We start from the raw sequence: 99,082 nt of genomic DNA, 5'->3' as shown, positions 1-99,082 counted from the left end.
CATGGATCCACGAGTACAACCACCACCGACCCCACACCGCCTGCGGGAACAAGCCACCCATCACCCGCTTGACCAACCTCTCCGGTCAGTACAGCTAGGGCAGCCGCACCACGACGAACAGGTCGAGGCTCGCGTCCTGCGGCTCGCCGAGCACGAAGTCCTGCGCCGTCACCGACTCCACGGTCGCGCGCAGGTCGTCGTCCCACGCCCCGGGGTCCCGGTCCTGCTGGGCGGCGACGACCGAGCCCCGCGCCGACTCCCAGTGCTCCAGCCGCTCACCGTGGCCGAGCCCGACCACCTCGACCGCAGCGCCGGGCAGCCAGCGGCGCACCTCGTCGCCGAGCTCCGCCGCGTCGTACTCGCGGCAGTGGTAGACGTTCGACGGCTTCTCCCGGCGACCCAGCCCGGGGGAGAAGGTGAGCCGGTTCGGGGTGGAGACGACCAACAGCCCTCCGTCGCGGGTGACCCGGGCCAGCTCGCGCACGTAGTCGCCGGGCGTCCAGATGTGCTCGAGCACCTGGAGCGAGACCGCCACGTCGACGGCGCCGGCGGCCAGGGGGAGCGCCGTCAGCGCACCCCGCAGGTATGCCGCCCGCTCACCGCCGTGGGTGCGCCCGGCGTGGGCGGTGGTCGCCGCGTCGTAGTCCACGCCGACCACCCGCACTCCCGGCCAGGCCGCGTCGAGGAGGCCCGCGGCATACCCCTCGCCGCAGCCGGCGTCGAGCACGACGGCGGGGGTCGACGGCACCCAGCCGGGCACGGCGGCATACCCGGCCTCGTGGCGTCGGAACCAGTAGTTCTCGGAGGCCACCCAGGGCACGGTTCGCTCGCCGGTGATCGTCAGCGGTGTGGCCACCATCACCTCTCTCGGCTGGTCGAGCGGGCCCCGTGGTGAGCGTCACGCGGTGGTGGCGTGTCGATTCCGGGCACGGGCTGTAAGGATGGCACCTGACCCAATCGTCGATCACCACGGTCGATCCCAGTAGCCATTCCAAGAAGGGGACGATCAGCACATGAACATCGTCGTCTGCGTGAAGTACGTGCCGGACGCACAGTCCGACCGCACGTTCAACGAGTCCGACAACACCACCGACCGGGTGGGCGTCGACGGACTGCTGTCCGAGCTCGACGAGTACGCCGTCGAGGAGGCCCTGAAGCTGGTGGAAGCCGGTGAGGGCGAGGTGACCGTGGTCACCGTCGGCCCCGACCAGGCTGCCGACGCGCTGAAGAAGGCGCTGCAGATGGGCGCCGACAAGGCGGTCCACGTGAAGGACGACGCGATCCACGGCTCTGACGCCGTGGCGACGTCGCTGGTCCTGGCCGAGGCGATCAAGAAGACCGGCACGCCCGACCTCGTGATCACCGGCATGGCCTCCACGGACGGCACGATGAGCGTCGTCCCGGCGATGCTCGCCGAGCGTCTCGGCCTGCCGCAGGTGACCTTCGCCTCCGAGCTGTCCGTCGACGGTTCGACCGTGACGATCCGCCGCGACGGTGACGCCGCGTCGGAGACGATCGTGGCGACGCTGCCCGCGCTGGTGTCGGTGACCGACCAGATCAACGAGCCGCGCTACCCCTCGTTCAAGGGGATCATGGCCGCGAAGAAGAAGCCGGTCGAGGAGTGGGCGCTGGCCGATCTCGGCATCGACGCCTCGCAGGTCGGCCTCGACGCCGCCTGGACCAAGGTCGAGTCGTTCACCAAGCGCCCGCCGCGCGAGCAAGGCCAGATCGTCACCGACGATGGCGACGGCGGCACCAAGCTCGCGGAGTTCCTGGCCGCGCAGAAGTTCGTCTGAGCCGGCCAGAGACAAGAGAGAGGAAACCCCATGGCTGAAGTACTTGTCCTGGTCGACCACGCGAACGGCACCGTCCGCAAGACCACCTCGGAGCTGCTGACCATCGCCCGCCGCCTCGGCGAGCCCAGTGCCGTCTTCGTCGGCGACGGTTTCGACGCCGCGAAGGAGACGCTGGCCAAGTTCGGCGCGGAGAAGGTCTACCGCGTCGAGAGCGCCGACGTCACCGACTACCTCGTGGCTCCCCAGGCCGAGCTGCTCGCGCAGCTCGTCGAGAAGACCTCCGCCGCCGCGGTGCTCATCCCGAGCAACAGCGCCGGCAAGGAGATCGCGGCCCGGCTGGCGATCAAGACCGACTCCGGCCTGATCACCGACGCCGTCGACGTGCAGGCCGGGGACGGTGGCGGGGTCACCACGACCCAGTCCGTCTTCGCCGGGTCCTACAGCGTCAAGGCCACCGTCACCAAGGGCACCCCGATCATCACGGTCAAGCCCAACTCGGCCACGCCCGAGGAGGCTGCCGGTGCGGCCGCCGACGAGGTCTTCGAGCCGACCATCTCCGACGCCGCCAAGGGCGCCAAGGTGACCGAGTCCAAGCCCAAGGAGGCCACCGGGCGTCCCGAGCTCACCGAGGCCGCGATCGTGGTCTCCGGTGGTCGCGGCACCGGCGGCGACTTCTCGCCCGTCGAGACCTTCGCCGACTCCCTCGGTGCGGCGGTCGGCGCCTCGCGCGCCGCCGTCGACGCCGGCTGGTACCCGCACACCTCGCAGGTCGGCCAGACCGGCAAGCAGGTGTCGCCGCAGCTCTACGTCGCGTGCGGCATCTCCGGCGCCATCCAGCACCGGGCCGGCATGCAGACGTCCAAGACGATCATCGCGATCAACAAGGACGAGGAGGCCCCGATCTTCGAGCTCGTCGACTTCGGTGTCGTGGGTGACCTCTTCACGGTCCTCCCGCAGGCCACCGAGGCAGTCAACGCGGCCAAGGGCTGATCGCTCCGGCCGGCGCTCGCGCGACGGCCACCCGGCATACCGACGAAGCGCCCCGGACCACCTGTGGTCCGGGGCGCTTCGCGTCCCGTGACAAGGCGAACGCCCCGGACAGGGGGTCCGGGGCGTTCGCGCCGCCTGCCTGCGGGGTTGGGTCGCGTGGCGGCGGTGTCGGCGTCTTCGGAACCCCCCTCACGGGACTCCGAAGACGCCGCGCTGTTGCGCTGGGCTGTCAGCGAACAGCGTTGGCGGCGGCGACGACGTCGACCAGGCCGTGGCCCTTGTCGAAGCTCGTCGTGCCGTTGGTGCCCGACTCGTACGGGGCACCGTCCGTGTACTTGTAGGCCGTGGACTCCAGGGCCGCCTCGATCTGCGCCGGGGTGGCTGCGGGGTTGGCCTGGAACAGCTGCGCGACGATGCCCGAGATGTGCGGGGTGGCCATCGAGGTGCCGCTGATCGTGTTGTAGTCGCCGCCCTCCTGCGGGTCGAGCCCCGTGGAGCAGATCGGCAGGTAGATCCGGCACGAGCTGGTGATGTCCTCACCCGGCGCCGAGATGTCCGGGTAGGTCGACTTGTCGCCGGCCTTGCCGCGGCTGGAGAAGTCGGAGACGGTGCCGTCACGGGTGCCGGTGTTCTGGTCGAAGAACGAGGCGACCGAGAGGATGCCGGGGGTCGGGTCCTTGCCGGGCGGGTTGGACAGGTCCTCGGAGCCGTCGCCGCCGTCGTTGCCGTTGGCCCAGACGCTCACCACGCCTTCCTTGACCAGCTCACGCTGGATCTTGACCGTGGCCGAGTTCGGGTCGAACGCCCCACCGCCCGTGGGTCCGTAGCTGTTCGACGTCACCTTGATCGGCGGGCAGGTGGCCGCGGAGACCCCCGTGCCACAAGGAGCGTTGTGGTTCTCGAGCACCCAGTTGAGCGCCGCGTCGGCCCCGATGATGAACAGGACCGCACCCGTGCTGATGCTCACGAGGCTGGCGCCGGGCGCGGCACCGTGCATCTTCGTGCCGTCCGCGAGGGTGACGTCGCGACCGGCGACGATGCCGTTGACGTGCATGCCGTGACCGCCACCCGAGACCAGGTCGGTGTCGAGCGAGCCGGCGTCGACCGGGGCACAGGTGCTCTCGGTCAGGGGCTCGCAGACCATCTTGAGGTTCTTGACGACGGCGCTGGTGCCGTCGGCGTTCTGGAGGAACGGGTGGGTCGGGTCGACGCCGGAGTCGATCACGGCGACCGAGACACCCTTGCCGTCGAGGGCCGTGCCGTTCGCGCCGGTGAGGGTGTTGCGCGCCTCGTCGCCGCGGGTCGCCTTGTTGGAGGTCGACAGCAGCATCTCGATGGGCCGGTTGCCCTCGACGTAGGTGACGCCCGGCTGCGCACGCACCGCCTGCACCTGGGCGGGCAGGCCGGTTGCCACGACGACGCCGACCTTGTCGAACGAGGTCACCTTGCGCAGGCCGACGGCCTGGACCGCCTTGGTGGCCGAGGCGAGGTCGCTGCCGTGCACGAGGACGGTGGTCGGGGTCGCGGCCTTGAGCACGCCCAGCTGGGAGGCCAGCCAGGGCTGGACCGGCGCGAGGCCCGTGCCCTTCGACGCGAGGCCTGAGGACAGCAGACCCGCGGACGCGGGCGTGGCGAGGGCCACGGCGGCGAGGGCCGCCGTGGCGGCCGTCGCGACGACGGTCCGGGTTCTCTTCACGGTGTGCATGGGTTTCCCTTCGGCACTGGCCAGCGTGACTGACCAGCTACGGCGATGGTCGGTATGCCGTGTGCAACGAAGGGCTGCCGGGGCGGTTACGCGCAGGTAGGTAAAGGAACGGTCAGGAAAGGGCGCCGGCCCCCGCCCCACGGGGGGACAGGTCGATGCTGGTCGCTGCCACGGAGCCGGCTACTCCGCCTGGCCGATACCCGCGCCGGACCGGTCCACCGTGCGGATCCCGGTGACGTCGGACGCGCTCCCGTCCACGATGGCGGCGTAGGCCAGGTAGGCCGGGTGCTCCCCCAGAGGTCGCGTCGCGGCCGCTCCGGCGGAGGCTCCCGGCTTGGTCACCGGCGTCACCGAGGACAGCTGGGGGATGACGCCCCACACCAGGACCCGACCGTCCGCGAGGGCGTGCTTGCCCACGCTGTAGCGGGTGCCGGGGGTGTCGCCCACGACAGGTTCCGGACCGAGGGGCGCACCGTCGAGGGTGGCGGTCACCGCGCCGGCCCGCGGGCTCGACATGCTCACCGCGAGCCGTCCCGCGCCGGCGACGTCGAACTCCACTCGCTGCGGGTCGGTGCCCAGGGCCACGACGGTCCGTCCCCCCTGACGCCACTGGAGGTCGACTCCCGTGAGCTGGCCGTCGGCGAGGGGTTCGTCGAACCGGACGACGAAGGCCTCGAAGTCGCCGGACTGGACGGTCTGGACGGTGTGGGACCGAGTCCCGGGCGCAGGCACCAGGTCGATGTCCGTGGCGCCGGCAGGGACGACGCCCAGGAGGACCGGCACGTCCTGGGTGCCCGGGAGCTTCACCCACGCCGCGCCGCTGGGCAGGACCACGGTGGATGACTCCTTGTCGAGGTCGCGGGTCACCCAGGCGTGGAGGTTGCCTGCGTCGACCACCACGCTGTAGCTGCCATGGTCGTCGGGGAGCTCGGTGCCGGCCTCGCCGGAGATCGACAGGTCCTTCGCGGTGCTGGAGGTCGTCCCGACCGGAGGGGTCGTGGTGCCACGGTCGTCGGGGCCGAGGACCACGACTGCCACCACTGCTGCAGCGGCGGCTCCTGCGACGACGATGGCGAGCCGGCTCGCCATCCGGCGGGTGTGGCGTCGTCGGCCCTCGGCAAGGACGTCCGCGAGCGCGACGTGCATGGCCGGTGCGGGGTCGGTGCGCAGCCGCTCGACGACGTCGAGGTCACTGGACATGGGCTTCCCCCTTGTCGGAGATGAGGGCCCGCAGGCGCTCGAGCCCGCGTGAGGCGGACGACTTCACGGTGCCGATGCTGACGCCGAGCAGCTCGGCGACGGCGCGCTCGGACAGGTCGGCGTAGTGCCGCAGCACCACGACCTCGCGCTCGCGGGCGGGCAGCTCCTGCAGGGCTCGGACCAGGTCCAGTCGGGTGCCGGCGTCGTCGGTGGCTCGGCGCCCGGGATCGACCTGGCTGCGCGGGTCGACGTCGTCGCGGACGTGGTCCACGAGGACGAGCCGGCGGTCCTTGCGCCAGGTGCTGACCACGAGGTTGCGCAGGATGCGGTGGCAGTAGGCCTCGGGCTCGTCGTGCCCGACCCGGGGCCAGACCCCGAACATCCGGACCAGGCTCTCCTGGACGACGTCCTCGGCGCGGGTCGGGTCGCCGGTGAGCAGCCAGGCCGTGCGCAGCAGCCGGGGCATGGCGTGCGCGGCGAACTGCTCGAACGCGGCCTCCTCGCTCGGCTTCATGCTGCCCCCCTCCACCGTCGTCCCGCCCCCGACCGTAGTCCCGGGTGCGGTAGCGGCCGACGTCCCTGGCTCGCTGACGTACCCAACGCCACACTCGGGCGGAAGGTTGAGCGGTTGACGCGTAAACTTTCGCCAGTGACCGCCTACCTCGACCATGCCGCCACCACGCCGATGCTGCCATCGGCCATCGCGGCGATGGCCGACCAGCTGGCCACCACCGGCAACGCGTCGTCCCTGCACACCTCGGGCCGGATGGCGCGCCGCGTCGTGGAGGAGTCGCGCGAGCGGCTGGCGAAGGCCCTGGGCGCCCGTCCGTCGGAGGTCGTCTTCACGTCCGGTGGCACCGAGTCGGACAACCTGGCGGTGGCGGGGACGTTCGAGGCCCGCCGCGAGTCCGACCCCGCCCGCATCCGCATCGTCTGCAGCTCCATCGAGCACCACGCCGTCCTCGACTGCGTGGAGCACCTGGTCTCCCACGAGGGCGCGAAGGTCACCTGGGTCGACCCCGACCCGGCCGGCTTCATCACCACCGGGGCCGTGCGCGCAGCCATCGAGCAGGACCCCGACTCCGTCGCGCTCGTCACCGTGATGTGGGCGAACAACGAGGTCGGCACGGTCCAACCGGTGGCCGACCTCGCCGCACTGGCCCACGAGTTCGGCGTGCCGTTCCACACCGACGCCGTCCAGGCGGCTGGGCACCTCCCGGTCGACTTCACCGCCTCCGGGGCCGACCTGATGACGGTCACCGGCCACAAGGTCGGCGGACCCCTCGGGGTGGGCGCGCTGCTGGTGCGTCGTGACGCAGTGGTGGTGCCGCAGAGCTTCGGCGGGGGACAGGAGCGGCAGATCCGCAGCGGCACCCTCGACGTCCCGGCCATCCGAGCCTTCGCGGTGGCCATGGAGGAGTCGGTGCAGACCGTCCCCACGGAGGCCCCGCGGCTGATGGCCCTGCGCGACCGGCTGGTCCGCGAGGCGATGGCGCTGGGTTACGACGTGACCGTGACCGGCGCGTGGGAGGCCGGCGACGGCATACACCGCCTGCCGGGCAACGCCCACCTGCTCGTCCCCGGCTGCGAGGGTGACTCGCTGCTCTACCTCCTCGACGCCGCAGGCGTGGAGTGCTCCACGGGCTCGGCCTGCCAGGCCGGCGTGCCGCAGCCGTCGCACGTGTTGCTGGCGATGGGGATCCCCGAGGAGTCCGCCAAGGGTGCCCTGCGCCTGACGCTCGGCCACACCTCGACGGACGCCGACGTGGACGCGGTGCTCGCGGCGCTGCCCGCCGCCATCGACCGGGCGCGTCGGGCCAGCGGGTGGGCCGGCTGATGCGGGTCGTCGCCGCGATGTCCGGCGGCGTCGACTCCGCCGTCGCTGCGGGGCGCATGCTCGACGCCGGGCACGAGGTCGTCGGCGTGCACCTCGCGCTGTCACAGAGTGCCGCCACCCTGCGGGAGTCCGCCCGTGGCTGCTGCACGATCGAGGACGCGGGCGACGCCCGGCGGGTCGCCGACGTGCTCGGGATCCCGTTCTACGTCTGGGACATGGCCGCGCGGTTCAAGCGCGACGTCATGGAGGACTTCGTCGCCGAGTACTCCGCAGGGCGGACCCCCAACCCGTGCCTGCGCTGCAACGAGAAGATCAAGTTCTCGGCGCTGCTCGACAAGGCGCTCGCGCTCGGTTTCGACGCGGTGGCCACCGGCCACTACGCGCAGGTCGTCGAGCGGCCCGACGGCGGGCGCGAGCTGCACCGCGCGGTCGACATGGCCAAGGACCAGTCCTACGTGCTCGGGGTCCTCGACGCCGACCAGCTGGCCCGCGCGTTCTTTCCCCTCGGCGACACCACCAAGCCGGACATCCGGGCGGAGGCCAAGGAGCGCGGCTTCTACGTCGCGAGCAAGCCCGACTCCCACGACATCTGCTTCATCGCCGACGGCGACACCCGCGGGTGGCTCACGTCGCGGCTGGGGGAGCAGCCCGGCGAGATCGTCGACGCCGAGTCGGGCGAGGTGGTCGGGTCGCACCAGGGCGCCTACGCCTACACCGTCGGGCAGCGGCGGGGTCTGGGCCTCGACCGGTCTGCGCTCGACGGTGACCCGCGCTACGTCGTGCAGGTCGACGCCGCCGCCAACCGTGTGCTGATCGGCACGTCAGACCTGTTGGGGGTCAACGCGATTCGCGGTGACCACGCCCGCTGGTGCGGACCGCCGCCCGAGGGTGTGGTCGAGGTCGGGGCGCAGGTGCGAGCGCACGGCGAGGAGGTGCCGGCCCAGGCCTGGGCGGACGGTGACGATGTCGAGGTGCGGCTCTCCGGCCGGCTCCGCGGGGTCGCGCCGGGACAGTCCGTCGTCCTCTACGAGGGGACGCGCGTGGTGGGTTCGGCCACCATCGCGTCGACCTGGCTGGAGCGCTAGGTCGTATGCCGCGCAGCGAGATCCGGGACGGGTCGCCGCTCGCGCGGGTGCGGTCGCTGTGCCTGGCCTTCCCGGGGACCGAGCAGCGGGAGTCGCACGGTGAGCCCTGCTGGTTCGCGGGTGGGAAGAAGACCTTCGTGATGGCTGCGCAGGAGCACCACGACGACCGGACGGCCATCTGGGTCGCCGCGCCCGAGGGGGTGCAGACGGCCCTGGTCGCCGCTGAGCCCGAGCGCTACTTCCGTCCCCCGTACGTCGGGCACCGGGGCTGGGTGGGGGTCTACCTCGACGTCGACGACATCGACTGGCCGCACGTCGAGGAGCTGGTCGAGGACGGCTGGCGCGGCGTGGCGCCGAAGCGGCTGCTGGCGGCGCTCGACGCCACCTGAGCGACGCCTGCTAGCCCACCCGTCGGTCGACGCTGACGGCCCTGAGCCGTTGCGGCTGGAGCATCCGCTCCTGGTCGGCCATCACCGAGCGGACGTTCTCGGCCACCGCCGGGCTCACCCTCGCGAGCTCGGCATACGCCTCCCGCACGCGCTCGAGCTGCTGTCGCGCCACCTCGGCGAGCGGGTCGAACCGCTTGAGCGGGTCCCCAGGGTCCGGCGGGCCGATCCGCTCCCGCGGCACGGGGTGGGTGATGCGGTACCAGAAGTCCATGAACCGGTCCCAGTCGGATCCCCAGCCACTGGTCCGGGCCTGCACCGAGTAGGCGCTCGTGGCGAAGACCTCCCCGGTCCCGTCGGCCGCGGAGGCCCGGGCGACCACGGGGACGTCGATGTCGCCGTCCGCGGGGTGGTTGGTGATGGTGAGGACCCGCGTGGTCGGGTGCAGGGTCGTCTCGAGCGTCACGACCCGCCCGTCCGGCAGCGTGACCGGGATCGACGAGCTCGGGCCGAAGACCTGGTTGCCGCCGACGAACCAGCTCACCACCACGCTCGACTCCGCGTCGATCGGTGAGGTCCCGCCGATGCCGACCGTGACCGGGGTGTAGGTCGTCACACGCACGGTCTCGCGGGTCTCCCAGGTGAAGTCGCCGGCCCACTCCCAACCGGGGTGCGGGCGGCGTTCGGTCGAGATGACGGCGGTGGTGTCGGCGCTCGCCGTGCGGACGGTCAGCGACGGGGCGCTGTGCCGCCGCACGCGCACGCGCACGAAGCCGGGCCGCGTGGTCTGGCCGAACTCCTGCGTGACACCCACGTGCACCTGCCCGAGCGGGGTGTCGACTGCGACGTCGGTGTCGGGAGTGGGGAACACGATGCGGCCCGCGTACCAGACGACAGGCCCGGGCGTCACTCCCGGCTGGTCGACGATCGTGTGGACGATGACGCCGCACCGGTCCCGCGCACCGGGCTCGTTGGTGTCGGCCAGCCCTTCGTCCCAGCGGGAGTAGGCGTTGTGGGCGAAGGGTTGGCGGTACTCGACGTAGACCCGTCCGTGCCCGGCGGCGTCCTCGCCCGTCGGGTGGAACACGACGAGCTCGGGCTTGCCGTCGGTCGCCGTCCCCACCGGGTAGAGCGTGGTCGTGACGTCCTGCGACTCGTTGACGTGGACGACGCGGCCCTTGTCCTCGAGCGCGGCCGGCTTCTGGTGGTGGAGCAGGGCGCGCGCGATGTGCGGCGGCGCGGAGCCCCACGACGGGTGGGCGGTCGGCACGTCCGCCGCCGGTCGCGTCGTCGTCGGGTCGGAGGCGCCGAAGGTGGCGGAGGACATCAGGTCGTACGGGTCGCCGTACACCGGGAAGTAGTCGGGCTGGTTGTTGTCGATCCAGTCCGCTCCGGTGGTGAAGATGCCGTAGCTGTGGTCCAGGCCGAGGACGTGGCCCACCTCGTGGCAGAAGAAGGTGAAGTCGGCGGTCGTCGGCAGGAACGCCGAGGAGCCGTAGGCGCCGGCGTCGTACCCGGTGCCGGGAAAGGCGAAGACCACGGTGCCGTCGTACGGGCTGAGGTCGACCCCCGCACCGGCAGCGGCGTTGCGCGCCGCCTCGATCCCGACGTCCCGGCTGCTGGGTGCCATCGGCAGGGTGACGTCGTAGGACCCGAAGAAGTCGAGCCTGGCGAACTGGAAGTAGTCCTCGGCGCTCTCCCGGAAGTAGCGCGCGATCGAGCTGGGGCTGAACAGCACCAGGTCCATCACGTCGGCCAGGTTCGGCTGTGGTGTCGACGAGTCGTTGCGCACGACGATGACGGCAAGGCGACGCTGCTCGGACATGGTCGCTCCTCTCAGGTGGTCCCTGGTGGGGAAGAGGAGCGACCGGTCGCCGGTGATACACCGCCGGTCAGGGCACCTTCCTGTCCAGGTCGTCCCCGGCGATGACCGTCGTCATGAACTTGTAGCCGTGGTTGGCGATGAAGCGTGGGTCGCCCTCGAGCAGCTTCATGAACTTCTTGTGCTCGGCGTCGTTCTGGCCGACCAGGCACCCGGCGCTGAGCCTGCCGATGTTCGAGGGTGACTGGTTGAGACCCGAGTGCTGGTTGATGCCGGCGCCACTGCCGACGATGAACTCCTTGTCCCCGGGCCGGATCCCGTCCTTGTTCTTGTCGCGGAAGATGTGGATCTTGTCGGCCTGGACGAGTGCCTTGTGCTTTCGCGGTGGCTGGGACTCCGGGTGGTGGGTGCCGATGGTCCACGACTTGTACTGGCCGAAGGCGATCCGGGCGGCACCGTCGGGGTTGAGCGGGGTGTCGGTGAAGAACCTCCCCGGCTCGGTGGTGCACAGGACGTTGAGGTCCATGACCGGTTTGCCGGTCTTGTCGAAGTGGAACACCGTCCTGCGGTCGTTGAAGACGTTGAAGGTGTCGGCGTTGTGCCGCCCGCTCTTGTCGGCCCCCTCGACGTAGACGATGTTCAGGAATCCGGGTAGTCGCGCGACGAAGAACGGCTTGGCCTGGGCCTGCATGTAGCGGACCATCCGGCTGGCGAAGTCGTTGCCGAGTCGCAGCGGCAAGATCGTGTCGGCCTTGTCGTTCAACAGCCCCTTGGCGATCTGCGGGGTCAGGAGCTCCTTGAAGGCGAAGCCCCGCAGCTTGGCGTAGCGCGCCAGGGTGAGCTTGCTGGTCGACCCGAACTGGCCGTCCGCGGGCGGGTCGAGGCAGCCCAGGGCGGCGAGCCGGGCCTGGACCTCCTTGGCGAGGGCGGCGTTCTGGCCGAGCTTGCTGACCGGGACGGACGCAGAACCGGCGGCGATCGTGGACAGGGTCATGACTTCGCTCCCCTGGGCGAAGGGATGGGTCATCGGGAGCAGCCCGGTCGCGGACATGCTCTGGTGGGGCCCCTGGGGCCCGGTCACCCTGCGTCGCGCCAGTCCCTCACCAGCCGGGACCCCCCAAGGCTAACGACGGCGAATCATGGACACCCCAGTCAAATGACGCAGTTCCCCTGCCGCCCGTGGTGGTGTCGGTGGGGCTGGCTACGCTCAGGGCGTGGCTCGCGCAACTGGCATCGGATCCCTTCCCGGCACCGACGTCAGCGAGGCGCTCCGTGGGGTGCGCGAGATCCTCGGCGACGGCCACCTGCCCTACCTTCCCGAGCTGCCGGCGCGTGGTCCCGGCGCCGACATGATCGGGCGCGCTGCGGCCCTGCTGGTCGACCTGCACGTCGACCTCCAGCCGGGTGGCTGGCGGTTCGTCGACCGGCCCGGGCGTGACTCGTCGCGCGCGACCGCGCTGTGGCACCAGGACCTCGATGAGCTGGCCGAGGTCTTCGACGGCTACGTCGGCGACCTCAAGGTCCAGGTCACCGGGCCGTGGACGCTGGCCGCCGGGATCGAGCTCAACCGCGGCGAGAAGTCCCTGGCCGACCAGGGCGCGCTGCGTGACCTCGTCGGGTCGCTGGCCGAAGGGGTGCGCCAGCACGTCGCCGAGGTGCAGCGGCTCGTCGCGGGCGCGACGGTGGTCCTCCAGGTCGACGAGCCGTCGCTGCCGGCGGTCCTCGCCGGCCGGCTCCCGACCGTGTCCGGCTACGGCCACCTGCGTGCCGTCGACCCCCAGACCGCGATGACCGGCCTGCGCGACGTCCTCGCCGCGGTGCCCGAGGGCACGGCGACGGTCGTGCACTGCTGCGACCCCGGCATACCGCTGCCGCTGTTGCGCGCCACCGGCGTCGGCGCCGTCGCGCTCGACGTCACCGCCCTCTCACCCGCGCGGTGGGAGTCCATCGCCGCCACGGTCGAGGACGGCGTGTCCCTGTATGCCGGGTGCCTCCCGACCGATGCCAGCGGCACCGTGCGCGGGGCGTCCGACCTCGTCACACGCGGCTGGACCGACGCAGGCATGTCACCCAAGGGCCTCGGGTCCCTGACCGCCACCCCCGCCTGTGGGCTCGCCGGACTCACACCGGAGGGGGCCTGGCGCGTTCAACGCGCAGCGGTCGACGTGGCCGCGGAATGGTCCGAACGAGCCGAGAGTTGACCCGCCCATGAGCGCCAGAGTTGCCGCCAGCCCATCCGACGCCACCGTCGTCCCCCCTGTCGGGACGTCGACGACGCGGGTGCCCTGGCAGGCCAAGTACCTCCTGCTCGCCCTGATCTGGGGCTCCAGCTTCCTGCTCATGAAGGTGGGGCTGCGGACCATGGCCCCGCTGCAGATCTCCGGGCTGCGGATCTTCGCCGGCACCGCGACCCTGCTCGCCCTGCTGGCCCTCACCGGTGGTCGGCTGCCCCGGGAGCGCCGGGTCTGGGGCCACCTCGCGGTGTCCGGCGTCTTCCTCACGGCGCTGCCGTTCAGCCTCTTCGCCGCGGGCGAGGTCCGCGTCTCCTCGGCGCTGGCGGGGATCGGCAACGCGACGACGCCCCTTGCTGCCGTCTTCTTCGCCCTCATCTTGCTGCCGAGCGACCGGCTCTCCCCGCGCAAGCTGGCCGCCGTCGTCATCGGCTTCCTCGGCGTCGTCGTGATCATGCAGCCGTGGGAGTCGATGGGCCGTCCCGACCTGCTCGGCTTCGGGATGACCCTCGTCGCCGGCGCGTGCTACGGCCTCGGCTGGACCTACAACCGCCGCTTCCTCGGGGGCGCAGATCTCGGCGGGCTCTCGATGCCCACCGCTCTGCTGCTCGTCGGGTCGGCCCTGATGGTGCCCGTGCTCCTCGTGTGGTGGCTGGTGTCGCGCGACACCTACGCCGCTCCGTGGTCCGGCCACCTAGACGTCGAGGGCGGGGGAGTGGTGCTGCCCCTGCTGTGCGTGGTGGCCCTGGGGGTCGTCGGCACCGGCCTGGCCTACATGCTCCAGTTCGACGTCGTACGGGGGGCAGGGGCCACCGTCAGCACCACGGTCACCTACCTCATCCCGGTGGTCTCGGTGCTGCTCGGCGTCGTCGTCCTCGACGAGCACCTGGCCTGGCCGCAGCTGCTCGGCGCCGCGATCGTGCTGGTCTCGGCCGTCACCATCGGCCTGCCGGCCAAGCGCCGCTGAGCCGTCAGGCGTCGGCGGGCTTGTGGACCTCGCGGCGCAGGATCTTGCCGGTCGGTCCCTTCGGGAGCTCGTCCACCTGCCACAGGTGGCGCGGGTACTTGTAGGCCGCGATCTTCTCCTTGACGAACGCCTGCACCTCGTCCAGCGTCGCCGTGGCGCCCGGGCGCAGGGCCACCGCGGCGCCGATGTCCTCGCCCAGCAGGTCGTCCGGCACCGCGACCACGGCGGCCTCGAGCACGTCGGGGTGGGTGTAGAGCACCTCCTCGACCTCCCGCGGGTACACGTTCATGCCACCGCGCAAGATCATGTCCTTCTTGCGGTCCACGATCGTGAAGTAGCCCTCGTCGTCGACGGTGGCGAGGTCGCCGGTGCGGAACCAGCCGTCGGGGATCGCCTCGGCGGTCGCCTCGGGGTTCTGCCAGTAGCCCTTCATGACGTTGTCGCCGCGGATCGCGATCTCCCCGACGCCGTCGCCGGGCGGCACGTCGTTGCCGTCGAGGTCGATGAGCTTCATCTCGCAGCCGGGGATGGCGACTCCGATGGTGCCGGGCTTGCGCTCCATGGTCGGCATGTTGAACGACGCGACCGGTGAGGTCTCGGACAGCCCGTAGCCCTCCAGGATCATGCAGCCGAACTTCGACTCGAAGGCCTTCATGACCTCCAACGGCATCGCCGAGCCGCCCGAGCAGCAGGTGCGCAACGAGGTCGCGTCGAGGGCGTCGGAGTCGGGGTGGTTGAGGATCGCGGCATACATCGTCGGCACGCCCATGAAGATGGTGACCTTCTCGTTGCCGATCACCTTGATCGCCTCGGCCGGGTCGAACCGGGGGATCAGCGCCAGCGCCGCGCCGGCGATGACGGCGGCGTTGAGCCCCACCACCAGACCGAAGACGTGGAACAGCGGAAGGCAGCCCATCACCACGTCGTCGGGGGTGGTGCCCTGGATCTCGACCGCGCTGCGGTGGGCGTTGAGGTGGACGTTCCGGTGGGTGAGCTCGGCGCCCTTGGGGCGGCCGGTGGTGCCGGAGGTGTAGAGCACGATGGCAGTGTCCTCGTCGTCCCGCTCGACCGGCTCGGTGATCGGGTCCCCGTCCTCGAGGGCGCCCTCGACGGGACCCATCGGCCCGCAGGTGATGATCCGGGTGCCCGAGTTCGTGGCCCCCTCGGTCGCCTCGGCGACGAAGTCGGGCCAGACGAACGCGACCTTGGAGCCGGAGTTGGTGAAGAAGAAGTCGATCTCACCGGCCTTGAGCAGCGGGTTCATCGGCACGACGATCGCGCCGGCGAGCAGGGAGCCGAAGAAGACCACGGGGAAGGCCGGCACGTTCGGGAGGATGATCGCCACCCGGTCGCCGGGCTCGATGCCAGCCGCCTTGAGGGACCCAGCCACCTTCGCCGCCATGCCGTGGATCTGGGCGTAGCTGATGTCGTTGCCCATGAACTTGATGGCGGCCTGGTCGGGCCGCTCCCGGGCGGTGGTGACCAGGTTGGTGGCGAGATTGGTCATGACGCAGGCTCCTCGACGCTGGGGGTCCGGTTCCCAGCCATCCTCTCCGGTGCGCGGGCGGTTTGGCTACGGGTTCGGGTATGCCGCCTGCGACCGTCCCAGGGCCCGGCCTCCGGGCGCGCGGGGGCGCGGCGTCAGGGGTGTGCGGCAGGATGGGCGCCGTGAGTGAGAACGACTCGACGACCGCGTCCGCGACCACCGCCGGCGACACCTCCGGCCCCACCCCGACCCCTGCCCCCGAGGCCGCCCGGCACGAGTGGGCCGACCTGGCCGAGCAGGCGACGGCGGCCCAGTTCGCCTACCACGTGAAGGATGCGCCGACGATCAGCGACGCCGACTACGACCTGCTGATCCGGCGGCTCAACGCGCTGGAGGAGGAGTTCCCCGAGCTGCGCACGCCGGAGAGCCCGACCCAACAGGTGGGCGGCGCGGTGTTCTCCACGGACTTCACCGCGGTGGACCACCTCGAGCGGATGCTGTCGCTCGACAACTGCTTCTCCCACGAGGAGCTCGCCGCGTGGGCGGCGCGGGTCGCCCGCGACGCAGGCTCGACCGGCTACCACTACCTGTGCGAGCTCAAGATCGACGGGCTCGCGGTCAACCTCCTCTACGAGAACGGCCGGTTGGTGCGGGCGCTGACCCGGGGCGACGGCCGCACGGGGGAGGACGTCACCAACAACGTCAAGACCATCGAGGGCATCCCGCACCAGCTGGCCGGGTCCGACCACCCGGCGCGCGTCGAGATCCGGGGCGAGGTCTACTTCCCGGTCGAGGCGTTCGGCGACCTCAACGCCAGCCTGGTCGAGGCCGGCAAGGCTCCCTACGCGAACCCCCGCAACACCGCCGCCGGGTCGCTGCGGCAGAAGGACCCCCGCGTCACCGCCAGTCGTGGCCTGCGGATGCTGGTGCACGGCATCGGGCTGCGCGAGGGCTTCGAGCTGACCAGGCAGTCCGAGGCCTACGACCTGTTCCGCGAGTGGGGGCTGCCGATCTCGACCCACTACCGGGTGCTCGACTCGATCGAGGAGGTGCAGAAGTTCATCGACCAGTACGGCGAGGAGCGGCACAGCGTCGAGCACGAGCTCGACGGCATCGTCATCAAGGTCGACGAGATCTCGATCCAGCGCCGGCTCGGCTCGACCTCGCGGGCGCCGCGCTGGGCGATCGCCTTCAAGTACCCGCCGGAGGAGGTCAACACCAAGCTCCTCGACATCCTCGTCAACGTCGGGCGCACCGGCCGGGTGACCCCGTTCGGGGTGATGGAGCCGGTCGTCGTCGCGGGATCGACGGTCGAGCGGGCGACCCTCCACAACGCCGACGAGGTGCACCGCAAGGGGGTCCTGATCGGCGACACCGTAGTGCTGCGCAAGGCCGGCGACGTCATCCCCGAGATCCTCGGCCCGGTGGTCGACCTGCGCGACGGCAGCGAGCGCGCGTTCGTCATGCCGACCGAGTGCCCCTCGTGCGGCACGCCGTTGGCGCCCGAGAAGGAGGGCGACAAGGACATCCGCTGCCCCAACTCCCGGACCTGCCCGTCCCAGCTGCGGGAGCGCCTGGCCGGGCTGGCCGGGCGGGGTGCGTTCGACATCGAGGCGCTGGGCTGGGAGGGCGCCGGCGCCCTGCTCGACTCCGGGGTGCTGGAGGACGAGAGCGGGTTGTTCGGGCTGGCCGGCGAGGCGGGGCGCGCCCGGCTCGCGACGGTGCCGCTGTTCACCCGGGCGGCCAAGAAGACCGACCCGGACGAGGCCGTGGTCGACGGCAAGGTGTTGTCCGCCAACGGGATCCGCCTCTCCGAGAACCTCGAGCAGGCCAAGCAGCAGCCGCTCTGGAGGGTCCTGGTCGCCCTGTCGATCCGCCACGTCGGGCCCACCGCAGCACGGGCCCTGGCTCAGCACTTCGCCAGCATGGACGCCCTGCGGGAGGCCGCCAAGGAGCGCCCCGAGGAGCTGGCGGGGGTCGAGGGGGTCGGCGGGGTGATCGCCGAGGCCGTGGCCGCCTGGTTCGCGGTGGACTGGCACGACGAGATCGTCAGGCAGTGGCAGGCCGACGGGGTGGTGATGGCCGACGAGCGCGACGAGTCCGTGGAGCAGACCCTGGCGGGGATGACGGTGGTGGTCACCGGATCGCTCGAGGGGTTCTCCCGCGACTCGGCCAAGGAGGCGATCCTGTCGCGTGGCGGCAAGGCGTCCGGCTCGGTGTCGAAGAAGACCGACTACGTCGTGGTCGGGGAGAACGCCGGCACCAAGGAGGACAAGGCGCGTGAGCTGGGGCGCCCGATCCTCGACGAGGCCGGTTTCCGCCGGCTGCTCGAGACGGGCCAGCCGTGATCGACCGGCCCCGGCGCCATCCCGGGCACAGGGTGAGCTAGCGCCGTGATCGACAAGGACACCTACCTGCGGTTCTGCGACGAGGCGCTCGTGGCGATGCGCGACATCGTCGTCGACCTCGGCGACGACCTGGCCCACCGGCGCCCCGACCTGCCCGGCGCCAACAGCCCGTTCGCGATCCTGACCCACTGCCTCGGGATGTGCGCCGCGTGGGCGTCCACGACCAACCTCGGCGTGGTCGTCCCGCGCGACCGCCCGGGCGAGTTCACCGCCACGGGTGCGGTCGGTGACCTCGCGATCGAGACCGACCGCCTTCGGCGGAGCCTGTCCGAGTGGGTCGGGGCCAGCGACGTCGGCGCGCCCCCGGTCAACCCGGACCCTCGCGACGAGTACGCCACGCAGGGAGAGGTGCTGCTGCACGTCTACGAGGAGCTGGCCCAGCACCGCGGGCAGCTCGAGCTGACCCGCGACGTCCTGCGCCACGGCGTCGACTAGGGCCCGGTGTAGCCACCGCCCATGCTGACCCCACCGACCCAGCGGCCTCCCGCGCCGGAGTCCTTCTCCTTGAGGCAGCGTGCGCACCGGATGTAGCGCTCACCGTCCCTGGTGTGGGCCCACTCCCAGTGGTGGTGGAGGTTGGTCCGGCAGAGCAGCGGCTTGGTGGGTGCGGTCATGGCTTCCTCCAGGGGAGCGACCTGCGTGCCTCGGACGGCCGAGCGCAACGCCAGGGAATGGGTCAGGATCCCCGCCGCGTGGCGGGTCTGGTGCGGTCCGGGCACGGCCGCGAGCTCGGCGAGGAACTCCAGCCGGTACCGGTCACGCACCGTGCCCGCCGGAAGGGTGTGGGTCGCGAGGCGCACGAGGCGTGCGGGCCAGGGCAGGACGCGCGTCCACGTGGTCCCTGGCAGTGCAGCCCGGCGCGTCACGGCGTCCTCCCAGCCCAGTCCCTCAGTTGATGCTGCCGTAGTTGGCGATGACGTTGGAGGCCACCGACCGGTCGTCGCCGAGCCCCGTCCACTTCTCCTTCAGGCACTTGGCGCAGCGGATGTACTCCTCGCCGTCGCTGGTCTCGGCGAGCTCCCAGCGGTGGTGGAGGCCGGTCCGGCAGAGGAACGGCTTGGTAGAGGCCACGATGTCGCCCAAGGGTGAGTCGGTGGCCGGCCATCGGTGCGCGGTCGCGCCGGGCCCGTGCGCGGTGGCCACGTCAGTGTCCGCTCGGTGCGGGCCGGAGCGTGGCGGTGGCCCGGCGGTGTGACACCCGGGCGAGCGCCGCGCGGGCGGAGTCGGCGCCCGCGGCGCTGAGTCGGTAGTAGCGCCGGGCCGGCCGGCCCTCGACGCGGGGGTCGATGTCCTCCCAGCTCGACTCGAGCCAGCCGAGGCCCTCGAGCCGCGCCAGGATCGGGTGGATCGTCCCGCTGGGCAGGCCGGCCTCCGCACTCAGCTCGAGGCCGTAGTGGTCGCTCGACGGATCGGACAGGAGGGTGCCCAGGACCAGCTGGGTCGCCAACGTCATCCGTGGCTCACGAGTTGAAGTCATGGTCGTACTCTACCTAGCCCCCTAGGTAGAGTACAAGAGAGGTGAGCGGGGCAGCCGGCGGCGCACACGCGGCACACCGGTTTGTGTGGGGCACCCACATTGAGGGGCGGAAGCCGCGGGGGTTGCATGACCGCATGCCACTGACAACGACGTCACGCCGCCGCACCGCCGCCCTCACCGCCACGCTCGCGCTCGCGCTCGGGGGCGCACTCGCCGCCGCCACGCCGGCCGCCGCGGACAAGCCGCACGGCGGCCACTGCGCGCGCCTGGCCAAGATCGCCGTGCCTGGCGCCGAGCTGCAGGAGGTGGCGTGCCTCGCCGACCTCACCACGGCCGGCACGGTCGCCAGTGGCCACACCAACCCGAACGACTGGGCCGGCCTGCACGCCGCCGGGACCACGAACCCCTCGGGCGTGCCGGGCATCCAGGTCGACGGGTACTTCCCCGACACCTCGACCACCAACGCCAACAACGGCTGGAGGCACGACAGCCAGTTCGTGATCAGGATCCCCGACGACTGGAACGGCGGGCTCGTCATCAGCGGCGCGCCCGGGGTGCGGGGGCAGTACGCCAACGACTTCATCATCGGCGACTGGGTGCTGGCCAAGGGCTACGCCTTCGCGTCGACCGACAAGGGCAACACCGGCGCGGCCTTCTACGACGACGGCTCGGCGCCGGGCGGGTCGATCGCTGAGTGGCACTCGCGGGTGACCCAGCTGACCATCGCCACGAAGCGGGTGGTCAAGCAGGTCTACGCCGCAGCGCCGCAACGCACCTACCTGTTCGGGATCTCCAACGGCGGCTACCTCGCCCGGTGGCAGCTGGAGAACCGCCCCGACCTCTACGACGGTGGGCTCGACTGGGAGGGGACGTTGTTCCGCGCCGACGGCCCGAACCTGCTGACCTACCTGCCGACCGCGATCAGGAACTACCCCGCGTATGCCGCGACGGGAGACCAGGCGGCGCACGACGCGATCATCGGAGCCGGCTTCGCAGCGGGCTCGGAGTTCCTCTGGCCGTTCCACGAGGCGGTGTACTGGGACCTGACCCAGCGCATCTACCGCGAGGAGCTCGACCCCACCTTCGACGGCGACCTCAAGGCCGGGATCCCGTTCTGCGCCAGCGGAACCCCGAGCTGCGACGCCGACTACGAGTACGCCGCCCGCCCGGCCGCGGTGAAGCGGGCGGTGGCGTCCGTGCAGCTGACCGGGAAGATCGGGAAGCCGATGCTGACTGTGCAGGGGACGCTCGACACCCTCCTTCCGCCGGCGACCGACGCCGACGTCTACGAACAGCTGGTCGACGACGCGGGCTCCGGTGCGCTGCACCGCTACTACCGCGTCGAGGACGGCACCCACACCGACGGCCTGTATGCCGCGTACCCAGACCGGCTGCGCCCGCTCCTGCCGTGCGCGCGGACGGCGTTCGACGACCTCACCGCCTGGGTGGAGGACGGTGTGCAGCCGCCGGCCGACGGACTGCGCCCCCGACCCGCAGTCGGCGACCTGGTCAACACCTGCGAGCTGTGAGGCGTGGGAGCGGGCCGTCCGTCAGCTGCGGCGGCCCGAGGCCTTCGTCTCGCGGACGGCGGCGCTCGCCTCGTCGATGATCGCGGCCATGGCGGCGCTGGCGGCCTTGCTGTCGCCCGAGCCGATGGCTTGCGCGACCTCGCCGTGCAGGCGGATGGCCGCAGGGTTGGGCGTGCGGGGCATCAGGTCGTGGTGGGTGCGCCCGGAGAGCACCTCGGCCACCACGCTCGAGAGGGCCGCGAGCATCTCGTTGCCCGAGGCCTCGAGCATGGTGCGGTGGAAGTCCTTGTCGGCCTCGAGGTAGGCGACCAGGTCGCCCGACTTCGCGTGCACGGTCATCTGCATGACGGCGGCCGCCATCGCCCCGCACTGGTCGGGGGTGGCGCGGTCGGCGGCCAGCTCGGCGGCCACGGGTTCGAAGCCGCGGCGCAGCTCCCCGAGGGAGACCAGCTGGTCCTCCCGGTCGGGCCCGTCGAGGCGCCAGCGGATCACCCGCGGGTCGAAGACGTTCCACTGTGCCGAAGGGAGCACGCGCACGCCGAGTCGGCGCCGCGTCTCGACGAGTCCCATCGAGGACAGCACCCGCACGGCCTCGCGCACCACCGACCGCGAGACCCCGAACCGCTCGTCGAGCTGGTCGATCCGCACCACCGAGTCGACCGCCAGCGTGCCGGACACGATCTCCTGGCCCAGCCGGTCGAGGACGCCGGCGTGCAGGCCCACCTCGTGGCCGGCGGGGGAGGTGGGGGTGTCGCTCATGGGTCCAGCCTGCCAGACATGATGCGAACAGGTGGTCGGTCATTTAAATAATATTTATTTGTCTCCAAGTCTTGATAAAGCCGTTCTGATGAGCCACTCTGGTCGACAGGTCCTCGATGACGAGCCCGAGCCGACACAGGAGTCAGCCCATGCCTGCAGCACCGGAACACCCCGCACCGCCCCTAGTCGTGATGATGGGGGTGTCCGGGTCAGGCAAGACGACCGTCGGCGCGGCCCTCGCCCAGCGCCTGCGGGTCCCCTTCGCGGACGCCGACGACTTCCACCCCGAGGCCAACATCGCCAAGATGTCGGCGGGCATCCCGCTCGACGACGACGACCGCGGGCCCTGGCTCGAGGCCATCGCCACCTGGCTGGCCGAGCACGCCGCCACCGGCGGAGTCGCCAGCTGCTCCGCCCTCAAGCGTGCCTACCGTGACGTGCTCAGCGCGGCCGCTCCCCAAGCCATCTACCTGCACCTGCACGGCGACCGCGACGTCCTCGCCGCCCGCGTCGCCGGCCGACCGGGTCATTTCATGCCCGCCGCCCTGATCGACTCGCAGTTCGCGACGCTCGAGGTGCTCCAGCCGGACGAGCTCGGCGCCACCCTCGACGTGGCCCAGCCGGTCGACACCCTCGTCGACGAGTCCGTCGCCATCCTCACCGCCCCCTCCATCCTCACCGCCCCCTCCGGCCTCACCGCCCCCTCCGGCCTCACCACCCCCTCCGGCCTCACCCCACCGGCCGGCCACTCCCCCGAAAGGCGTGACCACGCATGACCAGCGACGTCCTCTCCCTGTTGCACCCCCTCCTGACCGCGGCCGACGCCGCCGAGGTCCCCGACATCCCGGCGGCCCGGCTGATCCCGGCGGCGCTGCTCGGCATCGCCGTGATCGTCGTGCTGATCACCCGCTTCAAGCTCCACCCGTTCCTCGGCCTGACCCTCGGCTCCTTGACGGTGGGGGCGGTGGCCGGTGTGGCGATGTCCGACACCATCGACAGCTTCACCAAGGGCTTCGGCTCGACCGCAGCCGGGGTTGGCACGCTGATCGCGCTCGGCGCGATGTTCGGCAAGCTGCTGGCCGACTCCGGTGGCGCCGACGAGATCGTCGACACCATCGTCGGGCGGTCCTCTCCCCGCACCCTGCCCTGGGCGATGGCCGGCGTCGGTGCGCTGATCGGCCTGCCGATGTTCTTCGAGATCGGCCTCGTCCTGCTGATGCCGGTGATCTTCCTGGTGGCCCGGCGCGCGCAGCTGTCGATCGTCAAGGTCGGCATCCCCGCGCTGGCCGGTCTCTCCGCGATGCACGGCCTGGTGCCGCCCCACCCCGGGCCGCTCGTGGCGATCGACGCCCTGAAGGCCAACCTCGGCATCACCCTGGCCTTCGGCGTGCTGATCGCCCTGCCGACCATCGCGATCGCCGGCCCGCTCTTCGCCCGGTTCGCCGGCCGCTGGGTCGACGTCCCCGCTCCCGAGTTCTTCGGCACCGGTGAGGAGCCGGAGGCGAGGCTCCAGCGCCCCACCTTCGCGGTCACGCTGTTCGCGGTCCTGACCCCCGTGGTCCTGATGATGGGCAAGGCGCTCGCCGACATCTTCGCCGAGGACGGCAACGCGGTCCGCACCGTGCTCGACTTCCTCGGCACCCCGATCATCGCGCTGCTCATCGCGGTCATCGTGGGCATGTTCACCCTCGGCCGTGGCGCCGGCATGGGCACCAAGGAGCTGGCCTCCTCGCTCGAGAAGTCGCTGCCGCCCATCGCCGGCATCCTGCTCATCGTCGCCGCCGGCGGCGGGTTCAAGCAGACCCTGGTCGACACCGGCATCGGCCAGCTGGTCGCCGACTGGGTGGAGGGCAGTGGCGTCAGCATCCTCCTGCTCGCCTGGGTCGTTGCCGTCCTGATCCGCCTCGCCACCGGCTCGGCCACCGTCGCGACGGTCACGGCGTCCGGCATCCTCGCGCCCCTCGCCGCCGGGATGAGCACGCCCGAGGTGTCGCTGCTGGTCCTCGCGATCGGCGCCGGCTCGGTGTTCTTCTCCCACGTCAACGACGCCGGCTTCTGGCTGGTCAAGGAGTACTTCGGCCTCTCGGTCGGCCAGACCATCAAGTCCTGGTCGCTGATGGAGACGCTGCTCTCCGTCTCCGGCCTGGTCTTCGTCCTCATCCTCGGCCTGGTCGTCTGACCCACGGCTCGTGGGAGGTGGGTATGCCGCGTGGCCTGGGCCACGCGGCATACCTGTCTCCCTGCCCGGCTCGCTGCTCGGCGCCGGAAGGTCGGGGGCGTGCGCGAGGTGCCATAGAGTTGGGTCTCGTGGCCGTTGACTTCCAGCAAGAGATCAAGAACCTCCGCAACACGATGGACTCGGTGCGTGAGGTGACCGACCTGGCCTCCGTCCAGGCCCAGATCACCGAGCTCGAGGCCAAGGCGTCCGCCCCCGACCTGTGGGACGACCCGGATGCCGCCCAGCAGGTCACCTCCGCCCTCTCCCGGGCCAACTCCGAGTACGAGCGCGTCACCGGCATGGACCAGCGGATCGACGACCTCGAGACCCTCGTCGAGATGGGCACCGAGGACGGCGGCGACGCCGACACGATGATCGAGGCCGAGAAGGAGCTCGTGTCGCTCCAGAAGGCGGTCGGCGAGCTCGAGGTCCGCACCCTGCTGTCGGGGGAGTACGACGAGCGGGCCGCCGTGATCACGATCCGCGCGGGCGCCGGTGGGGTCGATGCCGCTGACTTCGCCGAGATGCTGATGCGGATGTACCTGCGCTGGGCCGAGCGGCACAACTACCCGGCCCAGGTCATGGACACCTCCTACGCGGAGGAGGCCGGGCTCAAGTCGGCCACCTTCGAGATCAACGTCCCCTACGCGTTCGGCAACCTCTCGGTCGAGGCCGGCACCCACCGGCTCGTGCGGATCAGCCCGTTCGACAACCAGGGGCGGCGGCAGACCAGCTTCGCAGCGGTCGAGGTCATCCCGCTGATCGAGCAGACCGACTCGATCGAGATCCCGGAAAACGAGATCAAGGTCGACGTCTTCCGCTCCAGCGGTCCCGGCGGCCAGAGCGTCAACACCACCGACTCCGCGGTCCGGATGACGCACATCCCCACCGGGATCGTGGTCTCCATGCAAAACGAGAAGTCGCAGATCCAGAACCGTGCGGCCGCCCTCCGGGTGCTGCAGTCCCGGCTGCTGCTCCAGCGCCAGGCCGAGGAGGCCGCCGAGCGCAAGGAGATGGCCGGCGACGTCAAGGCGTCGTGGGGCGACCAGATGCGCTCCTACGTCCTGCAGCCCTACCAGATGGTCAAGGACCTGCGGACCGAGTACGAGGTGGGCAACCCCTCGGCCGTGTTCGACGGAGACATCGACGGCTTCATCGAGGCCGGCGTGCGGTGGCGCAAGGAGCAGCAGAAGCTCGACGGCTGACGCGGCTCGGTCCGGGCGGGCCGCAACGCCGAGGAGGCGGGGCTGCGCGGCATACCAAGGTTGGCGACCTATCCTCGGGTGGGCGTGCGCCACCAGCGCACGTATGCCGTTTCCGTCCCGTTCGCCCGTATCTCCCCGTGAGGCTCACCCAGCGCGCATGATCCGTTTCGAGAACGTCAGCAAGGTCTATCCCCGGTCGACCCGACCGGCGCTGAGCGACATCAACCTCGAGGTCGAGCGTGGTGAGTTCGTCTTCGTGGTGGGCGCCTCCGGTTCGGGCAAGTCCACCCTGCTGCGCCTGGTCCTCAAGGAGGAGGGCGTCACGCAGGGGACCGTCCTGGTCGCTGGTCAGGACGTCGGCAGCCTGCCGGCCCGCAAGGTGCCCCGCCTGCGCCGCGAGATCGGCACGGTGTTCCAGGACTTCCGCCTGCTGCCCAACAAGACCGTCTACCAGAACGTCGCGTTCGCGCTCCAGGTGCTCGGTCGCTCGGGCCACGCCATCCGGCAGGTCGTCCCCGAGACGCTGGAGATGGTCGGCCTCGAGGGCAAGGAGAAGCGCCTCCCACACGAGCTCTCCGGTGGCGAGCAGCAGCGCGTCGCCATCGCGCGCGCGTTCGTCAACAAGCCACCGATCCTGCTGTGCGACGAGCCGACCGGAAACCTCGACCCCACCACCAGCCTCGACATCGTGCGGCTGCTCGACCGGATCAACCGCACCGGCACGACGATCGTGATGGCCACCCACGACGACGACATCGTCGACCAGCTCCGCAAGCGCGTCGTCGAGCTGCGCAACGGCCACATCATCCGTGACGAGAACAAGGGCGTCTACGGGAGTGGTCGCTGATGCGCATCCAGTTCATCCTCAGCGAGATCGGGATCGGCCTGCGCCGCAACCTGTCCATCGCCATCTCGGTGATGCTGGTGACGATGGTGTCGGTCTACCTGATGGGCATCGGGTTTCTCGCGCAGGGACAGGTCGACACCCTCAAGGGCTACTGGTACGACCGCATCCAGGTCTCGATCTTCATGTGCGGCAAGGACTCCCTCGACGTCAACTGTGACGGCAAGGCGGTCACCGACGAGCAGCGCGACGCCCTGCGCAGCCAGCTCGACGAGATGAAGCCGCTGGTCAAGAACGTCTACTACGAGTCCGAGCAGCAGGCCTTCGACCGGTTCAAGGAGCAGTACCGCAACTCGCCGCTGTCGGACTACCTGCAGGTCGGCGACATCCCGCAGAACTTCCGCGTCCAGCTGTCCGACCCCAAGAAGTACGAGGTCGTGGTGAGCGCCTTCGAGGGGGCCCCGGGGGTCGGTCGCGTCCAGGACCAGCAGAAGACCCTCGACAAGCTTTTCAAGGTGATGAACGTCGTCACCATCGGCTCGCTGTTCCTCGCCGGGCTGATGGTGCTCTGCTCGATCCTGCTGATGGCCACGACGATCCGCCAGGCTGCCTTCAGCAGACGGCGCGAGACCGGGATCATGAAGCTGGTCGGTGCCTCGAACTTCACCATCCGGCTGCCGTTCGTCATGGAGACCGTCCTGGCCGCCCTGACCGGCACCGGTCTGGCCATCGCCGGGTTGTGGGTGACGGCGGACTCGCTGCTCCCGCGCGTCTCGGCGGTGCTGCAGGACGCCCCGCTCGTCGGCGCCCACGACATCTGGTTCGTGGCGCCGTGGCTGGTCGGCTTCATGCTCGTGGTCTCGGTCCTCACCTCGTGGGCCACGCTGCGCCGCTACCTGCGCGTCTGACCCGGGCCCACTCGAGCCACGGTTGCTGGGGGAGCCGTCGGCCGATCGGACATTTCACAGGTGCCAATCCCCGGATACGGGTGTGGTTTGTGTTACCAATGAGGCCTATGAGCGCAATCCCCCCGCCGTCTCGCGCCCACCTGCCCCTCGGTCGCGGGTCCCGCCGCGTCCGCCTGCTGGCCCTCGGGCTGGCCGTCGCGTGCTCAGTCGGTGTCGCCACCCCGTCGCTGGCCGCCGCACCCGTCCTGGGGTCCGCGGTCGGGACCGCGCCGGCGGCTGGTGACCCGGGCAAGGCGAAGAAGCAGGTCGACAAGGAGATCGAGTCCCTCAAGGAGGAGCTCGAGGACACCTCGGCCAGCCTGAAGAACGCCTACCTCGCGCTGCGCCGCACGCAGGCCGCGCTGCCGGGGGCCCAGGCCGCGCTCGACAAGGCCACCGCCGCCGTGTCCAGGGCCGACGCCTACAACGACGAGATGGCGGTGCGGCTCGAGGTCGCCCGCGCCAACGAGGCCCGCGCGGTCGACGAGCTCGCGGCCACTCGCGCCCAGCTGGCCGAGACCCGCACCCGGGTGGCCCGGTTCGCCGCGCAGCTCTACCAGGACCAGGGGATGGGCCAGCTGTCCGTGGCCCTCAGCGCGACCACGCCCGACGACTTCGCCAACCGCATCGCGATGAACGACACCGTGATGGACGTGCAGAACCAGTCGCTCACCCGGCTCGCCACCGCCCGCGCCGCGGCGACCGCCCAGGAGGCGCACATCAAGGCGCTCAAGGTGCAGGTCCAGGCGGCCAAGAAGCAGGCCGAGGCCGCTCTGGCCAGGGCACAGAAGGCCCGCGCCGCCGCGGCGGCCGCGAAGGCCAGGCTCGACGCCCTCGCCGCCCAGCAGACAGCCCAGTCCAAGGCGCTCGAGGCCCAGAAGAAGGCCGAGAAGACCAAGCTCGACGCGGCGCAGAAGGAGCAGGCGAGGCTGCAGCGCGTCCTCGTCGCCCGGGCCAGGGCCGCGAAGCTCGCGGCGGCCCGTCGGGCCGCCTGGCTGCGCAAGCACCACAAGCCGGTGCCGCCGCCGATCTCGTCCTCCGGCGGCTACCTGTCGCGCCCGTCCGAGGGCTGGATCTCCTCCGAGTTCGGGATGCGCTACCACCCGATCCTGCACTACTGGCGCCTGCACGCCGGGCGCGACTTCGCGGCCAACTGCGGCACCCCGATCAGGGCGGCGGCGTCCGGCCACATCATCTCGCGCGGCTGGGGCGGCGGCTACGGCAACCGGATCATGATCGACCACGGCATCGTCCGCGGCGTCGACCTCGTGACCACCTACAACCACATGGAGCGGTATGCCGTGCGGGGCGGCAACGTCTCGCGTGGCCAGGTCATCGGCTACGTCGGGACCACGGGCTCGTCGACCGGCTGCCACCTGCACTTCGAGACCTACGAGGACGGCATCCCGAGGGACCCGCGGCGCTGGCTCTGAGGTCGGTGGCCGTCGGCTGGCGGGTGGTCCGGCGCGCCGCACGGAAACCGACTGGCCGGCTTACCCGGTCCGGCAGGTAGCGTTGCCTCGCCGGGTCGGCTGTCGACCACGGCGACCCAGCGATGACCGAAGGACGTGCAGTGGCCAAGGAACAAGGTCGCAAGGTGGTGGCGAGCAACAAGAAGGCGCGCCACGACTACCTCATCGAGGACACCTTCGAGGCCGGGCTCGTCCTGATGGGCACCGAGGTCAAGTCGCTGCGGATGGGTCGCGCCTCGCTCATCGACGGCTACGCGACCTGGCGGGGCGACGAGCTGTGGCTCGAAGGCGTGCACATCCCCGAGTACGTCAACGGCAACTGGACCAACCACACCCCGCGGCGCCGCCGCAAGCTGCTGCTGCACCGCGTGGAGCTGGCCAAGATCATGAAGAAGTCGACCGAGAGCGGCCACACCATCGTGCCGCTCCAGCTCTACTTCAAGGACGGCCGGGCCAAGGTCGAGATCGCGATCGCCAAGGGCAAGAAGCAGTACGACAAGCGGCATGCCCTGCGCGAGCGCCAGGACACCCGTGACACGCAGCGCGCGCTCAGCCAGGCCCGGCGCGCCTCGGGCGAGGGACGCTAGGGGCATGCGCGTGCGCGGGGGCGGACGACGGTATGCCGCCGGGGCGGGACTCGCCCTGCTGCTCGCCTCCGCTGCCCTCGTCCTCGGCGCCTCGAGCGCCGTCGCTGCCGCCCCGGACGACCTGGCCACCCGGTTCCACGTCGACATCACCGCCAACGAGGACGGCTCGCTCGACGTCGTCGAGAACATCACCTGGCACTTTCCGCAGGGGGAGGAGCGACACGGCATCGAGCGGTTCGTCACGGTCCGCGTGGGCTACCAGGACCGCACGGACACCTTCCGCGAGTACCCGCTGTCCCAGGTCTCGGCCAGCTCACCCTCGGGGGCGCCGGCCGACGTCTCGGTGACCGACGCGACCGACGGCTCGGCGATGCGGATCCGGGTGGGCCGGGCCGACGAGACGGTGAGCGGCACGCAGACCTACGTCGTGCGCTACCACCTCGAGGCCTACGTCAACGGCTTCACCGACCACGCGGAGGTCTACTACAACCTGGTCGACGCCTCCGACGACAACGTCTACGAGGACGTCAGCGCCACCGTGACCGGACCCGGGGCGAGCGACCGGGCCGAGTGCTTCATCGGGGAGTTCGGCTCGACCGAGCGCTGCACCGCCACGCCGGGCGCCAGCGCGCAGTTCAGCGCGCCCAGGGCCGGGGCCGGCCAGGGCGTCTCCATCCTGGCGTCGCTGCCGATCGACGGGTTCGGCCCGCTCGACCCGGTGCTCCACGAAGGGCAGGTCTCCGACGACGGCGTGATCGTCACCTCGACGACGTCGAAGGCGCTCGGCGCGCTCGCGGCCGGCGCCGGGATCACCATCCCGCTGCTCGCGGCCGGGCTGATGGGGACCCTCGTCTACACCCGCGGGCGCGACGAGCAGTACGCCGGGCTCACCCCGGGGCTCAGCCCGGTCGTGGGGGAGGAGGGGCACGTGGTGCGCGGCCGCAGCGGCCCCGTCGCGGTCCAGTTCACCCCGCCGGACGGCGTGCAACCCGGGCTGGTCGGCACGGTCATCGACGAGACCGCCAACACGATCGACGTCTCCGCCACGATCATCGACCTCGCCGCCCGTGGCCACCTCACCATCGCTGACGAGGAGGGCGGCTTCCTCCAGGGGAAGGACTGGCGGCTGACCCGCACCACCCCGACGGCCGAGCAGTCCCGGACCGCGCTGCTGCCCTACGAGGAGGCGCTCCTCGTGGGCCTCTTCGAGAGCGGTCCCACGCGGACCCTCTCCAGCCTCAAGAACCACTTCAAGCCGACCCTGGGCAGGGTCCAGCAGCTGATGTACGACGAAGTGGTGCGGCGCGGCTGGTTCCGTCGCTCGCCGGAGTCGCAGCGCGCGACCTGGACCGCCCTCGGCGCGATCCTGGTGGTCGGCTCGTTCTTCCTCTTCGTGTGGCTCGGCGGTCCGCTCTCGGACCTCGGGGCCGGCACCGGCCTCCCGATCCCGCCGGCCTTCATCCTGCTCGGCGGACTGATCCTGGCCGGCCTCATCGTCGGGTTCCTCGGCCAGCGGATGGCCGCCCGCACCGCCGAGGGCAGCGCGGTGCTCGCCCAGTCCGAGGGGTTCAAGCAGTACCTCGTGACCGCCGAGGCCACCCAGATCAAGTGGGAGGAGGCGCAGGACATCTTCAGCCGCTACCTCCCCTACGCCATCGTCTTCGGGGTCGCCTCGCAGTGGGCGGCCACCTTCCGCCAGGTGGCCGAGGCGGCCGCGGCCGCCGGACACTCGATGGCGGCACCGCTCTGGTACATCGGCTCGGGCGGGTTCGACTACGACGGCATCGCCCGCGACATGGACTCCTTCGCGACCACCGCTGGGGGCACCTTCACGAGCACGCCCGGCAGCTCGGGAGGCTCCGGCTTCTCCGGGGGCGGCGGCTTCTCCGGCGGCGGTGGAGGCGGCAGCTCGGGCGGTTCCTGGTAGGGCCTGCGGCCCGACGCTGGAGGGCGATGTCCCGGCCGCCCGTGCAGGTATCCCTCCAATTGGAACGAAACCTGCAGCCTCGTACCGGTACGCCGCGTGCGGAGGTCCGCACGCGGCATACCGGCGACCGGGCTCAGTTCTTGAACGCGTCCTTGACCTTCTCGCCGGCCTGCTTGAGGTCGGCCTCGGTCTGGTCGGCCTTGCCCTCGGCCTCGAGGCGCTCGTTGTCGGTCACCTTGCCGGTGGCCTCCTTGGCCTTCCCGGACAGGTCCTCACCCATGTTCTTCATCTTGTCGTCGGCGCCCATGGCAATCTCCTTTGGGTAGGGGTTGATGTGTCCGGCCTACCCGGTTTGCCGCGGCCCAAACGGGGTGTGGGTGCGGTGGCGGGCTACGAGCTGATCACGAGGATGAGGTCGCCGCCCTCGACCTGCTGCTGCGAGCCGATGGCCAGCCGCTGCACCGAGCCGGCGACCGGCGCGGTGATGCTGGCCTCCATCTTCATCGCCTCGATCGTCGCCACGACGGCACCGGCCTCGACGCTCGCGCCCTCCTCGACCGCGAGGCTGACGACCCCGGCGAACGGCGCAGCCACCTGGCCCTTCGCTGCGGGGTCGGCCTTCTCGGCGGCCTTGACGTCGACCGCGATCCGCTCGTCCCGCACCTGGACGGGACGCAGCTGGCCACCCATCGTGAACATCACGGTGCGCATGCCGCGGTCGTCGGCGTCCGACACCGACTGGAGGCCGAGCAGCAGGCGCTTGCCGGGCTCGAGGTCGATCTCGTGCTCGAACCCGACCTCGAGCCCGTGGAGGAACTCGCGGGTGCCGAGGACGGCCAGGTCGGAGTAGGCGTCGCGGGACTTCTCGAACTCGGTCGTCGGACCCGGGAAGAGCAGCCGGTTGAGGGTGTGCCGGGGATCGGCCTGGAGGGCGGCCCGGTCGTCGTCGCCCAGCTCGGTCACGCGCGGCTTCGGGGTGCGACCCTCGAGCGCCTTGGTGCGGAACGGCTCTGGCCAGCCCCCGGGCGGGTCACCCAGCTCGCCCGAGAGGAAGCCGATCACGGAGTCGGGGATGTCGTACTTCGTGGGGTTGGCCTCGAAGTCGGCCGGGTCGGCCTTGGCCCCGACCAGGGCCAGCGCGAGGTCACCCACGACCTTGCTGCTGGGGGTCACCTTGACGATGTTGCCGAGGATGCGGTTGGCCGCGGCATACATGTCCTCGACCTCCTCGAAGTGGTCGCCGAGCCCGAGGGCGATGGCCTGCTGGCGCAGGTTGGAGAGCTGGCCGCCGGGGATCTCGTGCGTGTAGACGCGACCGGTGGGGGAGGGCAGGCCGGACTCGAACGGGAAGTACAGCTGCCGCACCGCCTCCCAGTAGGGCTCGAGGTCGTTGACCGCCCGGAGGTCCAGCCCGGTGGCCCGCGCGGTGCCGTCGGTGGCGGCGACCAGGCTCGACATCGGCGGCTGGGAGGTGGTGCCGGCCATCGCCGCGCTCGCGACGTCGACCGCATCCACTCCGGCGTCGATGGCCGCGAGCAGGGTGGCCAGCTGGCCACCGGCGGTGTCGTGGGTGTGCAGGTGCACCGGCTGGTCGAACCGCTCGCGCAGTGCGGTGACGAGGGTGCGGGCCGCCGGGGCGCGCAGCAGGCCGGCCATGTCCTTGATGGCGATGACGTGGGCCCCGGCCTCGGCGATCTGGTCGGCCAGGTGCAGGTAGTAGTCGAGGGTGTAGAGCTTCTCGTCCGGGCTGGTGAGGTCGCCGGTGTAGCAGAGCGCGACCTCCGCCACCGCGGTGCCGGTGGCGCGGACCGCCTCGATGGCCGGCCGCATCTGGTCGACGTCGTTGAGGGCGTCGAAGATGCGGAAGATGTCGATGCCGGTGCCGGCCGCCTCGGTGACGAAGGCGTCGGTGACCTCGGTCGGGTAGGGCGTGTAGCCCACGGTGTTGCGCCCGCGCAGCAGCATCTGGAGCGGGAGGTTGGGCATCGCCTCGCGCAGGGCCGCGAGCCGGTCCCACGGGTCCTCCGCGAGGAAGCGCAGCGCGACGTCGTAGGTGGCACCGCCCCACGCCTCGACCGACAGCAGCTGGGGGGTGAGCCGGGCGACGTGGGGGGCCACGTGCATCAGGTCGCGGGTGCGCACCCGGGTGGCCAGCAGCGACTGGTGGGCATCGCGGAAGGTGGTCTCGGTGACGGCGACGGCCTCCTGGGCCCGCAGCTCCTCGGCGAACGCCTGCGGGCCGAGGCGCAGCAGCCGGTCGCGGGCACCGGGCGGCGGGGGAGTCGACCGGTCGATGGCCGGCAGCTTGGCGCGCGGTGAGACGCGGGTGCGGCCCGGACCGTGCGGCTGGTTGACCGTCACGTCGGCGAGGTAGGTGAGCAGCTTGGTCCCGCGGTCGGCCGGGATCCGCGCCGTGCGCAGGTCGGGGCGCTCGTCGATGAACGACGTCGAGAGCCGGCCGGCCTGGAAGTCCGGCTCCTCCAACAGGGCCTGGAGGAACGGGATGTTGGTCGACACCCCGCGGATCCGGAACTCGGCCAGGGCCCGGCGGGCGCGCCGGACCGCCGTCGGGAAGTCGCGGCCGCGACAGGTGAGCTTGACCAGCATCGAGTCGAAGTGGGCGCCGATCTCGGCCCCCACGAAGACGGTGCCGCCGTCGAGCCGGACACCCGCGCCGCCGGCGGAGCGGTAGGTGGTGATCCGGCCGGTGTCGGGCCGGAACTCGTTGGCCGGGTCCTCCGTGGTGATGCGGCACTGGAGCGCCGCCCCGCGGATCTGCAGGGTGTCCTGCGAGAGCCCGAGGTCGGCCAGCGTCTCGCCGCTGGCGATCCGCAGCTGCGAGCTGACCAGGTCGACGTCGGTGATCTCCTCGGTGACGGTGTGCTCGACCTGGATCCGCGGGTTCATCTCGATGAAGACGTAGCGGCCGTCGGGGGAGAGCAGGAACTCGACCGTCCCGGCGTTGACGTAGCCGATCTCCTTGGCGAAGGCGACGGCGTGGGCGCACATCCGCTCGCGCAGCTCGGGGTCGAGGTTGGGGGCCGGCGCGATCTCGACGACCTTCTGGTGGCGCCGTTGCACCGAGCAGTCGCGCTCGAACAGGTGGATGACGTTGCCCTCGCCGTCGGCGAGGATCTGCACCTCGATGTGGCGGGGCTTGACCACGGCCTGCTCGAGGAAGACGGTCGGGTCACCGAAGGCCGACTCGGCCTCGCGCATGCAGGCCTCGAGCGCCTCGCGCAGGTCCTCACGACGCTCGACCCGTCGCATGCCTCGGCCACCGCCACCCGCGACGGCCTTGGCGAAGATCGGGAAGCCGATCTCCTCGGCTGCGGCCACGAGGGCGTCGATGTCGGTGCTGGGCTCGGCGCTCTGGAGCGTGGGGAGCCCGGCCTGCTTGGCCGCGGCGATGGCTCGCGCCTTGTTGCCGGTGAGGTGCAGGACCGAGGCCGGCGGGCCGACGAACGTGACGCCGGCGTTGGCGCAGGCCTCGGCGAGGTCGGGGTTCTCGGACAGGAAGCCGTAGCCGGGGTAGATCGCGTCGGCGCCGGCCTCGACGGCAGTCCGCACGATCGCCTCGGGGTCGAGGTAGGCGCGGACCGGGTGGCCCTGCTCGCCGATCCGGTAGGCCTCGTCGGCCTTGAGCACGTGCTCGGACTTGCGGTCCTCGTAGGGGAACACGGCGACCGTCTTGGCGCTGAGCTCGGTGGCGGCGCGGAACGCGCGGACCGCGATCTCACCCCGGTTCGCGACGAGGACCTTGCTGAACACTTGACCTCCAGGTGGTCGGCCCCCGGGAGGTGGTGGGAGCCGGCGAAGTTCGAGGAGCACGGGGGGCGGGCAGGGTGGCTCCGATCCTAGTGAGGTCCCGACAAGTGAGACGGCCCGCCCGCGATGCGGACGGGCTCGTCGTCTCCCCGGCTCTGTTGGAAGCGAAGCTGCCGGATCTCCGGGCGTTTCGCTTCCAACAGGGCGGGAGAGGGGTATGCCGTGCGGGCGTCAGTTCGCGACGGTGAACCGCTGGCGGCGGTGGCGCGGCTGCTCCAGCTCGTCGACCAGCGCGACGGCGTAGTCCTCGGCGCTGATGGAGCCGCCTGCCGGGGTGTCCAGGGCGACCAGGTAGCTGCCGGTGCGCTCGCCGGGCGCGATCACCGGGGCCGGCGAGACGAAGGTCCAGTCCAGGTCCTCGGGAGCCGCGCGGAAGAGGTCCAGGGCGGCCGCGCCCGAGGTGGCCTCGGCGGCATACTCCGGCGGGAAGCCGGGGGAGTCGAGCAGGCGGGTGCCCTCGGGGGTGAGCAGCGAGCCGGCACCACCGACGAAGAGCACGCGGGCCCCGATGGCGTGGTCGACGAGGTTCTGCACGGACTCGAGCCACGGCTCGTGGCTCTCGCCGGTGCGGCTCGGACCGGTCGCGGAGAGGACGACGTCGTGGGTCGTCGCGGCGTCCTTGACGGTCGTCTCGTCGGCGAGGTCGCCGGTCGCCGCCGTGACGCCGGGCGGCAGCTGACCGCTGCGGCGGGTGTAGCCGGTGACCGCGTGGCCGCGCGAGACGGCCTCGGTCGCGATCCGCGAGCCGATCATGCCGCTGGCGCCGAACAGAGCGATCCTCAGCGGGGTGTTCTTCGTCATGGTGGTGCCTCTCGTTCAAAGGTGGTGTCGAGCGGGGATGGTGGATCGCTGCGACAGTAACCATTGGTAACTGAGCACTTCAACGTGCTATAAGTACCTCATGGTTACCAAGCGCGACGAGCTCGAGCGGGGCAACGCCTTCGACCCCGACTGCCCCACCCGGGTGGTGCTCGACCGGATCGGTGACAAGTGGACGGTCCTGGTGATCGGCGCCCTCATCGACGGTCCGCTGCGCTTCACGGCGCTGCGCCAGCGGGTCGCCGGCGTGGCCCCCAAGGTGCTCACCCAGACCCTGCGGGCGATGGAGCGCGACGGGCTGCTGACCCGCACGGTGTTCGCCCAGGTGCCACCACGGGTGGACTACGCGCTCACCGACCTCGGGGTCTCGCTGGGTGGACCGATCGCCGTGCTCACCGACTGGGCCGAGGCCCACGTCGGCCGGATCGTGGCCGCCAGGGACGATTTCGAGGCCCAAGGAGCGTAGGTTGGGCGACCGGTCGCGGCTGCGGCCGCTGCCCCACGCTCCCCGCTCGAGGAGATCCCCCCGTGACCGGCACCGCACGACGACTGATTCACCGCCCGCCGCACCGCCCGATCTCGCACCGCCCGATCTGCCGCGTCCCGGCCCTGGCTGCGTTGGCCCTGGCCCTGACCTCGCTGGCCGCCTGCGCCGACGACGCTGAACGAGCGGGGGGTCCAACCGGGGCCGGGGCGACCACCAGCTCGGCAGGGACGGCCGCCACCACGGTGCCGACCACGAGCACCCCGACCACCCGCCCGACCACGGCCACCCGCACGGCTCGTCCGGCGGCGTCGCGGACCGGGACGGCCACGAGCCCGCCGCGGGCCACCCCCAAGCCGTCACCCAAGCCGGCACCGAAGCCGCCACCCAGACCTTCGCCCACGCCCGCACCCACGCCGCCGTCCAGTGGCGGGGTCGCGGGGCAGGTCCTGTCGCTGGTGAACTCCGAGCGGTCGAAGGCGGGCTGCCGTGCGGTGCGGGCCAACTCCGCCCTCCAGACCGCCGCGCAGCGACACAGCGCCGACATGGCGGTGAAGGACTACTTCTCGCACACCAGCAAGGACGGCCGCACCTTCGCCGACCGCATCCGCGCCGCGGGCTACCGGGGCAGCACGATCGGTGAGAACATCGCCGCCGGGCAGAGCACCGCCTCAGCCGTGATGAGGTCGTGGATGGCCAGCTCGGGCCACCGGGCGAACATCCTCAACTGCTCCTTCACGGCCCTCGGCGTCGGCCATGCCACCGGCGGGTCGTACGGCCACTACTGGACCCAGGACTTCGGGGGCTGACCGAGCCGCGGGTGCCCGCTGTCGCGCTCGCGGCTCGGTCGGCTGTCCGGCTCAGAGGTCGAGCGGTCGCAGCACCTCGGAGATCCCGTGCGCGATCTGGGCGTTGCCCTTGTTGAGGTCGGCCCGCACGACCCAGGGGTTTCGGTCGCTGGGGTCGGCGTCCACCACCGAGACGAAGCACCGGCCGACCACGTCGACCTGCACGGTGCCACCGGACGCCGTGGTGAGGGTCGCGCCGTCGGCGGCCAGGGCCTGGCGGTAGGTGATCGTCGCCCCGGGGACCACGTGGTAGAGCAGGACGGCCTCGACGGTGTCGATGCCCAGGGAGGCGACGTCGGCGAAGACCGCCGACTCCGAGGTGTAGTGCTTGCCGGTGAGGTCGGACGCGAGGTGGCGGAAGGCCCGGTCGGTGGGCAGGAACGCCGTGAGGGGGACCGTCCCGTCGGCCAGGACCCCGACGGCCGAGCCCGGCTTGGCGGTCAGCACTGCCGTGACCGCGGTGTCGACGATGTCGAAGTCGTTCCAGTTCCGGTCGAAGCCGGACCCGTCCCTGGCGAGCACCGCCGCGAGGCTGCGGGTGCCCGTGGCGGAGTGGTCCCACCCGTGCGCCGAGGCGGATGGTGCGCTGACGAGGGTGGCCGTGCCGGCGAGGCCGAGGGTCACCATCGCTGTCGTGAAGCGTCGAGCGAACATGCTTGTCCTCCAGGAATCCACTGCGGTGTGGTGGTCCCGGAAGCGCGGTCACCGCTGGCCGCACGTCCGGACCCTGCGCGTGGGGTTCGACGCCGGCCCCGCACTGGATTGGACAAACCTTGGACAGAGGGCCCCGGGATGGAAATACGTGCGGGGCCGTCGGCGTTGGACGGTAGGCTGTGAGAGCAGCACCAACTGAACAGTGGACGTGTGAACACCCCTGCACTCGCAGGAGCACGGGGGTGATCGGTTTCGACATTGGTCGGCATTTCAGGGGAAGCGGGTCGAGGATGCCCGGTTATCTCGTTAACGATCCTGGCAAACCAATAGGTGCCGATTCCAAGCGCACCGACTTCGCCCTCGCCGCCTGAGCGAGCTCCGAAGTCCGTCAGCCTGAGCTAGTTCTCGACTCAGTGTCTGGCGTCAGCTAGAGAACTTGCTGCGCAGTCATGTCGGGGGACTGCGCGGGACTCTTACTCGACTGGGCCTGTCAGTGGACGTGTGCGTGCGAGCACTGGGGCCGAGAAAATCCTTAGCGCACTGCACCCGGAGAAGTCCTGGATTCCCGTCAGTGGACGCGGGTTCAATTCCCGCCACCTCCACCACCGCGGTGTTCCCACGTCAGTTCAGCCCCGAGGCCCGGTCGTTCGCGACCGGGCCTTCGTGGTGCCCAGCACGACGAGCGAGCCACGCGGCATACCGGCGTCACCGCGGGCGCGGGGGTATGCCGCCGGGCCGGCTTTGCGAGGATGGCCCCATGCTGCGCGACGACACCCCCGCCGAGGAGCGGATCGGGTCCCGCGACCTGACCGACTGGCGCACCCCTGCGGGCCGTCGCCTCGCGGGCTGGGTCGTGGGGCACGCCACCGGGGTCGCGCGGTGGAGCGCCGCGCACCTCGTGCTCGTCGTGACCGCTGTGGTCGGGGGCGCGGTGGCGGTGGCGCTCACCGCGGTGGCTGCGGAGGTCTACGACGCGGTCACCGAGGCCGACGGCATCGCCGGGCTCGACCAGCCGGTGCTCGACCAGGCCATCGCCTGGCGCTCGCCCGCGCTCGACCACGGGGTCACCGTCTACACCGACATCGGGGGCCCGGTGGGGATGCCGGTCCTGGCCACGGTGCTCACGCTGCTCATGGTGTGGCGCTGGCGGTCGCGGACGCCGCTGGTGCTCGTGCTGATCGCAGCGGCCGGGTCACTGGCCATGACCACGACCGGCAAGGCCGTGATCGGGCGGGCCCGGCCGCCGCTGCAGGAGGCCGTGCCGCCCTACGAGAGCTCGCCCAGCTTCCCGAGCGGCCACACCCTCAACGCGACCGTCATCACCGTGGTCCTCGTCTACCTGCTGCTGCGCCGGCTCGACTCGGCGTGGGCGCGCACCACGACGGTCGTCGTCGGCGCGGCGTTCGTCCTGTCGATGGGGCTGTCGCGGGTCTTCCTCGGACACCACTGGCTGACCGACGTGGTGGCCGGCTGGGCGCTCGGGCTCGGCTGGGCGGCCGCGGTCATCACCGCCCACCGGCTCTTCCTGACCGTGCGTCAGGCCAGGTCGGCGACCCAGTGGTCGCCCTCCTCGCGGAAGCCGAGCCGGGCGTAGTAGGGGTTGACCATGCCGGCGGGCGTCACGATCTGGCGGATCCCCTTGCCACGGAACAGCCCGCTGCTCCGGTAGACGAACTCGCCGGGGGAGAAGTCGCGGAACCGCGGCGTCACGTAGTCGAGCTCCACCTGGGCCACTCCGTCCCCCGCGTCGCGGACGACGACGACCCCGACGGTCTCGTTGCCGCGCTGAACGAGGTACGCGCTGCGACCGGAGCCCAGGGCTCCTGCGTCGAACTGCGGGAAGTACTTGCGGATGTCGGCACCCTGCACCTTGAGGAAGTGCTGGAGGTACGACTCGTCCGGTCCGACCGCGACGACCTCGTAGACGGACTCGTCGCCGCGCTCACGGAGCAGCTTGGTGACCATCCAGATGTTGATGCCGGCCGTCACGGTGTTCATCCCCACCATCGGCCAGACGTGCAGCATCGCGTTGAACACGATCAGCGTGCAGCTCGCGGTGAGGTTGAGCAGCCGGAAGCGCAGCACGCGCTGCTGGAGGAGGGAGAAGATGAGCAGGGCGGAGCCTGCCCACCCCAGGGCCTGGATGGACCACGACGTCATGCCCGCAGTCTGCCAGCGTGGGAGCGGCCCGGTTCACCACGCAGCCGGGTTCGCGGGCGACCGGTCGCCGGGGAGGGGGGAGGCGGTGTGCCGGCCCAGCTTGGTGGCAAGGTAGCGCCCGTTGACGTCGGACCGGTGCAGCCCGGTCGGCACCCGCTCGGCCACCTCGATGCCGAGCCGCTCCAGCTGGGCGACCTTGTCGGTGTTGTTGGTCAGCAGCGCCACCCGGTCCACGCCCAGTGCCGAGAGCATCTGGGCCGCGACGGTGTAGTCCCGGGCGTCCTCCTCGAACCCGAGGGCGACGTTCGCCTCGTAGGTGTCGAGACCCTCGTCCTGCAGCACGTAGGCGTCCAGCTTGGCGTAGAGGCCGATGTCGCGTCCCTCCTGTCGCAGGTAGAGCAGCAGCCCACCCTCCTCGGCGAGGCGATGGAGCGCCTCGTCGAGCTGCGGGCCGCAGTCGCAGCGGCGACTGCCCAGGACGTCGCCGGTCAGGCACTCGCTGTGCACCCGGGTCAGCGGCGGTCGCCCGAGTGCGGACGGCGCCACCGGACGGTCTGCCCAGCCACCCAGTCCGAGGGCGAGGTGCTCGCGCCCGTCCCGCAGGCCGGTGAAGGTGAACACGCGAGCGGTCGTGCGGGAACCGTCGGCAAGGGTGAGCGGGAGGCTCACCTGGGCGCGGACCGTGACGTCGCGCAGGGTCATGACGTGCCTCCCGACTGGGTCCCGTGGCCGTGCTGCTCAGGGCCGTGGTTGGGTACCTGCCCACCGTCGGCCTCGTGGAAACGGGGTGAGAGCGCATAACGCAGCAAGGCGACGTCGCCGATGTGGCGCACCTCGACGAGGTCGGCGCGTCGGCCGGGCGACCAGGGGAACGCCGCGTCGTCGACGAACCGGCGGGCCCGCGAGTCCCCCACGAAGAGGGGCGCGACGACGAGCTGCAGCTCGTCGGCGAGGTCATTGCTGAGCAGCTGGGTGAGCACCGACCCACCACCCTCGACCATGAGGCGTCGCACGCCTCGTCGGGCCAGGTCCACGCCGACCGCCCGCAGCGTCACCGGGGCGCCGCCATCGACCACCGTCGCGACACTGCCGAGGCGACCGCGGGCCTGGTCCACGGCCCCGCTGCGGCAGTAGACCAGCTTCTCCGCGTCGCCCATCGCGAAGAACGCGGCACCAGGGTCGAGGTCGGCACCCGAGGTCACCGTGACCTTGGTCGGCGACGGGGGACAGCCCCTGGCGACGCGTTCGGCCCGCCGCTCGGCGGAACGGACGAGCAGTCGCGGGTCGTCGTTGCGGATCGTGGTCGCGCCGACGAGGATCGCGTCGCAGCGCGCCCGCTCCGCGTCGACGCGGTCGAAGTCGGCAGCGTTCGAGAGCTTGAGCCGACCGGACGTGGCGCTGTCGAGGTAGCCGTCCATCGAGATGCTGCAGCTGAGCAGGGTGTAGGGCCGGTCAGCCACGCGCGACCTCCGTCTCGAGGGAGGTGACCGCGGGTGGGGCGACCGTGGTGGTGGCCGGCCGGTGGGCGTTGCTCCCGCGCGCCCGCACCTGCGCCACCACGAGCACCGCGGCGCCGGGCAGGCCGGCGACGAGGACCAGCACCCCGTAGACGACGGCCGTGGACAGCCCCGTCCCGGCACCCAGCCCGGCCGCCCCGAAAGCCCAGGCCGCGACGCCCTCCCGTGGTCCCCAGCCGGCCAGGTTGGCGGGGACACCCATCGCGAGGAGGACGACGAAGGCGAGCGGCACGAGCTGGCTCACCGACGCGGTCACCCCGGCGGTGCGGGCCGCCACGAGGAAGGTGAGGACGTGACCGGCGACGGCGAGCGCCGAGGCGAGGGTGACGAGCGGCCAGGTGCGAGCGGCCAGGACCCCTCGACGGACCTCGACCAGCCAGGCTGACCTAAGGCCCACCTGGCGCCGACCGCCCGACCCGTGCCGGCGTCGCGCGAGCCCGAGGCCGGCGAGCACGAGGGCGGCGGCCCACACCCACGGCAGGTCGGCGCGCACCGGTGAGGGCAGTACCGACAGCACCACGACGGCCAGCACGGCCTGCACCACCTGACCGGCGGTGCGCTCCCAGACCACCGAGCGCAGGCCCCGGCCGGCATCGCCCGTGCGTCGACCGTGCTGCACACCGCGGTGCAGGTCCCCGAGCACACCACCCGGGGTGGCCGTGTTGAGGAACTGCGAGCGGTAGCAGGCGGCCACCGCAGCGCCCAGCCGGACCTCCGCGCCGATCGCGGTGGCCACGAGGCGCCACCGCCACGCGCAGCAGACGGTGGTCAGGGCGGTCAGGACGAGGGCGGCCACCAGCGCGCGGGCGTCGATGGCGCCGACCGCGCGCAGCGACTGGTGCACGCCCAGCCGCCAGACCACGACGCCGAGGACGGTCGCGCCGCCGACCCTGCGGAGGGACGAGGAGTGGACCAGGCGGCGCCCCGCCGTGACCGGCGCGCCCGCGGCTCGCGGCCGACCGGCCGGTCGTTCGGTCACCGTCATGGTGCGGGCCTCTCGGGTGGGGTGGCGTCGTGGGCTGGGGTGCGGTCCTCCACCCAGATCTACGTATGCCGTGCGCATGCGGTTCACCGGCGTGCTCCCTCGGAGCCGGCGGGGCCTGCGGGTCGCCCGGTGCTGGCCGACCCCGACGGCCGGGCGGCCACCTCGCGGAGCACGTCGGCGACGTGCCGTGCCGTGGCCGACCAGGGTTCCAGGGTCGTCCTGCGCTCCCTGGCCACCGATCGCCACCGCTCGCGCAGGCCCGGGTCCTCGAGCCACGAGCGCAGGGCGAGCGGCAGCTCGTCCCCCCCGAGGCGCACCAGCCGGCCCGGTCGACCGCCGTCCGGGACCGATCCCATGGCTTCCTCGACCCCGCCGACGGCCGCGGCCACCACCGGCAGCGCCCGGGCCAGCGCCTCGGTGACCACGAGGCCATAGGTCTCGATCCGGGACGGGACGACGAGGAGGTCGGCCGCGGCATACTCCCGGTCGAGCGCCGCCCCGGCCAGGGGACCGGCGAAGGTGACCCGGTCGGTGATCCCCGCCTTCGCGCACGTCGCGCGGAGCCGGGCGACGTGGTCGGGGGCGAGGTCGAGCGCGCCGGCGATGACGAGCCGCCACGGCCGGTCGGTCAGGGTGGCGAGGGCGTCCAGCAGCTCGGCGTGACCCTTGGCGGGCACCACGGCCGCGACGCTGAGCAGCGCGGTGCCCTCGGCCGTGCCGGTCGCCGGCTGGGCGTGGTCCGCCCCCGGTCGGGCCACCTGCAGCCGGTGCGCAGCCAGGTCGTAGGAGGCCCGCAGCCACTCCGCCGTCCAGCGGCTGGTGGTCAGGACCGCCGCGGCTGCCTCGAGCACCGAGCCCTCCTGCGCTCGCACGGCGGAACGGGCTGCGGGCGCGGCCTGCCCCGTCGCGTCGAGGGCGACCGGGTGCCCGAGCGGCAGGTGCACGAGCACGACGACGCGCAACCGCTCGGAGGCCGGCCGGAGGACCTCCGGGTGGCCCGAGGCGAGGAGCCCGTCCACGAGGACCACGGCGTCGCGCGGCAGCGACTCCAGCACGCTGGCCATAGCCGTGACGCTGGCCGGGTCCGGGTGTGGCCAGCGTCCGGGCTGGCGGTGCACCCGGACGTCCCACCCGAGGTCCTGCAGACCGGAACAGACGCGACGGTCGTAGGTGTTGCCGCCGCTCGGCCGCGCCGGGTCGTCGACCGAGTCGGGGACGACGACGTGGACGGCCCGCACCGGTGGTCCTACAGCTCGCGCTCGTAGCTGGCCGAGGCCACCGGCGACTCGGCCAGCGTCACCGTGACCGCCGTGATGCCGGCGGCCGTGGCGCCGAGGTCCCCGGCGTGGATGCGGTCGACCAGGCGGTCCGCCACGAGCTTGGCCAGGGCCTCCGTCGTGGTGTTGCCGCCGGTCAGGGTCGGGTCGTCGTCGAGGTTGCGGTAGTTGAGGTCGGCGAGCACCGCGCGCAGCTGCTCCCCGGCCCGCCCGATGTCGACGACGATGCCGTCGTCGTCCAGGTCGGGGCGGTGGAAGGTCGCGTCGACGACGTAGGTGGCGCCGTGCAGCGACTGGGCGGGACCGAAGACCTCGCCCCGGAAGCTGTGGGCGATCATGATGTGGTCCCGCACGGTCACTCTGAACACGGCTACCCCTGCTCGTCGCTGCTGCTCGTGGTGGTGTCTGTGGTGGTTCCTGTGGTGGTGTCTGTGGTGGTGCCTGTGGTGCTGCCTGTGGTGGTGCCCGGGCTGCCGGCGTCGTAGGTGATCAGGTGGCAGATCGCCGGCAGGCTCCCGTCCGAGAGACGGGCCATGACGGTCGGGAGCTCGTCGAACGCCGAGCGTCCGGTGACGAGGGCGTCGAAGGCGGGGTCCGTCAGCAGGTCGAGCGCGAGGGCCAGCCGGTCCGCCGGGGTGCGGCGTGACCGGCGGGCGGGGGAGACCGCCCCGACCTGGCTCGCGCGGATCGCGAGCCGGCCCGAGTGGAACGAGCCGCCGAGCCCGATGCTGACCTCCCGGTCGCCGTACCAGCTGAGCTCGACCACCTCGCCCTCGGCGCCGAGGAGTGCCATGGCCAGCTGGAGGCCCGCGGCGGTGGAGCTGGTGTGCACGACGAGGTCGTGGGTGCCCTGGCCGGCGCCGACCTGGTCCGGCCGGGCGAAGTCCACACCCAGGGCTGCGGCCACCGCGGCCCTCGAGGGGTCGACGTCGACCAGGGTGGTGCGGACCCCGGGCATGCCGGCGAGCAGGCGCGCGACGCAGCAGCCCACCATGCCCGCGCCCACCACGGCCACCCGGTCACCCACCAACGGTGCCGCGTCCCACAGGGCGTTGACCGCGGTCTCGACGGTGCCGGCGAGGACCGCCCGCTCGGCAGGCACGCCGTCGGGTACCACCACCACCGCGTCGGCCGGCACGACGTACCTCGTCTGGTGGGGGTGGAGGCAGAAGACCAGCCGACCACGCAGGTGGGCCGGACCCTCCTCCACGATCCCGACGTTGAGGTAGCCGTACTTCACCGGGGCCGGGAACTCGCCCTCCTGGAAGGGCGCTCGCATCGTGGCGTGCTGGCTCTGCGGCACCCTGCCCTCGAAGACCAGCACCTCGGTGCCCCGGCTGACGGCGGAGCAGACGGTGCGCACGAGGACCTCGTCCGGCCCGGGGAGGGGCACCACGACCGGCCGGAGCTCGCCCACCCCGGGTGCGGTCAACCAGTACGCGCGTGCAGCCCCGGACACGGCCCCACCCTAGCGACCGCCCGGTGTCCTGCCCGCCGGGCGGCGCGGTGGTGGCCCGGTGAACCCAGCGGCGTGCTGGGCCGTCCTAGGGTGAGGCCCGAGACAGTGGAGGTGTGGTGCGCAGGAATGCAGTCCCGGTGGCGCCGATGGTCGTGCAGTGGGCCGTGCTCGGCGCCCTCCTCGGGGCCCTGGCGCCCGGGCTGGGCGAGCTCGGTGGGGTCGCACGTCTCGCAGGCTTCCTGGTGGCCGTCGCGTGTGCCGGGGGTGGCTGGGTCCTCCTGGCCCGGGCGCTGGCCCGCCGCGGACGACGAGGGCTGGGGCCGGCCGACCTGGTCACCGTCACCCGCGGGACGCTCGCCTGCGTCGTGGCCGCGCTGACCACGAGCTCGCTCCTCGGTCCGACCGTGGCCGGCACCTCGGTCGGTGCCGCCACGGTCGGCGGCGCCACGGAGGCGGGGCTGGCGGGCTCCGTCCTCCGGTCGCCCCTCGTGGCCCTCGCGAGCGTGGCGCTCGCCCTGGACGCGGTCGACGGCTGGGTCGCCCGGCGCACCGGCACGGCGACCTCCCTCGGTGCCCGGCTCGACATGGAGGTCGACGCCTTCCTGATCCTCGTCCTCAGCATCGCGGCCGCGCAGCTGCTCGGCTGGTGGGTGCTGGCCATCGGCCTCTTCCGCTACGCGCTCGTCGCTGCCACCTGGGTCGCTCCGTGGCTCGGCGGCTCGGTCCCGCCGAGCTACTGGCGCAAGGCGATTGCGGCCCTGCAGGGCATCGTGCTCACCCTCGCGACCGCGGACGTCCTGCCGCGGCCCGTGCTCACCGGAGCCGTCGCCGCGGCGCTCGTCCTGCTTGCCTGGTCGTTCGGCACCCAAGGTGCCGAGCTGTGGCAGGCACGGGCCCGGCGACCGGCCTGGCCGACCGCACGCCGAACGGTCGCGCGCAGACCTGCTCCCGGCGTCGACGAAGGGCACGGGCAGCGGGTCGGGGTGAGCCCGTGAGCCGGCCCGACCCCGCCGACCGACACCGGGGGAGTCGGATCCGGCCTGTTGTGGCGGCGGTCGTCGGGCTGGTGCCGCTGATGGTGGTGTGGGTGGTGCTCGTGGCGCCGGACGACCCGGGCCACGAGCCGCTCACGTGGCTGCTCAGGCTGCCGCTCGAACCGGTCCTGCTGGCGGTGCTGCTCCTGGCCCTCCGGGACCGCACGCGTCGCCGAGCCGGCCTGGTGCTCGGCGCGGTGCTCGGAGCCGCGACCCTGGTCAAGCTCCTCGACATCGGCTTCACCTCGGCGCTGCGCCGGCCCTTCGACCTCTTGGCCGACTGGACCTACCTGAGGTCGGCGCGCGACCTGCTCGCAGACTCGGTCGGGACGTCGTGGGCCACTGCGGCCGTGGTCGGTGCAGCCGTCGTGGCCGTGGCGCTCCTCGTGGTCGTGCCGTGGTCGCTGCACGGGCTCGTCCGCCGGCTCGCTCCGCACGTGGACCGCCACCGGCTCGGCTGGACCCGCGCCGCGGTCGTCCTGGGCACCGCCTGGCTGGTGGCCGCGGCGACCCCGCTGCAGGTCGCGCCCGGGGTGGCGCTGGCGTCCACCTCCTCGGTCGGGCTCGTCGGTGACCACGTGGCCCTGACGCGCGCGGGGTTGCACGACCGGGCCGCCTTCGCCAGGGCCGTCGCGACCGATCCCTTCGCAGCGGCACCCGCGGCGGACCTGCTGACCGGTCTGCGCGGCAAGGACGTCCTGGTGGTCTTCGTCGAGAGCTATGGCGAGGTCGCCGTCACGGGCACACCCGCGCCGGCGGGGGTCGCTCCCACCCTCGACCGGGCGACGGACCAGCTGGAGACGGCCGGCTACTCGATCCGGAGCGCGTGGCTGGACTCACCCACCTTCGGGGGCACGAGCTGGTTGGCCCACTCCACCCTGCAGTCGGGGGTGTGGGTCGACAGCCAGCGACGCTACGACCAGCTCGTGGCGACTGACCGGCTCACCCTCAGCGGAGCCTTCGGCAAGGCCGGCTGGCGCACCGTCGTGGACGTCCCGTCGAACCGTCAGGACTGGCCCGAGGCGACCTCGTTCTACCACTACGACCAGGTCTACGACGCCCGCAACGTCGGGTACGCCGGGCCGCGGTTCGGCTACGCCACCATCCCCGACCAGTACACCCTCGAGGCGTTCAGCGACCGCGAGCTGACCCCTCGTCCCCGCGCGCCGGTGATGGCCGAGATCGACCTCGTGACGAGCCACGTCCCGTGGGCGCCGCTGCCCCGGCTGGTCGACTGGGACTCCCTCGGCGACGGGTCGGTCTACCGGCCGATCCGCGACCGGGCCGCCACCAGGGCGGAGGTCTGGCGCGACCCGGCGTCGGTGCGGGCGGCCTACGCCCAGTCGATCTCCTACTCGATCGACAGCCTCGTCGGGTTCGTGCAACGGGCCCACGACGACGACCTCGTGCTCGTGCTGCTCGGCGACCACCAGCCGTCGACGGTCGTGTCAGGGGTCGGGGCCAGCCACCGGGTGCCGGTCACCCTCGTCGCCCACGACCCTGCTGTGACGAAGCGGATAGAAGGCTGGGGCTGGGACGAAGGCATGCGGCCCACCTCGGCAGCGCCGGTCTGGCGCATGGACGCCTTCCGCGACCGGGTGCTGACGGCCTTCGGCCCGCTCCCGGGCACCGGTGCCGCAGTCGCCCGGTGACCGAGGCAGCCGGTGACGGAGCCGGCCGGGTGAACTCCCGACGGGGGCTGCACCGTCGTCATGGGTAGGTGGCCGGGTCTGGCCCGGTCGCAGGGCACCCTGGCAAAGGAGATCACCATGAAGTGGCGTGCACTGGGCGCCGTCGCGCTGGTCGTGTCGGCCGCGGTCCACCTCAAGCTCTGGTTCGGCGGCGTACGCGACCAGTCCGTCGGTCCCGCCTTCCTCGTCAACGTCGTGGCCGGCGTCGTGATCGCGGTCCTGCTGCTCACGTGGCAGCACTGGGTGCCGGCCTTCCTGACCCTCGGCTTCGGCCTCTCGACGCTGGGCGCGTTCGTCATCTCGACGACGGTCGGGCTGATGGGTGTGCACAGCCACTGGGAGGGGTTCGCGGTGTTCGCGGCCGCCATCTCCGAGGTGGTCTGCATCGCCGTGGGCGCGGCCCTGCTCCTCGCGGCGCGGTCGGCCAAGGCACACGGCACCACGGTGCGGAGCCGGGCAGCCTGACCGGGGCACGGGCCCCCGCGGCTCAGGCCTGCGGGGCCTTCTGCGCCTCGATGTCGGCGCGCACGGCGTCCATGTCGAGGGCCTGCACCTTGGTGATGACGTCCTCGAGCATCGGGGCGGGGAGGGCCCCGGCCTGGGCGAACACGAGGATGCCGTCGCGGAAGCCCATCAGCATCGGGATCGAGGTGATGTTGGCGGCGGCGGCGAGGGCCTGCTCGGCCTCGGTGTCGACCTTGCCGAAGACGACGTCGGCGTGCTGCTCCGAGGCGCTCTCGAAGACCGGTCCGAACCGCTTGCACGGCCCACACCACTCGGCCCAGAAGTCCACGAAGACGGTGCCGCCCTCGAGGATCGTCTTCTCGAAGTTCTCCGCCGTCAGCGTCGTGCTAGCCATCTCTACGTCCACTCCCATCGGACCGCGACGGTCGCGGTCACCGAGTTCTCGCCCAGCTCGACGGACAGGTCGGCTGCCTTGCCGGCCGCCATCATGGCGAACCGGGGCTGGGTCCCACCACGCTCAACGTCGGACAACCGCGCAACCTTCCCGAGCGTGCGACCGGCCAGCGCGGCATACTGCTGCGCCTTGCCCAGCGCGTCGGCGAACGCGGCCTCGCGCGCCTGCGTGAGCAGGGGGGCGGAGTCGGCCAGCTCGAGGCCGATGTGGTCGATGGTCAGGGCGTTGCCGGCGGCGCCGGCGAAGGCCTCGACGAGGCTCCCCACGAGGGCCGGGTCGCGGACCGTCACCGACAGGCTCTGGTATGCCGTGTAGCCGACGACCGCGACCCCCTCCCGATCGTGGCGGGGATGGACCCCGGTGCCCGTGGTGCGCAGGTCGGCGTCGGCGACGCCGTGGTCGCGCGCCGCCTGGGCGAGGGCCTGCGCGCGGCTGCCCGCGTCGGCGAGGGCCGAGGAGACGTCGGCGGCGTCGCACCGCACCCCGGCCCGCACGCGGACGACGTCGGGGGCGGCCGAGGCGGTCCCTGAACCGGTGAGCTCGAGGAAGGCAGCGTCGCCACCGGACCCGCTGTGTCCTGTCATGGGACCAGCCTAGGCTGGCGCAGATGAGCACCGAAGAGACCAGCACCCGGGCCGCGACCGCCGAGCGGGTCACCGCCGAGCCGGTCAGCACCGACGGCACGAGCACCGACGAGATCCGCCGCTACTGGGACGACTTCGCGGCCGAGTACGACAGCTACCCCGACCACGGCCTGCTCGACTCCGACATCCGGTCGGCGTGGAAGGACCTGCTGCGCACCTGGCTGCCCACGACGCCGTCGTCGGTGGCCGACCTCGCCTGCGGCACGGGCACGATGAGCGTGCTGATGGCCGAGCTCGGCCACCAGGTCCGCGGGGTCGACCTGTCGGCGGAGATGGTGCGCCTGGCCCGGGCCAAGTCCGCGCCGTTCGGAGCCGCGATCGAGGTCGAGCAGGGCGATGCGGGTGACCCGCCGTTCGAGCCCGGGTCCGTGGACGTGGTCTTCGCCCGGCACATCCTGTGGACCCTGCCCGACCCGACCGAGGCACTGCGTCGGTGGGCCGCCCTCCTGCGCCCGGGTGGCCGGATGGTGCTGGTCGAGGGGCGTTGGGGCCTGGAGGCCGCAGCCGACAAGCCGGCCCTGCCGTGGAGCTCGGGCGTGCCCTCGGAGGAGCTCGCGGCGGTCGTGGGCGAGCTGGTGGGGGAGTGCACCGTCGTGCAGCTGACCGACTCGGTGTTCTGGGACAAGGACATCGAGCACGAGCGCTACCTCCTGCGCGCCGTGGCACGGGCGGCGACGCCCTGATGCGGGCGCGGGCGCGACGCGTGACGGTGGCGGGCTGGACGCTGGCCGCGCTGGCCGCGCTGATGGTGCCGTGGACGGCATACCTGTTCGTGGTGCTGCCACGCACCGCGCCTGCCGCGCACTTCGACTTGGCGTGGGGCGGCTTCGACCTCGCCCTCCTGGTGCTGCTCGCCCTGACCGGCTGGGCCGCGGTGCGGCGCCGACGGTGGCTCTCGGCGGTGGCGGGGGCCAGTGCCGCCCTGCTCGCCGCCGACGCGTGGTTCGACGTGGTGACCGCGCCCACCCACGGTGAGCGGTGGGTCGCGCTCGCGATGGCGGTTCTGGTCGAGCTCCCGCTGGCGGTGGTGTGCGGCTGGCTGGCCGTGAGCGGGCAGGACCTCGTCGACCGGCGGCTGGCGATGGCTCGGCCGGGGCGTCAGGTCGTGGACCCGGTTCGGCATACCCCGCGGTAATCGGGAGAATGCCCGACATGACCGCAGCCCCGTCCGTGTCCAACTCCATCACCGTCCGGCTCACGCTCCCGGCCCGCGCCACCGCGGTCTCCGAGCTCACCGGGGTCATCGAGAAGGGTGGCGGCCTGGTCACCGGGCTGGACGTCACGGCGTCCGGCGCCGACCGGCTGCGCGTCGACGTGACCGCAGCGGCTCGCGACACCGACCACGCCGACGAGCTCGTCGCGGCGATGCGCGGGGTGCACGGCGTCGAGATCGGCAAGGTCTCCGACCGCACCTTCCTCGCCCACCTGGGCGGCAAGCTCAAGATCGAGTCCAAGGTGCCGATCCGCAACCGCGACGACCTCTCGCTGATCTACACCCCGGGGGTCGCGCGGGTCTGCATGGCCATCGCGGAGAACCCCGAGGACGCCCGCCGCCTCACCATCAAGCGCAACACGGTGGCCGTGGTGACCGACGGCTCTGCGGTCCTCGGGCTGGGCAACATCGGGCCCCTGGCTGCGCTGCCGGTGATGGAGGGCAAGGCCGCGCTGTTCAAGCGGTTCGCCGACATCGACGCCTTCCCGATCTGCCTCGACACCCAGGACACCGAGGAGATCATCCGCACCGTCAAGGCGCTCAGCCCGGTCTTCGCCGGCATCAACCTCGAGGACATCTCGGCGCCGCGGTGCTTCGAGATCGAGGCGCGGCTGCGCGACGAGCTGGACATCCCGGTCTTCCACGACGACCAGCACGGCACCGCCATCGTCACCCTCGCCGCCCTGCGCAACGCGCTGCGCGTGGTCGGCAAGGAGCTGAGCGAGTGCCGCGTCGTCATGTCCGGGGCGGGTGCGGCGGGCACGGCGATCCTCAAGCTGCTGCTCAAGGCGGGCGCCACCGACGTGGTCGTGGCCGACCAGTTCGGCGTGCTGCACCGCGACCGCGACGACATCGCGTCCGGCGAGCACCCGGCCCTCGCGTGGTCGGCCGAGCACACCAACCACCGGGGCGTGACCGGCACCCTCAAGCAGGCGATCGCGGGCGCCGACGTGTTCGTCGGGGTCTCCGCCCCGGGCATCCTCACCGGCGACGACATCGCGACCATGAACGACGGCGCGATCGTCTTCGCGATGGCCAACCCCGAGCCCGAGGTCGACCCGATCGCCGCCGCCCAGCACGCGGCCGTCGTGGCCACCGGCCGCTCCGACTTCGCCAACCAGATCAACAACGTGCTGGTCTTCCCGGGGGTCTTCCGCGGCCTGCTCGACGCCGCCTCGACCTCGATCGACGAGGACGTCATGCTCGCCGCCGCGAAGGCGCTCTCGGAGGTGGTCCACCCCGAGGAGCTGAACGCCGCCTACATCATCCCCAGCGTGTTCCACCCCGACGTGTCGAAGGTGGTCGCGGCCGCGGTCAAGGCGGCCGTGCTCGGCACGACACCGGAGCAGGTCCCCACCCGGCGGATGGCCGAAGAGCCCGAGTTCATTGGCTAGCCGGCGGCCCAGGTCCGCCGTGGGGGTCTTCGCCGTCATCCTCGTCGCGCACCTGGCCGCGCTCTACTGGCCGCGGGTCGACATCGTGGGCCCGGTCACGTGGAGCGACAAGGTCGGGCACGTCCTGCTGTTCCTCGCGCCCACGGTCGCGGGCCTGCTCGCCGGCGTGCGCCCGGCCTACCTCGTCGCGCTGCTGGCCCTGCACGCCCCGGTGAGCGAGCTGCTCCAGCACTACCTGCTCCCGCACCGGTCGGGCGACGCCTGGGACGCCGTGGCGGACCTCGGCGGCGTGGTGCTCGGGGTCACGTCGGTCGTGGTCGGGCGGGCGCTGCGGCGCTGATAGACTGGTCGGGCTCAGTTCGGCGGCGCTCGGCAGCGCCATCAGGTGGCACAGGCGCCACAGACGCATTCCCTACTCCGACTGCAGACCACCGGATGACAACTGTTGATCCGGTCCAACGGGCCCATCGGGCCTGAGGCTCGTCTTCTTCGTTGCCCTCGCCAGGTGGCTCGAGACGTGTCTACCTCGAGTACCTGAAGTGAGTTGAACATCTGTGCCCAAGAACCTGCGATCCGGCGCGCCCAAAAAGGCCCGTTGGACCACGGACCAGAAGGCTGCCCGGACGAAGAGCCCCAAGAAGGCCCACCGCGGCCAGTCCTCCGCACCCACCGGTGGCAGCTCGTATGCCGCGCGGCCGGCTCGCGACGGTGACCGTCGCCCCGAGCGCTCCGAGCGTGCGGACCGTCCCGCCCGCAGCTACGACCGCAGCGACCGCCCGGCCCGCTCGTTCACCCGGGACGACCGCGCGCCGCGCAGCTTCGACCGCAGCGACCACCCGGCCCGCTCGTTCAACCGGGACGACCGCGCGCCGCGCAGCTACGACCGCAGCGACCGCCCGGCCCGCTCGTTCACCCGGGACGACCGCGCGCCGCGCAGCTACGACCGCAGCGACCGCACCGACCGTCCGACCCGCAGCTTCGACCGTGACGACCGTCCGGCTCGCACCTTCAACCGTGACGACCGGCCCCAGCGCCGCGAGTCCACCCGTGACGACCGCCCGGCTCGTCGCAATGACCGTGATGCCAGAGACCGTAGTGAGAGCCGTGGTCCCCGTCAGTACAACCGTGAGGACCGCCCTGTGACCAGCTCCACCCGTGACGACCGTCCGGCCCGCTCCACCGACCGCCCCGCGCGCAGCTTCGACCGCAGCGAGCGCCCCGCCCGCAGCACCGACCGCACGGACCGTCCGGCCCGCAGCTACGACCGCAGCGACCGTCCCGCGCGCAGCTTCGACCGGACCGACCGTCCGGCGCGCAGCTTCGACCGCAACGACCGTCCGGCCCGGGGCTTCGACAGCCAGGTCGACCCCGAGGCCGAGCGCATGGAGGCCGACACCTGGGTGAAGGCCACCCGCAAGAGCGTCGACGGCCCCGTGACCGTGGACGCCGACAACGGCTTCGCCGGCCTGGGCCTGACCGAGCGCCTCGTCGAGCGGCTCGCCCGTGACGGCATCACCACGCCGTTCCCGATCCAGTCCGCGACCATCCCGGATGCGCTGGCCGGCAAGGACATCCTCGGCCGTGGCCAGACCGGCTCCGGCAAGACGCTGGCCTTCGGCCTGCCGATGCTGTCCCGGCTGGCCGATGGCGAGCGGGCCCGTCCCCGTCGCCCGCGCGCCCTCGTGCTGGTCCCGACCCGCGAGCTGGCCATGCAGGTGTCCGACGCGCTCGAGCCGCTGGTGCACGTCCTGGGCCTGAAGCACAAGCTCGTGGCCGGTGGCCTCTCGTACACGACGCAGATCAGTGCGCTGAACCGCGGTGTCGACCTGCTCATCGCCACCCCCGGTCGCCTCAAGGACCTCATCGAGCGGGAGGCCGTGCAGCTGCGCGACATCCAGATCGCCGTCCTCGACGAGGCCGACCACATGGCTGACATGGGCTTCATGCCCGAGGTCACCGCGATCCTCGACCAGATGCCGGCCGGTGGCCAGCGGATGCTGTTCTCGGCCACCCTGGACAAGGGCGTCGACAAGCTCGTCGAGGGCTACCTCACCGACCCCAAGACGCACTCGACCGACGACGCCAAGGCCTCGGTCACCACGATGGAGCACCACGTGCTGCTCATCGACCCGATGCACAAGAAGACGATCACCGCCGAGGTCGCCAACCGTGCGGGCCGCACCGTGGTCTTCGTGCGGACCAAGCTCGGCGCCGACCGCGTGGCCCTCCAGCTGCGCGAGCAGGGCGTCTTCGCGGCCGCGCTGCACGGCGGCCTCAACCAGGGCGCGCGCAACCGCGTCCTCGGTGCCTTCCGCGACGGCAGCCTGCCGGTCCTGGTGGCCACCGACGTCGCCGCCCGCGGCATCCACGTCGACGACGTCTCGGTCGTCCTCCAGGTCGACCCGCCGGCCGACCACAAGGACTACCTGCACCGCTCGGGCCGCACGGCCCGCGCCGGTGACAAGGGCACCGTCGTGACCCTGGCGCTCCCGCACCAGCGCCGCACCATGGAGCGGATGGCCCGCGAGGCCGGCATCGACGCGATGCCGACCAAGGCCGTCCCCGGCGACGACCGCCTCGCGGCGACCGGTGCCGTCACCCCCAGCGGCATCCCGGTCCCCGAGGACCAGGTCCGTCGGGTGCTCGAGGGCCCGAAGCGTGGCGGCGGTCGCCCGTCCGGCGGTCCCCGTGGCGGTGGCCCCCGTGGCCCGCGCCAGGGTGGCAACCGCTCCTACCGTGACGACCGCTCCGGCGGCTCGCGCGGCGAGCGCGGCAGCTACTCGCGCGCCGCTCGCGGCTGAGCGGTCACCTGAGCCGCAGCCTGAGCCCCCAGAGGGCGCCCAGGTTGCGGGGGAGCGCATCAACTGAACGGCCAGAGCCCCGGTCCCCGCGACCGGGGCTCTGGCGTCGGCAGGCAGAATGGACTCGTGGAGATCAAGGACCTGTCGGGCAGCCTGCTCGTCGCGACCCCCCAGATCCAGGAGGGCGTGTTCTGTCGCAGCGTCGTGCTGGTCCTCCACCACGACGAGGAGGGCGCCCAGGGCGTCGTGCTCAACCGGCCGATGGACGCCCGCGTCGACGCGGTGCTGCCCGACTGGCAGGCCCACGCCACCGCGCCCTCGGTGCTCTTCGAGGGTGGACCGGTCGGGCTCGACAGTGCGCTCGGCCTCGTCACCGTGCCCGGCGACGTCGAGCCGCTCGGGGTGAAGCGGCTTTTCCGCGGGCTCGGTCTCGTCGACCTCGACACCCCACCCGCGATCGTGGTCCCCGAGGTGGCCGGCCTGCGGATCTTCGCCGGCTATGCCGGGTGGTCGCCGGGGCAGCTCGAGGACGAGGTCCGCTCGGGGAGCTGGTACGTCGTGGAGTCCGAGGGTCGGGACGCGTTCGACGCCGACCCGGAGCAGCTGTGGGCCCGGGTGCTGCGGCGCCAGCGCGACCACCTCGCCTTCGTGGCGACCTTCCCGACCGACCCCGAGATGAACTGACCCCCTTCCTCCCGTTCGGTTGGAAGCCCCCTGTTGGAAGTGAAACGCCCGGATATCCGGAGCCTGTGGCACCGAATCGCGGCTGAACCACGCGGCATACACTCAGGGGATGAGCGAGCCCCAGATCCCCCTGGACGACCCGCTGGCCCCTGAGGCCCAGCCCTCCCAGCCCTCCACGACGACCGCCGTGCTCGAGCGCGAGCAGGTCGAGGAGCAGCTGCAGGAGCCCGGCGACCACGAGCGGTTCTCGCACTACGTGCGCAAGGAGAAGATCCTCGAGAGCGCCCTGTCCGGCGACCCCGTCGTCGCGCTCTGCGGCAAGGTGTGGGTGCCCGGCCGCGACCCGAAGAAGTTCCCGGTCTGCCCGACGTGCAAGGAGATCTACGAAGGCCTGCGGGCACCCCAGGACGGCGGCGAGTAGCCGCATCGGTGCAGGTGGGCGCCTCAGACGTCCGCCGAGGCACAGGGGTCTCATTCCCTCCGAAAGCCTGAACGAGTCTTTACCTGCGCCTGCCTCTCCTGACCCGGGGCCAGGGCATCGGGCTCCTAGCGTGCGAGGTCGAGCCACCCACCGAACCCGGAGGGAGGCACCTCGAAAGGACGCCCATGAAGCTTCGCTCTCGAATCGCACTCTCCTCCCTGATGCTGGGAGCCGTCGCCCTCGGACTCGGCCAGGGCACCGCGACCGCCCAGCCGATGGCCGGTGAGGCCACGGTGGCCGCGGACTGCGCGACCCACACCGACGCCGTCAACACCGCACGTTCGGCCAAGGGTGGCAACCGCGTCGACCCGCACGAGTTCAGCCAGGCCCAGGTCGACCGCATGGAGGCCGCCTACCGCACCGCCGCTGCTGCCAAGGGACTGGCCCCCATGGCCAGCGGCAAGCTGGGCCACACCAGCAGCAGGAAGCCGGGGCCGACGACGCCCGCCTTCGCCGCGACCACGGTCAGCGTCTACTGGCACGTGATCACCAACGGCACGAGCGGCAAGCTGACGACGACGCAGATCCAGAGCCAGCTGAACGTCCTCAACAACGCCTACGCCTCGTCGGGCTTCTCGTTCACCCTCGCCGGCACGGAGACCACGACGAACAGCGACTGGTACAGCATCGCCTTCCCCGCCAGCGGACAGGAGCCGAGCGACGCCAAAGCGATGAAGACCGCCCTCCACAAGGGCACCAAGGCCGCGCTGAACATCTACTCGACGACGTTCTCCGACGGCACGCTGGGCTACGCGCAGTTCCCGTCCACGAACAACACCACCCTCGACGGTGTCGTCATCGACTACAGGAGCATCCCCGGGGGCAGCCTGTCGCCGTACAACCAGGGCGACACCGCCACTCACGAGGTGGGCCACTGGGTCGGGCTCTACCACACCTTCCAGGGCGGCTGCTCGGGTGGCGACTTGGTGAGCGACACCCCGGCCGAGGCCTCCCCGGCGTTCGGGTGCCCGACCGGTCGGGACACCTGCTCCGCCACTGGTCTCGACCCGATCAAGAACTTCATGGACTACACGGACGACTCGTGCATGAACACCTTCTCGGCCGGGCAGACCACCCGCATGCAGAACCAGTGGGTCACCTACCGCGGCTGACAGCCAGCTGACAGCACGGTAGGCAGGTGAGGGCAGCGGCCCTCGCGGCCTAGCACACGACCGAGGCCCCGGCGGAGACGCCGGGGCCTCGGCATGTCGTTTTGCGACAACGGATAACGTGGCCGGTCCCATGAGTACCGCAGCCGCTTCGCACCTTTCACCAGCCTTCCCGGAGCGGGCGGCGTGGGGGACGGCCGACAAGCTGCGCGCCTGGCAGCAGGCCGCGCTCACGGCATACCTGCGCGCCGACCCACGGGACTTCCTCGCGGTCGCCACGCCCGGCGCCGGGAAGACCACCTACGCGCTGCGCCTGGCCACCGAGCTGCTCGGCCGGGGCACCATCTCGGCCGTGACGATCGTCGCGCCCACCGAGCACCTCAAGACGCAGTGGGCCGAGGCGGCCGCGCGGGTCGGCATCCACATCGACCCCAGGTTCTCCAACTCCTCGGCCCGGCACTCCAGCGAGTACGACGGCGTCGCGCTGACCTACGCCCAGGTGGCGAGCAAGCCCGCACTGCACCGCACCCGCACCGAGTCGGCGCCGACCCTCGTCATCCTCGACGAGATCCACCACGGCGGCGACGCCCTGTCGTGGGGCGACGCGATCCGTGAGGCGTTCGAGCCGGCCACCCGCCGGCTCGCCCTCACCGGCACGCCGTTCCGCTCCGACACCTCGCCCATCCCGTTCGTCACCTATGCGGAGGATGCCGACGGCATCCGCCGCTCGTCGGCCGACTACACCTACGGGTATGCCGAGGCGTTGCGTGACGGGGTCGTGCGGCCCGTGCTGTTCCTCGCCTACGGCGGCGCCATGCGCTGGCGCACCAAGGCCGGCGACGAGATCGCGGCCCGGCTGGGGGAGCTGCTCACCAAGGACTCGATGGCGCAAGCCTGGCGCACCGCGCTGGACCCCAAGGGGGAGTGGATCCCCTCCGTCCTCGCCGCCGCCGACAAGCGCCTGACCGAGGTGCGGCGCGGCGTGCCCGACGCCGGTGGCCTCGTGATCGCCTCGAACCAGACCGCGGCGCGCGCGTACGCCAAGACCCTCGAGGCCATCACCGGGGAGAAGCCCACCCTGGTGCTCTCCGACGACGCGGGCTCGTCGTCGCGGATCGAGGAGTACGCGGCGAGCGAGTCGCGCTGGATGGTCGCCGTGCGGATGGTGTCCGAGGGCGTCGACGTGCCCCGGCTCTGTGTCGGCGTCTATGCGACCTCGACGTCCACCCCGCTGTTCTTCGCCCAGGCGGTCGGACGCTTCGTCCGCGCCCGCCGGCGCGGCGAGACGGCCTCGGTCTTCCTACCGTCCGTGCCTGTCATCCTCGAGCACGCGGCCCGGCTCGAGGACGAGCGCGACCACGCCCTCGACCGGGTCAGCAAGGACGACAGCGCGGCGTCCATGTGGGCTGAGGAGGACGCCCTCCTCGACGCCGCCAACCGCACCGCACGCACCCCCGACATCGACCAGCTGGCCTTCGAGGCGCTCGAGTCCGACGCGGAGTTCGACCACGTGCTCTTCGACGCGAAGCAGTTCGGGCTCAACGCCGTCACCGGGTCGGAGGAGGAGCAGGAGTACCTCGGTCTGCCGGGGCTGCTCGAGCCGGACCAGATGGCGGTGCTGCTCCACGAGCGCCAGACCGCCCAGAGCACCCGTCGCCCCCGCAAGGTGGAGCAGCCGGTGTCGGCGCACCGGGCGCTCGCGGCCCAGCGCCAGGAGCTCAACAAGCTGGTCGCCGCCTACGCGCGCAAGAAGGGCACCCCGCACGGGGTCGTCCACAACGAGCTGCGGCGGGCCTGCGGTGGGCCCGCCCTCGACGAGGCCACCTCGGAGCAGGTCGTCGCACGGGTCGAGAAGATCCGGGCCTGGTTCGTCGGCCGCCGCTGATCGCGTCGCCGTCCGGCCCCCTGTCGGTTCGATGTAAACGCGCCGGGAGTCCCCGGTGGGTTTACCTCGAACCGGCGCGTGTTCCGGGGGACGTGAGCCGGGTCAGGTGACATGCTGCGGTCATGGACGACCTGGCTGACAGCATCTGGAACCGCGCGGCACTCGAGGCCGGTGGCTCCGACCCGGGCGAGGGTGACAAGGCGCTCGCCGCTGCCCTGCGCCTGCACAGCTCGGCGATGGCGGACGGCGTCCTCGATGCCGTGCAGAGCATGACGGACGAGGAGCTGGACGCGGCCGAGGCGGGCTACCGCTGGCTGCACGTGCCGGCGGCCTCGGAGGCGATCGCGGCGGTGCGTCGCGCGATCGCCGACGGAGCCCTCGACGACCCGACCAGCGCGAGTGCCCTCGACCTGTCGTCCGACGACCACTACGACGAGGCGATCGAGGACGACGCCGCGCTGGACAGTGCGTTCCGCGCCCGGCTGAGCACCGACCCCGACGCCTTCTCCGCGGTCTAGGCGGCATCACCGCCGGAGGGCTAGCGTGGCCGGCAACGGCGACGCCCGGCCGCCGAGGACGGAGCAGGACATGGCCAACCACGTGTACTCCATCTCCGAGGTCGTCGGCACCTCACCCGACGGCATCGAGGCCGCGGTCGGCAATGCCGTCACCCAGGCCGCCAAGACGGTGCGCAACCTGGACTGGTTCGAGGTGCAGAGCGTCCGTGGACAGATCGCGGACGGAGCGGTCGCGCACTGGCAGGTGACGGTCAAGCTCGGCTTCCGGCTCGACGACTGAGTCAGGAGCGAGCCGTCGATGCCGCGCGGACCAGGGGGAGGGTGCGCAGCGGGATGCGGGTCGCCAGCGAGATCGCCGTGTTCGCCCGGATGACGTGCTCGTCGTCGACCACCGCGTCGATGACCCGCTGCAGGTCGGCGTTGTCGCGCGCGACGATGTGGATGAACAGGTCACCCGAACCGGTGATGGTGTGCGCCTCCAGCACCTCGGGGATGCCGGAGAGGTGGTCGACCACGGGGGTGTGGCCGCGCCCCTGGCGGATCTCGAGCGTGCAGAACGCCGACACCGGGTAGCCCATCGCCGCGGCGTCGAGCTGCGGCGCCCACGACCGGATCACCCCGTGCTGGACCAGCCGGTCGAGCCGGGCCTGCACCGTGCCGCGGGCCACGCCGAGATCGCGTGAGGCGCCGAGCACCCCGATCTGGGGCTGCTCGCTGAACAGGGTGATCAGCCGACCGTCGAGCTCGTCGAGGTTCATGGGCACATTGTCCACTGTCCGGGCGGGTATGACCAACAGTCTGCGCAGACTGTGCAGCCCAACCGCGCACGGTTGCACACTGTGCCCCCAGCCCGGCACCCTGCACGCATGACCACTCACGCCACGGACACTGCCCTGGACCTGACGCCGCAGGAGCGCGAGGCCAACCTCGACATCGAGCAGCTCAAGCAGCTGGTCGGCCTCGTTGAGTACGACGAGAGCAAGGACCCGTTCCCGGTCACCGGCTGGGACTCGATCGTCTTCGTCGTCGGCAACGCGAGCCAGACCGCGCACTACTACCAGTCCGCGTGGGGCATGGAGCTGGTCGCCTACAGCGGCCCCGAGAACGGCCAGCGCGACCACAAGTCGTTCGTCCTCAAGTCGGGCTCGATCCGCTTCGTCATCAACGGCGCGGTCAGCCCCGACAGCCCGCTGATCGCCCACCACGCCAAGCACGGTGACGGTGTGGTCGACATCTCGCTCGAGGTGCCCGACGTCGACAAGTGCGTGGCGCAGGCCAAGCGCGCCGGCGCCCGCGTGGTCCGCGAGGCCGAGGACGTCACCGACGAGCACGGCACGGTGCGGATCGCCTCGATCGCGACCTACGGCGAGACGGTGCACACCCTCGTCGACCGCTCGCGCTACGACGGCCCCTACCTGCCGGGCTACGTCGCGAGGACGTCCACCTGGGTCAAGCGCGAGGGTTCGCCCAAGCGCCTCTTCCAGGCCCTCGACCACATCGTCGGCAACGTCGAGCTCGGCAAGATGGACGAGTGGGTGACCTTCTACAACAAGGTCATGGGCTTCGTGAACATGGCCGAGTTCATCGGCGACGACATCGCCACCGACTACTCCGCGCTGATGTCCAAGGTCGTGGCGAACGGCAACCACCGGGTCAAGTTCCCCCTCAACGAGCCGGCCATCGCCAAGCGCAAGAGCCAGATCGACGAGTACCTGGAGTTCTACAACGGTCCCGGTGCCCAGCACCTCGCCCTGGCGACGAACGACATCCTGCGCACCGTCGACGAGCTGCGCGCGAACGGCGTCGAGTTCCTCGACACCCCCGACTCCTACTACGAGGACGAGGAGCTGCGCGCCCGCATCGGCGAGGTGCGGGCCCCGATCGAGGAGCTGCAGAAGCGCAAGATCCTCGTCGACCGTGACGAGGACGGCTACCTCCTGCAGATCTTCACCAAGCCCCTCGGCGACCGCCCGACGGTGTTCTTCGAGATCATCGAGCGGCACGGTTCCCTCGGCTTCGGCAAGGGCAACTTCAAGGCGCTCTTCGAGGCCATCGAGCGCGAGCAGGACGCGCGCGGCAACCTCTGAGCCGCACCGCACGACAGGGGCACTGACCTGCGGTGGGCGTGGGAGGAAGGCTCCTGCGCGCGTGAGAGGCTTGCGGCATGAGCACGCCCACGACTCCCGGCTGGTACGACGACCCCGAGGACGACACCCAGCTGCGGTACTTCGACGGCGTGGTCTGGAGCAAGCACACGACGCCCCGCTCGACGCGGCCCGCGACAGGGGTGGCGCAGCCCGGTCAGCAGCAGTTCCCGGGACAGGGCCACCCACCGCAGTACCCGGGCCAGGGCGGGACCCAGGCGCCGACGCCGAGCCCGGTGCCGGGCCAGGTGCAGGGGCAGCCGCCGGCGACCGGTGGCTGGTCGGCCCCACCGACACCCCAGCCGGGACAGCAGAACCCGCAGTTCCCCGGGTCGCCGCAGGGCGGCTGGAACGCCCCGACCTACGGCGGCGTGCAGCGGGTGGCTACCACCCCTGACGGCCAGCCGCTCGCGAGCTACTGGCAGCGGGTCGGCGCGTTCATCCTCGACGGCATCATCCAGTTCGTGCTGATGCTGGTGCTCGGTGGCTGGTTCCTGTTCAAGGGCTTCGAGCCCGTGTGGGACGAGCTGGTCACGGCCATGGACTCCGGGGACCCGGGCGCCTTCGACCGGATCACCGCCGACAACGTCAACTTCGGTTACATCCTGGCCTTCGGCGTCATCGCTGCCGTCATCACCTTCGGGTACGCCGTGTTCTTCCTCAGCCGCACCGGCGCCACGCCCGGCAAGGCCGCGGTCGGCATCAGCGTGCGGCTGCGCGACCGGCCCGGCGTGCTGTCCGTCGGCGATGCGGCCAAGCGCACGTCACTGCAGGCCGGGCTCAGCCTGCTGGGCAACATCCCGTTGCTCGGCAACCTGTTCTCGCTCGTGGCCCTGGTCGACCTCCTGTGGCCGGCCTGGGACGAGCGAAGGCAGGCCCTGCACGACAAGCTCGCGCGGACGAACGTCGTGGTGGGGAAGCAGCCCAGGGGCTAGGCCGCCGGGTCAGCGGGACGGCAGGATCGTGCCGCTGACCTCGCCCAGCTCGAGGCGCGCACCGTCGGTGCCGGTGGCCCACGCGCGCAGCACGACCGTGTCGCCGTCCTCGAGGAAGGTGCGCTCGCTGCCGTCCTCGAGCTGCACCGGTTCGGTGCCGTTCCACGAGAGCTCGAGGAAGCTCCCACGGGTCTCCTTAGCGGCGCCCGAGATGGTGCCCGATCCGAACAGGTCACCGCTGCGGATGGAGGCGCCGTTGACCGACAGGTGCGCCAGCATCTGGGCCGGCGACCAGTAGATGTCGCGGAACTCCGGCCGGGCGACGACGGTGCCGTTCCAGTCCACCTCGAGGTGCAGGTCGAGCCCGAACACCGCGTCGGCCCGACCACGCAGGTAGGGGAGCGGCTCGGGGTCCTGGCCGGGCAGCGGGACATGGGCCGACGCCAGGGCCGCCATCGGGGTGACCCAGGCGCTGATCGAGGTCCCGAACGACTTGCCCAGGAAGGGCCCGAGCGGCACGTACTCCCAGGCCTGGAGGTCGCGGGCGCTCCAGTCGTTGAGCAGGACGACACCGAAGAGGTGCTGCTCCGCGGCGAGGCCGACGTCGACCGGCTCGCCGAGCGTCGTGCCGCCGCCCACGACGAAGCCCAGCTCGGCCTCGATGTCGAGCTTGCGGCTCGGCCCGAAGGTCGGCGCCGGGTCGCTCGGGGCCTTGCGCTGGCCCTGCGGCCGGACGAGGTCGGTGCCGGAGACGACGACCGTCCCGGAGCGACCGTGGTAGCCGATCGGCAGGTGCTTCCAGTTCGGGGTGAGCGGCTCGGAGTCGGGGCGGAAGATGCGGCCGACGTTCGTGGCGTGGTGCTCGCTGGCGTAGAAGTCGACGTAGTCGGCGACCTCGATCGGCAGGTGCACGGTGACGTCGGCGAGCGGCACCAGGTGCGGCCGGACGCCCTCCGCGTGGACGTCGTCGGTGAGGATCTCGACCAGCCACGCGCGGGCGACCGCCCAGGCCTCGTGGCCCAGGTCGAGGAAGGCGTTGAGGCTCGGCTGCTCCCACGCGGCCGTCAGGTCGGGGCCGTCGCCCACACCGACGGCGTCCCGCCCGATCCGGGCGACCTCGCTGGCGTCGAGCACCCAGTCGCCGATCCGCACGCCGACCCGGGGCGTGGTGCGCGAGGTCGAGAAGACGCCGTAGGGGAGGTGGGCGACCCCGAACGGGTGGCCGGCGGGGAGGTCGAGCCAGGACTGTGCGGGCATCGTGGCGGTGACCGGCGTGGAGGGGGAGGACACGTCAGGCTCCTTGGATGAGGCCGAGGGTGGTCAGCTCGCCGAGCGGGTCGGTGACCTCGCAGCAGCCGTAGGCCGTGAAGAAGGCCCGCACGATCGCCGCGTCCGCGGCGCTCATGCGGGTGATCTGGGGGACGAGGACGGCCGGGTCGCGCTCGGCCAGCAGGGGCACCAGCTCGTCGACCTCCTCGCCGTTGAGCGCCCAGCGGACCGCCGCCAGGACGTTGAGCAGGCCGTGCTGCTCCTGGCCGTCGTGGGTGCCGCGGACGACGTGGTGCAGCCCGCCGGTCAGCTTGAAGCCGAGGTCATGGTCGATGGCGGTGCGGACGAAGGTCGCGAGCTCGGCCTCGTCGGGCCAGGCCCAGGTCTCGGTCGCGCCCGTGCGGAACTTTGCTTGCAGGACAACGGAATCGGAGGCGTCGGCGGCGATGTCGGCGACGGCTGTCTCCTGCTCGGAGCCGCGCGGCACCTCGAGGGTGCGGGGGAGCCCACCGAAGTCCGTGGCCCGCCAGTCCGGGGTCCAGCCGAGCTCCACCCCCGCGACCTCGACGCCGGGAATCCGGCGCAGCAGCGCCACCGCGTCGGCCACCTCGGAGGCCGGGGTGCCGGGCCGGCCGATGACCCCGACAGCCAGTGCTGCCCCGTCGAGCAGGCCGGTGAGGTCGGGGGCAGCCGAGGCGGGGACGAGCAGCGGACCGACGCACGCGGCATACCGGCTCGCGCGGTGGATGCGGTGGAGCCGCACGGCCTCCGCGAGCGGTGCGTTGCCCGGGGGGAAGACGGCGGCGTCGTCGACGAGGCCGGCGAACAGGGCCGGCTCGGCCGGGCGGTCGGCCACGGCATCCGACAGCGAGGTCATGGCGGTGAGGCTACCGGGCAGCCCACGGTGTCGGGATGGCGGTCGGTCGTGCAATGCTCGCCCCAACCGGACGAGGGACCACCGGACGAGAGAGTGAGCGATGGCGTTCTACCAGCACCAGGGCAACATCCCGCCGAAGCGGCACACCCAGCACCGCCGGCCGGCCGGCCGAGGCAAGCAGGGCGAGCTCTACTACGAGGAGCTGATGGGGGAGGAGGGCTTCTCCTCCGACTCCTCGCTGCTCTACCACCGCAACATCCCCTCGACCGTCGCGGGCGCGCGGGAGTGGGTGATCGGCGACCTGTCGACGACGCCGAACCACCCGCTGATGCCCAGGCACCTCAAGCTGCACGACCTCTTCGAGGCCAAGGACGTGAAGAACACCGACGTCGTGACCGGCCGTCGCCTCGTCCTCGGCAACGGCGACGTGCGCATCTCGTATGCCGTGGCCGGAGCTCCCAGCCCGTGGTACCGCAACGGGATCGGCGACGAGTGCGTGTACGTCGAGCGCGGGAGGGCGCGGGTCGAGACGGTGTTCGGGGCGTTCGACGTGGCCGAGGGCGACTACCTGGTCATCCCGCGGGCGACGACGCATCGCTGGATCCCGAAGCGCTCGGCCAAGGAGCCGCTGCGGACCTACTGCATCGAGGCGAACTCCCACATCGCCCCGCCCAAGCGCTACCTGTCCAAGTACGGCCAGCTGCTCGAGCACGCGCCTTACTGCGAGCGCGACCTGCGCGCACCGGCCGGCCCGCTGCTCGCCGAGGACGTCGGCGGAGAGCCGGGCGACGAGACCGAGGTCTACATCAAGCACCGCGGCAACGGACCGGGCGGGATCGTCGGGACGGTGCACACCCTGCCCTTCCACCCGCTCGACGTCGTCGGCTGGGACGGGTGCCTCTACCCCTACGCGTTCAACGTGCGGGACTACGAGCCGATCACAGGACGGGTGCACCAGCCGCCGCCGGTGCACCAGGTCTTCGAGGGCTGGAACTTCGTGATCTGCAACTTCGTGCCGCGCAAGGTCGACTACCACCCGCTCTCGATCCCGGTGCCCTACTACCACTCGAACGTCGACAGCGACGAGATCATGTTCTACGTCGACGGGGACTACGAGGCCCGCAAGGGCTCGGGCATCGGCAAGGGCTCGATCTCGGTGCACCCGGGCGGTCATGCCCACGGGCCGCAGCCCGGGGCGTCGGAGGCGTCGATCGGCGTCGAGTACTTCGACGAGCTGGCCGTCATGGTCGACACCTTCCGCCCGCTCGAGCTCGGTGAGGGCGGTCGGGCCGTCGACGACGGGAAGTACGCCTGGTCGTGGAGCCGCGGTCGCACCGGCGACGGTGGCACGGGGGACGGCTCCGACTACAGCATCGGCTGACCGCATCGGCTGACCGGCAGACTTTGCCAGTTCGGCATGGTCTGTCGTGTCATGCCCGGGTTAGGCTGAAAGACCCGCCCCGTCGACGACGACGAGGCCCGCGCACCCGGGAGCCGCCCCCGCTCCCGGCCACTTGTCGTTGGAGGCAATCGTGACGTCCGCCCGCACCGCCGTCCAGGACCTCGGCCAGCACGAGACGAGCCGTCGCGAGATGCTCGCGCTCGCGGTCGTCGGAGGGGCCGGAGCGGCCTTCTTCGCCAGTGCCCCGCGGGCCGACGCGGTGCCCGAAGCCGGCCGGCCAACGGCGAAGACGCCGCCCACCTTCCGGCTGACCGTGCTGGGCACGACCGACACCCACGGCAACGCGCTGAACTGGGACTACTTCAAGGACGTCGAGTACGACGACTCGGCGCACAACGACATCGGCCTGGCCAAGATCGCCACCCTGGTCAGCGCTGTCCGGGCCGAGCGCGGCGCCCAGAACACCCTCCTGCTCGACGCGGGCGACACGATCCAGGGCACCCCGCTGGCCTACTACTACGCCAAGGTCGACCCGATCACGGGCGGGTCGAAGCACCCGATGGCCAAGGCGATGAACGCGATCGGCTACGACGCGGCCGCCCTGGGCAACCACGAGTTCAACTACGGGCTCGACACCCTGCGGGCCTTCGAGTCGCAGTGCAGCTTCCCGCTGCTCAGCGCCAACTCGGTCGACTGGACCAGCGGCGCCCCGATCTTCAAGCCCTACGTGATCCGCACCTTCCAGGTCCGGGGGAGCAAGCCGGTCAAGGTCGGCATCCTCGGCCTCGTGACGCCCGGCGTCGCCATCTGGGACAAGGCCAACGTCGAGGGACTGGTGAAGTTCCCGGGCATCGTCGAGCAGGCAAAGGTGATGGTCCCGCGGCTGAAGCAGGCCGGGTGCGACCTCGTCATCGTCTCGTGCCACTCGGGCTCCAAGCCCGGCTCGTCGTACGGCGACGCGCTGCCGTTCCCGGAGAACGCGTCCCGCCAGCTCGCGGAAGAGGTTGCGGGTGTCGACGCGGTCCTCGTGGGGCACGCCCACGAGGAGGTCGTCGAGCTGCTCGTGCCGAGCAAGGTCACGCCCGGCAAGAAGGTGCTGCTGACCGAGCCGCTCAAGTGGGGGATGCGGCTGTCCGTCATGGACTTCGTCCTCGAGTTCAGCAAGGGCCGCTGGCACCTCACCAGCTCTCGTGCGACGCTCCTCGACGCGAAGACGGTCCCGGAGGACCCCGAGGTGGCCGCCCTCGTGCTCGAGGACCACGCCATCGTGCGCACCTACGTCAACTCCGTCATCGGCACCTGCACCGTGGCCATGTCGGCGGCGACGGCCCGGTTCGAGGACACCGCCGCGATCGACTTCATCAACCACGTGCAGGCCGACGCCGTGAAGGCGGCGCTGGCCGGCACCCCCGACGAGTCGCTGCCGGTCTTGTCGATCGCCGCGCCCTTCAACCGCGATGCCGCGATCCCCGCGGGCAACGTCACCGTGCGCGACGTCGCGGGCCTGTACATCTACGACAACACGCTCCTCGGCATCCGCTTCACCGGCGCGCAGGTCAAGGCCTACCTCGAGTACTCCGCCGCCTACTTCAAGACCGTCACCGGCACCGGACCCTTCGCCCCCGACGCCGTGACCGGTGCCATCAGCCCGACGACCGGCAGCCCCATCCCGGACTACAACTACGACATCATGGGCGGCCTCGACGCCTCCCTGGCCTACGACATCGACATCGCCCAGCCGGTGGGCCAGCGGATCGCCAACCTCACCTACGCCGGGCAACCGATCGACCCGGCAGCGGGGTTCGTCATCGCCATCAACAACTACCGCCAGTCCGGTGGTGGCGGCTTCCCCGGCGTGACCACGGCTCCGGTCCTCTACAACGCGCAGGTCGAGATCCGGCAGCTCCTCATCGACTGGGCCACCGACCAGGGCGTGATCGACCCGACCACCTTCACCACGTACGACTGGAAGCTCGTCTCGAACGGCCAGCCCGTCGTCGTCGAGGGAGCCGCCGAGGGCGGCCGCCACTAGGTCGGCCGTCGCCCCGCCTGGTCAGTCATCGGCCAGTCGTCGGCCGGTCGGGTCAGTCGTCAGCCGGTCGTCGGCCGGTCGGGTCAGGTCGTGGTCGGGTTGTGGTCAGGTCGTGGTCAGGTCGTGGTCAGCCGGTAGCCGCGCTTGACCACGGTCTTGACCATTCCCTTGTGCCCCACGGCTTCGCGGAGCCGGGCGATGGCCACCTCGGCCGCGTGCGGGTCGGTCGAGTCCCCGGGGAGGACCGACAGCACCTGGGCGCGGGTGACCACCTCGCCCCCGGCGTCGGCCAGCACGCGCAGCACCTCGAGGCCGCTGGGTGACACGGGGAGGACGTGGTCGTCGAGCAGTGCGACGGTGCGCCGGACCTGGAGTCGTCCGGCGGTCGTCTGGACCGCGGAGGTCTGGGCCTGCTCGTAGTGGTTGACGAGGGTGCGGACGAGGGCGCCGAGCCGTCCGCGGTCGGGGACGATCGGTTGGATGCCCCTCTCCTGCAACGGTTTCGCCGTCACCGGACCGACGGCGGCCACCACCATGCTGCCGCTGCAGGTGCGCGCCACGATCTCGGCGCCGACGCCTTGGGCGTCCATCTCGGCGAGCCAGGCCGCTGCGCCGGGGGCGGAGGTGAAGACGGCCGCGTCGATCTCGCCGTCGGCCGCGGCGAGGACGGACAGCTTGAGGGCCACCGGATCGGGGGGCGGGCCCCAGCGGTAGACGACGAGGCTGCGGACCTGCGCCCCAGCGGCGGCCAGCTCGGTGTCGAGCCCATCGGCCCCGGCGCCGTGGTGCTGCACCGCGACCACCTGGTCGGCGACGCCTTCGGCCAGCAGCAGGTCGAGGATCTCCGCGCTCGTCTCCGACTCGGCCACCCAGTCCGCCTGCAGCCCGGCGGCCTGGATCGCCCCGTTGGCCTTGGGGCCACGCGCGATGATCCGCGCCCGGGAGAGGACCTGCACGAGCTGGTCGGCCAGACCGGCGGCGTCGGCCGCCTCCACCCACCCCCGGAACCCGATGCCCGTCGTGATGACCACGATGTCGGGTGGGGCGTCGAGGAGCTCCCGGGTGTGGGCCAACAGCTCGTCATCGTGCTCGTGGGGCACGATGCTCAGGGCCGGGGCGTGCCGCACGGTGGCGCCGCGCCGGGTCAGCGCCGAGGCCAGCTCTCCGGACCGGCGGTCGGCGGTCACCAGCACGACGCAGCCGGTCATCACCTGGCCCAGGCGGGTGCTCACGGCGGCGCCGCCAGGAAGCCCTCGGCGGCCACGGCCCCCACGACGACGACCGCCGGGGCACGCACCTGCCGGGCGGCGCAGGTCGCGGCGATGGTCGACAGGGTGCCCCGGGTGACCCGCTGCGTGTCGAGGCTGGCGTCCTCGATGACCGCCACCGGTACCTGCTCGGATGCCCCGGCCGAGAGCAGGCGGGCGACGTGGTCGGCCAGCAGGCTGATGCCCATCAGGACCACGAGGGTCGCCTCGCCCCGCACCACCGCCCCGACAGCGGTGTCGTCGAGCCGGCCGTGGCCGTGGGCGACGTGCACGGCGGCGACCGTGCCCCGGTGGGTGACGGGGATGCCGGCCGCCGCCGGAGCCGCCAGGGCCGAGCTCACTCCGGGCACGACCTCGACCGGTATGCCGTGGGCCGCCAGCGCGAGTTCCTCCTCACCCCCGCGGCCGAAGAGGAAGGGGTCGCCACCCTTGAGGCGCACGACCAGCCGACCTCGCTGGGCGTGGTCGACCAGGATCCGGTTGATCTCGTCCTGCGTGACGGCGTGCAGGCCGGGCGTCTTGCCGACGTCGACGACCTCGACGTCGCGCGGCAGGTCCGCCAGGACGCTGGTCGGGCCGAGCCGGTCGGTGACCACCACGTCCGCCTCGGACAGCAGCCGACGGGCCCGCAGGGTCATCAGGTCGGCGGCCCCGGGGCCGCCGCCGACGAGCACGACCCGCCCACGGACCCCTTCCCGGCGACGTCGGGCACGCAGGTCCAGGTCGCCGGAGTGCAGGGTCCACTCGAGCCGGTCGCGCACCGCGGCGGCCCGGCGCGGGTCGGGGTGGCCGGTCGACACCACCCCGACGAGCAGGTCGGCGTGCTCGGTGGTGGCCGGCGTGCGGGCGGTCCCCAGCTCGGCGTCGCTGGCGCACACGCTCCAGATGCGGGCGGCGGTGGCCCACTGCGAGACCCGGGCGTTCACGCCCGGGTCGTCGGTGGCGGCGTGGACCAGCCAGGTGTCGGCGAGGTCCCTCTCCTCGACCTCGCGGTCGACCCACTCGACAGTGCCGTCGGCGACCGCGTCGAACAGGTCCTCACACAGCTGCGGGGCGACCACGGTGACCAGGGCTCCGTCCCGGGCCAGGGCGTTGGCGCGGCGGGCGGCCACCGGTCCACCGCCGGCCACGACCACGCGCCGCCCGGTGACGTCCAGGCCGACCAGGGTCGTCATGTCGCACCGCCGGGAGGACCAGGGGCGGGCAGGCCGACGCTGACGACTCCGTCGACGACGGTCACGGCATACGACTGCAACGGCTTCGGCTCCTTGCCCACGGCGTCCAGGCACTCGCCGGTGCGCAGGTCGAAGACCTGCTTGTACATCGGCGACGCGACGGTGGGCACGTCTCCCCGGCTCCCCACGATCCCTCGGGACATGACGTTCGCGGCGCTGTAGGGGTCGAGCTGCTGCACGGCATACACCTGGTCGTCGTGCGTGCGGAACAGCGCGACCTGCACGCCGTCGAGCAAGGCGGCGGCGCCGCGCTCCGGGGACAGGTCGGCCAGCACGCACACCTCGTGCCACGTCAGGGCCGCCGCGGCTGCCACCTCGGCGCTGACCTCCACGCTCATCGCCGCACCTCCAGGGTCGTCCCGGCGATCAGGACGCCCGAGTCGGCCCGCTCGGACTCGGTGGCCGGACGCGGCTGCCCGCGCTCGCTGACGTAGGCGAGGGTGTCGTCGGGCTGGTCCGGGGCGTTGACGAAGGACCCGAAGCGCCGCAGGGTCTCGGGGTCGTCGAGGGCGGCGGCCCACTCGTCCTCGTAGCCGTCGACGTGACCAGCCATCGCGAGGTCGAGGTCGGCACCGATCCCGAGCGAGTCGTCGAGCACGACCGCCCGGATGGCGTCGAGGCCGCCCTCGTGGTCCTCCACCCAGGCGGCGGTCCGCTGGAGGCGGTCGGCGGTGCGGACGTAGTACATGAGGAAGCGGTCGATGGTGCGCACCAGGGTCTCGGTGTCGAGGTCCTCGGCCAGGAGCTGGGCGTGCCGCGGGGTGAAGCCGCCATTGCCACCCACGTAGAGGTTCCAGCCCTGGTCCGTCGCGATGACCCCGACGTCCTTGCCGCGCGCCTCGGCGCACTCGCGTGCGCAGCCCGACACCCCGAGCTTGAGCTTGTGGGGCGACCGGAGCCCGCGGTAGCGCAGCTCCAACGCGATGGCCAGGCCCACGGAGTCCTGCACGCCGTAGCGGCACCACGTCGAGCCGACGCACGACTTCACCGTGCGCAGCGACTTCCCGTAGGCGTGGCCCGACTCGAACCCCGCGTCCACGAGCCGCTTCCAGATCTTCGGCAGCTGCTCGATCCGGGCCCCGAACAGGTCGATCCGCTGGCCGCCGGTGATCTTCGTGTAGAGCCCGAAGTCCTTGGCGACCTCGCCGATGGCGATCAGCCCCTCGGGGGTGACCTCACCGCCGGGGATGCGCGGGACGACGGAGTACGAGCCGTCCTTCTGCAGGTTGGCCATCACGTGGTCGTTGGTGTCCTGCAACGACGCCCGCTCGCCCTCGAGGATGTGACCGGTGCCGAGCGAGGCGAGGATCGAGCCGATCACCGGCTTGCAGATGTCGCAGCCACGGCCGGTGCCGTGCTTGGCGATGATCTCGCTGAACGTCGTCAGCCCCTGCACCCGCACGACGTCGAAGAGCTGCGCGCGGGACAGCTCGAAGTGCTCGCACAGCGCGCTGCTGACCTCGATGCCGGACTTCTCCAGCTCGGTCGTGACCAGGCGCTTCACGAGGGGGAGGCAGGAGCCGCAGCTCGTGCCGGCGCGGGTGCACGCCTTCACCCCGGCGAGGTCGGTGCACCCCGCGTCGGTCACCGAGCAGCGGATGGCACCGGCGGTGACGTTGTTGCAGGAGCAGACCGCCGCGTCGTCCGGGAGGTCGCCAGCGGGAGCCGGCGCGGCCCCCTCGGGGAGCAGGTATGCCGCGGGGTCGCCACCGAGCGCGCGGCCGACCATGGGGCGCAGGGCGGCGTAGGCGCTGGCGTCGCCGACGAGGATGCCGCCGCGCAGGGTGCGGGCGTCGTCGGACATCACGAGCTTCTTGTAGACGCCGGCGACGGGGTCGGAGATGACCACCTCGAGCCCACCGGGCTCCGCGGCGAAGGCATCACCGAACGACGCGACGTCGACGCCCAGCAGCTTCAGCTTGGTGGACAGGTCGGCCCCCGGGAAGGTGCCCTCCCCGCCCAGGAGCCGGTCGGCCACGATCTCGGCCATGGTGTAGCCGGGGGCGACCAGGCCGAGGGTGCGGCCACCGATGCACGCGACCTCGCCCACCGCCCAGACGGCCGGGTCACTCGTGGCGCAGGTGTCGTCGACGACGACGCCGCCGCGCTCCCCGACCTCGAGACCGGACTCGCGGGCGAGCTCGTCGCGCGGACGGACCCCGACGGCGAAGACGACCACGTCGACGTCGAGCGGGGCACCCTCGGCGAACTCCATGCGCGAGACCCGGCCGAGCCGTCCCACGATCTTGGCGGTCGCCGTGCCGGTGCGGACGGTGACGCCCAGCGCCTCGATCAGGCGCCGCAGCGCCTCGCCGCCACCCTCGTCGACCTGCAGGGGCATCAGGCGGGGCGCGAACTCGACGACGGTCGTGTGCACGTCGAGGGCGGTGAGCGCCCCGGCGGCTTCCAGCCCGAGCAGGCCGCCGCCGACCACGGCCCCGCGCAGCGGGCGGTCGACCTCGGTGCGCAGGTTCTCCACGTAGGAGCGCAGTCCCGCCACGTCGTCGATGGTGCGGTAGACGAACGCGCCGCGGAGGTCCTTGCCCGGGACCGGGGGCACGGCGGCATACGAACCGGTCGCCAGCACGAGGGAGTCGTAGGGCAGGACGCGGCCGTCGGAGGTGCTGACCGTGTGTCCGTCGCGGTCGACGGAGGTGGCGGCGACGCCGCGCCGCAGCGTCACCAGCGGGTCGTCCCACAGCTCCTGGCCACCGAGCGCCAGGTCGTCGGGGTCGCGACCGGTGAAGTAGGACGTCAGGGCAACCCGGTCGTAGGGGGCACGCGGCTCTTCACAGAGCAGCGTCACCGCCCACTGGCCCGCCACGTCCCGGGAGCGCAGGGCATCCACCAGCCGGCGCGCGACCATCCCGCCGCCGACGACGACGAGCTGGCGCGGAACCGTGGGCTGGACCATGGCGGCCACGTTAGGAGCCCGCCGTTTCGGTGCTGTGGATCATGTGTTTCCCCTTCGTTACGTGGTTCTCACCGGTGCCGGCGCCCTCGGGTGAGGTCACGGGCACCAGCCAGTCGAGGAGCGCGCAGACGTCGTCGTGGCACCCGCCGCAGCCTGTGGTGGCGCGGGTGGCGGCGGCGACCTCGGCGACGCTGGTCGCGCCGTCCCGGACGCACGCCGTGATGCCGGCCTTGGTCACGCCGTTGCACCGGCAGACCGCGGTGTCGTCGGCCAGGTCGGCGGGGGAGCTGGGGCCGAGGCCCTGGTGCGGCACGAGCGCCGGGAGCAGCAGGTATGCCGGGTCGGCCGGCACCGGCGTGCGCCGGGTGTACGTCGTGACCAGGTCGGCGGCGACGGCGCCGGCGCCCACACACGTGGCGCCGACCAGCTGACCGCCGGACACGACGACCTCGACGTGCCGGCCGACGTCGGGGTCGCTGAGGCGCAGGGTGCGCTGGGCCGGGTCGTCCGTCCGAGCCGAACCACACACGCCCATGGTCACGACGTCGAGGCCGTGGGCCTTGAGCCGCACCACGTCGCTGCCTGACGTCGACGACCGGCGAGCCAGGTCGGTGCTGACCGTGCGGGAGGGGTTCCCGGAGGTGCTGGAGTCGCGGCAGAGGTGGGCGGCGAGGCGTCGGGACTGCTCCCACCCCTGGGCCACCAGGCCGGTGCCGCCCTCAGGGGGCTGGGCGCAGTCGCCGATCGCGAAGATCCGGTGGTCGTCGGGGGAGCGGAGGTCGTCGTCGACCACGACCCCGCGATCCACGCCGAGCCCGGCGCTCGCTGCGAGCGTCGTGCTGGGCACGGTGCCGGTCGCGAGCACCAGGAGGTCGGTCGGCACCAGCTCGCCGTCGTCGAGCCGCAGTCCGGTGAGGCGGCCTCCCTCGACGACCGCGCTGGTGGCTCCGACGCCGACGCGCTGGTCGATACCGAGGCGTGCCATCGCGAGCTCGACCACCCGTCCTGCCTCGGCGTCGAGCTGACGCTCCATGAGCGTGCTCGCGGGGTGCACCACGGTGACGGCGACGCCGCGCCGGGCGAGACCGCAGGCCGCCTCCATCCCGAGCACACCCGCACCGAGCACCACGGCGCGGGTGGCGTTGAGGGTGGCGGCCACGACCTCACGCGCGTCGTCGATGGTGCGCAGGGCGTGGACGCCGGCCGTCAGGTCGTCGCTGGGGAACGGGTCGTCGCGGTCCACCGGGGCGGCGCTGCGCAGGCCCGGCAGTGGGGGCACCCGGGCCGCCGAACCGGTGGCCAGCACGAGGCGGTCGTAACGCAGTCGGGCGCCGTCGGTGGTGACGACGACGCGGTCCTCGCGGTCGAGGTGGGAGACGGGTGCGCCGCGCAGCACCGTCAGCCGTGGACTGGTGGGGGTGGGGAGGGTGAGGGCCGAGAGGTCGTGCTTGCCGGCCACGACCTCGCTCAGCAGCACGCGGTTGTAGGGCTCGCAGGCCTCCGCCCCCACGACGGTGATGTCGTAGCGGCCACTGGTGTCGGCGGCCAGCAGGTCCTCGACGAACCGCGACCCGACCATGCCGTTCCCGACGACGACGAGGCGGGTCATGCCGGCACCCCCGCCGTCGGTCGGGCTGAGCCAGCGGGCTGCACCCGCGCGGCGGTGACGTCCACGGCGCAGACCTTGAACTCGGGCATGCCCGAGACGGGGTCGGTCGCGTCCGTGGTGAGCCGGTTGACACTGCCGGTGCCGGCCCAGTGGAACGGCACGAACACCGTGTCGGGGCGGATCGAGTCGGTCACCCTGGCCGGGACGGCGAGCGAGCCCCGCGCCGTGGTCAGCCGCACCCGCTCACCGTCCGCGATGCCGATCCGCGCGGCCAGCAAGGGATGGACCTCGGCGAAGGCGCCCGGCACCGCGCCTGCGAGGGCCGGCACCCGCCGGGTCTGGGCGCCGGACTGGTAGTGCTGCAGGACCCGCCCGGTCACGAGGTAGAGGGGGGCGTCGGGGCGGAGGTCGTCAGCCGGACCGAGGTGGTCGACCGCCACCATCCGGGCCCGTCCGTCCGGAGTCGGGAAGGACTCGGCGAACAGACGTGGGGTGCCCGGGTGGTTGGGCTCCCCGTCGCCGGTGGCGGGGCACGGCCAGTGCAGCGCCTCGTCGCCGTCCAGCCGTGCGTGGCTGAGGCCGCTGTAGTCGGCCCGGCCGCCGCGGCTGGCCCGGGCGAGCTCGTCGAAGACCAGGCTGGGCTCGGTGTCCCAGGTGCCGGCGGCACCGAGCCGTGCGGCGAGCTGGGCCCAGACCCAGAGCTCGCTGCGCGCGCCCGCGGGCGGCTCGACGGCCTTGCGTCGCCGGATGACGCGACCCTCGAGGGAGGTCATGGTGCCCTCCTCCTCGGCCCATTGGGTGACCGGGAGGACCACGTCGGCCAGCAGCGCCGTCTCGGACGGGACGAAGTCACAGACCACGAGCAGGTCGAGGGCCGCGAGCCGGTCGGCCACGCGGTGGACGTTCGGGGCGCTGACCAGGACGTTGGAGCCGTGCACCAGCAGGGCCCGCGGACCGTCGGCGGTGCCGAGGGAGGCCAGCAGCTCGACGGCGGGCATTCCCTTGCCGGGCAACGACTCCGGCGACACCCCCCAGACCGCGGCCACGTGGGCGCGCGCCGCGGGGTCGTCGATCATGCGGTAGCCGGGCAGCTGGTCGGCCTTCTGCCCGTGCTCGCGGCCACCTTGGCCGTTGCCCTGACCGGTCACCGCGCCGTACCCGCTGCCCACCCGGCCCGGGAGACCGAGCAGGAGCGACAGCGTGATGGCCGCCGAGACCGTGGCGGTGCCCTGCCGGGACTGCTCGACGCCTCGGCCGGTGAGCACGAAGGCACCCGTGCCGCCACGGGACGGGCTGGCTGCGGCGAGCAGCCGCGCCGTGTCGCGCAGGAGGTCGGCCGGGACGCCGCAGACCTGTTCGGCCCGCTCCGGCCACCACAGGGCCGAGCGACGCTTGACGTCCTCGAGCCCGTTCGTGCGTCGCTCCAGGTAGTCGGCGTCGACGAGGCCGTCGGTGAGGAGCACGTGCTGAAGCGCCAGGAGGACGACCAGGTCGGTGCCCGGCACCGGCTGGAGGTGCAGCCCCTGGCCGTCGGCCGCGAGGTCGGCGGTCGCGCTGCGGCGTGGGTCGACGACGACCAGCCCACCCCGACCGCGCACCCCGGCGAGGTGGGCGACCGACGGGGGCATGGTCTCGGCCAGGTTGCTCCCCAGCAGCAGGACGGCGTCGGCGCTGGCCAGGTCCGTCAGCGGGAACGGCAACCCCCGGTCCACGCCGAGTGACCGGTTGGCAGCGGCTGCGGCACTGCTCATGCAGAACCGTCCGTTGTAGTCGATGTTCGCGGTGCCGAGCGCCACCCGGGCGAACTTGCCCAGCTGGTAAGCCTTTTCGTTGGTCAGCCCGCCACCGCCGAACACCGCGACGGCGTCCGGCCCGGAGTCCCGCCGGATCGCGAGCAGCCGGTCGGCCACGAGGTCGAGGGCGTCCTCCCAGCTCGAGGGGGCCAGCTCGCCGTCGACCCCCCGGACCAGGGGGCTGGTCAGGCGGTCAGGGCTGGTCAGGACCTCCGCGCTCGTCCAGCCCTTCTGGCAGAGCCCACCCCGGTTGGTGGGGAAGGCCCTGCCCTCGACGATGACGCCGTTGGCACCGTCGACTCCGGGGTTGGCCGTCAGGGTCTGGGCGCACTGCAGGGCGCAGTACGGGCAGTGGGTCGCGACACTGTCGGCCCGGACGGTGGAGGTGGAGGTCGTCGTCACGAAGGCTCAGATCGACTCGGCGGCGAGGGTGGAGCCCTTCCGGGCGTACACGGCATACGTGGTGATGGCCATGAGCAGGTAGGCGACCACGAACACCCACAGGGCCGGGACGAGCGAGCCGTAGTGGGCCTTGGCCATGGCGAACCCGCGGGGGATGAAGAAGCCTCCGTAGGCGCCCACGGCACCGGCGATGCCGATGCACCCGGCGGCGGTCTTGCGCGCGATGGGCAGGCGGTCGGCGCTGACCCCGGCCCGGAAGACCGCGGGGATCATCCGGTAGGTGGCGCCGTTGCCGATCCCGGCTCCGACGAAGAGCACGAGGAAGGAGCCGAAGAACACCACGAAGCTGTGGGACTTCAGGCCCTCGATGGCCCCGATCGCGCCGGCCATGAGGAGGGTGAAGGACGCGATCGTGACGCGGGCGCCACCGAGCCGGTCGGCCACCATGCCACCGAGTGGGCGGGTCAGCGCCCCGATCAGGGCACCCAGGAACGCGATCGTCGTGGGCGTCTCGGGGAACTGGGTCTTGAGCAGGGTGGGGAAGGCCCCCGAGTAGCCGATGAACGACCCGAAGGTGCCGATGTAGAGGAACGAGATGATCCAGGTGTGCCGGTTGCGGGTGGCCGCCGCGAAGCTGCGGTAGTCAGCCTTGGCGCCGGTGAGGTTGTCCATGCCCTTCCAGGCCAGGACGGCCGCGATGATCGCCAGGGGGATGAACATCAACCCGGCTCGCTCGAGGTGCGTGCCGGCCCCGATGACGATGACGGCAGGCACGACCATCTGCACGAGGCCGGTGCCGAGGTTGCCGCCGGCGGCGTTGAGGCCCAGCGCCTTGCCCTTCTCGGCCTCGGGGAAGAAGAAGGAGATGTTGGTCATCGAGGAGGCGAAGTTGCCGCCGCCGAACCCGGCGAGGGCGGCGCAGGCGAGCAGGAGGCCGAACGACGACGACGGCTCCGTGACCACCCAGGCGAGGGCGGACGCCGGCAGGAGCAGCAGCAGGGCCGAGATGATGGTCCAGTTGCGGCCACCGAACAGCGGTACGGCGAAGGTGTAGGGGATCCGCACCGTCGCGCCCACCAGGCTCGGCACGGCGATGAGCCAGAACTGCTGGTCGAGGGTGAGGGTGAAGCCGGCGCCCGGGAGCAGTGGCACGACCACGCTCCACAGGGCCCAGACGCAGAAGCCGAGGAACTCGGCGAAGACGGACAGGGTCAGGTTGCGGCGGGCGATGGCGCGGCCGCCGCCGCGCCAGAAGGTGGGGTCCTCAGGATCCCAGTGGTCGATCCAGCGGCCGCTGCGGTGCGTGGGTGCGGCGGTGGTGGTGGACGACGAGGGCGGCGTGGTCGTGGTCGGCGACGTCGCGGTCGTGGGTTCGGGGCTCAGGTTCGTGGTCACGCAGTCAGCGTGGCAAGACCGTGTTTCCCGACCCGACGGCTGCCGTAAAGGCTCCGTAACCATTGCCGCACAGGTGGTTCCGGGTGGCTGTGAGAACAGCGACCCCGCCTCGACCTCTGGCCACGCCTGGCTCACCCGCGCCCCCGGTCCGGGGTGCGACACAGCACCGCTGGCCAGAAGTGGGGAACTCGTCGGGGCAGCGGCCGGACGACTAGGCGCTGACACCGACGGCGACCGCCCGGTCTGCTCGCAGGGCGGTCACGTCGATGTGGACGACGTCCGCGACCACCTCGACCGGGACGGTGCGCAGACGCTGTTGCGGGAGGTCGACCGCGTTCAGGCAGGCGCCGGTCCGCAGGTCGAACACGAGGTGGTACATCGGCGACACCACGACCGGCGTGCGGCCGACCCGTGACATCCGGCCACCGGCGACCCCGCACCCGGTGTAGGGGTTGCGGTCCTCGACCGCCCAGACCCGGTCCCCGGCGCGGAACAGCGCGAGGGGCACGCCGGCGACCGTGATGGCGGCGCCGTGCCGGGTCGGCACGTGCTTGAGGCCGCAGAGCGCCACGAGGTCGGGCGCCACCCGCGCCGAGGCCACCCGTGCGGACGCCATCTGCGCGGCGGCCGTCCGCGGTCGCGGGGCAGCATCGGGTTCCTCGTCCACGCGGCCACGCTAGGGACCGGCTGTTTCGCGACGAGGGTGCCCGTGTGACGTCCCTGTAAACCTTCGCGCGGGGAGCGGGCGGCTCCTCAGGCGGGGGAGCCGGTCGTCTCGACTCCTGCGGCGGCCAGCTGGGCCAGGGCTGCTCTCGTGGTCTCGGGAGCGACGCCGGCGGTGAGGTCGAGCAGCACCGTCGTCTCGAACCCCTCGTCCGCGGAGTCCAGCGCCGTGGCGCGGACGCAGTGGTCGGTGGCGATGCCCACGACGTCGACCTGCTCGATGGCCCGGTCGCGCAGCCAGTCCGCGAGCGCGACCCTGCGGTCCGCCTCGACGGTGAACCCCTCGAAGCCGCTGTACGCAGCGCTGTGGTGGCCCTTGCGGAAGATCGCCTCGACGTGCTCGAAAGCGGGCTCGGCAGCAGGGTGGAAGAGCGCGCCGTCACTGCCGACGCGGCAGTGCGCGGGCCAGCTGTCCACGAAGTCGGGGTCGGGCGAGAAGTGCGCACCCGGGTCCTCGTGCCAGTCGGCCGTGGCGACGATCGCGGCGTAGTCGTCGAGGTGCGCGACCACGTGCGCACTGATCCGGCGGGCCACCTCGGCCCCACCGGCGACGGCCAGCGAGCCACCCTCGCAGAAGTCGTTCTGCACGTCGACGATGACCAGTGCGCGGCTCATGCGGCGACGCTACTGCCCGCCGCGAGCCGACGCGTGGTCAGTCCTCGTAGACGGTGGGGATCACGGGCTCGCCGCGCTGCAGACGCAGGGCCGCGGCGGGGAGCTCGGCGAGGGAGACGGCATGGCGCTCGCGGGCGTCCTCGAGGGTCGACGTCGAGACGGTGCGCCCCCCAGCCATGAGCGGGACGAGCAGCTCGCGGTCGTCGCCGTCGTCGAGGGGTGGCTCGCCGATGCCGAGCACCTCGGCCTCGGCGATGCCCTTGGCGTTGCGCCGGCGCAGTGCGTACTTGCGCCCCGCGACCGACGCCTTGTCCTTGCTCTTCTTGGCGACCCCGACCAGCACGCCGTCGTCGTCGCCGCGCGCCACGAGCTTGTAGACCATGCCGGCCGTCGGGGCGCCCGACCCGGTCACCAACGATGTCCCCACGCCGTAGCGGTCCACCGGGCCGGCCGCCAGGGCCGCGATGGCGTACTCGTCGAGGTCGCTGGTCACCACGATCTGGGTCCGGGTGGCGCCCAGCCGGTCGAGCTGGTCGCGCACCTCGCGGGCCTGCACCAGCAGGTCACCCGAGTCGAGCCGCACGCCACCGAGCTCGGGCCCGGCGAGCTCGACCGCGAGGGCTACCGCCGTGGGCACGTCGTAGGTGTCGACCAGCAACGTCGTGCCCTTGCCGAGCGCCGCGATCTGGGCGGCGAACGCCTCCCGCTCGTCGTCGTGCAGGAGGCTGAAGGCGTGCGCGGCGGTGCCCGCCGTCGGCACCCCGAACCGCCGTCCCGCCTCCAGGTTGGAGGTGGTCGCGAAGCCGGCGAGGTATGCCGCGCGGGCGGCGGCGACCGCCGCCTCCTCGTGCGTGCGGCGCGACCCCATCTCGATGCACGGCCGGTCACCGGCCGCCGAGGTCATCCGCGACGCGGCGGAGGCGATCGCGCTGTCGTGGTTGAGGATGCTGAGGACGAGGGTCTCCAGGACCACCCCGTGGGCGAAGTCGGACTCGACCACGAGCACCGGTGAGCCGGGGAAGTAGCTCTCGCCCTCGGCATACCCCCAGACGTCCCCGTCGAAGCGGTAGTCGGCGAGGAAGGCCAGGGTGGGCCCGTCCACGACGCCACGCAGGTGCTCGAGCTCGGCGTCCGCGAAGCGGAACCGCTCGATCGCGTCGAGCAGCCGGCCGGTGCCGGCGACCACGCCGTAGCGGCGGCCGTCGGGCAACCGGCGGGCGAACACCTCGAAGACGCAGCGGCGCGCGGCCGCCCCGCTGCGGAGGGCGGCTTCGAGCATCGTGAGCTCGTAGTGGTCGGTCAACAGGGCGGTGCTGGGTGAACGCGGGGTCACGCTCGCAGCCTAAGGTGGACCCGTGCCCCGTGCTGTCCCCACCATCACGTCCACTGCGGTGATGTCGATCGCGCCCGTGGAGCAGGAGAGTGTCTCCACGGAGGAGCTCGCCGACGTGGACGTCCCGTGGATCACGTTGGTGTGGAACGACCCGGTCAACCTGATGTCCTACGTGACCTTCGTCTTCCAGACCTACTTCGGCTACTCCAAGGCCAAGGCCGAGCGGCTGATGATGGACGTCCACGTGAAGGGCCGCGCCGTCGTGTCAACCGGTGCCCGTGAGCGCATGGAGACCGATACCGAGGCCCTCCAGGGCTACGGCCTGTGGGCCACCTTCCAGAAGGACAGCTGACGTGGCCCGCGGGTTCAAGCGGCGCGACGGGCGGTTCGTCGCCAAGCTCGACGCGGTCGAGCGCGGGCTGGTCGTCGGCCTGATGGAACAGGTGCTCGAGCTGGTCGAGCCGGAGCCCACGGCCGGGAACGAGCTCGACGACGACGCCACGGACGGTGACGAGTTCGACCGCATCGTGGCCGGGCTGGGCGGCATCGGGATGGGCGTCTCGCTGTCTGCGGCCGACCAGGCCCCGGAGCTCTCCGGCTCCGTCCCGCAGCCGCGCGACCCCGCCCTCGAGCGCATCTTCCCGACCGCGAACCGCCAGGACGACCAGGTGGCCGCTGAGTTCCGTCGCCTCACCGAGGACGGGCTGCGGGCCCGCAAGGCGGCCAACCTGACGACGGCGATCACGGCCCTGTCGGCGCTCGAGGACCAGAAGATCTCGCTCGAGCAGCCGCAGGCCCTGGCCCTCCTCATCGCCCTGACCGACGTCCGCCTGGTGCTGGGGGAGCGACTCGGCCTGAAGCAGGACGACGACTTCGACCGGCTCGAGGAGCAGGTCTCCGGCCTCGAGGACGACGACCCGGCGGTCTACGCCCTGGCCGTCTACGACTTCCTCACCTGGCTGCAGGAGACGCTGGCGCACGCGCTGGCGCCCTGAGCGTGCTGTGTGACACACGAGACGCCGGAAGGATGAGGACGGGAGCGGGGTCGGCACCTAGCCTTGTGCCCGTGGCGGACGCACCCATCGGGATCTTCGACTCGGGCTATGGCGGGCTGACCGTCGCCCGGGCCGTCCTCGACCAGCTGCCGCACGAGTCGATCGCCTACTTCGGCGACACCGCCCGCGCGCCCTACGGACCGCGTCCCATCGCCGAGTCGCGGGAGTTCGCGCTCGAGTGCCTCGACCGGCTGGTCGACCACGGTGTGAAGGCCCTCGTCATCGCGTGCAACACCGCGAGTGCGGCGGTCCTCCACGACGCCCGGGAACGCTACGACGTCCCGGTGGTCGAGGTCATCCGGCCGGCGGTCCGTCGCGCGGCCCGCGCCACCCGCAACCACCGCGTGGGCGTCATCTCGACCCGGGGCACGCACCAGTCCGGCGCCTACGTCGACGCGTTCGCGGCGGCCCCGCACCTCGAGGTCACCAGCGTGCCCTGCCCGCGGTTCGTCGAGTTCGTGGAGTCCGGGGTCACCAGTGGCCCGGAGGTCATCGACGTCGCGAGGGACTACCTGGCCCCGCTGGTCGACCGCGACGTCGACACCCTGGTCCTCGGCTGCACGCACTACCCGCTGCTGACTGGCGCGATCTCCTACGTCATGGGCGACGGCGTCACCCTGGTGTCGTCTGCGGACGAGACCGCCAAGGACCTCTACCGGGTGCTCGCGGACCGCGACCTGCTTCGTCCCGGCCACCTGCCCCCGCCCGAGCACGGGTTCACCACGACCGGCGACGCCGAGGAGTTCCGCGCGCTGGCCCGCCGGTTCCTCGGGCCGGAGGTCGGCGACGTCTACGGCAACTCCGTGGTGCGGACGGTCGTGGTGGCTCGATGAGGCTCACCGTGGTCGGCTGTTCCGGATCGTTCGCCGGACCCGCCTCGCCCGCCTCCTCCTACCTCATCCAGGCTGACCACCTCGGGCGCACCTGGTCGATCGTCCTCGACCTCGGCAACGGCGCCCTCGGTCCGCTCCAGCGCTACGTCGACCTGGCCGCCCTCGACGCGGTGTTCATCAGCCACCTGCACCCCGACCACTGTGTCGACGTCTGCGGGCTCTACGTCACGCGCAAGTACCGCCCGAGCGGCCCGGTCGTGGGCCAGCTCCCCGTGCACGCACCGTCGGGGGCCGACGTGCGGTTCGCGCTGATGTACCACGGGCTCGAGCACGGGGGGATGACCAACGAGTTCGCCGTGCACGAGCTGGCCGACACCCAGGTGACCCGCGTCGGCCCCTTCACCGTCACGGCCTACCGGGTGAACCACCCGGTGGAGGCCTACGGCTTCCGCGTCGAGGCCGACGGCGCGGTGATCGCCTACACCGGCGACACCGACACCTGCGACGCCCTGACGCCGCTCCTGACCGGCTCCGACCTCGCGCTCACCGACAGCGCCTTCGTCGACGGGCGCGACGACACCCCGGGCATCCACCTCTCGGGTGGGCGGGCCGCCGCGGCCGCCGTCGCCGCCGGTGGGGTCCGTCGCCTCGTCCTCACCCACATCCCGCCGTGGAACGACCCCGAGGTATGCCGCGCGGAGGCCGCCGCGATCTGGTCCGGTCCGCTGGACGTGGCCGTCCAGGGCGCGACCTACGAGGTGGGCGGCCGCGCGTGAGCGGACCGCCCGAGGAACCTGACGGCACGGGCCCGGTGGTGGTCGACCGCGAGGCCGGCCTGCGGATGTACGACGACTTCCTCGCGGCCCACCCCGAGGTCCCGCGCCGCGATGACGTCGACGTGGTCTGCTGGGGTGACAACCCCGCGTACGCCGACGAGATCCTCGGCTTGATCGTCGGCGGCGCCAAGCGGGCGACCGCGACCCTGGCCGCGGGCTACCTCGCCTCGAGTGATCCGTTTCCACCCCTGGGCGCCTACTGGGTCTGCTGCGACGGGTCGGGGCGTCCCCGCGCGGTCCTGCGCACCACCGAGCTGCGGCTGGGGCCGTTCCACAGCGTCGACCCCCAGTTCGCCCGGGACGAGGGAGAGGGCGACCGGACCCTGCAGACCTGGCTCGACGGTCACCGCGCGGCCTACGAGCGGCAGTGCGCCCGCCTCGGCATCGAGTTCTCCGAGGACCTGGAGGTCTGCTTCGAGCGGTTCACGCTCGTCTGGCCGCCCGACCTCGCCGACTGACCCCGAGCGCCCTAGGCTCCGGGCATGGCCAGAGCGGCAGCCGTCCCCATCGCGTCAGGTGTCTGGCGCATCCCCCTCCTCGGGGACTTCGTCAACGGCTTCATCCTCCGTGCCGCCGACGGCCAAGTGACCCTGGTCGACATGGGCATCAAGCAGTCCGGGCCGAAGGTGATGGCCGCCCTCGCGTCGATCGGCTCCGGCCCGTCGGACGTCACGCGGCTGCTGCTGACCCACGCCCACCCCGACCACGCCGGCGGGGCCGCGCACGTGGCCGAGCAGACCGGGCGCGACTTCGGCATCCACGAGGACGACGCGCCCTATGCCGAGGCGGGGACCACCGCCCAGCGTGACCAGTCGTTCCTCATGGCCAGGATCATGACCAAGCTGATGGGCAGCAACGCGTTCCCGCCGGTCACCGTGGGGGAGCGGCTGACCGACGGGCAGGTGCTCGACGTCGCCGGCGGTCTCGAGGTCGTGCACACCCCCGGGCACTCACCCGGCCACGCGGCATACCTGCACCGCGAGTCGGGGGTGCTCATCACCGGTGACTCGATCTTCAACGTCCGCGGGCTGCGCTGGCCGATCAAGTCGTTCTGCTCGAACTTCGCCCTGACCCAGAAGACCGCGCACCGCCTCGCCGAGCTGGACTACACGACGGCGGCGTTCACCCACGGACCACACCTGGCCGACCAGCCCCGCGAGCACATCCGCCGGTTCCTCGCGACGCACCCGACGGTCGACTGAGCCGCGGGCCAGGCCCTTCAGATCAGAGTCGATCGGAGCCCATCGGAGTCGGTCAGAGTCGGGCGCGGAGCCAGTCGAGGTCGGCCTGCTGCCCCTCGAGGCCGCCACGGGTCTCGATCACGACCGGTGCACCGGCGGCCCGCACGGCACCCACCAGCTCGTCGGGGTCGATGAGTCCCTCGCCGAGGTTGGTGTGGCGGTCGGCCCCAGAGTCGAACTCGTCGCGGGAGTCGTTGCAGTGCACCAGGTCGATCCGACCCGTGATGGCCCGGATGTCGTCGGCCGCGGTGGCCAGGGGGATCCCGCCCGCGTGGGCGTGGCAGGTGTCGAGGCAGAAGCCGACGTGGGCGGACCCCTCGGCGCTGCCGATCGCGTCCCAGACCCGGGCGATCCGCTCGAGGGTGCGGGCCATGGCGTTGTCGCCGCCCGCGGTGTTCTCCAGCAGCAGCGGGATCTTGAGGTCGGTCGCCTCGATCGCCTTGCGCCAGTTGTCGATACCCTTGTCGACGTCATCGGCCTGCTCGACGTGGCCCCCGTGCACGATCAGCCCCTTGGCGCCGATGAGCGCACCGGCGTCGATGAACTGCTGCAGCAGCTTGCGGCTGGGGATGCGGATGCGGTTGTTCGTCGAGGCGACGTTGATCAGGTAGGGGGCGTGGATGTAGAGGTCGACGTCGGCGGCCTCCGCTGCAGCCCGCAACGCCTCCGGCCCGCCCTCGTAGGCGTACTCCGGACCCTTGTAGCCCTGGGGGTTGCCAAGGAAGAACTGGCTCAGCCCGGCGCCGCGCTCCTGGGCGGCGGTGACCGGGTCGGCCGAGTCGACGTGGGCGCCGAGACGAGTGGTGTCAGCCATGGCTCCCACCCTAGGCCGGGCCACCGACGCCCGATACGCCCCCGTTAGCCTTGCCGCATGACTCGCCACGACGGACGCACCCCCGACCAGACCCGCGAGGTGCGCATCACGCGCAACTGGCTCGACCACGCCGAGGGCAGCGTGCTCGTGGAGTTCGGCCGCACCCGGGTGCTGGTGGCGGCGTCGTTCACCGAGGGCGTGCCGCGCTGGCTCAAGGGCAAGGGCACCGGCTGGGTGACCTCGGAGTACGAGATGCTGCCGCGGTCGACCAACACCCGGTCGGACCGCGAGTCGCGCAAGGGCAAGGTCGGCGGGCGCACCCACGAGATCAGCCGGCTGATCGGCCGCAGCCTCCGCGCCATCATCGACACCAAGGCGCTCGGCGAGAACACCATCGTGCTCGACTGCGACGTCCTCCAGGCCGACGGCGGCACCCGCACCGCCTCGATCACCGGTGCCTACGTCGCGCTCGTCGACGCCATCGAGGATGCCCGCGCCAAGGGGCTGATCGCCAAGGACGCCCAGCCGCTGACCGGCTCGATCGCGGCGGTCTCCGTCGGCATCGTCAAGGGCGAGGCGGTCATCGACCTCGACTACCCCGAGGACTCCACGGCCGAGACCGACATGAACGTCGTCATGACCGGCGACGGCCGGTTCGTCGAGGTGCAGGGCACCGCCGAGAACGGTGCGTTCGACCGAGCCATGCTCGACCAGCTGCTCGACAAGGCCACCGTCGGCTGCGCCGACCTCACCCGCAAGCAGCAGGAGGCGCTCGCCACGACCCCGCGCGAGCGCGTGCTCTGATGTCGGCGCAGCCTGTGACGCGGGTCGTCCTGGCCACCCGCAACGACCACAAGGTCGGTGAGCTGCGCGCCATCCTCGCCGACGTGTGCGAGGAGCTCGGCCTCGAGATCGTGGGGGCGTCCGAGTTCGAGGGTGCGCCCGACGTCGTCGAGGACGAGGTGACCTTCGAGGGCAACGCCCGCCTCAAGGCCGTGGCGCTCGCCGCCCACACCGGCCTGCCGTCGCTCGCCGACGACTCCGGCCTCGCGGTCGACGTCCTGGGTGGGGCGCCCGGCATCTTCTCGGCGCGCTGGTCGGGTCGGCACGGCGACGACCAGGCCAACCTCGACCTGCTGCTCGCCCAGGTCGCCGACGTCAAGGACGAGCACCGGGCTGCGGCCTTCGTCTGCGCCGCGGTGCTCGCCCTGCCGGACGGCACGGTCCGCGCGACGGAGGGCCGGATGGCCGGGTCGCTGGCGCGCGAGGCCAAGGGCACCAACGGGTTCGGCTACGACCCGGTCCTCGTGGTCGAGGGCGACACCCGCCGCGCGGCCGAGCTCAGCCCGGACGAGAAGAACGCGATCTCGCACCGCGGCAAGGCCTTCCGTGCGATGGTCCCGCACCTGCGCGAGCTCCTCGGCTGAGCCGCTCCGCTCTTCGTGAGTGAGCGCCAAACTGCTCATCTGGTGCCCCCGTGAGTGGGTTGGCGCTCACTCGCCACGCCACCCGCCGCGTTAGAGTTGGCGACCACGCGCAAGTGGCGGAATTGGCAGACGCGCCAGCCTTAGGAGCTGGTGCCTTCGGGTGTGCGGGTTCAAGTCCCGCCTTGCGCACGTGACTGACGAAGCCCTCGAAGGGCAGGACGAGCTGCAGTACCCCGGCGCCCTCGACGTCGCGTCGTGGCGACGCGAGGTGCACGCCCTGTATGCCGCGGTGCGGGCCGAGCCGGACCCCGCCACCGCCCACGCGCTGTGGGTCGACACGCGGTCGCGGCTGTTCCACGAGCACCCCGCCTCGCCGCGCCGCGAGGGCCAGCAGCTGCGGCACGCGGCCTACGACGCGGCATACCGGTTCGTCGTCGAGGTGGAGCCGGTGGACGCCGGCGACAAGAGACCCCAGCAGGAGTGGGAGTTCCGGTCGGCCACCGACGGGATCGTGCCGTTCACCGGTGCGGGTCGGGTGACCCTCGACGGGCTCGGCACGCTCGACGTGTGGTGGCTCAACTCCTACGGCGGCGGGATCTTCCTACCGGTGCGCGACGGCTCGGCCGGCCAGGAGACCTACGGCGCCGGGCGATACCTGCTCGACACGGTCAAGGGCACCGACCTGGGGCGCGACGACGACGGCCGGTGGGTGGTCGACCTCAACTTCGCCTACAACCCGTCGTGCGTCTACGACTACCGCTGGGTCTGTCCCCTGGCGCCGGCGGCCAACCGGATCGAGCCCAGCACCCCGGTCGGCGAGCTGCTGCCGGAGGGGTACTAGCCAGCGTGTTCACCCTCATCGGGGCCGACGGAAAGCCTTGCGAGAGTGCGGTGCCCGGGACGCTGGGTGGCAACCGCCGGGGCAAGCTCTACGGACGCCTCGACTGCCCGTCCGCCCTGCGCGCCCTCCGACAGGGCGGCTACGTGAAGCACCGGGTCTTCTTCGCGGACGAGGAGACGGCCGTCGCCGCTGGGTACCGGCCCTGCGGCACCTGCCTGCGGGCCGAGTACGCAGCGTGGAAGGCAGCGGCCGCAGGTGACGCGCAGGCTGCGCTGACCGGCGCGCGAACGGCTGACCGGCGCGCCGACCTCTGACGGAGCCGGAGCCGAGGCGCCGGTCCCGGAGCAGCCCTGCTGCTGCCCCGGGACCGGCGAGGTCGGTCGGCGTCAGGGCTCCGCGGTGAGTCCCGCGACGTAGCCCGCGGCCTGCGGGCTGCCCCACCCGGTGGTGAGGTCGTAGCCCACCGTGGTCGGGAAGCCGGGCACCGCACCCGGCGTGACGAACCCGTCTGCGCCGGTCTCCCAGATCCGGTTGTCCTGCAGGACGCCGCTGGGAACGGTGCCGTAGGTGTGCGCCGTCACGTCGCTGAACGCGCTCGCCCGCGGGAAGCCGCTGGCGTAGATGGCCGCGTTGAGGTTGCCGATGCCGGCCTTGCCAGCCGCCTTGCGTGACGCGTTCGCGATGGCGGTGAGGGCTGCGACCTGCGGTGAGCTCGCCGACGTGCCTCCGAAGACACCCCACGCCGGGGGTCCCTCGATCTCGGGGAAGTAGGTGTGGAAGACGAGCACCCCACCGTTGACCGCCGCGTTCCAGGCGAGGTCCGGGACGCCGCGGTGGGTGCCGACGACGCCGGCCACGGTCGACTGGAAGGCCGGTCGCGAGTAGACGCTCGACAGGCCGCCGCCGGTGCCGATGGCGGCCCAGCTCTCGTTCCACACGGCCTGGCTGCTGCCGCCTTGGGTCCACGCCCAGTAGAGCGGGTTGCGGCTGCCGTCGTCGTTGAACGGCTTGTCCTGCGTCGGCGCCCACGTCCAGCCGGACTGCACCTGCGTGCCGCCGACCGACGTGACGTAGGGGGAGGAGTTGGGGTAGCTCACCGACGGGTGGTCGACGACCGTGCCCTGGTGGTGTGAGCGGCCCACGCCGGTCGAGCCGTCGTCCCCTGAGGAGGCGAAGAAGGTGTCGTGCTTGGCGAGCCCACGCTGGAAGGTCTGGTCGAACCGGGCGAACTGCGCCTTCGCCGAGGTTCCACCGAACGCTTCCTCACTGGTGCCGAACGACATCGAGAAGACGGTCCCGGCCGGGTACTTCGCAATGGCCCAGTCGATCGCGGTCATGAAGTTGGGCATGCCCTGCACACCCTGCGTCTCGGCCACCGGGGTGGCGACCAGTACGATGTGCGCCTTCGGGGCGATCGCGTAGGCCCACTGCACGTCGAGGTTGGCCTCACCCGCCCAGCCGTCGGCCGCCGTCGGCCCGGCGGTGCCGCTGCCGTTGCCCGTGGCGTGGCTGTAGTCGACCTTGCCCAGTGGGAAGACCGCCTCGAAGTCGGGCGTCGGTCCGTTGAAGGTCTGGGCGAAGAAGGAGACGTCGTTCGCGGCGGTGGGGCTCCCGTACGAGTCCACCAGGACGATCGTCTGACCGGCCCCGTCGGTCGTGGCCGGCGTCAGGGGCGCCAGCCCGTAGAACGCACGGATCTGGTCCGGGGTGTAGCAGTGGATGGTGGTGCTCACGCGGTTGTCCGGGGCGGGTCGCGTGCAGCTGGCCGGGTCGGCCGAGCGGGCAGCGGCGCCGGAAGCGTGGAAGGCGGACTCAGGCGCCCGCGCGGACAGCGAGGTGCCCGTGGACACCGGCGTCGTGGTGCCGGCCAGGGCGGGGGCCCCGGCGGCGAGCCCGAGACATCCGGCGACGACTGTCGCCAGACCAATTCGAAGGGTCATCGTGTGCTCCCTGGATGGAGGGGTGGGGCCTCGTGGTCCCCTGGTGACACCGTGGGTGCGGCGTCATCCGCAAGGCTCCGCCCAATGCACGAAATGCCCCATGACAATTGTCACGAGCCCGGGCCACGGGACGCGAGAGGCATCGAGCCGCCCTCGTGGGCGGCCGGCACGACGCGGCCTGCGGCGGGTCCTAGAGTCGACGTGTGAACCACCTGCTGCGCGAGGTGCTCCCGGCCCTGGGCCTCGACGAGGGGTATGCCGCGGCGCACCTCGAGCTCGCGCCCGGCGGGTCCCTGCCTTCCGAGCTCCCGGTGAACACCCTCGCCGCAGGAGCGGTCGCTGCGGCTGGACTGGCCGGCGCGGCGCTTCGTGGTGCGCAGCGGGTGCGGGTCGACCCTCGTCAGGTGTCAGTGTCGTTCCGGAACGACCAGGTGCAGACCATCGACGGTTCGCGTGAACCCGGATTCGCAGCGCTGTCAGGCTTTTTCGAGGCGAGCGACGGTTGGGTCCGCACGCACGCCAACTACCCCCACCACCGGGTGCGGCTGCTGCGGGCCCTCGGCCTGTCCGACGGCGCCATTCGCGACGACGCCACCGCGGCGATCGCCGAGCGACCGGCGCAGCACCTCGAGGACCTCGTCACCGCCGACCACGGCATCGCCGTGCGGGTGCGGACGATCGCCGAGTGGATGGCCTCTGAGCAGGCCCACGCGGTCGCGGGCCACGACGTGCTGGCGGTGCGCTCGGTCGCCCCGACGGACCCCCTGCCGGTGCTGGTCCGACCGCGCGTCCTCGACCTCACGCGGGTCCTCGCGGGCCCGGTCGCGACGCGGGCGTTGGCCCAGCTGGGGTGCGACGTGCTGCGGGTCGACAGCCCCCACCTCCCCGAGCTCGCCGCGCTCCACCTCGACACCGACTCCGGCAAGCGCTCCACCCTCGTGGACCTGCAGGACGAGCACGCCCGCCACCGCCTCCACGACCTGCTGGGGAGGGCCGACGTCCTGGTCACCGGCTACCGGCCCGGGGCGCTCGGAGCCTTCGGCCTCGACCCCGAGCGGCTCACCGAGCAGCACCCCCACCTCGTCTGCGCGACCCTCAGCGCGTGGACCCCGACTGGTCCTTGGGGCGCCCGCCGGGGCTTCGACAGCATCGTGCAGGCGGCCACCGGCATCGCCGTGCTCGAGTCGCGCGACGGGCAGGCCCCGGGCGCGCTCCCCGCCCAAGCGCTCGACCACGCGACCGGCTACCTCCTCGCGGCGGGTGTGCTCTCCGCCCTGCGCCGCCGCGCCGATGAGGGCGGCACCTGGCGGGTGGCGGCGCACCTGGCCCGCACCGCCCACTGGCTGCTGCAGACCGACGCCCTCGACGGGGCCGTCGTGCCGGTCGACGACCTGGGCCCGTGGACGGTCGGCTCCGACACGGCATACGGGCACGTCGTGCAGGCTCGCCCGGCGTTCACGCTCGACGACTCCCCGCGGGAGTTCGCCTGGGTGGGGCGCCGCTACGGCGCCGACGAGGCCGCGTGGGAGGACGCACCCCGCTAGGGCGTGGGGATGGTCCGTGGGTCGAAGCCGAACGGCAGCTCGAGCCGGTGCGCCGACATCAGCGCGTCGTCGGTCAGCACCTCCCGCGTGGTGCCGTCCGCGACCACGACGCCGTCGGAGAGGACCACCGAGCGGGGGCAGAGCTCGTAGGCGTAGGGGAGGTCGTGGGTGACCATCAGCACCGTGACGTCGAGGGACCGGATGATGTCGGCCAGCTCCCGTCGCGACGCGGGGTCGAGGTTGGACGAGGGTTCGTCGAGCACCAGGATCTCGGGCTCCATCGCGAGCACCGTGGCCACCGCGACCCGCCGACGCTGGCCGAACGACAGGTGGTGCGGCGGTCGGTCGATGAAGTCGAGCATCCCGACCTGGTCGAGGGCGGCGACCACCCGGGCCTCGAGCGCCGCGCCGCGCAGGCCGAGGTTGGCCGGACCGAACTCCACGTCGGCGCGCACGGAGGGCATGAAGAGCTGGTCGTCGGGGTCCTGGAAGACCACGCCCACCCGCCGACGCACCTCCATCAGGTTGGGCTCGGTCACCGGCAGGCCGGACACCGACACCGAGCCGGCACCGGCGGTGAGGATGCCGTTGAGGTGGAGCACGAGGGTGGTCTTGCCGGCGCCGTTGGGTCCGAGGAGGGCAACGCGTTCCCCTTGGTGCACATGGAGATTCACGCCGAACAGCGCTTGGTGTCCGTCAGGGTAGGCGTACGCGAGCCCGCGCACCTCGAGCACCGGGGTGGTCACCTGGTCACCACCACGAGCAGGGTCGCGAGCGCCGCAGCCGGGAGCATGCCGGCCACGCGCCACTGCGCGGGCGTCGCCGTTGCGGGGTGGGTCACCGGCAGCGACCCCGTGTAGCCGCGCGAGAGCATCGCCAGGTGGACCCGCTCTCCGCGCTCGTAGGAGCGGATGAACAGGGCCCCGGCGGTCGTGGCGAGCACCGGCCACGCACGGACCGACGTGGCCCGGAAGCCCCGCGACTCGCGCGCGACCTTCATCCGGGACAGCTCGCCGGTCACGACCTCGAGGTACCGGACCATGAAGCCCATGATCTGCACGAGCTGACCTGGCAGCCGCAGCCGCTCCAGGCCGGCGACGACGTGCCGCGGTTCGGTGGTGGTGGCCAGCACCAGCGAGGCCATCACCCCCAGCGTGCCCTTGGCCAGCAGGGCGAACCCGCCGACCAGCCCGTGCTCGGACAGCCGCAGCGGACCCACGTCGACCCGGGGCCCGGTCGCGACGAACGGCATCAGCAGCGCGAAGAGCACGAACGGCACCTCGACCACCATCCGCTTGGCGAAGTAGCCGAACGGCACTCGCGACGCCCGCTGGGCGACGAGGACGAGCAGGAGGTAGACGGCATACGCCGCGAAGGCGGTGCGGGGAGTCAGGACGACGGTGAGGACGAAACCCACGAGGGCGAGCAGCTTCAGGTGCGCAGGCAGGTGGTGGACCGGGGAGTGCCCGTGGAAGTGCAGGTGGTGACCGTGTCCCGCGCCCACGTCAGGCGCCGTCCCGCTCGGGGCGGCCGCCGTCGGCGCCCACGCTGACTTCCGCGTCGCTGGTGGCCGCGTCGCTGGTGGCTTGGTCGCGTCGACGCACGGCGACGAAGAGTCCGCCGGCGATGACGAACACGAGCGCGGCTCCCACGAGGCCGGCCACGCCACCGGAGACCCGGGCGTCGTCGATGCCGCGGGTCGCGTAGCCGGCGAAGGGGGAGCCGTCGCTGGCGTGCGGCGCGGCCGAACCGGCGAAGCCCTGCTCCTTCGCGACGAACTCGAGCCCGTCGGGGTGGCTGGAGGCGTAGTAGGAGACCACCCCCGCGAGGAAGAGGCACACCAGGATGCCCACCGCCATCAGGCGTCGGGTCGAGACGCGGGGTCGTGGCGCGGCTGCGGTCACGCGGACACCCCCTCGCGGATGGTCAGGGTGCGGCGCTCCAGGCTCGGGCGGGCTCCGTGGACCAGGTCGGGACGCACCACGACGATGCTCAGCACGGCCAGTGCGGTGATGACCGCCTCGCCGATCCCGATCAGGGTGTGGATCCCGACCATGGTGGTGGCGACGGTGGCGAACGGCACGTCCACCGTGCCACCCACGTCGAAGAGGAGCGAGAACGCCAGGGCGGCCGTGGGCACGGAGACCAGCGCTGCGACGGCTGCGGCGGGGACCACCCACAGTGGGCGCTTGGGCAGCACCCGGCGCAGGGCGATGAACACCAGCCAGCCGGTCCACACCCCGACCAGGCCCATCAGGGTGATGTTGGTGCCGAGCGCGGTGATCCCGCCGTCGGCCATCAGGGTGGCCTGCACCAGCAGGACCACCGTGATCGACAGCGTGGCCGTGCAGGGACCCACGAGGACCGCAGCCAGGGCGCCACCCAGCAGGTGGCCCGAGGTGCCTGCGGCGATGGGGAAGTTGAGCATCTGGGTGCTGAAGATGAACAGCGCGACGAGCCCGGCGAGCGGCGCGGTGCGGTCGTCGAGCTCGCGACGGGCTCCACGCAGGGCCAGCGCCACCCCACTGGCGGCCACGACTGCGGCGCCGATCGACGTCGGTGCGTCGAGGAATCCGTCGGGGACGTGCACGGGTCGCTCCTTGCCATGGGTGGTGCCGTCGGCTGTGGTTGTCCTGAGGTGTTCGTAGCCCGGCTGGGATAGGTTGGGAACCGCTGGTGACACCCACGTTATTGCAACTGACTCGCAATAACACCATCGTGCAACAACACCGTCCGGACGACGAGGAGCAGACAGCAGTGGCCGAGCGACTGACCACAGGCGACACCGCCCCCGACTTCACCCTGCCCGACGACCAGGGCGGCGAGGTCTCGCTGTCCGACCTGCGTGGGCGCAAGGTGATCGTGTACTTCTACCCGGCGGCGATGACCCCGGGGTGCACCACGCAGGCGTGCGACTTCAGCGACAACATCAACACCCTGCGCGGTGAGGGCTACGAGGTGCTGGGCATCTCGCCCGACAAGCCCGAGAAGCTCGCGAAGTTCCGGGAGAAGGACGGCCTGACCATCCGGTTGCTGTCCGACGCCGACAAGGCGGTCATGAACGCCTACGGCGCGTTCGGCGAGAAGAAGCTCTACGGCAAGACCGTCGAGGGCGTCCTGCGCAGCACCGTCGTGGTCGACGAGGACGGGAAGGTCTCGAACGCCTGGTACAACGTCAAGGCCACCGGGCACGTCGCCAAGCTGCGCCGTGACCTGGGGCTGGCCTGACGTCCGGCTCACCCCCGTCTCCCCGCCTGACCCAGACTCCGCCCGACCCACCGAGGAGCGCCGCATGAGCGAGAACCAGAACGGCAAGGCCTCGTCCGGGGCGAGCCGGTCCGTCGACCAGATCGAGGCCGACATCGCCGCGGCGCGCGAGCGGCTCGCGGGCACGGTCGACGAGCTGCACACCCGCACCGCGCCACAGGAGATCGCCCGACGTCAGGTGGCGTCGGCCAAGGCGAAGTTCACCGAGGCCACCCGCACCGAGTCCGGTGACCTGCGCACCGAGCGCATCGCCGCGCTGGCCGCGGCGGCCGTCGCGCTGATCGGCCTGGGGGCGATCCGCCGCCGACGCGGCTGAACGTCCCAGCGGAGGGCGCCGCGCGGCACCGTCGCGCGCCTTAAAGTCGGCCAATTGCCCGGTTCCAGCGCGCCAACCCGCGATCCTGGCTGAGAAGTCGGCCAATTGGCCGGTTCCAGCGGCCCAGCTGACAGGAAGTATGCCGCGGGGCCCAGCCGCGCGGCATACCCCGGTCGCCCGGGTGGCAGCTCAGGCGGCGACCGGCAGCCCGGCCTCGCGCCACGCGCGGAACCCGCCCACGACATCCGTGCTGCGGTGGATCCCCAGGCGCAGCAAGGCATCCGCGGCCAGCGACGAGGTGAAGCCTTCCTGGCACAGGACGAGGATGCGGGCGTCGAACGACGCGACCTCGAGGCGCGCGTCGTGCCGGGGGTCGAACCGCCACTCGAGCACGTTGCGCTCGACGACGAGGACACCGAGGTGGGGCGCCACCTCGCCCTCGACGAGGCGCTGGGCCGCAGGTCGGATGTCGACCAGGATGGCCCGCCCGTAGAGCACCTCCTGGTAGGCGGCGCGCACGCTCACCCGGTCCAGACGGCTGCGGGCGTCACCCAGCTGGTCGTCGATGCCGGCGTAGGTCGGCGCGTCCCAGCCGCGCCCGGCCGGCGGCGCACTGGTCGCGGTCGGGTCGCTGAACAGCCGGGTCTCCCAGTGGACGGAGGGTGCCGCCGTGGTGCTGGGCGCGACGGCGGTCACCACTGCTCTCCCGCCCGCTCGATCCCGGTCTGCTTCAGGCGTCCGTCGAGCAGTGCGTAGCGGGTCATCCCGCGCAGCGAGGGGGAGTAGACGTGCACGGACAGGGCCGGCCGGTCGCCGAGGTTGGCGACGTTGTGGATGTGGTGCGGACCGAACGTCCGGCCCTCGCCCTCCCAGAGGTAGCGGTCGTGGGCGGTGTTCCCCGACCAGGACTGCTCGGCGAGCTCGCCCCTGACGGTGAGGAAGGCGCCCTCCGACTGGAGGTGGTCGTGCCACCCGGTGCTGGCGCCGACGGGCCAGCTGATCAGCCAGATCTCGAGGTGGTCGGTCGCGTCGAGGCGCTGCCAGCTGCGCTCGGTGGCCTCGGGGTCGACCAGGCGGTCGAGGTCGGGGTCGGTGGCGAAGAGCCGCGCGGTGCGCAGCAGCTGGCTACGGGTGAACCGGTTGACGCCGGGAGTGCCGGCGGTGGTGATGGCGGTCATGGAACTGCTCCTGTTCAGTGGACTGGGTGTCGGAATGTGCGGCGTGGCAACACATTCGCGGACACACAGAGCCCTGGGTCAGGTGCAGGTCGAGGTGGATGCGGTGGTATGCCGCGTGGCTGGCAAGAGTGGTGCTCATGGGTTCGTCTCCGGTGCGGTGGGGCGCTCACTCAGATGGAGCGCCGGGCTGGTGCGGGGCTGGGACTCAGGCGCAGCAGCAACACCGCATGACGCCGCAGCACATGGAAGCCATGTGCGTGGCGGTCACCGCGGTGGTCGAAGACATGCCATCAGTGGAGCACGACGGGGCGGGACTCGTCCACGGAGTCGTCCAGCCGTCTCGCAGACCGGACGAAACGCGGACGAACGGGGGATCAGTCGACGTCCGGCGTGGGGAAGCGCGACTCCTGCCGGGGCGAGGCGAAGGTCCGCTGCCCGATCACCAGCTGGCCGGCCACGTAGCCGAGGCCGCACCCGACGCCGATGATCGCCACGGCCGGTGACGCGGCGCCGGCCGCATCGGCCACCAGGGCACCGAGCGTCCCGGCGACGATCGCGTTGACGACGGTCAGGAAGATGCTCGTGCTCCCCGCGACGTGGCTCAGCGTCGAGCGCGGCCAGCCCATCAGGTAGGTCAACATCAGGCCTTTCTGGTCGTCGTGGGCCGAGGTGATGAGGTATGGCGCGATGCCCGGGTCGAGGTCGAGGTAGGCCGCGCGGAGCCGGTTCATGCCGAGGACGGTCGAGGCGTCGTCGATGCTGGCGTTGACCACCCGGATCTGGGTCAGGGTGCCCATGACGAGCACGGCCGCCGCGAGCCCGATCGCCATCACCCGGAAGGCGGTGTCGAACCCGGACGCCTGGGCGAAGAGCGCGAGCACCACGAGGGAGGCCGACGACACGGTGAGGTGGATGGTGATCCGGCTCATCACCTCGGACCAGGTCATGCTGCGCGTGGCCAGCAGGCTCCAGTGCTCGGTGGCGAGGATCTGCGCGCGGACCCCGTCGGGGACGCCCTGCGGCGGGGGTGCTTCCGATGGCGACACGGTCATGCTGGGCCTCCTGCCGACGACTCGTCCGGCCAGTGTGCTCCCGCGGGTGCCCGCTCGTCAGCCGGTCGTGGCTGTGCAGCGACGACCGACCGCGTCAGCCCGACGGTCAGAGGAAGATGTTCCAGCCCTTGCCGATGACGCCGCGGTAGCTGAAACCCGCCCGGTTGTTGCCGTGGTAGAGCCGCAGGTCTCCCTTGGCGTCGACCGTGAGCAGGTCGGGGCCGCCACCGTCGAAGTCGGTGACGAACGCCGCCCGCACCGAGCCCCAGCCGCTGCCGATCCGCTTGCCGGCGGCGGCGAACCCGCCCTTGCCGTTGCCGGCGTACAGCCAGAGCGTGCCGTCGGACTTGATCGCCATCAGGTCGTTGCGTCCGTCGCCGGTCTGGTCGCCCGCGCCGAACACCTGGGTGAACACGTTCCAGCCGCCGCCGATCCGGACGCCCGGGTAGAGGCCGGCCGTCTGCGACCGGTAGGGGTAGTAGTAGAGATCGCCGCCGTCGGTGATGCCCATGACGTCGGGGTAGCCGTCGGTGCCGAAGTCGCCGGACGTGAACACCTTGTCGAACTTGTCCCAGCCGGAGCCCACCGGTGCCCAGGATGAGAACGTTCCTTGGCGTGTCGCGTCGTAGCGTCGGAGGGCGCCGTCGTAGGTGACCGCCCACGCGTCGGGCAGCAGGCCACCCTCCCGAGGACCCACCCGGGGGAGGACCAGTCGGTTCACCTGCCAACCGGCTCCGATGACCTTGCCGGTGGACGCGAAACCCCCGCGCCCGTTGCCGCGGTAGTAGAGCAGCTTGCCGTCGTGGTTGACGGCCAGGATGTCGGTCTTCCCGTCGTCGCCGAAGTCTCCCGGCGACAGGATGCGCAGCCCGAAGGCGCGCGGGGTGCCGGAGACCGACCTTCCGGCACCGGTACCGACCGCGTTCTTGGCGCGGACCGTGAAGGTGTAGCGGGTCTTGTTGGTCAGTCGGGTGATGGACGCCGACCGGGCCGACCCGCTCGTGGTGACGACCTTCCCACCAGGACTGACGGTGATGGTCCAGCCGGTGATCGGGGCGCCGTTGTCGCCGGCGCTGTCCCACTGGACCTTGGCCGAGGCCGGGCCGGGGGTGACAGCGGCCCACGTCGGGGCGGTCGGAACCTTCGCGAGACGGACCTCGCGGATCGAGAAGTCGAAGCTGTGGGTGGTCGAACCGCCGGGGAGGTCGAGGAGGCCGCCCCGGTGGTACGTCGCCGAGCGCCCCTTCGCGTCCGTGACGCGGAGGGAGGCGAGCTCGTAGTCCGCGATGCTCTTCATCGGAGTCGGGTTGGCTGGGCCGGTGAGGGTCCCCGACAAGGGCGCGCCGGTGTTGGTCAGGGTGAAGGAGTCGCCAGATGACGAGGTGAAGGTCGCCGTGATGCTGCCGAGGTGGCCGCTCGCGTCGGTCGTGGTGTACGGCAGGGACACCGTGCCCCCGAAGGTGGCCAGCGGCGTCGGGAGACCCAGGCTGGTCAGGACGGGGGGTTCGAA

The 99,082-nt window shown here is 72.0% G+C and carries 101 protein-coding genes, 1 tRNA gene and 1 other RNA gene (1 of these 103 running past the window's edge); 55 read left to right on the top strand and 48 right to left on the bottom strand.

From position 1 onward, the window contains the following. A partial coding sequence (locus ASG91_RS20785; protein ID WP_157606364.1) for an integrase core domain-containing protein occupies positions 1–98 on the top strand: 98 nt, incomplete at its 5' end. Here ASG91_RS20785 and ASG91_RS16910 read toward each other — a convergent pair. Then, positions 95–856: a bifunctional 2-polyprenyl-6-hydroxyphenol methylase/3-demethylubiquinol 3-O-methyltransferase UbiG gene (locus tag ASG91_RS16910; protein ID WP_200961342.1), complete on the bottom strand. Its 762-nt coding sequence runs from the start codon at positions 854–856 to the stop codon at positions 95–97. The genes ASG91_RS20785 and ASG91_RS16910 overlap by 4 nt on opposite strands. 157 nt (positions 857–1,013) lie before the next feature. On the opposite strand from ASG91_RS16910, the gene ASG91_RS16905 reads away from it, so the two are divergent. Continuing rightward, positions 1,014–1,796, top strand: a complete 783-nt coding sequence (locus ASG91_RS16905; RefSeq protein ID WP_056923750.1) for an electron transfer flavoprotein subunit beta/FixA family protein — start codon at positions 1,014–1,016, stop codon at positions 1,794–1,796. A 30-nt stretch (positions 1,797–1,826) separates the two neighbouring features. Then, a complete protein-coding gene (locus tag ASG91_RS16900) occupies positions 1,827–2,786 on the top strand; it encodes an electron transfer flavoprotein subunit alpha/FixB family protein (protein ID WP_056923749.1) in 960 nt (319 codons plus the stop codon). Between the two features lie 229 nt (positions 2,787–3,015). Here the strand turns inward: ASG91_RS16900 and ASG91_RS16895 are convergent, their stop codons facing one another. The 3 genes from ASG91_RS16895 to ASG91_RS16885 all read right to left on the bottom strand — a co-directional run bounded on the left by ASG91_RS16895 (position 3,016) and on the right by ASG91_RS16885 (position 6,205). Continuing rightward, entirely contained in the window at positions 3,016–4,491 is a 1,476-nt protein-coding gene (locus tag ASG91_RS16895) for a S8 family serine peptidase (RefSeq protein ID WP_056923748.1), read from the bottom strand. Positions 4,492–4,671: 180 nt separating this feature from the next. After that, on the bottom strand, positions 4,672–5,691 hold the full coding sequence (locus ASG91_RS16890; protein WP_056923747.1) for a hypothetical protein: 1,020 nt from the start codon (positions 5,689–5,691) through the stop codon (positions 4,672–4,674). After that, positions 5,681–6,205, bottom strand: a complete 525-nt coding sequence (locus tag ASG91_RS16885; protein ID WP_056923746.1) for a SigE family RNA polymerase sigma factor — start codon at positions 6,203–6,205, stop codon at positions 5,681–5,683. Before ASG91_RS16885 ends, ASG91_RS16890 begins: the two co-directional genes overlap by 11 nt. Positions 6,206–6,340: 135 nt before the next feature. Here ASG91_RS16885 and ASG91_RS16880 point away from each other — a divergent pair, with 135 nt between their 5' ends. The 3 genes from ASG91_RS16880 to ASG91_RS16870 are packed head-to-tail and all read left to right on the top strand — an operon-like array spanning position 6,341 to position 9,002. Next, on the top strand, positions 6,341–7,528 hold the full coding sequence (locus tag ASG91_RS16880; RefSeq protein WP_082594275.1) for a cysteine desulfurase family protein: 1,188 nt from the start codon (positions 6,341–6,343) through the stop codon (positions 7,526–7,528). Next, a complete protein-coding gene (gene mnmA, locus ASG91_RS16875; RefSeq protein ID WP_056923843.1) occupies positions 7,528–8,613 on the top strand; it encodes a tRNA 2-thiouridine(34) synthase MnmA in 1,086 nt (361 codons plus the stop codon). Before ASG91_RS16880 ends, mnmA begins: the two co-directional genes overlap by 1 nt. Before the next feature lie 5 nt (positions 8,614–8,618). Continuing rightward, the gene (locus tag ASG91_RS16870) at positions 8,619–9,002 is read left to right on the top strand and encodes an MmcQ/YjbR family DNA-binding protein (RefSeq protein ID WP_056923745.1); all 384 of its coding nucleotides are present in this window, start codon (positions 8,619–8,621) and stop codon (positions 9,000–9,002) included. A gap of 10 nt (positions 9,003–9,012) precedes the next feature. Here ASG91_RS16870 and ASG91_RS16865 read toward each other — a convergent pair whose 3' ends face one another. Together ASG91_RS16865 and ASG91_RS16860 are read right to left on the bottom strand one after the other, a co-directional pair. Then, the gene (locus ASG91_RS16865; RefSeq protein WP_056923744.1) at positions 9,013–10,824 is read right to left on the bottom strand and encodes a hypothetical protein; all 1,812 of its coding nucleotides are present in this window, start codon (positions 10,822–10,824) and stop codon (positions 9,013–9,015) included. Between the two features lie 67 nt (positions 10,825–10,891). Then, complete coding sequence (locus tag ASG91_RS16860; RefSeq protein WP_157606398.1) at positions 10,892–11,815, bottom strand: peptidoglycan-binding protein; 924 nt, start codon at positions 11,813–11,815, stop codon at positions 10,892–10,894. Between the two features lie 220 nt (positions 11,816–12,035). On the opposite strand from ASG91_RS16860, the gene ASG91_RS16855 reads away from it, so the two are divergent. Both ASG91_RS16855 and ASG91_RS16850 read left to right on the top strand, forming a co-directional pair. Then, positions 12,036–13,022 (top strand): methionine synthase, encoded by a 987-nt coding sequence (locus ASG91_RS16855; RefSeq protein WP_056923742.1) that lies wholly within the window; start codon positions 12,036–12,038, stop codon positions 13,020–13,022. A 7-nt stretch (positions 13,023–13,029) separates the two neighbouring features. Continuing rightward, the gene (locus ASG91_RS16850) at positions 13,030–14,019 is read left to right on the top strand and encodes a DMT family transporter (protein ID WP_056923741.1); all 990 of its coding nucleotides are present in this window, start codon (positions 13,030–13,032) and stop codon (positions 14,017–14,019) included. Positions 14,020–14,023: 4 nt separating this feature from the next. Here ASG91_RS16850 and ASG91_RS16845 read toward each other — a convergent pair whose 3' ends face one another. Then, entirely contained in the window at positions 14,024–15,526 is a 1,503-nt protein-coding gene (locus tag ASG91_RS16845) for a long-chain fatty acid--CoA ligase (RefSeq protein WP_056923740.1), read from the bottom strand. 152 nt (positions 15,527–15,678) lie between these two features. Here ASG91_RS16845 and ligA point away from each other — a divergent pair, with 152 nt between their 5' ends. Further along, positions 15,679–17,853 carry an NAD-dependent DNA ligase LigA gene (gene ligA, locus ASG91_RS16840; protein ID WP_056923739.1) on the top strand — a complete coding sequence of 725 codons (2,175 nt, stop codon included), beginning with the start codon at positions 15,679–15,681 and terminating at the stop codon, positions 17,851–17,853. A 45-nt stretch (positions 17,854–17,898) separates the two neighbouring features. Further along, positions 17,899–18,348: a DUF664 domain-containing protein gene (locus ASG91_RS16835; protein ID WP_056923738.1), complete on the top strand. Its 450-nt coding sequence runs from the start codon at positions 17,899–17,901 to the stop codon at positions 18,346–18,348. Here ASG91_RS16835 and ASG91_RS16830 read toward each other — a convergent pair. Genes ASG91_RS16830 through ASG91_RS16820 form a run of 3 tightly spaced genes read right to left on the bottom strand, consistent with a single transcriptional unit; the run spans position 18,345 to position 19,390 of the window. Then, positions 18,345–18,779 carry a hypothetical protein gene (locus ASG91_RS16830; protein WP_157606397.1) on the bottom strand — a complete coding sequence of 145 codons (435 nt, stop codon included), beginning with the start codon at positions 18,777–18,779 and terminating at the stop codon, positions 18,345–18,347. The genes ASG91_RS16835 and ASG91_RS16830 overlap by 4 nt on opposite strands. 22 nt (positions 18,780–18,801) lie before the next feature. Continuing rightward, positions 18,802–19,056 (bottom strand): hypothetical protein, encoded by a 255-nt coding sequence (locus ASG91_RS16825; protein WP_056923736.1) that lies wholly within the window; start codon positions 19,054–19,056, stop codon positions 18,802–18,804. 1 nt (position 19,057) lies between these two features. Beyond that, positions 19,058–19,390, bottom strand: coding sequence for a PadR family transcriptional regulator (locus ASG91_RS16820; protein WP_235545719.1), 333 nt, complete (start codon positions 19,388–19,390; stop codon positions 19,058–19,060). A gap of 134 nt (positions 19,391–19,524) precedes the next feature. Between ASG91_RS16820 and ASG91_RS16815 the strand changes: the two genes are divergently transcribed. Then, complete coding sequence (locus ASG91_RS16815; RefSeq protein ID WP_056923734.1) at positions 19,525–20,919, top strand: tannase/feruloyl esterase family alpha/beta hydrolase; 1,395 nt, start codon at positions 19,525–19,527, stop codon at positions 20,917–20,919. Between the two features lie 21 nt (positions 20,920–20,940). Here the strand turns inward: ASG91_RS16815 and ASG91_RS16810 are convergent, their stop codons facing one another. Continuing rightward, positions 20,941–21,678 (bottom strand): FadR/GntR family transcriptional regulator, encoded by a 738-nt coding sequence (locus ASG91_RS16810; protein WP_056923733.1) that lies wholly within the window; start codon positions 21,676–21,678, stop codon positions 20,941–20,943. 149 nt (positions 21,679–21,827) lie between these two features. Here ASG91_RS16810 and ASG91_RS16805 point away from each other — a divergent pair, with 149 nt between their 5' ends. From ASG91_RS16805 to ASG91_RS16770, 8 genes are all read left to right on the top strand, one after another. Next, entirely contained in the window at positions 21,828–22,454 is a 627-nt protein-coding gene (locus tag ASG91_RS16805; RefSeq protein WP_200961341.1) for a gluconokinase, read from the top strand. After that, positions 22,451–23,857 (top strand): GntP family permease, encoded by a 1,407-nt coding sequence (locus tag ASG91_RS16800; RefSeq protein WP_056923732.1) that lies wholly within the window; start codon positions 22,451–22,453, stop codon positions 23,855–23,857. Before ASG91_RS16805 ends, ASG91_RS16800 begins: the two co-directional genes overlap by 4 nt. Before the next feature lie 128 nt (positions 23,858–23,985). Then, a complete protein-coding gene (gene prfB / locus ASG91_RS16795) occupies positions 23,986–25,101 on the top strand; it encodes a peptide chain release factor 2 (protein ID WP_056923731.1) in 1,116 nt (371 codons plus the stop codon). A gap of 157 nt (positions 25,102–25,258) precedes the next feature. Then, positions 25,259–25,948, top strand: coding sequence for a cell division ATP-binding protein FtsE (ftsE, locus tag ASG91_RS16790; RefSeq protein WP_056923730.1), 690 nt, complete (start codon positions 25,259–25,261; stop codon positions 25,946–25,948). Then, complete coding sequence (ftsX, locus tag ASG91_RS16785) at positions 25,948–26,853, top strand: permease-like cell division protein FtsX (RefSeq protein WP_056923729.1); 906 nt, start codon at positions 25,948–25,950, stop codon at positions 26,851–26,853. The genes ftsE and ftsX overlap by 1 nt, the downstream gene beginning before the upstream one ends. 107 nt (positions 26,854–26,960) lie before the next feature. Next, positions 26,961–28,325, top strand: a complete 1,365-nt coding sequence (locus ASG91_RS16780) for a M23 family metallopeptidase (protein ID WP_056923728.1) — start codon at positions 26,961–26,963, stop codon at positions 28,323–28,325. Positions 28,326–28,447: 122 nt separating this feature from the next. Beyond that, positions 28,448–28,951: an SsrA-binding protein SmpB gene (smpB, locus tag ASG91_RS16775; RefSeq protein ID WP_056923727.1), complete on the top strand. Its 504-nt coding sequence runs from the start codon at positions 28,448–28,450 to the stop codon at positions 28,949–28,951. Positions 28,952–28,955: 4 nt separating this feature from the next. Then, a complete protein-coding gene (locus tag ASG91_RS16770) occupies positions 28,956–30,878 on the top strand; it encodes a DUF2207 domain-containing protein (protein ID WP_056923726.1) in 1,923 nt (640 codons plus the stop codon). Positions 30,879–31,011: 133 nt separating this feature from the next. Here ASG91_RS16770 and ASG91_RS20345 read toward each other — a convergent pair whose 3' ends face one another. The 3 genes from ASG91_RS20345 to ASG91_RS16760 all read right to left on the bottom strand — a co-directional run bounded on the left by ASG91_RS20345 (position 31,012) and on the right by ASG91_RS16760 (position 35,507). Then, a complete protein-coding gene (locus ASG91_RS20345) occupies positions 31,012–31,185 on the bottom strand; it encodes a CsbD family protein (protein WP_082592397.1) in 174 nt (57 codons plus the stop codon). A gap of 83 nt (positions 31,186–31,268) precedes the next feature. Then, a complete protein-coding gene (locus ASG91_RS16765) occupies positions 31,269–34,649 on the bottom strand; it encodes a pyruvate carboxylase (protein ID WP_056923725.1) in 3,381 nt (1,126 codons plus the stop codon). Positions 34,650–34,877: 228 nt separating this feature from the next. Continuing rightward, positions 34,878–35,507: an NAD(P)-dependent oxidoreductase gene (locus tag ASG91_RS16760; RefSeq protein ID WP_371262059.1), complete on the bottom strand. Its 630-nt coding sequence runs from the start codon at positions 35,505–35,507 to the stop codon at positions 34,878–34,880. A gap of 100 nt (positions 35,508–35,607) precedes the next feature. Between ASG91_RS16760 and ASG91_RS16755 the strand changes: the two genes are divergently transcribed. Further along, positions 35,608–35,991, top strand: a complete 384-nt coding sequence (locus tag ASG91_RS16755; RefSeq protein ID WP_056923724.1) for a helix-turn-helix domain-containing protein — start codon at positions 35,608–35,610, stop codon at positions 35,989–35,991. Between the two features lie 88 nt (positions 35,992–36,079). On the opposite strand, the gene ASG91_RS21295 is transcribed toward ASG91_RS16755, so the two are convergent. Beyond that, entirely contained in the window at positions 36,080–36,412 is a 333-nt protein-coding gene (locus tag ASG91_RS21295; RefSeq protein WP_235545717.1) for a hypothetical protein, read from the bottom strand. A gap of 55 nt (positions 36,413–36,467) precedes the next feature. On the opposite strand from ASG91_RS21295, the gene ASG91_RS21290 reads away from it, so the two are divergent. Next, complete coding sequence (locus ASG91_RS21290; protein WP_056923722.1) at positions 36,468–36,818, top strand: CAP domain-containing protein; 351 nt, start codon at positions 36,468–36,470, stop codon at positions 36,816–36,818. Positions 36,819–36,869: 51 nt separating this feature from the next. On the opposite strand, the gene ASG91_RS16740 is transcribed toward ASG91_RS21290, so the two are convergent. Then, positions 36,870–37,511 carry a fasciclin domain-containing protein gene (locus ASG91_RS16740; protein WP_056923721.1) on the bottom strand — a complete coding sequence of 214 codons (642 nt, stop codon included), beginning with the start codon at positions 37,509–37,511 and terminating at the stop codon, positions 36,870–36,872. 238 nt (positions 37,512–37,749) lie between these two features. On the opposite strand from ASG91_RS16740, the gene ssrA reads away from it, so the two are divergent. Next, positions 37,750–38,116: a transfer-messenger RNA gene (gene ssrA, locus ASG91_RS20335) on the top strand. 152 nt (positions 38,117–38,268) lie between these two features. Then, positions 38,269–39,105 (top strand): phosphatase PAP2 family protein, encoded by an 837-nt coding sequence (locus ASG91_RS16735; RefSeq protein ID WP_056923720.1) that lies wholly within the window; start codon positions 38,269–38,271, stop codon positions 39,103–39,105. Here ASG91_RS16735 and ASG91_RS16730 read toward each other — a convergent pair. From ASG91_RS16730 to ASG91_RS16700, 7 genes are all read right to left on the bottom strand, one after another. Then, positions 39,048–39,671, bottom strand: coding sequence for a hypothetical protein (locus tag ASG91_RS16730; RefSeq protein ID WP_056923719.1), 624 nt, complete (start codon positions 39,669–39,671; stop codon positions 39,048–39,050). The two genes, ASG91_RS16735 and ASG91_RS16730, sit on opposite strands and share 58 nt — an antisense overlap. 33 nt (positions 39,672–39,704) lie before the next feature. Continuing rightward, a complete protein-coding gene (gene ribA, locus ASG91_RS16725; RefSeq protein ID WP_056923718.1) occupies positions 39,705–40,373 on the bottom strand; it encodes a GTP cyclohydrolase II in 669 nt (222 codons plus the stop codon). Beyond that, on the bottom strand, positions 40,370–41,131 hold the full coding sequence (locus ASG91_RS16720) for a dihydrofolate reductase family protein (protein ID WP_082594252.1): 762 nt from the start codon (positions 41,129–41,131) through the stop codon (positions 40,370–40,372). The genes ribA and ASG91_RS16720 overlap by 4 nt, the downstream gene beginning before the upstream one ends. Further along, a complete protein-coding gene (locus ASG91_RS16715; protein WP_082594251.1) occupies positions 41,124–42,173 on the bottom strand; it encodes a lysylphosphatidylglycerol synthase transmembrane domain-containing protein in 1,050 nt (349 codons plus the stop codon). The genes ASG91_RS16720 and ASG91_RS16715 overlap by 8 nt, the downstream gene beginning before the upstream one ends. 83 nt (positions 42,174–42,256) lie before the next feature. Then, complete coding sequence (locus ASG91_RS16710; RefSeq protein ID WP_082594250.1) at positions 42,257–43,411, bottom strand: glycosyltransferase family 4 protein; 1,155 nt, start codon at positions 43,409–43,411, stop codon at positions 42,257–42,259. 8 nt (positions 43,412–43,419) lie between these two features. Further along, the gene (locus ASG91_RS16705) at positions 43,420–43,818 is read right to left on the bottom strand and encodes a 6-carboxytetrahydropterin synthase (protein ID WP_056923717.1); all 399 of its coding nucleotides are present in this window, start codon (positions 43,816–43,818) and stop codon (positions 43,420–43,422) included. A gap of 2 nt (positions 43,819–43,820) precedes the next feature. Then, positions 43,821–44,909 carry a zinc-binding alcohol dehydrogenase gene (locus ASG91_RS16700; protein WP_235545715.1) on the bottom strand — a complete coding sequence of 363 codons (1,089 nt, stop codon included), beginning with the start codon at positions 44,907–44,909 and terminating at the stop codon, positions 43,821–43,823. A gap of 113 nt (positions 44,910–45,022) precedes the next feature. Between ASG91_RS16700 and ASG91_RS16695 the strand changes: the two genes are divergently transcribed. From ASG91_RS16695 to ASG91_RS16685, 3 genes are all read left to right on the top strand, one after another. Beyond that, the gene (locus ASG91_RS16695; protein ID WP_200961340.1) at positions 45,023–45,904 is read left to right on the top strand and encodes a CDP-alcohol phosphatidyltransferase family protein; all 882 of its coding nucleotides are present in this window, start codon (positions 45,023–45,025) and stop codon (positions 45,902–45,904) included. After that, positions 45,901–47,595 carry a CDP-alcohol phosphatidyltransferase gene (locus ASG91_RS16690; RefSeq protein ID WP_235545713.1) on the top strand — a complete coding sequence of 565 codons (1,695 nt, stop codon included), beginning with the start codon at positions 45,901–45,903 and terminating at the stop codon, positions 47,593–47,595. The genes ASG91_RS16695 and ASG91_RS16690 overlap by 4 nt, the downstream gene beginning before the upstream one ends. A gap of 117 nt (positions 47,596–47,712) precedes the next feature. Beyond that, positions 47,713–48,099, top strand: a complete 387-nt coding sequence (locus ASG91_RS16685; RefSeq protein WP_056923715.1) for a hypothetical protein — start codon at positions 47,713–47,715, stop codon at positions 48,097–48,099. A gap of 22 nt (positions 48,100–48,121) precedes the next feature. On the opposite strand, the gene ASG91_RS16680 is transcribed toward ASG91_RS16685, so the two are convergent. Continuing rightward, positions 48,122–48,493: a co-chaperone YbbN gene (locus ASG91_RS16680; protein ID WP_056923714.1), complete on the bottom strand. Its 372-nt coding sequence runs from the start codon at positions 48,491–48,493 to the stop codon at positions 48,122–48,124. Between the two features lie 2 nt (positions 48,494–48,495). Beyond that, positions 48,496–49,137: an SIMPL domain-containing protein gene (locus tag ASG91_RS16675; protein WP_056923713.1), complete on the bottom strand. Its 642-nt coding sequence runs from the start codon at positions 49,135–49,137 to the stop codon at positions 48,496–48,498. A 23-nt stretch (positions 49,138–49,160) separates the two neighbouring features. Here ASG91_RS16675 and ASG91_RS16670 point away from each other — a divergent pair, with 23 nt between their 5' ends. The 11 genes from ASG91_RS16670 to ASG91_RS16620 all read left to right on the top strand — a co-directional run bounded on the left by ASG91_RS16670 (position 49,161) and on the right by ASG91_RS16620 (position 59,562). Next, positions 49,161–49,880, top strand: a complete 720-nt coding sequence (locus ASG91_RS16670) for a class I SAM-dependent methyltransferase (protein WP_082594249.1) — start codon at positions 49,161–49,163, stop codon at positions 49,878–49,880. 20 nt (positions 49,881–49,900) lie between these two features. Then, positions 49,901–50,332 (top strand): hypothetical protein, encoded by a 432-nt coding sequence (locus tag ASG91_RS16665; protein ID WP_157606396.1) that lies wholly within the window; start codon positions 49,901–49,903, stop codon positions 50,330–50,332. A gap of 17 nt (positions 50,333–50,349) precedes the next feature. Then, the gene (locus ASG91_RS16660; RefSeq protein WP_056923839.1) at positions 50,350–51,804 is read left to right on the top strand and encodes an NAD-dependent malic enzyme; all 1,455 of its coding nucleotides are present in this window, start codon (positions 50,350–50,352) and stop codon (positions 51,802–51,804) included. A gap of 19 nt (positions 51,805–51,823) precedes the next feature. Further along, the gene (locus tag ASG91_RS16655) at positions 51,824–52,144 is read left to right on the top strand and encodes a hypothetical protein (RefSeq protein ID WP_082594248.1); all 321 of its coding nucleotides are present in this window, start codon (positions 51,824–51,826) and stop codon (positions 52,142–52,144) included. A 214-nt stretch (positions 52,145–52,358) separates the two neighbouring features. Then, positions 52,359–54,605 carry a DEAD/DEAH box helicase gene (locus tag ASG91_RS20330; protein ID WP_082594247.1) on the top strand — a complete coding sequence of 749 codons (2,247 nt, stop codon included), beginning with the start codon at positions 52,359–52,361 and terminating at the stop codon, positions 54,603–54,605. A gap of 132 nt (positions 54,606–54,737) precedes the next feature. Next, positions 54,738–55,289 carry a YqgE/AlgH family protein gene (locus ASG91_RS16645; protein WP_056923838.1) on the top strand — a complete coding sequence of 184 codons (552 nt, stop codon included), beginning with the start codon at positions 54,738–54,740 and terminating at the stop codon, positions 55,287–55,289. Positions 55,290–55,398: 109 nt separating this feature from the next. Next, positions 55,399–55,710 (top strand): DUF3039 domain-containing protein, encoded by a 312-nt coding sequence (locus ASG91_RS16640; protein ID WP_056923710.1) that lies wholly within the window; start codon positions 55,399–55,401, stop codon positions 55,708–55,710. 185 nt (positions 55,711–55,895) lie between these two features. Then, positions 55,896–56,882 carry a zinc metalloprotease gene (locus ASG91_RS16635; RefSeq protein WP_056923709.1) on the top strand — a complete coding sequence of 329 codons (987 nt, stop codon included), beginning with the start codon at positions 55,896–55,898 and terminating at the stop codon, positions 56,880–56,882. A gap of 130 nt (positions 56,883–57,012) precedes the next feature. Then, positions 57,013–58,764, top strand: coding sequence for a DEAD/DEAH box helicase (locus ASG91_RS16630; RefSeq protein WP_056923708.1), 1,752 nt, complete (start codon positions 57,013–57,015; stop codon positions 58,762–58,764). A gap of 122 nt (positions 58,765–58,886) precedes the next feature. Continuing rightward, positions 58,887–59,282 (top strand): hypothetical protein, encoded by a 396-nt coding sequence (locus ASG91_RS16625; RefSeq protein ID WP_056923707.1) that lies wholly within the window; start codon positions 58,887–58,889, stop codon positions 59,280–59,282. Between the two features lie 70 nt (positions 59,283–59,352). Continuing rightward, entirely contained in the window at positions 59,353–59,562 is a 210-nt protein-coding gene (locus ASG91_RS16620) for a dodecin (protein ID WP_056923837.1), read from the top strand. A gap of 1 nt (position 59,563) precedes the next feature. Here the strand turns inward: ASG91_RS16620 and ASG91_RS16615 are convergent, their stop codons facing one another. After that, the gene (locus tag ASG91_RS16615; protein ID WP_056923706.1) at positions 59,564–60,040 is read right to left on the bottom strand and encodes an Lrp/AsnC family transcriptional regulator; all 477 of its coding nucleotides are present in this window, start codon (positions 60,038–60,040) and stop codon (positions 59,564–59,566) included. 108 nt (positions 60,041–60,148) lie between these two features. On the opposite strand from ASG91_RS16615, the gene hppD reads away from it, so the two are divergent. Together hppD and ASG91_RS16605 are read left to right on the top strand one after the other, a co-directional pair. Then, positions 60,149–61,369 (top strand): 4-hydroxyphenylpyruvate dioxygenase, encoded by a 1,221-nt coding sequence (gene hppD / locus ASG91_RS16610; RefSeq protein ID WP_056923705.1) that lies wholly within the window; start codon positions 60,149–60,151, stop codon positions 61,367–61,369. 77 nt (positions 61,370–61,446) lie between these two features. Then, positions 61,447–62,361: an RDD family protein gene (locus ASG91_RS16605; RefSeq protein WP_056923704.1), complete on the top strand. Its 915-nt coding sequence runs from the start codon at positions 61,447–61,449 to the stop codon at positions 62,359–62,361. 9 nt (positions 62,362–62,370) lie between these two features. Here the strand turns inward: ASG91_RS16605 and fahA are convergent, their stop codons facing one another. Both fahA and ASG91_RS16595 read right to left on the bottom strand, forming a co-directional pair. Continuing rightward, on the bottom strand, positions 62,371–63,618 hold the full coding sequence (fahA, locus tag ASG91_RS16600; RefSeq protein WP_056923836.1) for a fumarylacetoacetase: 1,248 nt from the start codon (positions 63,616–63,618) through the stop codon (positions 62,371–62,373). A 34-nt stretch (positions 63,619–63,652) separates the two neighbouring features. Continuing rightward, positions 63,653–64,507: a hypothetical protein gene (locus tag ASG91_RS16595; protein WP_157606395.1), complete on the bottom strand. Its 855-nt coding sequence runs from the start codon at positions 64,505–64,507 to the stop codon at positions 63,653–63,655. A gap of 100 nt (positions 64,508–64,607) precedes the next feature. Between ASG91_RS16595 and ASG91_RS16590 the strand changes: the two genes are divergently transcribed. Both ASG91_RS16590 and ASG91_RS16585 read left to right on the top strand, forming a co-directional pair. After that, on the top strand, positions 64,608–65,888 hold the full coding sequence (locus ASG91_RS16590) for a homogentisate 1,2-dioxygenase (protein ID WP_056923703.1): 1,281 nt from the start codon (positions 64,608–64,610) through the stop codon (positions 65,886–65,888). 151 nt (positions 65,889–66,039) lie between these two features. Then, positions 66,040–67,941 carry a bifunctional UDP-sugar hydrolase/5'-nucleotidase gene (locus ASG91_RS16585; RefSeq protein ID WP_235545705.1) on the top strand — a complete coding sequence of 634 codons (1,902 nt, stop codon included), beginning with the start codon at positions 66,040–66,042 and terminating at the stop codon, positions 67,939–67,941. Between the two features lie 116 nt (positions 67,942–68,057). Here ASG91_RS16585 and ASG91_RS16580 read toward each other — a convergent pair whose 3' ends face one another. The 10 genes from ASG91_RS16580 to ASG91_RS16535 all read right to left on the bottom strand — a co-directional run bounded on the left by ASG91_RS16580 (position 68,058) and on the right by ASG91_RS16535 (position 81,228). Then, positions 68,058–69,149 (bottom strand): uroporphyrinogen-III synthase, encoded by a 1,092-nt coding sequence (locus ASG91_RS16580; RefSeq protein WP_056923833.1) that lies wholly within the window; start codon positions 69,147–69,149, stop codon positions 68,058–68,060. Positions 69,150–69,169: 20 nt separating this feature from the next. Beyond that, positions 69,170–70,384 carry a uroporphyrinogen-III C-methyltransferase gene (gene cobA, locus ASG91_RS16575; RefSeq protein ID WP_056923702.1) on the bottom strand — a complete coding sequence of 405 codons (1,215 nt, stop codon included), beginning with the start codon at positions 70,382–70,384 and terminating at the stop codon, positions 69,170–69,172. Next, positions 70,381–70,782, bottom strand: coding sequence for a nitrite reductase small subunit NirD (gene nirD / locus ASG91_RS16570; protein WP_056923701.1), 402 nt, complete (start codon positions 70,780–70,782; stop codon positions 70,381–70,383). Before nirD ends, cobA begins: the two co-directional genes overlap by 4 nt. After that, positions 70,779–73,358 carry a nitrite reductase large subunit NirB gene (gene nirB / locus ASG91_RS16565; RefSeq protein ID WP_056923832.1) on the bottom strand — a complete coding sequence of 860 codons (2,580 nt, stop codon included), beginning with the start codon at positions 73,356–73,358 and terminating at the stop codon, positions 70,779–70,781. The genes nirD and nirB overlap by 4 nt, the downstream gene beginning before the upstream one ends. Positions 73,359–73,368: 10 nt before the next feature. Next, positions 73,369–74,967: an FAD-dependent oxidoreductase gene (locus tag ASG91_RS16560; RefSeq protein ID WP_082594246.1), complete on the bottom strand. Its 1,599-nt coding sequence runs from the start codon at positions 74,965–74,967 to the stop codon at positions 73,369–73,371. Next, the gene (locus ASG91_RS16555; protein WP_056923700.1) at positions 74,964–77,162 is read right to left on the bottom strand and encodes a molybdopterin oxidoreductase family protein; all 2,199 of its coding nucleotides are present in this window, start codon (positions 77,160–77,162) and stop codon (positions 74,964–74,966) included. Before ASG91_RS16555 ends, ASG91_RS16560 begins: the two co-directional genes overlap by 4 nt. A 6-nt stretch (positions 77,163–77,168) precedes the next feature. Next, positions 77,169–78,557, bottom strand: coding sequence for an MFS transporter (locus ASG91_RS16550; RefSeq protein ID WP_056923699.1), 1,389 nt, complete (start codon positions 78,555–78,557; stop codon positions 77,169–77,171). 211 nt (positions 78,558–78,768) lie between these two features. Continuing rightward, on the bottom strand, positions 78,769–79,224 hold the full coding sequence (locus ASG91_RS16545) for a nitrite reductase (NAD(P)H) small subunit (protein WP_056923698.1): 456 nt from the start codon (positions 79,222–79,224) through the stop codon (positions 78,769–78,771). Positions 79,225–79,310: 86 nt separating this feature from the next. Further along, the gene (locus ASG91_RS16540) at positions 79,311–79,895 is read right to left on the bottom strand and encodes an isochorismatase family protein (protein ID WP_056923697.1); all 585 of its coding nucleotides are present in this window, start codon (positions 79,893–79,895) and stop codon (positions 79,311–79,313) included. A 37-nt stretch (positions 79,896–79,932) separates the two neighbouring features. Then, positions 79,933–81,228 carry a nicotinate phosphoribosyltransferase gene (locus tag ASG91_RS16535; RefSeq protein WP_256363731.1) on the bottom strand — a complete coding sequence of 432 codons (1,296 nt, stop codon included), beginning with the start codon at positions 81,226–81,228 and terminating at the stop codon, positions 79,933–79,935. A 61-nt stretch (positions 81,229–81,289) separates the two neighbouring features. Between ASG91_RS16535 and clpS the strand changes: the two genes are divergently transcribed. From clpS to ASG91_RS16505, 6 genes are all read left to right on the top strand, one after another. After that, positions 81,290–81,580, top strand: coding sequence for an ATP-dependent Clp protease adapter ClpS (gene clpS, locus ASG91_RS16530; RefSeq protein ID WP_056923830.1), 291 nt, complete (start codon positions 81,290–81,292; stop codon positions 81,578–81,580). A 1-nt stretch (position 81,581) separates the two neighbouring features. After that, positions 81,582–82,223, top strand: a complete 642-nt coding sequence (locus ASG91_RS16525) for a DUF2017 domain-containing protein (RefSeq protein WP_056923696.1) — start codon at positions 81,582–81,584, stop codon at positions 82,221–82,223. Positions 82,224–82,294: 71 nt separating this feature from the next. Then, positions 82,295–83,116, top strand: coding sequence for a glutamate racemase (murI, locus tag ASG91_RS16520; RefSeq protein ID WP_056923829.1), 822 nt, complete (start codon positions 82,295–82,297; stop codon positions 83,114–83,116). Beyond that, positions 83,113–83,892, top strand: a complete 780-nt coding sequence (locus ASG91_RS16515) for an MBL fold metallo-hydrolase (RefSeq protein WP_056923695.1) — start codon at positions 83,113–83,115, stop codon at positions 83,890–83,892. Before murI ends, ASG91_RS16515 begins: the two co-directional genes overlap by 4 nt. Continuing rightward, positions 83,889–84,410: an ASCH domain-containing protein gene (locus ASG91_RS16510; protein ID WP_162257549.1), complete on the top strand. Its 522-nt coding sequence runs from the start codon at positions 83,889–83,891 to the stop codon at positions 84,408–84,410. Before ASG91_RS16515 ends, ASG91_RS16510 begins: the two co-directional genes overlap by 4 nt. Positions 84,411–84,434: 24 nt before the next feature. Further along, positions 84,435–85,154 (top strand): MBL fold metallo-hydrolase, encoded by a 720-nt coding sequence (locus tag ASG91_RS16505; RefSeq protein WP_056923694.1) that lies wholly within the window; start codon positions 84,435–84,437, stop codon positions 85,152–85,154. Positions 85,155–85,206: 52 nt separating this feature from the next. Here the strand turns inward: ASG91_RS16505 and ASG91_RS16500 are convergent, their stop codons facing one another. Then, a complete protein-coding gene (locus ASG91_RS16500; RefSeq protein WP_056923693.1) occupies positions 85,207–86,007 on the bottom strand; it encodes a deoxyribonuclease IV in 801 nt (266 codons plus the stop codon). Positions 86,008–86,064: 57 nt separating this feature from the next. Between ASG91_RS16500 and rph the strand changes: the two genes are divergently transcribed. The 5 genes from rph (at position 86,065) to ASG91_RS16475 (ending at position 88,589) form a co-directional block, all read left to right on the top strand. Next, positions 86,065–86,811 (top strand): ribonuclease PH, encoded by a 747-nt coding sequence (rph, locus tag ASG91_RS16495; protein ID WP_056923692.1) that lies wholly within the window; start codon positions 86,065–86,067, stop codon positions 86,809–86,811. After that, the gene (gene rdgB, locus ASG91_RS16490) at positions 86,811–87,434 is read left to right on the top strand and encodes an RdgB/HAM1 family non-canonical purine NTP pyrophosphatase (protein WP_157606393.1); all 624 of its coding nucleotides are present in this window, start codon (positions 86,811–86,813) and stop codon (positions 87,432–87,434) included. The genes rph and rdgB overlap by 1 nt, the downstream gene beginning before the upstream one ends. Before the next feature lie 107 nt (positions 87,435–87,541). Beyond that, positions 87,542–87,623, top strand: a tRNA-Leu gene (locus tag ASG91_RS16485). A 1-nt stretch (position 87,624) separates the two neighbouring features. After that, positions 87,625–88,275, top strand: a complete 651-nt coding sequence (locus ASG91_RS16480; protein WP_235545704.1) for a DUF1684 domain-containing protein — start codon at positions 87,625–87,627, stop codon at positions 88,273–88,275. Positions 88,276–88,280: 5 nt separating this feature from the next. After that, positions 88,281–88,589 carry an Ada metal-binding domain-containing protein gene (locus ASG91_RS16475; protein WP_056923691.1) on the top strand — a complete coding sequence of 103 codons (309 nt, stop codon included), beginning with the start codon at positions 88,281–88,283 and terminating at the stop codon, positions 88,587–88,589. 72 nt (positions 88,590–88,661) lie between these two features. Here ASG91_RS16475 and ASG91_RS16470 read toward each other — a convergent pair whose 3' ends face one another. Then, entirely contained in the window at positions 88,662–90,215 is a 1,554-nt protein-coding gene (locus tag ASG91_RS16470; protein ID WP_157606392.1) for a S53 family peptidase, read from the bottom strand. Positions 90,216–90,418: 203 nt separating this feature from the next. Between ASG91_RS16470 and ASG91_RS16465 the strand changes: the two genes are divergently transcribed. After that, positions 90,419–91,759, top strand: a complete 1,341-nt coding sequence (locus ASG91_RS16465; protein ID WP_056923689.1) for a CoA transferase — start codon at positions 90,419–90,421, stop codon at positions 91,757–91,759. On the opposite strand, the gene ASG91_RS16460 is transcribed toward ASG91_RS16465, so the two are convergent. Genes ASG91_RS16460 through ASG91_RS21095 form a run of 4 tightly spaced genes read right to left on the bottom strand, consistent with a single transcriptional unit; the run spans position 91,756 to position 94,349 of the window. Then, positions 91,756–92,505, bottom strand: a complete 750-nt coding sequence (locus ASG91_RS16460; RefSeq protein ID WP_056923688.1) for an energy-coupling factor ABC transporter ATP-binding protein — start codon at positions 92,503–92,505, stop codon at positions 91,756–91,758. The two genes, ASG91_RS16465 and ASG91_RS16460, sit on opposite strands and share 4 nt — an antisense overlap. Then, positions 92,502–93,263: a cobalt ECF transporter T component CbiQ gene (gene cbiQ, locus ASG91_RS16455; protein ID WP_056923687.1), complete on the bottom strand. Its 762-nt coding sequence runs from the start codon at positions 93,261–93,263 to the stop codon at positions 92,502–92,504. The genes ASG91_RS16460 and cbiQ overlap by 4 nt, the downstream gene beginning before the upstream one ends. A 1-nt stretch (position 93,264) precedes the next feature. Further along, entirely contained in the window at positions 93,265–93,663 is a 399-nt protein-coding gene (locus ASG91_RS21100; RefSeq protein WP_235545703.1) for a PDGLE domain-containing protein, read from the bottom strand. After that, positions 93,660–94,349, bottom strand: a complete 690-nt coding sequence (locus ASG91_RS21095) for an energy-coupling factor ABC transporter permease (RefSeq protein WP_056923686.1) — start codon at positions 94,347–94,349, stop codon at positions 93,660–93,662. Before ASG91_RS21095 ends, ASG91_RS21100 begins: the two co-directional genes overlap by 4 nt. A 167-nt stretch (positions 94,350–94,516) precedes the next feature. Here ASG91_RS21095 and bcp point away from each other — a divergent pair, with 167 nt between their 5' ends. Both bcp and ASG91_RS16435 read left to right on the top strand, forming a co-directional pair. Continuing rightward, on the top strand, positions 94,517–94,987 hold the full coding sequence (gene bcp / locus ASG91_RS16440; RefSeq protein ID WP_056923685.1) for a thioredoxin-dependent thiol peroxidase: 471 nt from the start codon (positions 94,517–94,519) through the stop codon (positions 94,985–94,987). A gap of 64 nt (positions 94,988–95,051) precedes the next feature. After that, positions 95,052–95,342: a DUF3618 domain-containing protein gene (locus tag ASG91_RS16435; RefSeq protein WP_056923825.1), complete on the top strand. Its 291-nt coding sequence runs from the start codon at positions 95,052–95,054 to the stop codon at positions 95,340–95,342. A gap of 189 nt (positions 95,343–95,531) precedes the next feature. On the opposite strand, the gene ASG91_RS16430 is transcribed toward ASG91_RS16435, so the two are convergent. The 4 genes from ASG91_RS16430 to ASG91_RS16415 form a co-directional block, all read right to left on the bottom strand. Further along, positions 95,532–96,038 carry a rhodanese-like domain-containing protein gene (locus ASG91_RS16430; RefSeq protein WP_235545702.1) on the bottom strand — a complete coding sequence of 169 codons (507 nt, stop codon included), beginning with the start codon at positions 96,036–96,038 and terminating at the stop codon, positions 95,532–95,534. Next, positions 96,035–96,520, bottom strand: coding sequence for a cysteine dioxygenase family protein (locus ASG91_RS16425; RefSeq protein ID WP_056923684.1), 486 nt, complete (start codon positions 96,518–96,520; stop codon positions 96,035–96,037). Before ASG91_RS16425 ends, ASG91_RS16430 begins: the two co-directional genes overlap by 4 nt. Positions 96,521–96,894: 374 nt before the next feature. Next, the gene (locus ASG91_RS16420) at positions 96,895–97,572 is read right to left on the bottom strand and encodes a hypothetical protein (RefSeq protein ID WP_056923683.1); all 678 of its coding nucleotides are present in this window, start codon (positions 97,570–97,572) and stop codon (positions 96,895–96,897) included. A 106-nt stretch (positions 97,573–97,678) separates the two neighbouring features. After that, positions 97,679–99,082, bottom strand: partial view of a fibronectin type III domain-containing protein gene (locus ASG91_RS16415; protein WP_157606391.1) — the 3' portion only. Its footprint extends 879 nt past the window's final position; the window shows 1,404 of its 2,283 coding nt (coding positions 880–2,283); its start codon lies off the right edge, out of view — the gene reads right to left on this strand; the stop codon is at positions 97,679–97,681.

Origin of the sequence: Phycicoccus sp. Soil802, from assembly GCF_001429605.1 — a bacterium.
Taxonomy (GTDB): domain Bacteria; phylum Actinomycetota; class Actinomycetes; order Actinomycetales; family Dermatophilaceae; genus Pedococcus.
Note: the sequence above shows the minus strand (reverse complement) of the source record. Positions and strands in the feature narration are given on the sequence as shown.

What these genes read in the sequence shown, in the direction of transcription:
- ASG91_RS16905 (WP_056923750.1), top strand. Translation starts at nt 1,014, where the DNA reads ATGAACATCGTCGTCTGCGTGAAGTACGTGCCGGACGCACAGTCCGAC.
- ASG91_RS16900 (WP_056923749.1), top strand. Translation starts at nt 1,827, where the DNA reads ATGGCTGAAGTACTTGTCCTGGTCGACCACGCGAACGGCACCGTCCGC.
- ASG91_RS16895 (WP_056923748.1), bottom strand. Translation starts at nt 4,491, where the DNA reads ATGCACACCGTGAAGAGAACCCGGACCGTCGTCGCGACGGCCGCCACG.
- ASG91_RS16890 (WP_056923747.1), bottom strand. Translation starts at nt 5,691, where the DNA reads ATGTCCAGTGACCTCGACGTCGTCGAGCGGCTGCGCACCGACCCCGCA.
- ASG91_RS16885 (WP_056923746.1), bottom strand. Translation starts at nt 6,205, where the DNA reads ATGAAGCCGAGCGAGGAGGCCGCGTTCGAGCAGTTCGCCGCGCACGCC.
- mnmA (WP_056923843.1), top strand. Translation starts at nt 7,528, where the DNA reads ATGCGGGTCGTCGCCGCGATGTCCGGCGGCGTCGACTCCGCCGTCGCT.
- ASG91_RS16870 (WP_056923745.1), top strand. Translation starts at nt 8,619, where the DNA reads ATGCCGCGCAGCGAGATCCGGGACGGGTCGCCGCTCGCGCGGGTGCGG.
- ASG91_RS16865 (WP_056923744.1), bottom strand. Translation starts at nt 10,824, where the DNA reads ATGTCCGAGCAGCGTCGCCTTGCCGTCATCGTCGTGCGCAACGACTCG.
- ASG91_RS16860 (WP_157606398.1), bottom strand. Translation starts at nt 11,815, where the DNA reads ATGACCCTGTCCACGATCGCCGCCGGTTCTGCGTCCGTCCCGGTCAGC.
- ASG91_RS16850 (WP_056923741.1), top strand. Translation starts at nt 13,030, where the DNA reads ATGAGCGCCAGAGTTGCCGCCAGCCCATCCGACGCCACCGTCGTCCCC.
- ASG91_RS16845 (WP_056923740.1), bottom strand. Translation starts at nt 15,526, where the DNA reads ATGACCAATCTCGCCACCAACCTGGTCACCACCGCCCGGGAGCGGCCC.
- ligA (WP_056923739.1), top strand. Translation starts at nt 15,679, where the DNA reads ATGGGCGCCGTGAGTGAGAACGACTCGACGACCGCGTCCGCGACCACC.
- ASG91_RS16820 (WP_235545719.1), bottom strand. Translation starts at nt 19,390, where the DNA reads ATGACTTCAACTCGTGAGCCACGGATGACGTTGGCGACCCAGCTGGTC.
- ASG91_RS16815 (WP_056923734.1), top strand. Translation starts at nt 19,525, where the DNA reads ATGCCACTGACAACGACGTCACGCCGCCGCACCGCCGCCCTCACCGCC.
- ASG91_RS16810 (WP_056923733.1), bottom strand. Translation starts at nt 21,678, where the DNA reads ATGAGCGACACCCCCACCTCCCCCGCCGGCCACGAGGTGGGCCTGCAC.
- ASG91_RS16805 (WP_200961341.1), top strand. Translation starts at nt 21,828, where the DNA reads ATGCCTGCAGCACCGGAACACCCCGCACCGCCCCTAGTCGTGATGATG.
- ASG91_RS16800 (WP_056923732.1), top strand. Translation starts at nt 22,451, where the DNA reads ATGACCAGCGACGTCCTCTCCCTGTTGCACCCCCTCCTGACCGCGGCC.
- ftsE (WP_056923730.1), top strand. Translation starts at nt 25,259, where the DNA reads ATGATCCGTTTCGAGAACGTCAGCAAGGTCTATCCCCGGTCGACCCGA.
- ftsX (WP_056923729.1), top strand. Translation starts at nt 25,948, where the DNA reads ATGCGCATCCAGTTCATCCTCAGCGAGATCGGGATCGGCCTGCGCCGC.
- ASG91_RS16780 (WP_056923728.1), top strand. Translation starts at nt 26,961, where the DNA reads ATGAGCGCAATCCCCCCGCCGTCTCGCGCCCACCTGCCCCTCGGTCGC.
- smpB (WP_056923727.1), top strand. Translation starts at nt 28,448, where the DNA reads ATGACCGAAGGACGTGCAGTGGCCAAGGAACAAGGTCGCAAGGTGGTG.
- ASG91_RS16770 (WP_056923726.1), top strand. Translation starts at nt 28,956, where the DNA reads ATGCGCGTGCGCGGGGGCGGACGACGGTATGCCGCCGGGGCGGGACTC.
- ASG91_RS20345 (WP_082592397.1), bottom strand. Translation starts at nt 31,185, where the DNA reads ATGGGCGCCGACGACAAGATGAAGAACATGGGTGAGGACCTGTCCGGG.
- ASG91_RS16760 (WP_371262059.1), bottom strand. Translation starts at nt 35,507, where the DNA reads ATGACGAAGAACACCCCGCTGAGGATCGCTCTGTTCGGCGCCAGCGGC.
- ASG91_RS16755 (WP_056923724.1), top strand. Translation starts at nt 35,608, where the DNA reads ATGGTTACCAAGCGCGACGAGCTCGAGCGGGGCAACGCCTTCGACCCC.
- ASG91_RS16740 (WP_056923721.1), bottom strand. Translation starts at nt 37,511, where the DNA reads ATGTTCGCTCGACGCTTCACGACAGCGATGGTGACCCTCGGCCTCGCC.
- ASG91_RS16735 (WP_056923720.1), top strand. Translation starts at nt 38,269, where the DNA reads ATGCTGCGCGACGACACCCCCGCCGAGGAGCGGATCGGGTCCCGCGAC.
- ASG91_RS16730 (WP_056923719.1), bottom strand. Translation starts at nt 39,671, where the DNA reads ATGACGTCGTGGTCCATCCAGGCCCTGGGGTGGGCAGGCTCCGCCCTG.
- ribA (WP_056923718.1), bottom strand. Translation starts at nt 40,373, where the DNA reads ATGACCCTGCGCGACGTCACGGTCCGCGCCCAGGTGAGCCTCCCGCTC.
- ASG91_RS16715 (WP_082594251.1), bottom strand. Translation starts at nt 42,173, where the DNA reads ATGACGGTGACCGAACGACCGGCCGGTCGGCCGCGAGCCGCGGGCGCG.
- ASG91_RS16685 (WP_056923715.1), top strand. Translation starts at nt 47,713, where the DNA reads ATGAAGTGGCGTGCACTGGGCGCCGTCGCGCTGGTCGTGTCGGCCGCG.
- ASG91_RS16680 (WP_056923714.1), bottom strand. Translation starts at nt 48,493, where the DNA reads ATGGCTAGCACGACGCTGACGGCGGAGAACTTCGAGAAGACGATCCTC.
- ASG91_RS16675 (WP_056923713.1), bottom strand. Translation starts at nt 49,137, where the DNA reads ATGACAGGACACAGCGGGTCCGGTGGCGACGCTGCCTTCCTCGAGCTC.
- ASG91_RS16670 (WP_082594249.1), top strand. Translation starts at nt 49,161, where the DNA reads ATGAGCACCGAAGAGACCAGCACCCGGGCCGCGACCGCCGAGCGGGTC.
- ASG91_RS16660 (WP_056923839.1), top strand. Translation starts at nt 50,350, where the DNA reads ATGACCGCAGCCCCGTCCGTGTCCAACTCCATCACCGTCCGGCTCACG.
- ASG91_RS16640 (WP_056923710.1), top strand. Translation starts at nt 55,399, where the DNA reads ATGAGCGAGCCCCAGATCCCCCTGGACGACCCGCTGGCCCCTGAGGCC.
- ASG91_RS16635 (WP_056923709.1), top strand. Translation starts at nt 55,896, where the DNA reads ATGAAGCTTCGCTCTCGAATCGCACTCTCCTCCCTGATGCTGGGAGCC.
- ASG91_RS16630 (WP_056923708.1), top strand. Translation starts at nt 57,013, where the DNA reads ATGAGTACCGCAGCCGCTTCGCACCTTTCACCAGCCTTCCCGGAGCGG.
- ASG91_RS16625 (WP_056923707.1), top strand. Translation starts at nt 58,887, where the DNA reads ATGGACGACCTGGCTGACAGCATCTGGAACCGCGCGGCACTCGAGGCC.
- ASG91_RS16620 (WP_056923837.1), top strand. Translation starts at nt 59,353, where the DNA reads ATGGCCAACCACGTGTACTCCATCTCCGAGGTCGTCGGCACCTCACCC.
- ASG91_RS16615 (WP_056923706.1), bottom strand. Translation starts at nt 60,040, where the DNA reads ATGAACCTCGACGAGCTCGACGGTCGGCTGATCACCCTGTTCAGCGAG.
- hppD (WP_056923705.1), top strand. Translation starts at nt 60,149, where the DNA reads ATGACCACTCACGCCACGGACACTGCCCTGGACCTGACGCCGCAGGAG.
- ASG91_RS16605 (WP_056923704.1), top strand. Translation starts at nt 61,447, where the DNA reads ATGAGCACGCCCACGACTCCCGGCTGGTACGACGACCCCGAGGACGAC.
- fahA (WP_056923836.1), bottom strand. Translation starts at nt 63,618, where the DNA reads ATGCCCGCACAGTCCTGGCTCGACCTCCCCGCCGGCCACCCGTTCGGG.
- ASG91_RS16595 (WP_157606395.1), bottom strand. Translation starts at nt 64,507, where the DNA reads ATGACCTCGCTGTCGGATGCCGTGGCCGACCGCCCGGCCGAGCCGGCC.
- ASG91_RS16590 (WP_056923703.1), top strand. Translation starts at nt 64,608, where the DNA reads ATGGCGTTCTACCAGCACCAGGGCAACATCCCGCCGAAGCGGCACACC.
- ASG91_RS16580 (WP_056923833.1), bottom strand. Translation starts at nt 69,149, where the DNA reads ATGACCGGCTGCGTCGTGCTGGTGACCGCCGACCGCCGGTCCGGAGAG.
- cobA (WP_056923702.1), bottom strand. Translation starts at nt 70,384, where the DNA reads ATGACGACCCTGGTCGGCCTGGACGTCACCGGGCGGCGCGTGGTCGTG.
- nirD (WP_056923701.1), bottom strand. Translation starts at nt 70,782, where the DNA reads ATGAGCGTGGAGGTCAGCGCCGAGGTGGCAGCCGCGGCGGCCCTGACG.
- nirB (WP_056923832.1), bottom strand. Translation starts at nt 73,358, where the DNA reads ATGGTCCAGCCCACGGTTCCGCGCCAGCTCGTCGTCGTCGGCGGCGGG.
- ASG91_RS16560 (WP_082594246.1), bottom strand. Translation starts at nt 74,967, where the DNA reads ATGACCCGCCTCGTCGTCGTCGGGAACGGCATGGTCGGGTCGCGGTTC.
- ASG91_RS16540 (WP_056923697.1), bottom strand. Translation starts at nt 79,895, where the DNA reads ATGAGCCGCGCACTGGTCATCGTCGACGTGCAGAACGACTTCTGCGAG.
- clpS (WP_056923830.1), top strand. Translation starts at nt 81,290, where the DNA reads ATGTCGATCGCGCCCGTGGAGCAGGAGAGTGTCTCCACGGAGGAGCTC.
- ASG91_RS16515 (WP_056923695.1), top strand. Translation starts at nt 83,113, where the DNA reads ATGAGGCTCACCGTGGTCGGCTGTTCCGGATCGTTCGCCGGACCCGCC.
- ASG91_RS16505 (WP_056923694.1), top strand. Translation starts at nt 84,435, where the DNA reads ATGGCCAGAGCGGCAGCCGTCCCCATCGCGTCAGGTGTCTGGCGCATC.
- ASG91_RS16500 (WP_056923693.1), bottom strand. Translation starts at nt 86,007, where the DNA reads ATGGCTGACACCACTCGTCTCGGCGCCCACGTCGACTCGGCCGACCCG.
- rph (WP_056923692.1), top strand. Translation starts at nt 86,065, where the DNA reads ATGACTCGCCACGACGGACGCACCCCCGACCAGACCCGCGAGGTGCGC.
- rdgB (WP_157606393.1), top strand. Translation starts at nt 86,811, where the DNA reads ATGTCGGCGCAGCCTGTGACGCGGGTCGTCCTGGCCACCCGCAACGAC.
- ASG91_RS16470 (WP_157606392.1), bottom strand. Translation starts at nt 90,215, where the DNA reads ATGACCCTTCGAATTGGTCTGGCGACAGTCGTCGCCGGATGTCTCGGG.
- ASG91_RS16435 (WP_056923825.1), top strand. Translation starts at nt 95,052, where the DNA reads ATGAGCGAGAACCAGAACGGCAAGGCCTCGTCCGGGGCGAGCCGGTCC.
- ASG91_RS16425 (WP_056923684.1), bottom strand. Translation starts at nt 96,520, where the DNA reads ATGACCGCCATCACCACCGCCGGCACTCCCGGCGTCAACCGGTTCACC.
- ASG91_RS16420 (WP_056923683.1), bottom strand. Translation starts at nt 97,572, where the DNA reads ATGACCGTGTCGCCATCGGAAGCACCCCCGCCGCAGGGCGTCCCCGAC.